Annotated in this window: 111 protein-coding genes, 1 tRNA gene, 1 other RNA gene, 3 pseudogenes and 1 riboswitch (1 of these 117 running past the window's edge); of the genes and pseudogenes, 55 read left to right on the top strand and 61 right to left on the bottom strand. The window is 71.9% G+C overall.

Going from position 1 to position 113,045, the window contains the following annotated elements; genetic code table 11:
• Window positions 1-71 precede the first annotated feature (71 nt).
• From BBK14_RS03015 to BBK14_RS34485, 5 genes are all read right to left on the bottom strand, one after another.
• On the bottom strand, window positions 72-2,225 hold the full coding sequence (locus tag BBK14_RS03015) for an FtsK/SpoIIIE domain-containing protein (protein ID WP_071059694.1): 2,154 nt from the start codon (window positions 2,223-2,225) through the stop codon (window positions 72-74).
• Window positions 2,222-2,566 carry a hypothetical protein gene (locus BBK14_RS03020; protein WP_071059695.1) on the bottom strand — a complete coding sequence of 115 codons (345 nt, stop codon included), beginning with the start codon at window positions 2,564-2,566 and terminating at the stop codon, window positions 2,222-2,224. The genes BBK14_RS03015 and BBK14_RS03020 overlap by 4 nt, the downstream gene beginning before the upstream one ends.
• 326 nt (window positions 2,567-2,892) lie before the next feature.
• Window positions 2,893-4,680 carry a DnaB-like helicase N-terminal domain-containing protein gene (locus tag BBK14_RS03025; protein ID WP_241831097.1) on the bottom strand — a complete coding sequence of 596 codons (1,788 nt, stop codon included), beginning with the start codon at window positions 4,678-4,680 and terminating at the stop codon, window positions 2,893-2,895.
• A 2-nt stretch (window positions 4,681-4,682) separates the two neighbouring features.
• Entirely contained in the window at window positions 4,683-5,045 is a 363-nt protein-coding gene (locus BBK14_RS03030; protein ID WP_071059697.1) for a hypothetical protein, read from the bottom strand.
• Between the two features lie 193 nt (window positions 5,046-5,238).
• A complete protein-coding gene (locus tag BBK14_RS34485) occupies window positions 5,239-5,409 on the bottom strand; it encodes a helix-turn-helix transcriptional regulator (RefSeq protein ID WP_241831078.1) in 171 nt (56 codons plus the stop codon).
• A gap of 175 nt (window positions 5,410-5,584) precedes the next feature.
• On the opposite strand from BBK14_RS34485, the gene BBK14_RS03035 reads away from it, so the two are divergent.
• Together BBK14_RS03035 and BBK14_RS34490 are read left to right on the top strand one after the other, a co-directional pair.
• Complete coding sequence (locus BBK14_RS03035) at window positions 5,585-6,220, top strand: helix-turn-helix domain-containing protein (protein ID WP_116429975.1); 636 nt, start codon at window positions 5,585-5,587, stop codon at window positions 6,218-6,220.
• Window positions 6,217-7,566, top strand: a pseudogene (locus BBK14_RS34490) (site-specific integrase); the annotation flags it as partial. The gene BBK14_RS03035 and the pseudogene BBK14_RS34490, both read left to right, overlap by 4 nt.
• 237 nt (window positions 7,567-7,803) lie before the next feature.
• Here BBK14_RS34490 and BBK14_RS03040 read toward each other — a convergent pair.
• Window positions 7,804-7,888, bottom strand: a tRNA-Ser gene (locus tag BBK14_RS03040).
• A 116-nt stretch (window positions 7,889-8,004) separates the two neighbouring features.
• Between BBK14_RS03040 and ffs the strand changes: the two genes are divergently transcribed.
• The 4 genes from ffs (at window position 8,005) to recR (ending at window position 11,913) form a co-directional block, all read left to right on the top strand.
• Window positions 8,005-8,101: signal recognition particle sRNA small type (ffs, locus tag BBK14_RS03045), an RNA gene on the top strand.
• A 36-nt stretch (window positions 8,102-8,137) separates the two neighbouring features.
• On the top strand, window positions 8,138-10,729 hold the full coding sequence (locus BBK14_RS03050) for a DNA polymerase III subunit gamma and tau (RefSeq protein WP_071059699.1): 2,592 nt from the start codon (window positions 8,138-8,140) through the stop codon (window positions 10,727-10,729).
• A gap of 106 nt (window positions 10,730-10,835) precedes the next feature.
• Window positions 10,836-11,300, top strand: a complete 465-nt coding sequence (locus tag BBK14_RS03055; protein ID WP_071059807.1) for a YbaB/EbfC family nucleoid-associated protein — start codon at window positions 10,836-10,838, stop codon at window positions 11,298-11,300.
• A 13-nt stretch (window positions 11,301-11,313) separates the two neighbouring features.
• The gene (gene recR, locus BBK14_RS03060) at window positions 11,314-11,913 is read left to right on the top strand and encodes a recombination mediator RecR (protein WP_020463975.1); all 600 of its coding nucleotides are present in this window, start codon (window positions 11,314-11,316) and stop codon (window positions 11,911-11,913) included.
• Between the two features lie 63 nt (window positions 11,914-11,976).
• On the opposite strand, the gene BBK14_RS03065 is transcribed toward recR, so the two are convergent.
• The gene (locus tag BBK14_RS03065) at window positions 11,977-12,564 is read right to left on the bottom strand and encodes a hypothetical protein (protein WP_112109023.1); all 588 of its coding nucleotides are present in this window, start codon (window positions 12,562-12,564) and stop codon (window positions 11,977-11,979) included.
• Between the two features lie 649 nt (window positions 12,565-13,213).
• On the opposite strand from BBK14_RS03065, the gene BBK14_RS03070 reads away from it, so the two are divergent.
• On the top strand, window positions 13,214-13,666 hold the full coding sequence (locus BBK14_RS03070) for a hypothetical protein (RefSeq protein ID WP_071059700.1): 453 nt from the start codon (window positions 13,214-13,216) through the stop codon (window positions 13,664-13,666).
• 114 nt (window positions 13,667-13,780) lie between these two features.
• On the opposite strand, the gene BBK14_RS03075 is transcribed toward BBK14_RS03070, so the two are convergent.
• On the bottom strand, window positions 13,781-16,828 hold the full coding sequence (locus BBK14_RS03075; RefSeq protein ID WP_241831079.1) for an AfsR/SARP family transcriptional regulator: 3,048 nt from the start codon (window positions 16,826-16,828) through the stop codon (window positions 13,781-13,783).
• 153 nt (window positions 16,829-16,981) lie between these two features.
• Between BBK14_RS03075 and BBK14_RS03080 the strand changes: the two genes are divergently transcribed.
• A complete protein-coding gene (locus BBK14_RS03080) occupies window positions 16,982-18,133 on the top strand; it encodes a class I SAM-dependent methyltransferase (RefSeq protein WP_071059702.1) in 1,152 nt (383 codons plus the stop codon).
• 8 nt (window positions 18,134-18,141) lie between these two features.
• Here the strand turns inward: BBK14_RS03080 and BBK14_RS03085 are convergent, their stop codons facing one another.
• Complete coding sequence (locus tag BBK14_RS03085) at window positions 18,142-19,209, bottom strand: zinc-binding alcohol dehydrogenase family protein (protein ID WP_071059703.1); 1,068 nt, start codon at window positions 19,207-19,209, stop codon at window positions 18,142-18,144.
• 70 nt (window positions 19,210-19,279) lie between these two features.
• Window positions 19,280-19,864 (bottom strand): TerD family protein, encoded by a 585-nt coding sequence (locus BBK14_RS03090; RefSeq protein WP_071059704.1) that lies wholly within the window; start codon window positions 19,862-19,864, stop codon window positions 19,280-19,282.
• 346 nt (window positions 19,865-20,210) lie between these two features.
• On the opposite strand from BBK14_RS03090, the gene BBK14_RS03095 reads away from it, so the two are divergent.
• Both BBK14_RS03095 and BBK14_RS03100 read left to right on the top strand, forming a co-directional pair.
• Entirely contained in the window at window positions 20,211-21,479 is a 1,269-nt protein-coding gene (locus tag BBK14_RS03095) for an aspartate kinase (RefSeq protein ID WP_071059705.1), read from the top strand.
• A 17-nt stretch (window positions 21,480-21,496) separates the two neighbouring features.
• The gene (locus BBK14_RS03100; RefSeq protein WP_071059706.1) at window positions 21,497-22,558 is read left to right on the top strand and encodes an aspartate-semialdehyde dehydrogenase; all 1,062 of its coding nucleotides are present in this window, start codon (window positions 21,497-21,499) and stop codon (window positions 22,556-22,558) included.
• A 463-nt stretch (window positions 22,559-23,021) separates the two neighbouring features.
• Here BBK14_RS03100 and BBK14_RS03105 read toward each other — a convergent pair whose 3' ends face one another.
• The 6 genes from BBK14_RS03105 to BBK14_RS03130 form a co-directional block, all read right to left on the bottom strand.
• Window positions 23,022-23,225, bottom strand: a complete 204-nt coding sequence (locus BBK14_RS03105; RefSeq protein WP_009740954.1) for a cold-shock protein — start codon at window positions 23,223-23,225, stop codon at window positions 23,022-23,024.
• 311 nt (window positions 23,226-23,536) lie between these two features.
• Window positions 23,537-24,586, bottom strand: coding sequence for an aldo/keto reductase (locus BBK14_RS03110; RefSeq protein ID WP_071059707.1), 1,050 nt, complete (start codon window positions 24,584-24,586; stop codon window positions 23,537-23,539).
• Window positions 24,587-24,837: 251 nt separating this feature from the next.
• Entirely contained in the window at window positions 24,838-26,376 is a 1,539-nt protein-coding gene (locus BBK14_RS03115) for a CYTH and CHAD domain-containing protein (protein WP_071059708.1), read from the bottom strand.
• Window positions 26,377-26,631: 255 nt separating this feature from the next.
• Entirely contained in the window at window positions 26,632-27,474 is an 843-nt protein-coding gene (locus BBK14_RS03120; protein ID WP_071059809.1) for a CPBP family intramembrane glutamic endopeptidase, read from the bottom strand.
• A gap of 82 nt (window positions 27,475-27,556) precedes the next feature.
• Window positions 27,557-28,549, bottom strand: a complete 993-nt coding sequence (locus tag BBK14_RS03125) for a cytochrome d ubiquinol oxidase subunit II (protein WP_071059709.1) — start codon at window positions 28,547-28,549, stop codon at window positions 27,557-27,559.
• Complete coding sequence (locus tag BBK14_RS03130; protein ID WP_071059810.1) at window positions 28,546-30,111, bottom strand: cytochrome ubiquinol oxidase subunit I; 1,566 nt, start codon at window positions 30,109-30,111, stop codon at window positions 28,546-28,548. Before BBK14_RS03130 ends, BBK14_RS03125 begins: the two co-directional genes overlap by 4 nt.
• A gap of 155 nt (window positions 30,112-30,266) precedes the next feature.
• Between BBK14_RS03130 and BBK14_RS03135 the strand changes: the two genes are divergently transcribed.
• The 3 genes from BBK14_RS03135 (at window position 30,267) to ppc (ending at window position 35,365) form a co-directional block, all read left to right on the top strand.
• Complete coding sequence (locus BBK14_RS03135) at window positions 30,267-30,914, top strand: BlaI/MecI/CopY family transcriptional regulator (RefSeq protein ID WP_071059710.1); 648 nt, start codon at window positions 30,267-30,269, stop codon at window positions 30,912-30,914.
• 13 nt (window positions 30,915-30,927) lie between these two features.
• Window positions 30,928-32,151: a M56 family metallopeptidase gene (locus BBK14_RS03140; RefSeq protein WP_071059711.1), complete on the top strand. Its 1,224-nt coding sequence runs from the start codon at window positions 30,928-30,930 to the stop codon at window positions 32,149-32,151.
• A 268-nt stretch (window positions 32,152-32,419) separates the two neighbouring features.
• Window positions 32,420-35,365, top strand: coding sequence for a phosphoenolpyruvate carboxylase (gene ppc / locus BBK14_RS03145; RefSeq protein WP_083390682.1), 2,946 nt, complete (start codon window positions 32,420-32,422; stop codon window positions 35,363-35,365).
• Between the two features lie 38 nt (window positions 35,366-35,403).
• Here the strand turns inward: ppc and BBK14_RS03150 are convergent, their stop codons facing one another.
• From BBK14_RS03150 to BBK14_RS03190, 9 genes are all read right to left on the bottom strand, one after another.
• On the bottom strand, window positions 35,404-36,975 hold the full coding sequence (locus tag BBK14_RS03150) for an MFS transporter (protein ID WP_071059712.1): 1,572 nt from the start codon (window positions 36,973-36,975) through the stop codon (window positions 35,404-35,406).
• A gap of 314 nt (window positions 36,976-37,289) precedes the next feature.
• On the bottom strand, window positions 37,290-37,667 hold the full coding sequence (locus BBK14_RS03155; RefSeq protein WP_071059713.1) for a transglycosylase family protein: 378 nt from the start codon (window positions 37,665-37,667) through the stop codon (window positions 37,290-37,292).
• 11 nt (window positions 37,668-37,678) lie between these two features.
• Window positions 37,679-37,856, bottom strand: a riboswitch (cyclic di-AMP (ydaO/yuaA leader).
• A 371-nt stretch (window positions 37,857-38,227) separates the two neighbouring features.
• Window positions 38,228-39,118 (bottom strand): SDR family NAD(P)-dependent oxidoreductase, encoded by an 891-nt coding sequence (locus tag BBK14_RS03160; RefSeq protein ID WP_071059714.1) that lies wholly within the window; start codon window positions 39,116-39,118, stop codon window positions 38,228-38,230.
• A gap of 119 nt (window positions 39,119-39,237) precedes the next feature.
• Entirely contained in the window at window positions 39,238-40,158 is a 921-nt protein-coding gene (locus tag BBK14_RS03165) for a HAMP domain-containing protein (protein ID WP_420849120.1), read from the bottom strand.
• Between the two features lie 67 nt (window positions 40,159-40,225).
• Entirely contained in the window at window positions 40,226-40,834 is a 609-nt protein-coding gene (locus tag BBK14_RS03170; protein ID WP_071059716.1) for a response regulator transcription factor, read from the bottom strand.
• A gap of 178 nt (window positions 40,835-41,012) precedes the next feature.
• Window positions 41,013-41,546: an FAD:protein FMN transferase gene (locus tag BBK14_RS03175; protein WP_420849121.1), complete on the bottom strand. Its 534-nt coding sequence runs from the start codon at window positions 41,544-41,546 to the stop codon at window positions 41,013-41,015.
• Window positions 41,547-41,616: 70 nt separating this feature from the next.
• Window positions 41,617-42,093: an FMN-binding protein gene (locus BBK14_RS03180; RefSeq protein WP_071059717.1), complete on the bottom strand. Its 477-nt coding sequence runs from the start codon at window positions 42,091-42,093 to the stop codon at window positions 41,617-41,619.
• A complete protein-coding gene (locus BBK14_RS03185; RefSeq protein ID WP_071059718.1) occupies window positions 42,090-43,535 on the bottom strand; it encodes a ferredoxin reductase family protein in 1,446 nt (481 codons plus the stop codon). Before BBK14_RS03185 ends, BBK14_RS03180 begins: the two co-directional genes overlap by 4 nt.
• A gap of 111 nt (window positions 43,536-43,646) precedes the next feature.
• Window positions 43,647-45,038 carry a serine/threonine-protein kinase gene (locus BBK14_RS03190; RefSeq protein ID WP_071059719.1) on the bottom strand — a complete coding sequence of 464 codons (1,392 nt, stop codon included), beginning with the start codon at window positions 45,036-45,038 and terminating at the stop codon, window positions 43,647-43,649.
• Window positions 45,039-45,380: 342 nt separating this feature from the next.
• Between BBK14_RS03190 and BBK14_RS03195 the strand changes: the two genes are divergently transcribed.
• Complete coding sequence (locus BBK14_RS03195) at window positions 45,381-46,115, top strand: fibronectin type III domain-containing protein (protein ID WP_241831080.1); 735 nt, start codon at window positions 45,381-45,383, stop codon at window positions 46,113-46,115.
• A 34-nt stretch (window positions 46,116-46,149) separates the two neighbouring features.
• On the opposite strand, the gene BBK14_RS03200 is transcribed toward BBK14_RS03195, so the two are convergent.
• A complete protein-coding gene (locus BBK14_RS03200) occupies window positions 46,150-46,539 on the bottom strand; it encodes a PPOX class F420-dependent oxidoreductase (RefSeq protein ID WP_071059720.1) in 390 nt (129 codons plus the stop codon).
• A gap of 202 nt (window positions 46,540-46,741) precedes the next feature.
• Here BBK14_RS03200 and BBK14_RS03205 point away from each other — a divergent pair, with 202 nt between their 5' ends.
• Both BBK14_RS03205 and BBK14_RS03210 read left to right on the top strand, forming a co-directional pair.
• Entirely contained in the window at window positions 46,742-47,176 is a 435-nt protein-coding gene (locus BBK14_RS03205) for an HIT family protein (protein WP_071059721.1), read from the top strand.
• 55 nt (window positions 47,177-47,231) lie between these two features.
• On the top strand, window positions 47,232-47,507 hold the full coding sequence (locus tag BBK14_RS03210; RefSeq protein ID WP_071059722.1) for a cell division protein SepF: 276 nt from the start codon (window positions 47,232-47,234) through the stop codon (window positions 47,505-47,507).
• Between the two features lie 4 nt (window positions 47,508-47,511).
• On the opposite strand, the gene BBK14_RS03215 is transcribed toward BBK14_RS03210, so the two are convergent.
• On the bottom strand, window positions 47,512-48,261 hold the full coding sequence (locus tag BBK14_RS03215) for a response regulator (RefSeq protein ID WP_071059723.1): 750 nt from the start codon (window positions 48,259-48,261) through the stop codon (window positions 47,512-47,514).
• Window positions 48,248-49,573: a MacS family sensor histidine kinase gene (macS, locus tag BBK14_RS03220; RefSeq protein ID WP_071059724.1), complete on the bottom strand. Its 1,326-nt coding sequence runs from the start codon at window positions 49,571-49,573 to the stop codon at window positions 48,248-48,250. The genes BBK14_RS03215 and macS overlap by 14 nt, the downstream gene beginning before the upstream one ends.
• A 134-nt stretch (window positions 49,574-49,707) precedes the next feature.
• On the opposite strand from macS, the gene BBK14_RS03225 reads away from it, so the two are divergent.
• Both BBK14_RS03225 and BBK14_RS03230 read left to right on the top strand, forming a co-directional pair.
• Window positions 49,708-49,962, top strand: a complete 255-nt coding sequence (locus tag BBK14_RS03225) for a YiaA/YiaB family inner membrane protein (protein WP_241831082.1) — start codon at window positions 49,708-49,710, stop codon at window positions 49,960-49,962.
• Window positions 49,963-50,242: 280 nt separating this feature from the next.
• A complete protein-coding gene (locus BBK14_RS03230; protein ID WP_071059726.1) occupies window positions 50,243-51,151 on the top strand; it encodes an LLM class flavin-dependent oxidoreductase in 909 nt (302 codons plus the stop codon).
• A gap of 67 nt (window positions 51,152-51,218) precedes the next feature.
• On the opposite strand, the gene BBK14_RS03235 is transcribed toward BBK14_RS03230, so the two are convergent.
• From BBK14_RS03235 to BBK14_RS03250, 4 genes are all read right to left on the bottom strand, one after another.
• Complete coding sequence (locus BBK14_RS03235; protein ID WP_071059727.1) at window positions 51,219-51,512, bottom strand: ribbon-helix-helix protein, CopG family; 294 nt, start codon at window positions 51,510-51,512, stop codon at window positions 51,219-51,221.
• Window positions 51,505-51,657 (bottom strand): hypothetical protein, encoded by a 153-nt coding sequence (locus tag BBK14_RS39460; protein ID WP_241831083.1) that lies wholly within the window; start codon window positions 51,655-51,657, stop codon window positions 51,505-51,507. The genes BBK14_RS03235 and BBK14_RS39460 overlap by 8 nt, the downstream gene beginning before the upstream one ends.
• Window positions 51,658-51,965: 308 nt before the next feature.
• Complete coding sequence (locus BBK14_RS03245; protein WP_071059812.1) at window positions 51,966-52,541, bottom strand: HhH-GPD-type base excision DNA repair protein; 576 nt, start codon at window positions 52,539-52,541, stop codon at window positions 51,966-51,968.
• A gap of 188 nt (window positions 52,542-52,729) precedes the next feature.
• A complete protein-coding gene (locus BBK14_RS03250; protein WP_071059729.1) occupies window positions 52,730-53,764 on the bottom strand; it encodes an aldo/keto reductase in 1,035 nt (344 codons plus the stop codon).
• An 88-nt stretch (window positions 53,765-53,852) separates the two neighbouring features.
• Between BBK14_RS03250 and BBK14_RS03255 the strand changes: the two genes are divergently transcribed.
• On the top strand, window positions 53,853-54,461 hold the full coding sequence (locus BBK14_RS03255; RefSeq protein ID WP_071059730.1) for a TetR/AcrR family transcriptional regulator: 609 nt from the start codon (window positions 53,853-53,855) through the stop codon (window positions 54,459-54,461).
• A gap of 494 nt (window positions 54,462-54,955) precedes the next feature.
• Here the strand turns inward: BBK14_RS03255 and BBK14_RS03260 are convergent, their stop codons facing one another.
• Window positions 54,956-55,600, bottom strand: a complete 645-nt coding sequence (locus tag BBK14_RS03260) for a dihydrofolate reductase family protein (RefSeq protein WP_071059731.1) — start codon at window positions 55,598-55,600, stop codon at window positions 54,956-54,958.
• A 162-nt stretch (window positions 55,601-55,762) separates the two neighbouring features.
• Between BBK14_RS03260 and BBK14_RS03265 the strand changes: the two genes are divergently transcribed.
• The 3 genes from BBK14_RS03265 (at window position 55,763) to BBK14_RS39465 (ending at window position 57,895) form a co-directional block, all read left to right on the top strand.
• The gene (locus tag BBK14_RS03265; protein ID WP_241831084.1) at window positions 55,763-56,173 is read left to right on the top strand and encodes a YciI family protein; all 411 of its coding nucleotides are present in this window, start codon (window positions 55,763-55,765) and stop codon (window positions 56,171-56,173) included.
• Window positions 56,170-57,399, top strand: a complete 1,230-nt coding sequence (locus tag BBK14_RS03270; protein ID WP_071059732.1) for an RNA polymerase sigma factor — start codon at window positions 56,170-56,172, stop codon at window positions 57,397-57,399. Before BBK14_RS03265 ends, BBK14_RS03270 begins: the two co-directional genes overlap by 4 nt.
• A 331-nt stretch (window positions 57,400-57,730) precedes the next feature.
• Window positions 57,731-57,895: a hypothetical protein gene (locus BBK14_RS39465; RefSeq protein ID WP_241831085.1), complete on the top strand. Its 165-nt coding sequence runs from the start codon at window positions 57,731-57,733 to the stop codon at window positions 57,893-57,895.
• A gap of 229 nt (window positions 57,896-58,124) precedes the next feature.
• Here BBK14_RS39465 and BBK14_RS03275 read toward each other — a convergent pair whose 3' ends face one another.
• A complete protein-coding gene (locus BBK14_RS03275; protein ID WP_071059733.1) occupies window positions 58,125-58,748 on the bottom strand; it encodes a CGNR zinc finger domain-containing protein in 624 nt (207 codons plus the stop codon).
• A 166-nt stretch (window positions 58,749-58,914) separates the two neighbouring features.
• On the opposite strand from BBK14_RS03275, the gene BBK14_RS03280 reads away from it, so the two are divergent.
• The 4 genes from BBK14_RS03280 to BBK14_RS03295 all read left to right on the top strand — a co-directional run bounded on the left by BBK14_RS03280 (window position 58,915) and on the right by BBK14_RS03295 (window position 61,441).
• Window positions 58,915-59,727 carry an epoxide hydrolase family protein gene (locus BBK14_RS03280; protein WP_157904202.1) on the top strand — a complete coding sequence of 271 codons (813 nt, stop codon included), beginning with the start codon at window positions 58,915-58,917 and terminating at the stop codon, window positions 59,725-59,727.
• A gap of 125 nt (window positions 59,728-59,852) precedes the next feature.
• Window positions 59,853-60,113: a toxin-antitoxin system HicB family antitoxin gene (locus tag BBK14_RS03285; protein ID WP_071059735.1), complete on the top strand. Its 261-nt coding sequence runs from the start codon at window positions 59,853-59,855 to the stop codon at window positions 60,111-60,113.
• Complete coding sequence (locus BBK14_RS03290; protein WP_071059736.1) at window positions 60,110-60,421, top strand: MazF family transcriptional regulator; 312 nt, start codon at window positions 60,110-60,112, stop codon at window positions 60,419-60,421. Before BBK14_RS03285 ends, BBK14_RS03290 begins: the two co-directional genes overlap by 4 nt.
• A 129-nt stretch (window positions 60,422-60,550) precedes the next feature.
• A complete protein-coding gene (locus tag BBK14_RS03295) occupies window positions 60,551-61,441 on the top strand; it encodes a MerR family transcriptional regulator (RefSeq protein ID WP_071059737.1) in 891 nt (296 codons plus the stop codon).
• A 60-nt stretch (window positions 61,442-61,501) separates the two neighbouring features.
• Here BBK14_RS03295 and BBK14_RS03300 read toward each other — a convergent pair whose 3' ends face one another.
• Complete coding sequence (locus BBK14_RS03300; protein WP_071059738.1) at window positions 61,502-62,269, bottom strand: SDR family oxidoreductase; 768 nt, start codon at window positions 62,267-62,269, stop codon at window positions 61,502-61,504.
• 88 nt (window positions 62,270-62,357) lie between these two features.
• Between BBK14_RS03300 and BBK14_RS03305 the strand changes: the two genes are divergently transcribed.
• Window positions 62,358-62,981, top strand: coding sequence for a TetR/AcrR family transcriptional regulator (locus BBK14_RS03305; protein WP_071059739.1), 624 nt, complete (start codon window positions 62,358-62,360; stop codon window positions 62,979-62,981).
• Between the two features lie 138 nt (window positions 62,982-63,119).
• On the opposite strand, the gene BBK14_RS03310 is transcribed toward BBK14_RS03305, so the two are convergent.
• Window positions 63,120-63,665: a dienelactone hydrolase family protein gene (locus tag BBK14_RS03310; RefSeq protein ID WP_241831086.1), complete on the bottom strand. Its 546-nt coding sequence runs from the start codon at window positions 63,663-63,665 to the stop codon at window positions 63,120-63,122.
• On the opposite strand from BBK14_RS03310, the gene BBK14_RS39470 reads away from it, so the two are divergent.
• The gene (locus tag BBK14_RS39470; protein WP_241831087.1) at window positions 63,657-64,616 is read left to right on the top strand and encodes a hypothetical protein; all 960 of its coding nucleotides are present in this window, start codon (window positions 63,657-63,659) and stop codon (window positions 64,614-64,616) included. The genes BBK14_RS03310 and BBK14_RS39470 overlap by 9 nt on opposite strands.
• 74 nt (window positions 64,617-64,690) lie before the next feature.
• On the top strand, window positions 64,691-66,073 hold the full coding sequence (locus BBK14_RS03320; protein ID WP_241831088.1) for a phenylacetate--CoA ligase family protein: 1,383 nt from the start codon (window positions 64,691-64,693) through the stop codon (window positions 66,071-66,073).
• Between the two features lie 198 nt (window positions 66,074-66,271).
• On the opposite strand, the gene BBK14_RS03325 is transcribed toward BBK14_RS03320, so the two are convergent.
• Window positions 66,272-66,859: a DJ-1/PfpI family protein gene (locus tag BBK14_RS03325; protein ID WP_071059741.1), complete on the bottom strand. Its 588-nt coding sequence runs from the start codon at window positions 66,857-66,859 to the stop codon at window positions 66,272-66,274.
• Window positions 66,860-67,200: 341 nt separating this feature from the next.
• Between BBK14_RS03325 and BBK14_RS36555 the strand changes: the two genes are divergently transcribed.
• From BBK14_RS36555 to BBK14_RS03335, 3 genes are all read left to right on the top strand, one after another.
• The gene (locus BBK14_RS36555) at window positions 67,201-67,494 is read left to right on the top strand and encodes a hypothetical protein (RefSeq protein WP_131802148.1); all 294 of its coding nucleotides are present in this window, start codon (window positions 67,201-67,203) and stop codon (window positions 67,492-67,494) included.
• Window positions 67,495-67,541: 47 nt separating this feature from the next.
• Window positions 67,542-68,327, top strand: coding sequence for a dienelactone hydrolase family protein (locus tag BBK14_RS03330; protein WP_131802149.1), 786 nt, complete (start codon window positions 67,542-67,544; stop codon window positions 68,325-68,327).
• 342 nt (window positions 68,328-68,669) lie between these two features.
• The gene (locus BBK14_RS03335) at window positions 68,670-69,407 is read left to right on the top strand and encodes a GNAT family N-acetyltransferase (RefSeq protein ID WP_071059742.1); all 738 of its coding nucleotides are present in this window, start codon (window positions 68,670-68,672) and stop codon (window positions 69,405-69,407) included.
• Window positions 69,408-69,568: 161 nt separating this feature from the next.
• Here BBK14_RS03335 and BBK14_RS03340 read toward each other — a convergent pair whose 3' ends face one another.
• Genes BBK14_RS03340 through BBK14_RS03350 form a run of 3 tightly spaced genes read right to left on the bottom strand, consistent with a single transcriptional unit; the run spans window position 69,569 to window position 71,076 of the window.
• Window positions 69,569-69,763 (bottom strand): hypothetical protein, encoded by a 195-nt coding sequence (locus BBK14_RS03340; protein ID WP_071059743.1) that lies wholly within the window; start codon window positions 69,761-69,763, stop codon window positions 69,569-69,571.
• Between the two features lie 17 nt (window positions 69,764-69,780).
• The gene (locus BBK14_RS03345; protein WP_071059744.1) at window positions 69,781-70,110 is read right to left on the bottom strand and encodes a LysR substrate-binding domain-containing protein; all 330 of its coding nucleotides are present in this window, start codon (window positions 70,108-70,110) and stop codon (window positions 69,781-69,783) included.
• A gap of 33 nt (window positions 70,111-70,143) precedes the next feature.
• On the bottom strand, window positions 70,144-71,076 hold the full coding sequence (locus tag BBK14_RS03350) for a LysR family transcriptional regulator (protein ID WP_071059745.1): 933 nt from the start codon (window positions 71,074-71,076) through the stop codon (window positions 70,144-70,146).
• A 58-nt stretch (window positions 71,077-71,134) separates the two neighbouring features.
• Between BBK14_RS03350 and BBK14_RS03355 the strand changes: the two genes are divergently transcribed.
• On the top strand, window positions 71,135-71,986 hold the full coding sequence (locus BBK14_RS03355) for a siderophore-interacting protein (RefSeq protein WP_071059746.1): 852 nt from the start codon (window positions 71,135-71,137) through the stop codon (window positions 71,984-71,986).
• Window positions 71,987-71,995: 9 nt separating this feature from the next.
• On the opposite strand, the gene BBK14_RS03360 is transcribed toward BBK14_RS03355, so the two are convergent.
• On the bottom strand, window positions 71,996-72,436 hold the full coding sequence (locus BBK14_RS03360) for a cupin domain-containing protein (RefSeq protein ID WP_071059747.1): 441 nt from the start codon (window positions 72,434-72,436) through the stop codon (window positions 71,996-71,998).
• Between the two features lie 125 nt (window positions 72,437-72,561).
• Complete coding sequence (locus BBK14_RS03365; RefSeq protein WP_071059748.1) at window positions 72,562-73,206, bottom strand: TetR/AcrR family transcriptional regulator; 645 nt, start codon at window positions 73,204-73,206, stop codon at window positions 72,562-72,564.
• A 94-nt stretch (window positions 73,207-73,300) separates the two neighbouring features.
• Here BBK14_RS03365 and BBK14_RS03370 point away from each other — a divergent pair, with 94 nt between their 5' ends.
• On the top strand, window positions 73,301-74,194 hold the full coding sequence (locus BBK14_RS03370; protein ID WP_071059749.1) for an NmrA/HSCARG family protein: 894 nt from the start codon (window positions 73,301-73,303) through the stop codon (window positions 74,192-74,194).
• A 43-nt stretch (window positions 74,195-74,237) separates the two neighbouring features.
• Here the strand turns inward: BBK14_RS03370 and BBK14_RS03375 are convergent, their stop codons facing one another.
• The gene (locus tag BBK14_RS03375; protein WP_071059750.1) at window positions 74,238-74,630 is read right to left on the bottom strand and encodes a winged helix-turn-helix transcriptional regulator; all 393 of its coding nucleotides are present in this window, start codon (window positions 74,628-74,630) and stop codon (window positions 74,238-74,240) included.
• Between the two features lie 121 nt (window positions 74,631-74,751).
• On the opposite strand from BBK14_RS03375, the gene BBK14_RS03380 reads away from it, so the two are divergent.
• Window positions 74,752-75,417, top strand: a complete 666-nt coding sequence (locus BBK14_RS03380; protein WP_071059751.1) for an NADPH-dependent F420 reductase — start codon at window positions 74,752-74,754, stop codon at window positions 75,415-75,417.
• Window positions 75,418-75,433: 16 nt separating this feature from the next.
• On the opposite strand, the gene BBK14_RS03385 is transcribed toward BBK14_RS03380, so the two are convergent.
• Window positions 75,434-75,760, bottom strand: a complete 327-nt coding sequence (locus BBK14_RS03385; RefSeq protein WP_071059752.1) for an antibiotic biosynthesis monooxygenase family protein — start codon at window positions 75,758-75,760, stop codon at window positions 75,434-75,436.
• A gap of 53 nt (window positions 75,761-75,813) precedes the next feature.
• On the bottom strand, window positions 75,814-76,902 hold the full coding sequence (locus BBK14_RS03390; protein ID WP_071059753.1) for an epoxide hydrolase family protein: 1,089 nt from the start codon (window positions 76,900-76,902) through the stop codon (window positions 75,814-75,816).
• 76 nt (window positions 76,903-76,978) lie between these two features.
• Here BBK14_RS03390 and BBK14_RS41165 point away from each other — a divergent pair.
• Window positions 76,979-77,278: pseudogene (locus BBK14_RS41165) on the top strand (MarR family winged helix-turn-helix transcriptional regulator); the annotation flags it as partial.
• Here the strand turns inward: BBK14_RS41165 and BBK14_RS41560 are convergent.
• Window positions 77,234-77,683 (bottom strand): annotated as a pseudogene (locus BBK14_RS41560) (alpha/beta fold hydrolase); the annotation flags it as partial. The pseudogenes BBK14_RS41165 and BBK14_RS41560 overlap by 45 nt on opposite strands.
• 201 nt (window positions 77,684-77,884) lie before the next feature.
• On the opposite strand from BBK14_RS41560, the gene BBK14_RS03400 reads away from it, so the two are divergent.
• Together BBK14_RS03400 and BBK14_RS03405 are read left to right on the top strand one after the other, a co-directional pair.
• Window positions 77,885-78,322 carry a PPOX class F420-dependent oxidoreductase gene (locus BBK14_RS03400; RefSeq protein ID WP_071059755.1) on the top strand — a complete coding sequence of 146 codons (438 nt, stop codon included), beginning with the start codon at window positions 77,885-77,887 and terminating at the stop codon, window positions 78,320-78,322.
• A gap of 76 nt (window positions 78,323-78,398) precedes the next feature.
• Window positions 78,399-79,052 carry a dihydrofolate reductase family protein gene (locus BBK14_RS03405; protein WP_020464051.1) on the top strand — a complete coding sequence of 218 codons (654 nt, stop codon included), beginning with the start codon at window positions 78,399-78,401 and terminating at the stop codon, window positions 79,050-79,052.
• 25 nt (window positions 79,053-79,077) lie between these two features.
• Here BBK14_RS03405 and BBK14_RS03410 read toward each other — a convergent pair whose 3' ends face one another.
• A complete protein-coding gene (locus tag BBK14_RS03410) occupies window positions 79,078-79,875 on the bottom strand; it encodes a class I SAM-dependent methyltransferase (protein WP_071059756.1) in 798 nt (265 codons plus the stop codon).
• A 143-nt stretch (window positions 79,876-80,018) separates the two neighbouring features.
• On the opposite strand from BBK14_RS03410, the gene BBK14_RS03415 reads away from it, so the two are divergent.
• Window positions 80,019-80,876 (top strand): phytanoyl-CoA dioxygenase family protein, encoded by an 858-nt coding sequence (locus BBK14_RS03415; RefSeq protein ID WP_241831090.1) that lies wholly within the window; start codon window positions 80,019-80,021, stop codon window positions 80,874-80,876.
• A 50-nt stretch (window positions 80,877-80,926) separates the two neighbouring features.
• Here BBK14_RS03415 and BBK14_RS03420 read toward each other — a convergent pair whose 3' ends face one another.
• Both BBK14_RS03420 and BBK14_RS03425 read right to left on the bottom strand, forming a co-directional pair.
• Complete coding sequence (locus tag BBK14_RS03420) at window positions 80,927-81,268, bottom strand: hypothetical protein (RefSeq protein ID WP_071059757.1); 342 nt, start codon at window positions 81,266-81,268, stop codon at window positions 80,927-80,929.
• 118 nt (window positions 81,269-81,386) lie between these two features.
• Entirely contained in the window at window positions 81,387-81,596 is a 210-nt protein-coding gene (locus BBK14_RS03425; protein ID WP_071059758.1) for a hypothetical protein, read from the bottom strand.
• Between the two features lie 643 nt (window positions 81,597-82,239).
• On the opposite strand from BBK14_RS03425, the gene BBK14_RS03430 reads away from it, so the two are divergent.
• The 3 genes from BBK14_RS03430 to BBK14_RS38690 all read left to right on the top strand — a co-directional run bounded on the left by BBK14_RS03430 (window position 82,240) and on the right by BBK14_RS38690 (window position 84,019).
• On the top strand, window positions 82,240-83,103 hold the full coding sequence (locus BBK14_RS03430; protein ID WP_071059759.1) for a helix-turn-helix domain-containing protein: 864 nt from the start codon (window positions 82,240-82,242) through the stop codon (window positions 83,101-83,103).
• On the top strand, window positions 83,100-83,339 hold the full coding sequence (locus tag BBK14_RS03435) for a DUF397 domain-containing protein (protein ID WP_071059760.1): 240 nt from the start codon (window positions 83,100-83,102) through the stop codon (window positions 83,337-83,339). The genes BBK14_RS03430 and BBK14_RS03435 overlap by 4 nt, the downstream gene beginning before the upstream one ends.
• Before the next feature lie 521 nt (window positions 83,340-83,860).
• Window positions 83,861-84,019 carry a hypothetical protein gene (locus BBK14_RS38690; protein WP_018500571.1) on the top strand — a complete coding sequence of 53 codons (159 nt, stop codon included), beginning with the start codon at window positions 83,861-83,863 and terminating at the stop codon, window positions 84,017-84,019.
• Between the two features lie 33 nt (window positions 84,020-84,052).
• Here the strand turns inward: BBK14_RS38690 and BBK14_RS03440 are convergent, their stop codons facing one another.
• Window positions 84,053-84,988, bottom strand: a complete 936-nt coding sequence (locus BBK14_RS03440; protein ID WP_071059761.1) for an NAD(+)/NADH kinase — start codon at window positions 84,986-84,988, stop codon at window positions 84,053-84,055.
• The gene (locus BBK14_RS03445; RefSeq protein ID WP_071059762.1) at window positions 84,985-86,049 is read right to left on the bottom strand and encodes an SPFH domain-containing protein; all 1,065 of its coding nucleotides are present in this window, start codon (window positions 86,047-86,049) and stop codon (window positions 84,985-84,987) included. The genes BBK14_RS03440 and BBK14_RS03445 overlap by 4 nt, the downstream gene beginning before the upstream one ends.
• 98 nt (window positions 86,050-86,147) lie before the next feature.
• Between BBK14_RS03445 and BBK14_RS03450 the strand changes: the two genes are divergently transcribed.
• Entirely contained in the window at window positions 86,148-87,050 is a 903-nt protein-coding gene (locus BBK14_RS03450) for an NUDIX hydrolase (protein WP_241831091.1), read from the top strand.
• A 312-nt stretch (window positions 87,051-87,362) separates the two neighbouring features.
• On the opposite strand, the gene BBK14_RS03455 is transcribed toward BBK14_RS03450, so the two are convergent.
• The 6 genes from BBK14_RS03455 to BBK14_RS03480 form a co-directional block, all read right to left on the bottom strand.
• Window positions 87,363-87,632: a hypothetical protein gene (locus BBK14_RS03455; protein ID WP_071059763.1), complete on the bottom strand. Its 270-nt coding sequence runs from the start codon at window positions 87,630-87,632 to the stop codon at window positions 87,363-87,365.
• A 108-nt stretch (window positions 87,633-87,740) separates the two neighbouring features.
• Window positions 87,741-88,853 (bottom strand): hypothetical protein, encoded by a 1,113-nt coding sequence (locus tag BBK14_RS03460; protein WP_071059764.1) that lies wholly within the window; start codon window positions 88,851-88,853, stop codon window positions 87,741-87,743.
• Between the two features lie 172 nt (window positions 88,854-89,025).
• Complete coding sequence (locus BBK14_RS03465; protein ID WP_071059765.1) at window positions 89,026-90,198, bottom strand: glycosyltransferase family protein; 1,173 nt, start codon at window positions 90,196-90,198, stop codon at window positions 89,026-89,028.
• Window positions 90,195-91,250: an NAD-dependent epimerase/dehydratase family protein gene (locus tag BBK14_RS03470; RefSeq protein WP_071059766.1), complete on the bottom strand. Its 1,056-nt coding sequence runs from the start codon at window positions 91,248-91,250 to the stop codon at window positions 90,195-90,197. The genes BBK14_RS03465 and BBK14_RS03470 overlap by 4 nt, the downstream gene beginning before the upstream one ends.
• Window positions 91,247-92,383, bottom strand: a complete 1,137-nt coding sequence (locus tag BBK14_RS03475) for a DegT/DnrJ/EryC1/StrS family aminotransferase (RefSeq protein WP_071059767.1) — start codon at window positions 92,381-92,383, stop codon at window positions 91,247-91,249. The genes BBK14_RS03470 and BBK14_RS03475 overlap by 4 nt, the downstream gene beginning before the upstream one ends.
• Before the next feature lie 878 nt (window positions 92,384-93,261).
• Complete coding sequence (locus BBK14_RS03480) at window positions 93,262-93,999, bottom strand: metallophosphoesterase family protein (RefSeq protein ID WP_071059768.1); 738 nt, start codon at window positions 93,997-93,999, stop codon at window positions 93,262-93,264.
• Between the two features lie 207 nt (window positions 94,000-94,206).
• On the opposite strand from BBK14_RS03480, the gene BBK14_RS03485 reads away from it, so the two are divergent.
• The 10 genes from BBK14_RS03485 (at window position 94,207) to BBK14_RS03530 (ending at window position 105,078) form a co-directional block, all read left to right on the top strand.
• Entirely contained in the window at window positions 94,207-95,073 is an 867-nt protein-coding gene (locus BBK14_RS03485; protein WP_071059769.1) for an amidohydrolase family protein, read from the top strand.
• Window positions 95,074-95,149: 76 nt separating this feature from the next.
• Entirely contained in the window at window positions 95,150-95,659 is a 510-nt protein-coding gene (locus BBK14_RS03490; protein ID WP_071059770.1) for an MSMEG_0572/Sll0783 family nitrogen starvation response protein, read from the top strand.
• 433 nt (window positions 95,660-96,092) lie between these two features.
• Window positions 96,093-97,304 (top strand): MSMEG_0568 family radical SAM protein, encoded by a 1,212-nt coding sequence (locus BBK14_RS03495; RefSeq protein ID WP_116429979.1) that lies wholly within the window; start codon window positions 96,093-96,095, stop codon window positions 97,302-97,304.
• A gap of 5 nt (window positions 97,305-97,309) precedes the next feature.
• On the top strand, window positions 97,310-98,770 hold the full coding sequence (locus BBK14_RS03500; RefSeq protein WP_071059817.1) for an MSMEG_0567/sll0787 family protein: 1,461 nt from the start codon (window positions 97,310-97,312) through the stop codon (window positions 98,768-98,770).
• Entirely contained in the window at window positions 98,767-99,768 is a 1,002-nt protein-coding gene (locus tag BBK14_RS03505) for a carbon-nitrogen hydrolase family protein (protein ID WP_071059771.1), read from the top strand. Before BBK14_RS03500 ends, BBK14_RS03505 begins: the two co-directional genes overlap by 4 nt.
• Window positions 99,768-101,321, top strand: a complete 1,554-nt coding sequence (locus tag BBK14_RS03510; protein WP_071059772.1) for an FAD-dependent oxidoreductase — start codon at window positions 99,768-99,770, stop codon at window positions 101,319-101,321. Before BBK14_RS03505 ends, BBK14_RS03510 begins: the two co-directional genes overlap by 1 nt.
• On the top strand, window positions 101,318-102,571 hold the full coding sequence (locus BBK14_RS03515) for an MSMEG_0565 family glycosyltransferase (protein WP_071059773.1): 1,254 nt from the start codon (window positions 101,318-101,320) through the stop codon (window positions 102,569-102,571). The genes BBK14_RS03510 and BBK14_RS03515 overlap by 4 nt, the downstream gene beginning before the upstream one ends.
• A 217-nt stretch (window positions 102,572-102,788) precedes the next feature.
• Window positions 102,789-103,673 carry an alpha/beta fold hydrolase gene (locus BBK14_RS03520; protein WP_071059774.1) on the top strand — a complete coding sequence of 295 codons (885 nt, stop codon included), beginning with the start codon at window positions 102,789-102,791 and terminating at the stop codon, window positions 103,671-103,673.
• Between the two features lie 137 nt (window positions 103,674-103,810).
• Window positions 103,811-104,392 carry a phage holin family protein gene (locus tag BBK14_RS03525; protein WP_071059775.1) on the top strand — a complete coding sequence of 194 codons (582 nt, stop codon included), beginning with the start codon at window positions 103,811-103,813 and terminating at the stop codon, window positions 104,390-104,392.
• Window positions 104,393-104,562: 170 nt separating this feature from the next.
• Window positions 104,563-105,078 (top strand): DUF3618 domain-containing protein, encoded by a 516-nt coding sequence (locus BBK14_RS03530; RefSeq protein ID WP_071059818.1) that lies wholly within the window; start codon window positions 104,563-104,565, stop codon window positions 105,076-105,078.
• Here the strand turns inward: BBK14_RS03530 and BBK14_RS03535 are convergent, their stop codons facing one another.
• On the bottom strand, window positions 105,079-106,407 hold the full coding sequence (locus BBK14_RS03535; protein ID WP_071059776.1) for a DUF4407 domain-containing protein: 1,329 nt from the start codon (window positions 106,405-106,407) through the stop codon (window positions 105,079-105,081).
• Window positions 106,408-106,724: 317 nt separating this feature from the next.
• Here BBK14_RS03535 and BBK14_RS03540 point away from each other — a divergent pair, with 317 nt between their 5' ends.
• Entirely contained in the window at window positions 106,725-107,174 is a 450-nt protein-coding gene (locus BBK14_RS03540) for an SRPBCC family protein (protein ID WP_020464077.1), read from the top strand.
• Window positions 107,175-107,228: 54 nt separating this feature from the next.
• Here BBK14_RS03540 and BBK14_RS03545 read toward each other — a convergent pair whose 3' ends face one another.
• Window positions 107,229-108,266 carry a sensor histidine kinase gene (locus tag BBK14_RS03545; protein ID WP_241831092.1) on the bottom strand — a complete coding sequence of 346 codons (1,038 nt, stop codon included), beginning with the start codon at window positions 108,264-108,266 and terminating at the stop codon, window positions 107,229-107,231.
• A gap of 436 nt (window positions 108,267-108,702) precedes the next feature.
• Here BBK14_RS03545 and BBK14_RS03550 point away from each other — a divergent pair, with 436 nt between their 5' ends.
• On the top strand, window positions 108,703-111,411 hold the full coding sequence (locus BBK14_RS03550; protein ID WP_071059819.1) for a Tex family protein: 2,709 nt from the start codon (window positions 108,703-108,705) through the stop codon (window positions 111,409-111,411).
• A 25-nt stretch (window positions 111,412-111,436) separates the two neighbouring features.
• Here the strand turns inward: BBK14_RS03550 and BBK14_RS03555 are convergent, their stop codons facing one another.
• Together BBK14_RS03555 and BBK14_RS03560 are read right to left on the bottom strand one after the other, a co-directional pair.
• Entirely contained in the window at window positions 111,437-112,327 is an 891-nt protein-coding gene (locus tag BBK14_RS03555; protein WP_071059778.1) for a polysaccharide lyase, read from the bottom strand.
• Window positions 112,328-112,545: 218 nt separating this feature from the next.
• Window positions 112,546-113,045: the 3' portion of an acyltransferase family protein gene (locus tag BBK14_RS03560; protein ID WP_241831093.1), read on the bottom strand. Its footprint extends 1,693 nt past the window's final position; only the last 500 of its 2,193 coding nucleotides appear in the window; the start codon falls outside the window, past its right edge; its stop codon occupies window positions 112,546-112,548.

The raw sequence follows: 113,045 nt of genomic DNA on the forward strand, positions 1-113,045 counted from the left end.
GGCAGGTGTCAACACGCCGTTACTACCCCACCTAACCAAGCCCTACTAGGGCCATCCCTAGGCCTAGAGCTCTAGGACCTAGACGCGACGGCCGCGCGCAGCGCCTCGCGGGTCACACCCGCCGCGTTCGTCGGCCGTCCCTTGACGCCGGCCGCCCACACCTGGTCGTCGACCTGCACACCGGCCGTGCGCAGGTACGCGCCGAGCTGCTGCGCCGTCCACGGCACCGCCCCAGTCGGGCCGTCGACGGTGTACCGGTCCGGCCAGGAATCGGCGAGCCGGGCTGCCAGGACCGCGAGGTGCGCTTTCTCGCCCTCGACGGCTTCGAGTGCGTGGCCGAGCAGGACCATCGGGCTGTGGTCGTCGACCTCGACCATCTCGCCGGTCGCTTGCCCGGACAGCGTGCCGGCGGCGGCCCGCAGCGCACGGGCCCGTTCGGCGACTCGCTCGGCGGCCGGGGCGTCGACGTAGGCGCCTCGGGCCACGATCGGGTCGTCCTCGACACCGGCCAGGTAGCAGACGCCTTTGTCCTTGCGGGTGAAGGTGTACGCCTGTACTCCGCGGGCCGACATCCCGGTGCCCAGGATCATGTTGTTCTCCAGGTGGCCGCCGACCCGTAGGCACAGCCGGATGCCCATGTTCGCCGAGATATCGAGCGGCAGACTTTCTTTGGTGGGGCGCTGCGTTGCGAGCGCGAGCATGATCCCCATGGCGGGACCGCGCTTCATGATGGCCACGCACAGCTCCGTCGCTTCCTCCTTGAGCTCCTTGTGTCCGAACAGTTCCTGGCACTCGTCGATCGCCAGCACGAGCGGCTGTAGACCGCCGACCCTCCGGGACAGCTCCGGGGTCACCTTGTTCTCCGGRCATACCTGCTTCGGCAGGCCCCGGATCAGGTCCGAGCGGCGTTCCAGCTCGGCGTACACCTCCCGCAGCCCCTCCATGCACGCCTCCAACGCGGGCGTGCCGGCCCCGGAGGCATACCGGTGCGCGACCTGCTCGCCGGGCGACGACAGGTCCCCGGTGCCCTTCAGCTCGTAGATGTAGAGCTTCACGAACGGGTCGAGCGCGGCGGCCAGGAGCAGCACCCGCAGCGCCATCGTCTTGCCGTACCGGGGCATCGCGCCAATCAGAATGCTGTCGAAGATCAGCGGTATCGACACCGGCCGCAACCGCTGATCGAACCCGAACGGCAACGGCTCGAAAATGTTCGCCGTGCCCCGGTGCAACAGCGGCCACTCCGGGGCTTTCGACCGGGCGAGCGTCTCCCGACCCACCCACAGCACCATCCGGCCGGGATGCGCCTCGGTCTCCGGCTCCGGCCACACCGCGCCCAGCGGACGGCGGAGCCCCGACGCGAGCTTGTCGCGCTTCTCCGCGACCTCGGCGACGGTCACCCCGTAGGGAAGGTCGAACTCGGCCCGCCAACCTGGCCCGTCGACCTGGATCGGCGCGACCCACTCCAACCCCTTCTCGCTGATCTGCTTAGCGATGGTCGCCGGCAGCCCGCACGCCGCAAGCGCACGTTCCACGACGTCGCTGGTCAGCTTCGGCGCATACCCGGACCCGGTGACGGGGCTGTCCAGGATCGGCCGGTCCCGGCGCCGCCCGACAGCGCCCAAGGCCAGCACCCCGGCCGTCGTCGTCAGCCCGAACAGAGCCGGCTCGTAGGCGTAGAGCAGGCCCTCACCGACCCCGCTGGCGAGCAGCGCGGCACCGGTCACCGGCGCCCGGCGCTTGACCCGCTCGTCGCGCTGCCGGGACAACGCCAGGTACACCGGGCTGTCGGCCCGGTCGGTGCCCTGAAGGCGCTCCCGCCCCTCGACGTCGCCCGTCCACCGCACCAGGGCCCGGACCGTGCGCGCAGCACCGCGGGGACTGCCCGCCGCGAGACGACCGGCGTACAGGTGCGTGCGAGCCGCGTGGAACGCGATCGGGTGCAACGCCTCCTCGACGGCCCACCACGTCGCCCGGCGAAGCTGGCGGACGTCGCGTACCCACGGTGCGATGACCGGCCGGCGGACTGTGGGCATCTCCCACGGCCGGGGCTCGCTGGCCGGGTCGCTCGGCTGGTCGACCGTGACCGGCTCGTGCTCCTCGACCTCGACCGCCGTTGGCTCGGCGGCTACCGGCGCAGCTTGCGGCTTCGGGGTGGGGTCCGGCGCCTGTACGGGGGCGGCACACGGGCCGGGGACGAGGAGCCCTTCGTGCGTCTGCGCGCTCACAGCCGGCCCTCCGCCCGCGCGGCCTGGTCGAAGGCGAGCAGGTACCGGAGGTTCTCCGCCACCCAGTCGACGTCACCGCGGACCAACCCGCCCACGATCGAACCGAGCCGGGACGAGGCGGATATCCCGAGCAACATCTCCCCGGAGAAGCTGGGGAGGCGGGCGAGCCGGGCCCGCGCCTGGTCCAGCTCGCCCGGAGTGGGGACGAGCAGCTCAGCGGGGATACCGGCCGTGTACCGGCGTGCGCCCGGCTCGACGGCAGGCCGGGCCAGGGCCGGCGGGTTGCCGGCCGGGTGGGGGCTTGCCGGCCTGCCGGCGCCCGTGGGTGGAATGCTGCGCATGGGTCCTGCTCCTTGTCTGACAAGGGGTGGGGTCAAGGGCCGGGCCGGCGCTGAGATCGCCGGACCCGGCCCGCTTACATTGCGTGACCGTTCTGGTCGGGGTCAGGGGTGGTACGCAGTGCCCCATCCACCGGGGCTCGTAGACGCCGGTGGACAGGTGGACGCCCCGTCGTCAGGGCTGACCGCGAAGGGGTGGCCGCCACCCCTTGCGGGGAGAACAGCGGATGATCGACAGATAGAAGATGCTGCGGTACAGGGACTCTTTGTTCACCGGAGGGGTGCTGAGAGGCCCCGAGGGATGGACGGCGTCCACCCCTGTCCACCCCTTAGCCGAGGGTGGCCCGGCGGCGGTACTGCCGCCCGGGCTGACCGTTGTATTCGATCTCTTCCGACTTGACCTCGCCATGAGCGATCAGCCGGCCGATCGCMTCGTCGAAGTAGTCACGGTGACGACGTGTAGCCGTACGCAGATCCGAATGAGAGAGCCAGCCGGTTTCCCGCCCGAGACGATCCGAGATCGCCCGGCATGCCTTCCGCACCCGGTCCTCATCGGTCCGATCCGCAACGATCACCGAACGCTCGGCGCTGGCCACGGCACGAGCCTGGTTCCGCGCCGAGTCGGCCTCCCGCAGCTTCTCGACCACCAACGCGCGTGTCCGATCCGACACGGCCATCACGGCCCCGGCCAGCTCCCAGTCCTCGTCAGTCACCTGGGTATGACCGTCGAGGAGACCGAGCGCCGCGGCCACCTTCAACCGGCAGAGCAGCGCGTGGCCGTCGAGCGCGTCACCCTCGCCTCGCTGTCGCTGGATATACGCCCGCCTGATCATCGATACGGCTGTGGGGCAGACGTCGAGCACATACCGGCCGGGGGCAAAACCCGGAGCTTCGGTCGTCCACTCGGGCACTTTCCAGGCACGCGGCTTGGGAGTCGACGGAGTCTCGTCGGGAATCGTCGGATCGGTCCCCGGTAGCCACAGGAACCGCTGAGGAGTTCCCCCCGATGCCTCTTTACCCGCCAGCAGCGGACCGGCGTTCTCGGGCTGTACCCCTACGACCAGACCTAGCCGGTAGGTGTGATTGCCAGTTCTCAGCGGCTCACCGCGGTTGAGCGCACCCAGAGACTCGCCCATCCACGCTTCCCGCAACGTGGACATGATTGTCGCACCCTGGCGCTCCTTGAGAGCGCCAAGCCGGTCGACCTCGTTGACGACGACAATCGCCGTCGTTGTGTGCAGGTCGATCGCCGGCTTGCCATCGTCACCCGCCTTGTAGCGGACGAATACGCTGGCGAGCCCTTCCCCGGTGCCGATGGGCCATGGCGTTACCTCGTCCGGCAACGTGTAGGCCTCCTGGGCTGCACCCATCGCCGCTCCCTTGCCGTTCCCCGACCGCGCGACGATCGCCAGGAAAAGGTTCAGCGAAGCGCAGCTACCGATGATGGGAGGCAGGACGTACTTCGGGTCCATCTGGGACAGCACCCGGACGAGAACGGCGCCGAGTGTGGCCCACGGCGATGCCATCCGGCCGCGGGCGAACGCCCGCACATGGGTTAGCGACGGCCGCGCCTCCCAGAACGCAGTCTCGTCGGCTTGTGTCAGCGTGGTGGCGGGCCTTCCCGCGGCCTGTCCCTCCCGCTCGATGAGCCCGCCGAGTTTTGACGCCGCCTCCTTCACCGCCTCGGCAGGGTCCCTGCCGTTGTCCAGCGCGGCCCGTGCGGACACCAGCGCCTCCCGCGCCCGCCGGAGGTCGGCCGCTTTCCTGACCTGGTCGGCGAAGTGGCCCGCCATCCCTGGTGACGGTGCGGCTTCCTGCCAGGAATCGAGGTCAGCGAAGGAGATCCCGTACCCGGGTGTGGCATATTCCGCTTTCGCACGCTTTCCGAGCTCGACCAGTACCGATTGCCGGTCGACCGAAGATCCTCTATTTGCAAGATCGCAGATAGTCGTGAAGGTGATCCCGTGCGCCGGAAGCGAAAAGTCCGCTTCCGTCAGACGGTCCTTCATGTCCTTTGCGGTAGCAGCGTCGATCATCATCAGACCGAGGACAACCCGCTCCGGGTCAACCTGCGGTGCCTTCATGGGGTCTTCCAGCTCCGGGAGGAGCGCCGTCATGGTCACCGGTTCGCCCTCCGGCGACTCAGGCGTCGCAGCTCGTGACCGTGTTCGCTGCGGCGGGAGCGCAACGGCCGGCCGGTCGCCGCGTGGAGCCGGACGCGGGCCGCGACGTCCGCGGGCAAAACCATGACCACCCCGGCGGCAACGAGCCGGGCCAGCACCCGGGGGAGCGCGACGGCCGGCCCGGTGAGCGTGCCTCCGAGGGCCACGCTCACGGCCTGCTCGGCACCTGCCCGGGGGTGGATCTGCGCTCGGGCGCTGTCGACGTGCACGATCGCGACGGGCGCCCTGACGGTGCAGGGGTGGATGGTGCTGCCGGCGGCGGTGTGCCACAGCTCATCGCCGGTTACTTGGGGCGTCACCGTAATGACTGGGGCGCCACAGGTTCCGCATACGAGCGGGACCTGCCGGCGGCTATCCTCTGGTCCTATGCAGCGTGGTGCGTAGCGAGYTGCATGGGACGAATGTAGGCTCAGCATAGGTCGATTTCCCCAATCCAGTGAATTTCGACCGGAACGGCGCCCCTGGCCGGGCGCCGTTCGTCGTTGTGGGCATTCATGCGGGGACGAGCGACGAGCCGCCTCCGATGCCGAGAGCAGCGCGCAGTGGCGCTGTCGGCACCGTGTACTGGCCTCCGGTTCGGATGACCGGTACGGGGAATTCCCCTGCCCTGGCGAGCTGGTATGCCTTGCTCCGGCTGAAGCCGAGGATCTCGCTCGCCGTCACCAGGTCCGTCTGGACTCCCAGCGCAAGGACCTCAGATTCGGTCCAACGGCGACGGATTGCCGCTTTCTTCACAGTCACGACAAGTCTCCCGGGTGGATACTCAGAGAAGTTGATCCGCGTCAGAGAGTGCCATCACGTGCTGCTCCGTGTCAACGATCAGCTACAGTCTGCTGTCATGACAGAAGATGAGCGGCGCGTCTCTGCTGCCATGGCAGAAGAGGATTGGCGCCAGCGGCAGACAACGATGGTCATCGGCGAGGTCCGACGGCACCGCCAGGCGCAAGACATGAGTGCGGCCGAGCTTTCGGACGCCTGCGCTCGACTCGGCCTGCCGGTACACCGATCCGTGATCGCCAACCTGGAGGGTGGGCGCCGCGGGTCCGTGACGATCGCCGAGCTGATCGCGTTCGCCGCCGCGCTGGATGTCGCACCGGCGCAGCTCCTATGCCCGGTGGGTTACGCCGACGAAGTCGAGATGCCGCCAGGACGAATCCGCCCGACGTGGGATGCCTTCGAATGGATCACCGGCGCATGCCCTGAACAGACGGAAACGCCCGTCGCCCATTACCGGAAGTACTACCTGTATCTACGTGAGGAGCGGGAGGCGCAGCAGCGCGCCGACGAGCAGGAACACCGGGCCGGCCATCTGCCCGCCGGGCCCCTACAGGACGCCGTACGCGCGACCGCCACGGCAGAACGGGGCAGGGCGCAGGCGATACGCACCGCGCTCGACGTCCTTCGAAAGGACATGATCTCGGCGGGGTTTCTTCCACCTGCCGATCTACCGGACGAGGCAGGTACACCCGCATGAAGATCAAAACCGAGAAGCGGTGCGGGTGCCGCGGCGAAGACGGCAAGCAGCTCGGGAAGCAGTGCCCTCGACTTCGCCAGGTCGGACACGGCGCGTGGTCCTACCGGCTGCGGGTGCCTGATGATCTGGTCGCGCTCGTCGGCAAGCAGTACCTGCGCGGTTCCGGATATGCGAGCCGGGAGGAAGCCGAATCGGAGGGCGAGAAGGCGGTCACACGGGTACGCGCCGGGCAACAGGCCATCGGAGGGCTGACCGTCGGGACCTACCTCGACGAGCAGTGGCTACCCGGCAAGCGGAAGCTCCGGCCAACGACCCAACGGCGGTACGCCCAGTACATCCGCCTGCACATCAAGCCCTACCTCGGCGACGTCCCGCTCACCRCACTTCGCTCCCACCACATCGACACCGCGTATCGCCGCATCGAGGAGACGAACCCAGGCCGGCGCCGGCCGGTCGGCCCCGCGACCCTCAGCGACGTGCACGCCATGCTGAAATCTGCGCTGTCCGCCGCAGTGGTTCAACGGCTCATCTCGTTCAACCCGGCTGACGCGGTCGAGCTGCCGGAGTACTCAACGCCAGAAGTCGAGCCCTGGGAAGCCAAGGAGGTCGGCGCGTTCCTGGACGCGGCCGCCACCGACCGGCACGCCGCGATGTGGGAACTGATCGCCATCCACGGTGTGCGCCGGGGTGAGGCGTGCGGGGCGAGGTGGACCGGCCTGGACGCCGTGCTCGGCGTACTCGCGATCACACAGCAGATCACCGACGCCAATGGCGTGATCGGGGTGTGGCCACCGAAGACACGCAGCGGCCGACGGAAGGTCCACCTCGACGGCGCCACGCTCGGTTCTCTACTGGCACACAGGCTCGCCCAGGATGCCGAGCGGGGGCTGTTCGGGTCGGGGTGGTCGAACGGCACCCTTCCTGACCAGCACGGCACACAGGTGGCACTGTCGGGTCTGATGTTCACCGAGCCGGACGGGCGATACCTGCGACCGCGGGACGTGACTCGGCGGATGCAGCAGATCGCCCGACAGGCCGGGCTGTGCACAACCGTGCGGGTCGACGCCGAGGCAGGGACAGTCGAGCTCGTCGCCGGGGTCCGCTACTGCGATCCAGCCGGGGTGTGGCAGTTGTACAGGGACCGGGAGCCCATCGGCGAGATAGTGATCGAACGTGCCCAGGGGTTGAGCGGCACGCGGGCGCGGCTGTTCCTCGCTGAGCCTCTCCCCGTGGCGGTGCGGGTGGGCGACGAGATCGGGCGGAGTCTGCTGTCCCGGCGCCGGTTGCACGATCTGCGGCACAGCAGTGCGTCAATCCACCTCGCCGAGGGGGTCGACATCACGCTGGTATCGAAGCGGTTGGGGCACAGCTCGACGGCCATCACAGGGAACCTGTACACGCATCTGCTGCGGTCGTCCGGGTCGCAGACCGCGGAAACGGTTGCTGCCGCGATCCCCCGGAAGCGTGCGAACATGCCCACACCGTGCCCACATGGATCATCGGGCGAGCCGGAAGCGACTCCGGACGGCGGAAATTCCTTGCGCAGCAAGGGGAACCGGTCGATCGTTCCCACGAGCAGACGGCGGAGGATGAGAGATTCGAACTCTCGAGGGGTTGCCCCCAACACGCTTTCCAAGCGTGCGCCCTAGGCCACTAGGCGAATCCTCCGTGGGGGAGCCTATCCGACGGCGGGCCCGAGTGGGGTCACCGGGGGCGCGAACGGGGTCACAGGCGGGCACCGGACCCTCCCGTCCCCGATCGCCGGCGGACCGCTAGACTGCCCAGCAGACCCCTCGTGCGGCGCTACCCTCGTGAACTCCCCCAGGGCCGGAAGGCAGCAAGGGTAAGCGGGCTCTGGCGGGTGTGCGGGGGGTCCTCCTCGTTCGGACGATCATCTCGAGCATCCGGAGCAGGCGAGTGAGCACAGCGCTGTACAACAGGTACCGCCCCGCGACGTTCGCCCAGGTTGTCGRCCAGGAGCACGTCACGGAGGCACTGGGGCACGCGCTGCGCTCCGGGCGGCTGCACCACGCCTACCTGTTCAGCGGCCCGCGCGGCTGCGGGAAGACCTCGTCCGCCCGGATCCTGGCGGCCTCCCTGAACTGCGAGAAGGGGCCGACCCCGGAGCCGTGCGGGGTGTGCGATCAGTGCGTCTCCATCCGCACCGGCTCCTCGATGGACGTCACCGAGATCGACGCCGCTTCGCACGGGCTCGTCGACGATGCCCGTGACCTGCGGGAACGCGCCTTCTTCGCGCCGGCGTCCGCCCGGTTCAAGGTGTTCGTGGTCGACGAGGCGCACATGGTCACGGCGGCGGCGTTCAACGCGCTGCTGAAGGTCGTCGAGGAGCCGCCGTCCTACCTGAAGTTCGTCTTCGCCACCACCGAGCCGGACAAGGTCATCGCGACGATCCGGTCCCGGACGCACCACTACGCCTTCCGTCTGGTGCCTCCTGGTGTGCTCCGCAAGCACCTGGAGTCGATCTGCGCGCAGGAAGGCGTGGTCGTCGAGCCGTCGGTGCTCCCGCTGGTGGTGCGGGCGGGCGCGGGCTCCGTCCGGGATTCGCTCTCCGTTCTCGACCAGCTTCTGGCCGGCGCCGRCGACGGCGGGCTCAGCTACGAGCGCGCGGTGGCGCTGTTGGGCATGACGGACGGCATCCTGCTCGACGAGACTGTGGACGCCCTCGCCGAACGCGACGGCGCCGCGCTGTTCACCGTGGTCGACAGTGTGGTCTCCTCCGGTCACGATCCACGCCGGTTCGCGACCGACCTGCTCGATCGGCTCCGTGATCTCATCGTGGTCGCCGCGGTGCCGGACGCGGTGGAACGCGGCCTGCTCGAGGCGTTCTCCACGGACCAGGTGGACCGGATGCGCGCCCAGGCCGGCCGGATCGGGCCGGTCGAGCTCTCCCGGACGGCCGACGTCCTGCACGCGGGTCTGGTCGAGATGCGCGGGACGGCGAGCCCACGGCTGTTGCTGGAGCTGATCCTCGCCCGCGCCCTCCTCCCGGGCGCCGCCGGGGATCCGGCCGCGCTCGCCGTCCGGCTCGAGCGGCTGGAGCGCCGAGCGGTGGTCGGCGGCGGAGCCGGTGCCGGCACGGCCCCGGCCGGCGGCGCCGAGGTCGGTGGTGCGACGCCCGCCGACGCGAGGTTCGGTGGCGCCCGGCCCGCTGACGGGGGGCCCGGCGGCACGGGGTTCGGTGGCGCCGCTGACGGCGCTCACGGGCAGGCCGCGGGCCGCGAGGTTCCTCGCGGCGCGAATGGTTCCGGGGCCGGTGTCACCGCCGCCCCGACGGCCGGGGATACCGGCCCGCGGATGCCCGCGCCGGCCGTGGCCGCGGCACACGCCCCGGCGCCGGCGGCGCACACCCAGGCGGCCCGGCCGGCTTCGGCCGCACGGCCCACGATGCCGGCTGCCGCGGCCACCGGCGGGGGCAGGCTCGACGCGGCGGCCCTGAACGCCCGCTGGGACGAGGTGCTCGCGCTCGCCGTCCAGCGCAGCCGGCGCACCCACGCGATCCTCAAGGACTACGCCTCGGTCGCCGAGGTCCGCGGGGACGAGGTCGTCCTCGCCTTCTCCGCACCGGCCATGGCGAAGATGTTCGGCCAGGGGAACAACGTCGAGATCCTCGCAACCCTGCTGGCTGAGAAGTTCGGTGGGACATGGCGGGTCACGATCGGCGGTGGCCCCGGGTCCTCGGGAGGCCGTCCCCAGGCACCGCGCGGGGGGCCCGGCAGCGGCGGGCCGGGCGGCTATGGCGGTCCCAGTGGCCCGGGCGGGTCGGGTGGTCAGAGCGGTCCGGGTGGCGGCCAGCGGGGGCCGGCCGAGCAGGCCGGTGGCGGCTGGTCCGCGGAGGCGGTGGCCCCGCAGCGGCCCAGCGGTTATCCGGTGAACGCGGGCGCTCCCGGCGGCTGGTCCGCGGCGGGAGCCGTCGAGAGCCACGGCTCGGCAGCCCCAGGGGCCGCCCTCCCGGCTTCCTCCATTCCCTCAGGTGTCCCCGCTCCCTCAGGTGTCTCCGCCGCGCCGGCGTCCATGGCGTACGCCGGGTCCTCCGGCCCAGCGGCGCAGGACGGCCTCCCCCGCCCGCCGGCCGGCCTCCACTCGGCGACGGCCACAGCCAGCCTGGGAAACGCGAGCGTGAGCAGCGCGGCCGCGGGGGCCGGTGTGGGCTCCACCGCCGTCGCCGCCCCCCGCCCGGGCACCGCGGAGGCCGGGCTCGCCGCGGCGCGGGCGGCGGTGAGCGCAAGAACCGGCCTCAACGGCTCCACTCGGACGTCGACCGGTCCCGGTGGGGGACCGAGAGCGGCGGGTGCGGCGGGCGCGGCGCGGGCGGGGGGTGCCCCCGTGGCGGCGGCGTCGATGTCCGCCACGGACACCGCGCCGGACGAGGTCTCGCTCGACGACGAGGACGCGCCGACCCAGCTCGGCGGGGCCCGGGGCGGCGAGGACGCGGCCGTGGCCCTGCTCCGCACGAGTCTGGGCGCGACGGTGATCGAGCAGTCCGGCTGACGGACGAACGCCGGTGGGTGACCGAGCGGGCCGGGTGGGCGGTTCGGGTGGGCAGTACGGGTGGCTGACGCCGGTTCGGGGCCCGGCGGCACGTAGGCTCATGGTCATGTCGAACCCGCAGATCCCCGCTGGTGGCGGGGCCAACCTGGGGCAGATCCTCGAGCAGGCGCAGCGGATGCAGTCCGCCCTGTTCACCGCCCAGCAGGAGCTGGCCGAGGCCCGGGTCGAAGGCTCGGCCGGTGGCGAGCTCGTCGTCGCGACGGTGAACGGCGGCGGTGAGCTGGTCGACCTCGTGATCAAGCCCGAGGCCGTGGACCCCGAGGACACCGAGACCCTCGCCGATCTCATCCTCGCGGCGGTGCGTGACGCCACCACCAACGCGCACCGGCTCGCGGCCGAGAAGATGAACGCGGCGACCGGCGGTCTCGGTGGCGCGCTCGGCGGTCTCGGTGGCGCCGTCGGAGGGCTCGGCGGGCCGGCCGGTGGCGCGGTCGGCGGTGGTCCCGGCGCGGCCCGGGCGCTGCCGGGTGGCGGGGCGCTGGGCGGCCTGGGTATTCCCGGGCTCGGCTGAGTCAGCCGGCGCCGTGTACGAGGGCATCGTCCAGGATGTGATCGACGAGCTGGGGCAGCTCCCGGGGATCGGTCCCAAGAGCGCGCAGCGCATCGCGTTCCATCTGCTCGCCGCGGACCCGGCCGATGTCCGCCGGCTCGCCAGCGCGTTGACCGAGCTGAAGGAAAAGGTTCGGTTCTGCCGGATCTGCTTCAACGTGGCCCAGTCAGAGCTGTGCCGGATCTGTTCCGACCCGCGGCGTGATCCAACGTCCATCTGCGTGGTCGAGGAGTCGAAGGACGTCGTCGCGATCGAGCGGACCCGTGAGTTCCGCGGCAAGTACCACGTCCTCGGCGGGGCCATCAATCCGATCGGCGGTGTGGGGCCGGACGACCTGCACATCCGCGAACTGGTGGCCCGCCTCGCCGACGGGACCGTCACCGAGATCATCCTGGCGACGGATCCGAACACCGAGGGCGAGGTGACGGCGTCCTACCTGGCCCGCCAGATCGGCCCGATGGGCCTGACCGTCACCCGCCTGGCGAGCGGGCTGCCGATGGGCGGCGATCTGGAGTGGGCCGACGAGGTCACGCTCGGCCGCGCCTTCGAGGGCCGGCGGATCGTCAGCGCCTGACCGAGGGGCCGAGCGGGCGGGCCGGGCCCGGCCCGCCCGGCCCCGGCTCGGCCCGCCGCTGTGTCAGAACCCCAGGATCGGGGCGTAGGCGGAACTGGGGATGGACGCGAGCGTCAGCAGCACGACGCTCATGTCCAGCGAGTCCGCCACCGGCTCGAACTCCGCGTGTAGCCCTCTGGTGGCGTAGACGAGGACACCGGAGTCGCGCATCACGCGCACGCCGAACAAATGAGTGGCGCGTACCCACCACACCCGTCCGCCGGCGCGGATCCGCACCTGCCGCGCGTCGCGGCTCAGGCCCGTCGTGAGCCGCTGGAGGCGCCCGGAGGGAAGCCCGGGCTGGTCCAGGTAGCCGACGATGTCGCCGGACGGGCCGTGCACGATGATCCGGGCCGGGCTGCCGGGCGGCCCGGGCTCAACCAGGCTCATCTCCGCGGAGATCTCCTGCTCCCAGGGGAGCATCTCGGCGGCCCAGATGCGTTCTCCGCGCAGAATCCGCTTGCCCAGCGTGCCGCCGTCGGGATGGCCGCGCGGCAGCAGCCCGCCGACGACACGGCCGGCGCCCTCTATCCGCCAGGCAACCGAGACGATCGCCCCCGCGGGGGTGTCCGGGTATTCGACTGCCGTCGCGAGGGAGTCGGTCACACGCATATGCGAGATCCGCCTAGACATCCCGGCCGGGGGCGGCCGGGACGCCGGTGGCACGGACGGCGGCGTGCGGATCGGGAGGCCCCGGCAGCGGGGTGGCGACACCAGCGCCCACCGCTGCCCGGCTCGGGCGGGGTCGTGGATGGGGCCGGGACGGCACCGGAAGCGCCCGGCCATAGGATGGTGTGCAGATGCCAGTGCACGCACGCCTGCGGCTGCACGTGCTGGTGCCGGTGAGCACACGTCTGCGAGGGATGGCCGTCACGCCTCACCTTCCGACCCCCGGCCCTGTCACTGGCCCGGTCAACCCGCCATCTTCGATTTGTCCAGTCACACCGTGTCGACCATGCCGGCCCGGTACAAGCTGGAGTTCCAGCCACAGATACCACACCACTGCGCTATGCATGCAGATGCTACGTGCCGTGCGGACTGTCCGGAGTCCAACGGGCACAACTTTCCCGACAGTCTCAGGCCACGGCGCCGCGGCTCGGCGGGCGGGGGCGTGTGGACGCACCCCGGAGCAGCGCCCGCCGGACCCCGGCATGGCACCCGGCGGACCCCGGTGCGGCGCCCGCCGGGGCCGGGGACAAGGTGGAACCATGCCTGGGAACCAGGCCAGTACCCGTCTCGACCAGGTGAGCAGGAGCGGCCAATGATCATCAGTTCGCATGTCGGTGCCGGCGCGTTCGTCGGTATGGCCGTGCCCAGGCTGGGGCCGGCGCTGGCCGCGGGCTTCCTCTCCCACCTCGTGATGGACGCGCTGCCGCACTGGGGCACCGGGCCCGGCACCGAGTCCGAATGGCTGCCGATCGCCCGCAAGGACGGCGTGGCCGGCCTCGCCGCGATGGCGCTGCTGACGGCCGCGGCGCCGGCGGACCGCCGGATCGGGGTGCTCGCCGGCATGGTCGGCGCCTGCCTGCCCGACACCGACAAGGTGGGCCGTTACTTCGTCGGTTCGAGCCCCTGGCCCGCCCGTTTCGACCGGTTCCACGAGGCGATCCAGAACGAGGCCCGGCACCGGCTGCCCCGGGAGGTCGCGACCGCCGCCGCCCTCACCGCCGCCGGCACCCTCGCCCTGCGCCTGCTCGCAGCCCGCCCCCGCTGACCCGACGCACCCACGACACGCCTACCGGCTCTGTGAAGCCGAGCCAGGCCCCTGCCAGGGCAGGCGGAACGATGTGTGGCGGGTGAGGGGGTCCATGGACGTCTGTGGACCCGCTCAGCCGCCGCGGATCTCCGCGGTGATGTCAGCCAGGTCGTCGAGGGCTGTCTCGGTGGCGGCGATGACGGTGCGGGTGGCTCCGGCGGCGCGTTCGGCGGTGGCGGCGGCGAAGCCGAGGGCGTCGTCCACCCAGCTGTCGGCTCCCGCGAGCATCGCGGCCTCCGCGCCGTAGCTCGGCTTGACCGCCTGCGAGGTGACGGCGCCGAGCAGCCGCGCCGCCGGCCGCGGCCGGCCGAGGCGTTGGAAGAGCACGACGAGGTTACGCAACGTTGTCAGCAGGTGGGTCAGCGCATACTGGTCGCGCCAGTGTCGCAGCACCTGCGCGAAAGCCTCGACGGCCTGCTGCGGGTCACCGCAGCGGGCCCGGACGGACACCGCGGACACCCGTGCCACCCCGCCCAGGTAGGGGTTGTCGACCGAATCCGCCAGGGCGACCGCGCGGTCGAGCAGCCGCAGGCAGCGGTCCGGGTCGCGGTCAAGGATCAGCTCGGCCTCGCCGTAGGCCAGCCAGCCGAGCTCGGACGGCGCGAGCGGCCCCGCGGGGGCCTGGCTGAGGGCGGCCCGGCCGTCCTCGGCGTGCCCCGCGTAGGCGTGCGCGATCGCCACGTTGAGCAGCCCGGCCACCTCGGCGTGCGGGTCGGCGCAGGACCGCGCCGCGGCGACGAGCTCCCAGCCGTGGTCGACGGCCTCGCCGATCCGGCCCTGGTAGGAGGCGGTGTCGCTGAGCAGTTCGAGCGGGAACCGGCGTTCGGGCGCGTCACCGGCGATCAGCCGTCCGCGCTGTGCACAGGCCACGGCGAGCTCGAGTTCACCGGCGCTGACGTACCAGCATGCCGCCGTGGCCAGGGTGGTCGCCGCGGCCCCCGCCGTCACGCCGGGTGGCAGGCCCGCGGCGAGATCCGACACCAGGTCCGCCAGCCGGTGGGGCTCGCCGCCCGGCGGCGGGTGCAGCCCGAGCGAGCGGACGAGTTCCACCGCGGCGTGCAACGGCTCGACCCGCAGCCGCGTCATCGCGAACACGTGCATGCCGGCCGCGATCTCCACGGCCAGCGGGGGATCTTCGCGCAGCGCCCATGTCTGGGCAGCGCGGGCCTCGACCATCAGGTCGGTGATCCGGCTGTGCCCCGCCGCTTCCCGCGGGGTGCGCAGGACCGCGTCCGCGGCCCGCACCTCGGCGAGGATGTACCGGGCGTGTTCCTGACGCAGCACGGCGTCGGACGCGCCGAGCTGCCGTCGCGCGTACTCGCGGATGATCTCCAGGAGCGAGTAGCGGGCCGGTACCCGGGACGGATCGACGACCACCAGCGACCGGGCCACCAGGGCGTCGAGCAGATCCAGCGTCTCCGGTTCGGGCAGGCCCGCCAGCGCGGCGACGTCCACGGGACTCACCGGGCCCGCGAACGCGCCCATGGTCCGCAGCATCGCGCGGTGCGGCGCGTCCAGCAGCGAGACCGACCAGCCGACCACGTCGGCGAGCGTGCGGTGGCGCGGCGTTCCCACCCGGCGGACGTCCCGGAGCAGGCCGAGGTGGTCCTCGAGCCGGTCGGCGAGCTCGGGCAGGGACATCGTGCCGCTGCGCGCGGCCGCCATCTCGATGCCGAGCGGCAGGCCGTCCAGCCTCCGGACGATGCGGTCGGCCGCCTCGAGGTCTCCGTCCGAGGCCGGTCCGGCCCCCGGAACCGGCGCCGGGCAGGCGGCTCGGACGCGGTCCCAGAACAGGGCGTGCGCGGGTGCGTCCGGGCCGTCGACGCGCAGCGGGCGTACCGGCCAGCAGTGCTCGCCGTCCACGCCGAGCAGCTCGCGGCTCGTCGCCAGCACGCGCACACCGCGACCGTTCTCGACCAGAGCCGATGCGACGGCGGCGGCCGCGGCCACCACGTGCTCGCAGTTGTCCAGGATCACGAGCGCGTCAAGCTCGGCGGCGGCTTCGAGGGCGGCACCGGCGTCGCCGTCGGCGCCGCGCATGCCCAGCGCGTCCGCGACGAACGCGGGGACGGCGGTCGGGTCGGCGACGGTCGCCAGCTCCACCATCAGGACGCCGTGCGGGAACCTGTCCGCGAGGCGGTCGGCGAGGTACAGCGCCAGCCGCGTCTTGCCGACCCCGCCCGGCCCGAACATGGTGACCAGCCGGGCCGACGCGAGCAGGTCGCAGACCGCGGCCGTGTCAGCCTCCCGGCCCAGCAGGGACGTGACGGGCCGGCGAGGCCGACGGCGCCGTCCCGAGCCAGCCGGCCCAGCCGGGCCGGCTGGGCCGGCTGGGCCGGCTGGGCCGGAACCTGTCGGCTCAGCCCTTTCAGGGGCGGGGGCCGCTGTGGGGGCGGCGGTGGGGGCTGCCGTGGACAGCGCCACGGCCTGGGCCGCGCGCAGCGCCGGGCCCGGTTCGAGGCCCACCTCCGCCAGGGCCGCGTGCGCCCGGCGGTAGGCGTCCGCGGCCTCGACGGCCCGCCCGGAACCGCTCAGCGCCCCGAGGAGGGTCCCCCAGGCGCCCTCCCGCCACGGGTACTCGGCGAGCAGTTCCTCCGCGGCACCGACCGCCTCGGCCGGGCGCCCGACCGCCAGCAGCAGCGCGGCCCGGGATTCGCGCGCCGCGCCGCGAGCCTCGCCGAGGCGCACCGCCACCGGTCGCAGCGCCGGGTCGTCGGTCAGCTCGCCGAAGGCCGGGCCCCGCCAGAGGGCGAGCGCGTCGTCCAACGCGGCGAGCCGCGCGGACGCGTCCTGGACCTGCCCGGACAGCCGCAGCAGACGCTCGAAGACGGCGATGTCGACCTGTTCCGGGGCGAGCCGCAGCGACCACCCGCCGGGATGGGTCGGCAGCGCGTCCCCGAGGACCCGGCGCAGCCTCGAGATGTAGGAGCGCAGCGTCGCCTCGGCCGACGGCGGCGGGGACTCCCCCCACACGGCATCGACCAGACGCGCGGGAGGCACCACGTCCCCCACGCGCGATCCGAGGATGGCCAGCAGCAGCCGCTGTGTGGGGCTGCCGATGGCGATCGGCAGCCCGGCGGCGTCCACCACGTCCACCGGGCCCAGCAGGCGCACGCGCACGAACCGATCATAGGAGTCCCATGGGTCCACAACCCGTCACACGCCGGACACGCCACCCCCGCGCTATCCCGCTGCAAGCCGGCCGCATCACTCCCGCAGTCCATACCCGGATGCTGAAGTCATCACCCGGCGTCACGAGGGAGCGGATAAATCATGACAACCATCACCGACTCGGCCACGGGCACGCCCGACGGCACGTCCGCCGCGGTCGAGGCGTTCACCCAACGGGTCTTCGACGCGGTGCTGGGCGCCCAGGAGGTTCAGGCGATCTATCTCGGCGACCGGCTCGGGTACTACGCCGCCCTCGCCGAGCGCGGGCCCCTCACCTCCTCCGAACTGGCGGACGCGACCGGCAGCACGGAGCGGTACGCCCGTGAGTGGCTCGAGCACCAGGCGGTCTGCGGTTACCTCACCGTCGCGGCGGACGTCGACCAGGACGAGAACGCGGACCGTGGCGCGGGCGAGGCGCTCTCCCGCCGTTACCTGCTGCCCGCGGGGCACGCGGAGGTCCTCGCCGACGTCGACAGCCTGAACTACCTGGCTCCGCTCGCCCGGTTCGTGGCCGGAGCGGGCCGGCAGCTCGGCGAGATCGCCGAGGCGTTCCGGACCGGCGGAGGGGTGAGCTGGGAACGGTTCGGCGCCGACGCGCGCGAGGCCCAGGCCGCCGCGAACCGCCCGATGTTCCTCTCCCTGCTGTGCCAGGAGCTGCTGCCGGCCGCTCCCGAGGTGCACGCCACGCTGGTCGCCGGCGCGCGCGTCGCCGACATCGGCTGTGGGGCGGGATGGTCATCGGTCGCGCTGGCCCGCGCGTACCCCGGAGTGACCGTCGACGGCTTCGACCCGGACACCGAGTCCGTGCGGCTCGCCGAGCGCAACGCCGCCGCCCTCGAGGTGACCGACCGGGTCACCTTCACCGACGCCGACGCCGCGCAGGCCGCGGACGGCGAGGCGGTGGGCGGCTACGACCTGGTGTTCGCCTTCGAGTGCGTCCACGACATGGCGGACCCGGTTGCCGTGCTCGACGCGGCACGCCGCCTGCTGACCGCCGGCGGCAGCATGATCGTCATGGACGAGCGGTGCGCGGAGTCGTTCCACGCCCCCGCGGGCGAGATCGAGCGGCTGCTCTACGGGTACTCGCTGGTCGGCTGCCTGCCGGACGGGATGTCACGGCAGCCCTCGGTGGGCACGGGAACCGTGATGCGCCCGGCGACGCTCGCCGGCTACGCCGAACTCGCGGGTTTCACCTCGACGGAGACGCTGCCCATCGAGCACGACTTCTTCCGGTTCTACCGCCTCGTCCCGTAAGCCGGCCGTCAGACGCCGTCCGGGAACAGCACGGCGGCGCCGTCCACCCGGTCGCGTGCGAGGTCCTCGAGCGCCTGGTCGACGGCCGTCAGCGGGTACGGGGTGGTTGTCACCGCGAGCCGGTGGCGCCCGGCGATCTCCAGGAACTCGCGGCCGTCGGCGCGGGTGTTCGCGGTCGTGCTGCGCACCGAGCGCTCCTGGAACAGGTGCCGCTGGTAGTTCAGGACCGGGACGTCGGTGAGGTGGATCCCGGCGATCGAGAGGGTGCCGCCCCTGTCCAGCGCGGCGAGCGCGACCGGGACCAGATCGCCGACCGGCGCGAACAGGACCGCCCCGTCGAGTGGCTCGGGTGGGGAGTCGTAGGCGCCGGTCGCGGACGCCGCGCCGAGCTCGAGGGCGAGGCGGCGGGCCCGGGCGGACCTGGTCATGACGTGCACCGTCGCACCCTGGGCGATCGCCACCTGCGCGGCGAGGTGCGCGGACGCGCCGAACCCGTAGACGCCCAGCCGGCCGCCGGGCGGAAGCTCGGCGCGCAGCAGCGCCCGGTAGCCGACGATCCCGGCGCACAGCAACGGGGCCAGCTCACCGTCGCTGTAGCCGGCGGGCAGGCGGTAGGCGTAGTCCGCGTCGACGACGGCGTACTGGGCGTACCCGCCGTCGACGTCCCAGCCTGTGTAGAGCGACGCGGGGCAGAGGTTCTCGGCGCCGCGCCGGCAGTAGGCGCACGTCTGGTCCGTTCCGGCGAGCCAGGCGATGCCGAGCCGGTCACCCAGCCGGATCGGGGCCGCCGGGGCCGGGTCCGGTGGCCGGGAGCCGGCCGCACCGGCCGGCCCGGAAACCCCATGGCCCCCGGGACCGAGCGCGTCGACGTACCCGACGATCTCGTGACCGGGCACGGTGAGCGGCCGGTGCGGGGGGAGGTCGCCCTCGGCCAGGTGCAGGTCCGTCCGGCAGACGCCGCAGGCGGCGACCTTCAGACGGACCTGACCGGGACCGGGCTCGGGGATGGGCAGCTCGACCGCGCGCAGTGGCGCCGTGGCCACCGGCGCGGGGCGGGTGACCTGCCAGGCCAACACGCGACGCACCCCCCGTCAGCGGCCGGTCAGCCCGCGGGAACTGACCCGCAGGCACTCGGCTCGCGGGCGGTCAGACGTTGACGCCGTGGTCGCGGGCGAGGCCGCTGAGGTCGTTGTGCCCCTGGCCGACCGCGCGGAACTTCCAGTCGGCTCCGTTGCGGTACACCTCGCCGAAGATGACGACCGTCTCGGTCGAGTAGTCCTCGGAGAGGTCGTAACGGACGAGCTCGGTGCCGGTCTGGTCCACCACGCGGATGTAGGCGTTGCGGACCTGGCCGAAGTTCTGGGCCCGGTTCGCCGCGTCGTAGATGGAGACCGGCACGACGATCTTGTCGATCTCCGCCGGGACCAGGCCCAGGTTGATGTTGACGGACTCGTCGTCGCCCTCGCCGGCGCCGGTCACGTTGTCGCYGGAGAGCGTGATGGCGCCCTCCGGGGACTTCATGTTGTTGAAGAAGACGAAGTGCCCGTCGGACAGTGCCTTGCCGTCGCTCTTCACGCCGATGGCGGAGGCGTCGAGATCGAAGTCGGTGCCGGTCGTCGTGCGGGCATCCCACCCGAGCCCGACGGTGAGCGCGGTCAGCGCTCCGGTTCCTGCCTCGGCGGCCTGCTTCGTGAGGCTGACGTTGCCGCCCTTGGCAAGGCTGATCGCCATGACGAATGTCCTTCCTGAAGGATCCCTTTAACGCCGACGATCCTCCACGTCGAGGACCATCGGACCAACACGGTCGCTTCCCGGGTCACCCTTGCACACAAGGCCGAACTCTCCGGGTAAGCCGTCGGTCGGATGACACACGTGCCACCGGATGACCGCCACGCGTGATCGCTCTCCGGTCACACAGGCGATCCGCCGTCCCTCGCAAGGCCAACGAAGCGGGGGCGGGCAGGGTTTCCGGCACGAGCAGCCGCCGGCCGGGATCCGCGGATCCCGACGGACGGCGGCCGACCACACATCCGCGGATCTCGGCGGAGGTGCCCCTGGTCTCGGTAATCTGGCAGCCATGGCGCTCCTGGTCGCGAAGTTCGGCGGGTCCTCGGTCGCGGACGCGGATCGCATCAAGCGGGTGGCCGACCGGATCGTCCAGACCCGCCGGGCCGGGAACGACGTGGTTGTCGTGGTGAGCGCGATGGGCGACACCACCGACGATCTGCTCGATCTGGCCGAGCAGGTGAGCCCGCTGCCGCCCGCGCGGGAGTTGGACATGCTGCTCACCGCCGGCGAGCGGATCTCCATGGCGCTGCTCGCGATGGCGATCACCAAGCTGGGCGCGGAGGCGCGTTCCTTCACCGGCTCGCAGGCCGGCGTGATCACCGACTCGGTGCACGGCCGGGCCCGGATCATCGACGTCACCCCGGGCCGCATCCGCACCGCGCTGGACGAGGGCGCGATCGCGATCGTCGCCGGCTTCCAGGGTGTCAGTCAGGACACGAAGGACATCACCACGCTGGGGCGCGGCGGTTCCGACACGACCGCCGTGGCGCTCGCCGCCGCGCTGGGCGCCGACGCCTGCGAGATCTACACCGACGTGGACGGCGTCTTCACCGCCGATCCGCGCATCGTCCCCGACGCACGCCGCATCGAGAAGATCTCCTACGAGGAGATGATGGAGATGGCGGCCTGCGGGGCGAAGGTGCTCATGCTGCGGTGCGTCGAGTACGCCCGCCGTTACTCCGTCCCCGTGCATGTCCGCTCCTCGTTCTCGTCGAAGCCGGGCACATGGGTCACCGAGACTCCGGAGGCACAGCTCGTGGAACAGGCCATCATCCGCGGCGTCGCGCACGACTCGACCGAGGCGAAGGTGACAGTCAAGGGCTGCCCGGACAAGCCCGGGGTGGCGGCGGYGGTGTTCCGCGCGGTCGCTGACGCGGACGTCAACCTCGACATGATCGTCCAGGTCGGCTCGGTCGCCGGCTCCGGGCGGACGGACATCTCGTTCACCCTGCCGATGACGGACGGCCGGACGGCGCTCGGCGCGCTGGAGAAGGTCCGCGACCAGATCGGCTTCGAGCGGACCCTCTACGACGACCACATCGGCAAGCTGTCCCTGATCGGCGCCGGGATGAAGTCCCACCCCGGGGTGTCCGCCCGGTTCTTCGGCGCCCTCGCCGACTCCGGCGTCAACGTCGAGATCATCTCGACGTCCGAGATCAGGATCTCGGTGGTCGTGCGGGACACCGACCTCCCGGTGGCCGTACGCGCCGTGCACGCCGCCTTCGAGCTGGGCAACCCGGACGAGTCCGCCGTGGTGTACGCGGGAACCGGTCGATGAGCGAGCGGAGTCAGGGCATGGGTGGGACGTCCCGGCGGCCGACGCTGGCCGTGGTCGGCGCGACCGGCGCGGTGGGCACGGTGATGCTCGCGCTGCTGACCGAGCGCCCCGACGTCTGGGGTGAGATCAGACTGGTGGCCTCCGCCCGCTCGGCCGGGCGCACGCTGCGGGTCCGCGACGAGGACGTCACCGTGCGGGCCCTGTCGCCGGAGGTGTTCGACGGCGTCGACATCGCGGTCTTCGACGTGCCGGACGAGATCTCGGCCGAGTGGGCGCCGGTCGCCGCCGCCCGGGGCGCGATCGCGGTGGACAACTCCGGCGCCTTCCGGATGGATCCGGATGTTCCCCTGGTCGTGCCCGAGGTGAACGCCGCGGCGGTGGCGGACCGCCCGCGCGGCATCATCGCGAACCCGAACTGCACCACCCTGTCGATGATCGTCGCAGTCGGCGCGCTGCACCGGGCCTTCGGCCTCGAGTCGCTCTTCGCGACGTCCTACCAGGCCGCGAGCGGGGCCGGCCAGTTCGGCATCGACACCCTCTACGCGCAGCTCGCCCTGGTCGGGGGCACCAGCGAGCTGGGGCAGAACGCCGGCGACGTGCGCAAGGCCGTCGGTGAGGAGGGCCTCGGCCCGTTCCCCGCGCCGCTGGCGCTGAACGTGGTGCCCTGGGCCGGCTCGCTCAGGGACGGCGGCTGGTCGTCGGAGGAACTCAAGATCCGCAACGAGTCACGGAAGATCCTCGGCATGCCCGGGCTGYGCGTCTCGGCGACCTGTGTGCGCGTGCCCGTGGTCACGACGCACGCGGTGGCGGTGCACGCCCGGTTCGTGCGGCCGGTCACGGCCGAGCAGGCGCGGGACGTCCTGGCGTCAGCGCCGGGCGTGGCCGTGCTCGACGATCCCGCCGCGGGCGAGTTCCCGACGCCGGCGGATGTGGTGGGCACCGACCCGACCTGGGTCGGGCGGATCCGTCAGTCGCCCGACGATCCGCACGAGGTCGCGTTGTTCGTGTGCGGGGACAACCTGCGCAAGGGCGCCGCGCTCAACACGCTGCAGATCGCGGAGCTGCTCGCGGCCGACTGACGCCGGGGGAGATCGATTCGAGACCTGCGTGGACGCGGGTATCGACGCGGGGCGTGAACCTCTCGCAACACTGAGCATCGCGCGACTCTCGCCGGGGCGCGATATTTGCGCCCTCACGCATTCCACGCGGAAGCTTTTACGGATACGAGTAATCCAACAGACGCTTCCCGAAACATCGGCAAAGCTGTCCTCGGACATTGGAACGATCGGCGTCGGTCATTCGTTAGGACCCCGCACGGTTCAGCCGCTGCATGCGACCAGTTCAGAAGCGAACCGGTTCAGAAGCGAAGCATGTTCGTTCCGTGGTCTGTCCGGGTCCAGACGAGGGCGCAGACAAGACGCCCCCGAACAGATCGGAACAGATCCGCAAGACCCGTGGATCCCGCCGAAAAACGGTCAGCCCGCCCGTCGGAGACGTCCGACAGGCGGGCTGACCAAACCTGGTTCTACTGCTACTCGTGGCTCAGACGACGCGGACGGCGTCGGCCTGCGGGCCCTTCTGGCCCTGGGTCACCTGGAACTCGACCCGCTGGCCCTCCTCGAGTGCCTTGTAGCCGTCCATCTGGATTGCGCTGTAGTGGACGAAGACGTCAGACCCGCCGCCGTCCACGGAGATGAAGCCGAAGCCCTTCTCCGAGTTGAACCACTTCACCGTGCCCTGAGCCACGTGCCGTTCTCCCTGCTGGTGCAGTCAGGACCCGCACCGCGCGGGCCCCGGGCCGAACGTGACAGCGATACGATTCGCCGCCGCGTTGTTCCGCCGTGTCTCGGTTGAGGCACGAACTGGCGAACTCTGGCCACGCCTGACGCTACACGCACGCAGCCTCTGACGGGAGACCTCCGGCAGAAGAAGTCCACTTCACGGCTCGACATTACGAACATCGACTTCGTCACGCCGGTGCGCCACGGACCACTCCACCGAAGCCACCGCGCACCCCGAACACCCTCTCCAGATGACCRGAGGAACGCTGTGAGTCCTCACACGAGGGCGCTGCCAGGCAGCGCGGGGCCCTGCCGAGACGGCCCCGCACCCACATCGAGACGTTCGACCGCGACGCCGATCTCGTCCAGGTCGAGGTCGGTCAGGACCACCGCTCCGCCCGCGGGCAGCCAGGCGTCGATCTGGTCCGGGCGCCGGGCCCCGACGATCGCGGCGGTCACCCCGTCGAAGGCCAGCGTCCAGGCGACGGCCACCGCGGCCACCGTCGTGCCGTGCCGGGCCGCTATCGGACGCAGCACATCGACCAGGGCCAGGTTGCGCTCGAGGGCCGGCGGGTTGAACTCCGCCGCCGTCCGCCGCCAGTCGTCCTCGGCGARCGCGCGGGTGCGCTGCACCGACCACCCGCCCGTCAGCAGCCCGGACTGCATCGGGCTGTAGACGATCACACCGATGTCACGCATGGCGCAGTACGGCAGCAGGTCGGCGGCCGCCAGCCGGTTGACCAGAGAGAACGGCGGCTGCAGGACGTCGACACCGCCCGCCGTCGCCGCCGCCTCCAACTGGGCGACCGAGAAGTTCGACGCCCCGACCGCGCGGATCTTGCCCGCGGCGCGGAGCTCGTGCAGGGCGCCGACGACCTCGGCGATCGGGGTCCCGTCCTGCGGCGGCCAGTGGAGCTGGTAGAGGTCGATGCGCTCCACCCCGAGCCGGCGCAGCGACGCGTCCACCTCGGCGCGGATCGAGGCGGGCGCCCCGACCCGCAGGGGGGGCCGCGTCGGGTCGCTCTCGTCCCAGACCAGGCCGCACTTGGTGAACACGTAGGGACGTTGCTCGGCGGGGATGTCGGCCAGCGCCCGGCCGACGAGCTCCTCGGAGTGCCCGAGGCCGTAGACCGCGGCGGTGTCGACCCAGTTCACCCCGGACCGCACCGCGGCCCGGATGGCCTCGACCGCCTCGTCGTCGTCCTGGCGCCCCCAGCCGAACGCCCAGTCCGCCCCGCCGATGGCCCAGGCGCCGAACCCGACCCGAGTGATCGACATGTCGGTCAGGCCCAGTCGGGTGGTGCGCAGGGTCGCTGGCGCGGTCATCGGCGTCTCCTCACGGTGCGGGGATCTGCTTGGCACGGGGCCCTGCTGGCGCCGGCTGTGCTGGCGCAGGGCTGTGCTGGCGCGGAGCCGGGGCTACCGGGACCGACCAGTGCCGTACCGCCCCGATGCTGCCCGATCCGGGCCCCCGCCGCCCACTCGGACGGCACCATACCGCCACTCTGCGCAACATGTGCGACCAACATCACACGCGCCCGGCCGGCACGGACGGGGCCGGGCCGGCATCGGACGGGTCAGCGGCGGACGAACCAGCGCCGGTGCCGGCGCGCCGACGCGTCCGGCCACAGGTCGAAGAAGTCCCGTTCGGCGGTGCGGGCGCGGCACTCCTCCAACCCGAGCAGTACGCCCAGGGTGTAGGCGGTCGGCTCGCCGGCTGTCTGCGCCTCGACCCCCCAGTCTCGCAGCAGGCCGCGGGCGATCGTCGCGTCCTGGTGGGTGCCGAGCAGCTCCTGCATCGACTCGGCGAGCCGGGCGAACGCGGCCGCGGGCGGGCCGTACACCGGACCGACCACCTCGGCCGCGTACCGCAGCCGCTTCGCCTGCTTGCGCGCGGAGTGCAGGAGCTCGTCGCGTTCGGCACCCACCGGCAGGGGGGCGGCACGGCCGACCTTGCGGCTCAGCCGCCGGTCGGCGTCGTGCAGGAGACCGGGCAGCACCTTCTCCGCGGGCTTGCCCGAACGCCCGACGAACGGGCCGTTGACGAGCGCGAGCAGATCCTCCACGAGGGTCAGATAACGCTCGCTGCGCAGCATCTCCAGCGCCTGGGCCCGGGCGGCCGTCTGGTCGGCCGCGAGCCGGGCCGAGATCGCGCCCACGACGTCCCCGCGCAGCAGGTCGGCGGGCAGGTCCTCGAGCCGGCCCGTGAAGTAGTCGATCTGTACCTCGGCGTCGCGCGCGGCGGACAGCGCCCCGGCCAGGTCGCGCAGCTCGACGTCGAGGTGCGCGACCAGCTCCGCGGGGAAGAAGGGTGCGAAGGTCCGCAGGGTGCTGCGGGTCCGCCGGCAGGCCACCCGCATCCGGTGCACCGCGTCGGGCGCGTCCAGGCGCACCCGCGGGTCGGTGGCGAGCAGCGCCTCGACCTGCGCGATCAGGTAGGCGCGGACGACCTCGCCGGCCGGGGTCCGCCGGCGCAGCTTCGCCGCGGCGCGCGGCACGTCCGGGCCGGGCGCGCCGCTCAGCGCCGGGCCGAGCACCTGGGCCAGCTTCGACGCCGAGGCCGACAGCTCGGCGCCGGCGGCGGTCAGCACGGCCTCGACGGCGTCGAGCACGCCCGGGTCACCGGAGCCCAGCTCGACCTCGATCTCCCGCCACTTCTGCACGACCGTGGTCGCGCCGAGCGTCTGGGCCGTCACCTGGTCGTCGACGACCTCCGCCAGGTCGCAGCCCGCCTTGTCGCGCAGGCGGCGGGCGGTGCGCAGCGTCACCAGGCGGGCGACCGGGCGCAGCTCCGCCCCGCGCAGGTGCACGGTGGCGAGGTCGACAAGATCGGCGGGAACCGGATCGTGGGAGCCGAGCGGGCGGTGGATCTCGTCACGCACCCCTGGGGCCACGGGGAGCTTCAGGTGCCAGCCGGCGTCGTCCCCGCCCGTCCGGCGGCGCAGGGTGATGCGGTTGCGGGCCAGCCGCAGGTCGTCGGAGTCGTAGTAGACGGCCTCCAGGGTGACGGTGCGGCGGGTGCGGGCGGTCGCGACCCCGTCCACCTGCGTCAGCCGGGGAAGTACAAAGCTCTGGTCGACGGAGTACTTCCGCTCGATCTCCCGCGAAGAGCCCACGCCCGCTCCTTTCCGCGCCCTCAGTGCCCGCAAGCGCCCGCGACCCCGGCGGAGCCGCACCGCCACCCGCGGCCGCTGGCCCTCGCGACCGGTCGGCGCTACCCGACCGCCCGGCCCGTGGCGTGGCATGGCGTTGGTCCGCCGTTCGGGCGTCGACCGAGCGGCCCGGGGTACCGGGGGCCGTTACGGTGCGTGCCCAGCTCGCACCCAAAAGGACGATCGTTGTTTGCCTTTTGTTAACCTTAGCGCGGAACGTTAGCGCGGAACGGGTATCCACGACACCCTTCCGGCCAGCGTCACATACCCCACGAACGCGACCGTGTCGATGAGTGTGTGTGCTACGACGAGCGGTAGCACCCGGCCGGTCCGCTGGAAGATCCGGCCGAACAGCAGCCCCATCGCGACATTGCCGGCGAATCCCCCCAGCCCCTGGTAGAGGTGGTAGGAGCCGCGCAGCAACGCGCTGGCGGCGAGCGCGCGGTTGTCGCCCCACCCGAGCTCACGCAGACGCACCAGCAGGTACCCGGCGACCACCACCTCCTCGGCCAGACCGTTCTGGGCCGCCGAGGCGACGAGGACCGGGATCCGCCACCAGACGTCCGGCAGGTTGGACGGCGCGACAGTCAGATTGGCGCCGCTGTGCCAGGCGACCAGGTAGAAGGCGAGACCGGTGCCCCCGACCGCCGCCGCCAGCGCCGCGCCACGGAGGGCGTCCGAGCGGGGACGGCGCCGGTCCAGGCCGATCACCGCGGGCCCGCCGCCGTGGCGGCCCAGCAGGTGGACGACGAGAAACACCGGTACCAGCGCGGTCGCGAGCGAGGCGGCCTGCAGCGCGAGATCGAGCCAGGGGCGCCCCGGCGCTGCGGACGAGTTGAGCCGCGCGACCTGCGAACGGACCGGCTGCTGCGCGGTCAGCACCCCGAGGTAGCGGATGAGCGCGAACAGGCCGGAGGCACCGAAGGACACCCCGAGGACGAGCAGGACCTCGGTGCGCAGCGACCGCCGACCCAGCGGCTCGCCGCCGGCGGTGCCGGTGGTGGGGCCCGCTGGCCCGTCGGAATCGCTGGCCCGGCCGCTGCCGATGCTGGCCCTCGTCACCCGTCGACGGTAGTCGCGGGCGGCGGGACGCCTGGTGCCGGCCGGCCGGCGCACACCTCCACGCGCCGGCCGGCCGCGCCGGTCAGGACTTGACTTCGGGGTTCGCGAACAGGCGGAACAGCATCCACAGCGATGGGATGAGGACCACCAGCCCGCAGGCGACCGCGATCAGCATCGCCACGATGTTGGCCTCGGGCGCGGCGGCGGAGTCGACCGTCGCGCGGCCGACGACCAGATCCGGGTACTGGGCGGCCGCCCACCCCCAGAGCACGCCGGCCACCGCTGCCCCCGCCGTGATGCGGGCCGCGGTGAAGCGGTGCTGCCACAGCGCGACCAGCGACGCGATCCCACCGAGGGCCGAGATCACGACAAAGGGCACGGACCGCTCGGCGAACCGCTCCGCCACGACAGGTGCCTCCGACCACAGCAGCGGCAGCAGCGCCGCGGCGAGCAGCCCCGAGACGACGGCCCCGCCGAGCGCGCGGCGGCGGAACCCGGGCACCAGGTGCTCGGTCTCCGGGCTCGACGCCGCGTCCCGGCACAGGTACACCGCGGCCAGGAAGGCCGTCACGGCGAGGGTGAAGACGCCGCAGACGATCCCGAAGGCGCTGGTCACCGGGGCGAGCGCGTCGCCCTCGGTGACATCACCGGTGGCCAGCGCGGCGCCGCACACCCCGAGCGCGACCGGGGTGATCGCGGACGAGATCGCGAACACGTGGCCCCACCAGTGGTCCGGCCCGGCCGCGCCGGCGCCGTAGGCACGGTACACGTACGCGGCCCCGCGCAGGACGATCCCGGCCAGCGCGCAGATGAGCGGTATCTCCAGCGTCGACCCGACGATGCCGAACGCGGCCGGGAAGCCGCTGAACATCATGACGATCACGAAGATCAGCCAGACGTGGTTGGCCTCCCAGACCGGGCCGAGCGCGGCGGAGACGAGCCGGCGCTGGTCGGCCGCGTCCCGGCCGCGGGCGAGCAGGTCCCAGACCCCGCCGCCGAAGTCGGCGCCCCCGGTGAGGGCGTAGGCGGTCAGCCCGATCACCATCACGACGGCGAGCAGGTCGGCGGCGGTCATCGGGCGTCCCCTTCGCTGCTGGACGGATCGGTTCGCGGCGTGGTGGGCGCGGACGTCCCGGGCCCGTCGCCACCGTCGCCGTCACCGCGGACCCTCGCGGGAGTGTCGGGAGAGGCGGGAGCGGGACGCGCGTCCGGGATGTCCGGAGTCGTGGAGGTCTCCCCCACGGTGGCGGCCAGCTCAGGGCCACCCGTCGCCATCCGGCGCAGGATGAGGATGAGCGCCGTCGCGAGGCCGAGGTAGAGCAGGATCGTGCCGGTGAAGATCGCCGGCATGCCCGAACTGCTGGTCACGGCCTCGTCCACCCGCATCCGGCCGTAGACGATCCAGGGCTGGCGGCCGCCCTCGGTGACCTCCCAGCCGGCGAGCATCGCCAGCATGGACGCCGGTCCCGAGGCCGCGGCCGCCCAGAGCCACGGTCTTCCGGTGGGCAGCAGCGGGCGCTCGCCGCGCCGCCGCCGGCGCAGGACGACGACCCCGGTGACCAGCGACAACGCGATCAGGGCCATCCCGAGGCCGACCATCACGTTGAAGGCCGAGTGCACCAGCACGGCGTTCGGCCGCTCCTCGGGCGGGACGGCGGTCAGGCCGGTGATCTCGTGATCGGCGCTGAGCCCCTGCATGAGCGACAGCAGGTCGGGGACCTCGATGCCGTGCCGGACCTCGCCGGTCTGCTCGTCGTAGATCCCGCCGATGGTCAGCGGGGCGTGCGTGCGGGTGTGCCCGAGCCCCTCCATCGCGGCGAGCTTGATCGGCTGCTCGTTGCCGACCACCCGGGCGGCCCAGTCACCGACGATCAGCTGCAGGGGGGCACAGACGAGCAGGACGGCCAGACCGACGCGCAGTCCCCGCTGGTGATACGCGTCGCGCCGGCCGCGCAGCATGCCGACGGCGTACACGCCGGCGACGATGCCGCCGGTGCACATCAGCGCGGCCAGCAGCATGTGGATGAGCTGATGCGGCGCGGTGGCGGCCAGGAACGGGGCGAACGGCTCTGCCGATACGACCTTGCCGTCGACCTCTGTGACGTGTCCGGGGGTGTTCATCCAGGCGTTCGCCGTGATGATGAAGAGAGTCGAGAACGTGCCGGCGATGGCGATCGGCCACAGCGTGAGCCAGTGCGCCCGGGCCGACAGGCGCTTCCAGCCGTACAGGTACATGCCGATGAAGATCGCCTCGGCGAAGAACGCGAAGCCCTCCAGCGTGAACGACAGTCCCAGCACCCCGCCGTACCGGGCCATGAAGGCCGGCCACAGCAGGCCGAACTCGAAGGACAGCGCCGTCCCGGAGACGGCGCCGACGGCGAACATGACCGCGAAGGCCCTGGACCACTTGCGGGTCAGCGCGAGCCAGACGGGGTCGCGGGTGCGGACCCAGCGCCCCTCGACGAACAGCAGGAGCCATGGCATGCCGACGCCGAACACCGCGAAGCAGATGTGGAACGCCAGCGAGAACGCGGTCTGTGCCCGGGCCAGGTTGGTGGACACGGAGCTCGCCTGGGGCGGGTCCGCGGCCTGGGCGAGAGCCGCGACGTGGGAGAGAACTTCGGCGGCATGGACCATCTGGACCTCCTCCACCGTGGGCGGCAGCACGCCCGTCGCATTCTTCTACATTACGTAGAAGATTCTACGTTCGGTAGAAGATTTTTTCGTTGTGAGATCGACCGGGCTCGACAAAGTTCCGGGCAAGAACTTCTACGCGGCGTAGGATCGGTCCCATGGCACGCCTGGGTGACCTGGAACGGTCTGTCATGGACGTCCTGTGGTCGGCCGACGACTGGCTGACAGCACGCGACGTGGCGGCCCGCCTGCACCACGAGCGCGACCTCGCCTACACCACCGTGCTGACGGTGCTGGAGCGGCTGGAGCGCAAGGGCTTCGTCCGGCGCCAGCGGGCCGCCCGTGCCCACCGCTACGCGGCGACCGACAGCCGCGAGACCGTCGTCGCCGAGGCGATGCTGGAGGCCCTGGGCACCGCCGACGACCGGGGTTCCGCGCTCGTCCGCTTCGTCGGCTCGGTCTCCGCGGAGGAGGCCGAGATCCTGCGCCGCGCGCTCGAGCCGGCCGGCGACGCGGCGACCGACGGGACCGCCACCGCGTCCGGGCCGGGCGGCGCCGTGAGTGACAGCGGCGCAGGCAGCGGCTCCGAGGGCATCAGCGCCGAGGGCGTCGGCACCGAGGGCACAGGCCGTGGGCCGGGCGCTCCCGGCGAGGCGGGCGGTCCGGCCACGACCACCGTCGGGGGGCTGGCGGACGTCGCCGACGTCACGGACAGCACCGCGGCGGCCACCGTGGCCAGCATGTCCGAAGAATCGTCAGTCACGGCCGAGCCGCGACCGGTGCACCTCCCGGTGGACGAGCGGTAGCGTCTGCCGGGACATGACGACCGCGGCCCTTCTCGCCCTGTTCGCGGGCGCGCTGGCCTGGCCGGTTCCGCGCCTGCTGGCCGCCGCGCGGTGGCCGCACCGCTGCCCGCGGGCGGCGATCGTGCTGTGGCAGGCGATAGGCCTCGCGGGTGGGGTGTCGGCCCTGCTGGCCGCCGCGGCCTTCACTGTGGCCCCGCTGTCGCAGGGCATCCCGTCGGCACTCGCCGACCACGCCTCCAACCTTCTCGCCGGTGAGCCGCTGGTCGGGCTCGGGCGGACGAACCTCGTCGGGCTGGCCATCGCGGCGGCGCTGGCGGCACGCCTGTTCGGCGTGCTGGCCATGTCGACGGCGGCGACTCTGCGCGAGCGCCACCGGCACCGACACCTCGTCGACCTCGCCGGCCACCGGCACCGGCACCGCGGGCACGACCCCGGCGACCCCGGCAGCCCCGGCAGCCCCGGTGAGCACGGGGAGCACGGCACCGGGTGCCGCCTGTGCGAGCACCGGGACAGGGCCGGCACCCGGCTGCGGATCCTGGACCATCCCGTCGCCGTCGCCTACTGCGTCCCCGGAGTGCGCCATGCGCGGGTCGTCGTCTCCGCCGGCCTGCTGCGGACGCTGACCCCCGAGGAACTGGACGCCGTCCTCGCGCACGAAGAAGCACACGTCAGCGGCCGGCACGACCTGGTCATCCAACCGTTCGTCGCCTGGGAGCGCACCTTCCCCTTCCTGCGCCCGGCCCGTGAGGCGACGGCCGCCGTCTCGCTGCTGGTCGAGATGCTCGCGGACGACGCCGCCGCCCGGCGCACCTCCGGCCGGACCCTCGCCCGGGCGCTCGCCCGGCTCGGCGTCACCCGCGCAGCGGTGCCCGCCGGAACACTGAGCGTGACGGGTCCGGACCTCCCCAACCAGCGACCGCCCACGACGGGCACCTCACCCTCCGCGCCGGCGAACGGGTCGGTCCCACCCTTCGCGCCGGCGAGCCTCGGGCCGGCGAGCACGCCGGAGTCACCCGCCGTACTCGGAGTCGCCGGCGTGGGTCGGCTGGCGGCCGTCGCCGCCGCGGTGGCCACGGACCGCACCGACCCGGCGCGCAACGCGAGCGTGCGGACGCCGGTCGTCGCCCGGATCGCCCGGCTGCTCGACCCGCCGACCGTCCCGATCTGGCTGCCCGGGACCGCCTACCTCACCGCCGCCGTGGTGTTCCTCACCCCGGTGATCCTGCTCCTCACCTGAACCTGAGCTTTCCGTTCACCTGAGCTTTCCGGCAACCCGGGTACCACAGAAGCGCACACAGTCGGCAGACTGGACATGTGCGTCGGCAGGGCAGCAGCCCGCTCGCCGGCGCGGCGACACCGCCGTCGCCGGATCCGGACAGCGAGCCCCGCACCCGCAGAGCCCGCACCTGCAGAGCCCGCACCCGCACCTGCCCCGCAGACACGTCCTCACCTGATCGCTGTCGCGGAGAGCTCTTCCGCGACATCAACCCATCGGAGACGGCGGCGTGACCACCACACCTGGCATCCCCGGGACGGCGAGCACCGAGAGCCCGGAGAGCAGCAACAACCCGGCGAGCACCGGCAACCCGGCGGACGGGCGTCCGGACCAGCAGGCCCAGGACCCGGGCGGCTTCTCCGGCGGCGTGTCCTCCGACGCGCGCCACGCGGCCGTCCGCGCCGGCGTGCGCCGCCTCGGCGCGCTGCTCGGCGAGGCCCTCACCCGCCACGAGGGCCCGGAACTGCTCGCGCTGGTCGAACGGGTCCGCATGCTCGCCCGCGGCGAGGACGGCGGCACCGAGCTCGCCGCCGTCCTCGACGGCGTCGACGCGCGGCAGGCGATCCTGCTCGCCCGCGCGTTCACCGCCTACTTCCAGCTCGCGAACATCACCGAGCAGTTGCACCGGGCGCGGGAGATCTCCGACCGCCCGCGCAGCCGGCTGCGCGACCTCGCCGACCGCATCGCCGAAGCGGTGGACGAGGGGGCCGTCGACCCGGGCCTTCCGGCCGAGGTCATGCGGCGCCTGCAGCTGCGCCCGGTCTTCACCGCGCACCCCACCGAGGCCAGCCGTCGTTCCGTCCTGGAGACGCTGCGCGGCATCGCCGACCTGCTCGACGCCACCGACGACCCGCGCCGCCCCGGCGCCGACGACGAGCGGCTGGCCCGTCGTCTCGCCGAGCTGGTGGACGTCCTCTGGCAGACCGACGAGCTGCGGGTGGAGCGGCCGAAGCCGGCGGACGAGGCACGCTCGGCCGCGTACTACCTCACCTCGATCGCCACCGAGGTCCTGCCCGACCTGCTGGAGGAGCTCGACACCGCGTTCGCCCGGATCGGGGTCGAGCTGCCGGTGGCCGCCCGTCCGCTGGCCTTCGGCTCCTGGGCCGGCGGCGACCGGGACGGGAATCCGAACGTCACGCCGGAGGTCACACTGGAGGTCCTCAACCTCCAGTACGAGTTCGGCATCCGGGCGCTCACCGCCCTCGTCGACCGGCTGGTCCGTGAACTGACGGCGTCCACCCGGGTGGTCGGGGAGGTCAGCGGCGACCTGCTCGCCGCGCTGGCCGCGGACCGCGCCGCGCTGCCCGAGGTGTACGACCGCTTCATCCGGCTCAACGCCGAGGAGCCGTACCGGCTCAAGTGCAGCTACATCCTGGCGCGGCTGGCCGGCACCCGCGCCCGGCTGGCCGCCGGCGCACCGCACGTCCCGGGCAAGGACTACCTGCGGCCCACCGACCTGGTGGACGAGCTGGAGCTCATGCGGGTCTCTCTCGCCGCGAGCCACGGCGAGCTCGTCGCGAACGGGCCGCTGCGGCGCGCGATCCGGACGGCGAGCGCCGTCGGTCTCTCCCTGGCCACCCTCGACATCCGCGAGCACGCCGACGCCCACCACGCCGCCCTCGGCGCGATCTACGACCAGCTTGCCGAGCTGGACGTCCCCTACCGCGACCTGGACCGGCCGGCCCGGCTCGCACTGCTGTCGGCCGAGCTGGCGGGGCGCCGGCCGCTGCTCGGTGCCGTCCCGCCGCGGCTGCCCGAGCGGGTGGCGCGCACCCTCGAACTGCTCACCACGGTGCGCCACGCGCTGGACCAGTACGGCGACGGCGTCATCGAGAGCTACATCGTCTCGATGACCCGCGACGCCGACGACATCCTGGCCGTCGCCGTGCTCGCCCGCGAGGCCGGCCTGGTCGGCCTCGGCCGGCCACCGGGGACGTCCAGCGGCCCGGGAAGCGGCACGGAACGTCACGGGCCCGCGGTGCCGGCGGTCGCGTGGGCGCGGATCGGGTTCGTGCCGCTGTTCGAGACCGTCGCCGAGCTGCGCGCCGCGGGGACGCTGCTCGACCGGCTGCTCGCCGACCCGTCCTACCGGGCGCTGGTCGCGGCACGCGGTGACGTCCAGGAGGTCATGCTCGGCTACTCGGACTCGTCCAAGGACGCCGGCATCACCGCGTCCCAGTGGGAGATCCACAAGGCGCAGCGTGAGCTGCGGGACACCGCCCGCGCCCACGGGGTCGTGCTGCGGCTCTTCCACGGCCGCGGCGGATCGGTCGGCCGCGGCGGCGGCCCCTCCGGCGAGGCGATCCTCGCCCAGCCGTTCGGCACCCTGGACGGGCCGATCAAGGTCACCGAACAGGGCGAGGTGATCTCGGACAAGTACACCCTGCCGCAGCTGGCCCGGCAGAACCTGGAGATCACCCTGACGGCGGTGGTGGAGGCGTCCGTCCTGCACCGCACCGCCCGGCTCAGTGAGCAGGCGCTCGCGGGCTGGGACGGGACCATGACGGCGGTCGCGGACGCGGCGAAGGACGCCTACCGCTCCCTCGTCGCCGACCCGGCCCTGGTTCCGTTCTTCCTGGCGGCGACGCCGGTGGAGGAGCTCGGCAACCTCAACATCGGCTCCCGCCCCTCGCGGCGGCCCGGCGGCTCCGGAGGGCTGGCGGACCTGCGGGCCATCCCCTGGGTGTTCGGCTGGACGCAGGCCCGGATCATCCTGCCCGGCTGGTTCGGGGTCGGCTCCGGGCTGGCGGCGGCGCGCGAGGCCGGCGCGGGCGGGGAGCTGGCCGAGATGTACCGCTCGTGGCATTTCTTCCGGACGTTCCTCGGCAACGTCCAGATGACCCTGGCGAAGTCGGACCTCGCGATCGCCCAGCGCTACGTCTCGGCGCTGGTCGACCCGGCCACGGCCGCGCTGTTCGACGTCATCCGGGACGAGCACGCGCGGACGGTGCGGGAGGTGCTGGCCGTCACCGGGCAGGCCGGCCTGCTCGAGACCGCGCCGGTGCTGCGCCACACGCTGCTGGTCCGGGACGCCTACCTGGCCCCGCTGCACGCGTTGCAGGTCTCCCTGCTGGCCCGCACCAGGGCGGCCGGTGACACCGCCGACCCTCAGCTTCGCCGCGGCCTGCTGCTGACCATCAACGGAATAGCCGCCGGCCTCCGCAACACGGGCTGATCGTCAGAGCGCGGGCGCAGGGCCGGGCGGGTGGTGGGTCAGGGGCTGGGCTCCGGTTCGGCGGTCACCGGGTGGGCGGCCTGCTGGTTCCCAGCCTGTGGGGTCGCGGCCGGTGGGGTGGCAACCTGCTGGGTTCCTTCCTGCGGGGTGGCGGCCTGCCCGGGAGCGGGGGTGGTCAGGAGGCGGGACCGGGTCTGGTCCGCGGTGCGCCGGGCCCAGGTGCCCGTCGTCGCGAACCCCAGGGCGAGGACGGCGGCGCAGGCCGCGACCACCGCCCACCAGGCGGCCGTGCTGGTGGGGTCGATCCCGACTCCCGGGCCGTCGCCGACGGCCCCGACGGCCCCGACCGTCGCGGTCGCTGCCGCGGCGGAGCCGATCACGGCCACGCCCAGCGACTGGCCGACCTGGCGGCTCGTCGAGGCGACCGCCGCCGCGACCCCGGCCTGCGCGAGCGGCATCCCGGAGACCGCAGTGTTGGTGATCGGCGCGTTCACCAGGCCGAAGCCGGTCCCGAAGAGGACGTAGGCGACCATCAGGGTGGTGACGGAGGTCTGTGGGGACAGGCCCGTCATCGCCGCGCTGCCGGCGGTCAGGGCGACACCCGCGGCGAGCAGCGACGGACGCGGGCCGAAGCGGCCCACCGCCCGGCCGGACAGGGGCGCGATCACCAGGGTGGCCAGCGCCATCGGCAGGGTCAGCAGGCCGGCGTGCAGCGCCGAGTAGCCACGGACGTCCTGCAGATAGATCGTGTTGAGAAAGAGGAAGCCGGCGAGGGCGCCGAACGCGCACACCGCGATCGCCGTCGCGCCGGAGAAGGGCGCGCTGCGGAAGAAGCGGACGTCCAGCAACGGCTCGGTGCGCCGCGACTCGTAGCCGACCAGCAGCGCCGCCGCGGCGACCGCCACCGCGAACAGGACGAGCGTTTCGGCGGACGTCCAGCCGGCCGCGGGCGCCTCGATGATCGAGTAGGTGAGGGTCGAGAGGACGGCGATCACAAGGAGCTGTCCGACGGGGTCCAGGCGGCGTGGGCTCGGCGCGCGGGACTCGGGGACGAAGCGGTGCGTGAGCACCAGCGCGGCGAGCCCGATCGGGATGTTGATCCAGAAGATCGCCCGCCAGCTCACCGTCTCGACGAGGATGCCGCCGAGCACCGGGCCGAGTGCCATGCTGATCCCGATCACCGCGCCCCAGAGACCGATGGCTCGGGCCCGTTCCCGCGGGTCGGTGAACGTGTTGGTGATGATGGACATCGCAACCGGGTTCAGCATCGAGCCGCCGACGGCCTGCACCATTCGGAAGGCCACCAGCCAGCCGAGCCCGGGCGCGAGGCTGCACAGCAGCGAGCCTGCGGTGAACAGGGCCAGTCCGGTCTGGAAGATCCGGCGGCGGCCGAGCCGGTCGCCGGTGGAACCACCGAGCATGAGCAGGCTGGCCAGGACGAGGGTGTAGCTGTCGATCGTCCATTGCAGGCCCGCGGGCGACGCACCCAGATCCCGGCGCAGTGCGGGCAGGGCCACGTTCACGATGGTGCCGTCCAGCCCCACGATCAGCAGACTCATGCAGCAGATCGCGAGAACGGCGAACCTGCGGCGGCTGGTCGGCTCGGCCATCGACAACCCACCTCTCCGGCCGCCGCCAACTCGGCCGCAGGTGCGCGGGCGGACGACTGTTCAGCGTACGGCAGGTCTCTTTTCCTCGCGCTCGTGCTTCCTCGTCCTCGCGCTCGTGCTTCCTCGCGCTCGTGCGACGCGGCCGGTGGCACCGAAACGCCGGTGGCCCGGGTGTCGACACTGACACCCGGGCCACCGATCGCGTTCCACGGACCATCTGTCACGCTCAGCCAGGCTGGTCCGTCACCTGTCTGCTCCATTCGACGGCCGCGTCAGATTCATTCGACGGGCCGCGTCAGAGCCTGGGGGCTGGGTCAGAGCTTGGGGCCCCAGCAGCTCTTCGAGGCGTACCACGGGCTGGTTCCCTGCTGCGCGTACAGGATGTGCGCGCGCTTCCACTGCTCGGCGACGCTTGCGTTCTGCGGGAGACCCTGACCACCGACACCGCGCCAGGTGCTCGGCAGGAACTGGAACAGGCCGCCCGCGCCGATCTCGTTGACCACGCGGGGGTTACCGCCGGACTCGCAGGGCACAACCGCGCTCAGGAAGCGGTGTGCGTCCGGCCGACCCGCGGCGCTGGCGGGCTGTGACATCGCGATTCCGCCGCCGATCGTGGCGGCGAGGAGCGGTGCGACAAGCAGCGCACGGCCGCGGCGGATGGAACGACTGGTCTTACGAGCACGCGAAGCCATAACGGACAAAGTGATGCCCCTCCCCACGCCTGCGAAGTTAGCTGTCGGGTTCGGGCTGGGATTTACCCGGTCGCGCTACGCGACTTCACCCCGAGGACGTCTGTGATCGACGCCCGAAGGTTGGTTCCCCCGCTCCCGCCCTGAGGTTTGTTGTTCACCGGGCGGGGCAGGATTCGGCGTGTCGCCCGGTGCGCGCTTTCCTGAACGAAAGCACGGCGCAGACGTTACACACAACGGACCAACAATTGCCAAGGCTCTGTGGCGAGCGCCACATGGCCCATCGAAACCTTGAAGATTCTCCGTAGACGGTGTATCACGCGCGCAGGCGCGTTCCTCTTTAACGGACCTTCCCATCACCGTGACCGCCCCGCCACGATGGCCGAGAGCGGTGACACGGAGAGTGGGTGACATGCTCACCTCGGCGCAGGAATTCGACCCGTGAACCGGGAAGAAGTTGCGCGAGCATCAAGTTGGAAATGGTCCCGGCGTTCGTCCGGGCACCACCCAGACCTGTTGACAGGCCCCTGATGCGGACGAGTCATAATTTCGTCCGTTCCGGGTCAGATTTCCGGAGTCGGCAGCGCAACCTCCGGAGCCGGCAGAGGCACGACCCCGTGGTGCGCGGTCAGGCCCCCGTCAGCGACCAGCGTCGTTCCGGTGATGTAGGACGACTCGGCGGAGGCCAGGAACCAGACGGCCGAGGCCAGCTCGCCCGGCTGCCCCCAGCGCCCCATCGGAATGCGGCGGCTCACCGCCGCGGTGGACGCCGGGTCGGTGCGGTGGCGCGCGGTCAGCGCCGTCTCGGTCAGGCCGGGGGCGACGGCGTTGATCCGGATGTTCTGGGCGGCGTGGTCGAGCGCCGCGGCCCGCACCATGTTGATCACAGCCGCCTTGGACGCGTTGTACGCCCAGTTCCCCGGTTCGCTCTGCAACCCGCCGCTGGAGGCGGTCACGACGATTGAGCCGCCACCGCCCGCCCGGAGCGCGGGGACCACCGAACGGATCCCGATCGCGACGCCCCGCACGTTGACGGCGAGGATCCGGTCCAGCCGGTCGATCGCGCCCGGGGCCTCCCACGGCAGCGTCGTGCCGATCCCGGCGTTGAGCACCGCGACGTCCAGCCGCCCGAAGCTCGCGAGCGCCAGCTCCGCCATGGCGGCCCCGGTCTCCTCGACCGAGACGTCCCCGACCATCGGGACGATCCGCGGCTCCGGCCCGCCCGCCGGCCGGGAGTCCGCCCCCGTCACGGCACCGGCATCCGCCGCGGTCCGGGGATCCGCCGGGGCCACGGCGGGCCGCGGGGCGCGGGACTGTGCTCGGGTCAGCGCCGCCAGGCCGACCTCGTCGACGTCCACGGCGACCACGCCGAACCCCCGCGCGGCGAACAGCTCCGCGCACGCCCGCCCGATCCCGGATGCCGCTCCCGTGATGACGACCGCCGAGGTGACCACACGTCCTCCACGAGCTCCGAGAGACCTCACCAGCACGGCAAGTCCCGCCCGCCGGACGGATCCCGGCCGGCCGCGCCGAGATCAGCCTGGCGGGTCGCGGTGAACGGAGCCGATCCAGCTCATGACGAAGAGGGATCGGGGCGGGGCAGGACGAGCCGGAACGTGGCGCCGCCGCCCGGTGTCGGCCGGTGCTCGGCCCGTCCGCCGTGCGCGGCGGCGACGGCCTCGACCGTCCGTCCCGGGCTGACGGCGCGGACGAAGCGTCGCAGGCGCCGCTCGGAGGCCTCGCGGGCGCGGAAAGACGCCTCGATCTCGGTGAGCATCGTGTTGAAGGCCAGCCCGAGACGCCCCACCTCGGTACCACGGTCCGTGTCGGTGACCCGTTGAGTCAGGTCGCCGTCCGCGATCATGCCCGCGGTGTGTTCGATACGGGTCAGCGGGCGCAGCCCGAGGCGGATGATGACGTAGGCCAGCGCGGCGAGCACCACCAGCATCGCCGCGCTCACGATGATCTCGATCCTGGTGACGTTGTCGAGAGTGGTCTCCATCTCGGCGAAGGGCACCGCGACGACCAGCACGTCTCCGTTGCCGAAGCGCTCGGCGAGCAACCTGAACCTGTCCCCGCCGCCTTCGGCGGGAACCGTCCACAGGGAGGCGGTCGCCAGGTCGGGCCGCACCGGGGCGGCGGCGAGCATGCTCTGGGTGACGGCCGGGCGCCGGGTCGGTGCCGCGGGGCCGTTCGGGCCGGGGCTGGTCTCGGCCACTCGCCGGCCGGCGCTGTCGTACAGCGCCCCGTAGGTGCCGACGAGGAACGCGGTGCCGAACCGTGGCGCCCGGTCGTCGGCGTCGTGGTGGTGGTACGGCATGTGGTCCGTGTCGCCGCCGAGCAAGGTCTGTTCCATCACCGGGTGGGCGTCGCGCACCTGCCGGTCCAGCCGGCCGAGCAGGTACGACTCGACGGCGTTCTGGGTGCCGAACGCGCCGAGCATCAGGCCGAGCGCCAGCAGGCCGACCAGGGCCAACAGCAACCGTGCCCGCAAAGAGACCATCCGCGAGGACACGAGATGCCGACGCAGGACGCGCCGGGGCGGGGCGGGGCCGGATGTCTCACCGCGGCAGGCGCAGCGCGTAGCCAACCCCGCGCACCGTGTGGATCAGCGCCGGCGGCGCGTCGTCGATCTTGCGGCGCAGATAGCTGACGTAGGTCTCCAGGACCCGGGCGTCACCGCCGAAGTCGTGCCCCCAGACGTGGTCGAGGAGTTGGGCCCGGGTCAGCACCTTGCGGGCGTTGACCAGCAGGTAGTGCAGCAGCCGGTACTCGGTGACGGTCAGCTCGACGAGGCGCCCGGCCCGGCGCAGGATCGCCCGGACCCGGGCGACCAGCTCACTGACCACGAACGGCTTCGTGACGTAGTCGTCGCCGCCGAGCGTCAGCCCGTGCACCTTGTCCTCGGTGGTGTCGCGGGCGGTCAGGAACAGCGTCGGCACGTCCCGCCCGGCGTTGCGCAGCCGCTGGCAGACGGCGAAGCCGTCGATGTCGGGCAGCATGACGTCCAGCACGAGCAGGTCGGGCGGCTCCCGCGAGACCTGCGTGAGCGCCGCCTGCCCCGAGTGCGCGGCGCTCACGTCGAAGCCCTCGTAGCGCAGCGCCATGGCGACGAGATCGGTGATCGCCTCCTCGTCGTCAACGACGAGGACCCGGACGGGACGATCCATCCGCTCAGTGTCACCTCCCGTCAGTGTCACCTCCCGTCGGGACGTCCGGCGGCCGGCCTCGGGGCGGTCGCTCGGACGGCCGGCCGCGGGGCTGTCTCGGCAGCCGGCCCCGCGGCGGTCGTGGTGACCTGGCCCGGGAAGCCCGCGGAGTGCGTGAGCCGCCCGGTGGTGCCGACCGTCAGCCACTCCCATCCCCGGCGGGCGAGGTGGGTGAGCAGGGCCGGCGCCTCCGGCCCGGCGGCGAGGGCGGCGGTGGCGAACCCGTCCGCGAGCGTGGCGTCGGCACCCACGAGGTCGGCGCCCACGAGGTCGGCGCCCACCCCGAGGTGCCCCGCACCCGCAGGTCACCGGCGGCGCTGACGCAGTGGCTCGGGGCACCCGCGGCGGTCAGGGCCGTCGACGCGGCGTCGGCCGCCCAGCCCTTGACCAGCCCGGTCGGCTCCAGCGTGCCGTCCCCGCGCCAGGCGGGGTCGAACCATCCCCCGGTCTGCTCCCGGCATTCGGCGGCCGCCCGGTACACCTCGCGGACATGATCCGGACAGTTGCCGAGCTCGATCTCGCCGCGGCGCAGCCGCGACACCCAGGACGTCGCCCGGAACGTGCTGAAATCCTCGTCGACCCGATGCAGCACACGGACCGCGGCACCGATCGCCGCGTCCAGGCCGACCGCGTCGAGCGGCGAGCGGACGTCGATGCTGACAACCGTGCCCATCACCGGTTCGGGGTGGCTGCGTCCCGGTCGCGACGGGCGCGACGGGCGCGCGTCCTGGCCGGCGCCGGCCCTAGACACCGGCGGCGTCCAGGGCCGACTGGACGGACTGGGCGTACCCCTGGCTGGTGTAGGACGCGCCGGAGATGACGTCGATCTGGGCGCTCTGGACGTCGAGCACCTCCTGGCGCAGCAGGGGCACGGCCTGGTCGTTGATCTCCCGGTCGCGCCGCTCCCGGTCCGGCAGTTGCACCGCCACCACATCGGTGATCCTGCTGCCGGTGAGGACGACCTGGACCTGCACGAGGCCGTACCGGGTGTGGACGGCGTCGCCGGTCACCGTCCGCGTGGTGGTCCCGCTCGTCGAACCCGTGCCAGTACCGGAACCCGTTCCCGTGCTGGTGCTGGTCGTCGCCGGTGTCACGGCGAGGGTGGAGGGATGCGCGCCGATGCCCGTCGCCGACTTCGCCCCGACGACGAGGACAACCGTCCCCAGCAGTGCGGCGAAGCCGAGACGCGCCCGGTAGGGCCTGCCCGCGTTCTCGTTCATCTCAGCGTGAACTCCTCGGTGTGGATCTGCTCGTCGGACAGGCCGAGCTCGCGCAGGGCCCGGACGACCGCGAGCGTCATGCCGACGGGCCCGCAGACGAAGACGTCCCGATCGGCGACGTCCGGCACGGCGGCGGCGAGATAGCGGGCGGCCAGCGGATCGTGGCCGAGCTCGCGCCGGGATCCGACCACACGGTGGACCACAACCCGACCGACGGCCGGCCCATCGGCAGTCGGCCAACCGGCGGCCAGCCGGTGATCGGCCAGCTCGTCGAACTCGCTCCGCAGCGCGAGGTCGGTCGCCCTGCTCGCGCGGTGCACCACCACGACGTCGTCGCCGCGGCCGGCGAGATCCTCGGCGAGCGCGCGGATCGGGGCGATGCCGCTGCCGCCACCGACGAGCAGCGACCGGCCCCGGGTGGCGCGCTCCGCGGTGAAGTGCCCGAACGGACCCTCCGCGACGACCGGCGTCCCCGGGCGCAGGTGGGCGATCGCGCGGGAGTGGTCGCCCGCGTCCTTGACGGTGATGCGCAGGCGGTGCGGCTGCGCCGGCGCGGACAGCGAGTACGGGTGGGCGGTGACGGCATGCCCCCGGGCGGCGAACCGCCAGAGCAGGAACTGCCCCGGCCGGGCGCCGAGACGATCCAGGTCACGGCCACGAATCCACACGGAGACCACACCGGGCGCCTCGGTGACCACCCGCTCCACAGTCATCCGATGCCGGACGACCGCCGCGATCGGCAGGACCAGACGCCAGATCACCAGGCAGGCCGCCACCGCGACATACATCCCCTGCCACAGCAGCGTGTTGACGGGATGCTCGACGAAGTCCGCGCCGGTAGCCGTCTGATGGGAGTACACGAGGAGCACAGCCACGTAGGCGCTCAGATGCAGCAGGTACCAGATCTCATAGGAGACGTGCCGTCGCAGCGCGCGGGCGCTGGCCACTCCGACGGTGACGAACAGCAGCGCGCCCGCGGTCGCCTTCCACATCTCCGGGTAGGTCATGATCACTGTGACCAGTTCGGACAGCGGCTGATGATGCGCGGTCAGGCCATACCCCCACACCACCATCAGGACGTGGACGGCCATCAGCAGCACGACGTTCGTCCCCAGGCCGCGGTGCCAGGCCGCCAGCCGATCGAACCCGACCGCGCGTTCGAGCCCCGGCACCCGCGCCATGAGCAGGAGCTGCACCAGCATCAGGTAGGCGGCCAGCAGCCCGGCGACCCGTCCGAGCGCCGTCAGGAGCAGGCCGCCGCCGTGAAGGCTCGACGCCGAGGTGCCGAACCACCACATGGCCACGACCACGACGCCCCAGGTCACCAGCCCGACGCGCACCCCGAGCGCCGGCAGCCGGGCCGGCGCGGACCACCGCCCACGAACCGCCCCCGGTTCCGGTTTCAGTCCCGGCTCCGGTTCCCGTTCCAGTGTGAGGCTCATAGCCTCGGACGATGTGCCCGGACCCTGAGAATCGGCTGTGCGAATCCTCAGAGCTTCCCAGGAAGTCGCACCGCCCCCGCGGACGGCTCGAGCCGCTCCCTCCGCACCTGGTCAGCGCGTCGGGGCCTGCCGGCGGCAGGCGTTCAGCACCGCCTCGATCTCGCCTGCCGAGGTGCCGTGAAACTCCCACAGCCGGCAGATCTCCACAGGCCGGCCGGGGCCCCCTCGACGTTCGATCTCCAGCACGTTGTTGTGAACACGCGCGTCGGCGATCTCACTCCACGGCAGACGTAGATCGTCGGGAAACCGCCGGCACCTGATCCCGTCCGGGCCGACGGTCAACAGGCCGGGCCGGACGATCGGAGGAATCAGGGCAGCCGTCCAGACCGCGAACACGACCGACCAGAGCGCGGCCGGTACGAGCGCCCAGGCCGGCAGGTCGACGAAACCCAGGACCATCCAGGGGACAGCCGCCCCGACCGCGGAGCCCACGGCCAGGCCGACGCCGATGGCCCGCCCGAGACGCGACTCCCCGTACTCGACCGTGCCGCCCTCCCCCGTCGGCCCCGTCGGCCCCGCCAGCCCCGTCGGCGCGTCGACAGACTCGGCGGGTCGGGCGGGGTGCGCACGTTCGACGGGCAGGACGACGGCAGAGCGGCTCGCCGTCCCGCGTGCGGGAGAAGGAACAGCACCGGCGGGGGCCGCGAGCACTGCGACCAGCGCCTCGTGTGCGTCCTCCGCGCCCAGCCGGACGCCGGGATCCTTGTCGAGCAGGGAGAGGATCGTCGCGCCGAGTGGCCCTGCCCGTCGGGGCGGTTCCGGTTCGTGGGAGAGCACGGCGGCCACCGTCGCGGCCTCGGTCTCCCGGGCGAACGGCGAGACTCCCTCCGCCGCCGTGTAGAGGGTGGCGCCGAGGGAGAACAGGTCGCTGGCCGCCATTGCGCGGGCTCCGGAGAAACGCTCGGGCGCCATGTAGGCGAGCGTTCCGAGCGGGCTCTGAGTGACCGTGGAATGTGATTCCAGGACGGCCACGCCGAAGTCGACGAGAACGATCCGGCCGTCGTCGCCCAGGAGAATGTTCGCGGGCTTGACGTCCCGGTGCACGATTCCGGCCGCGTGCGCCGCGACGAGAGCGTTCAGAACCGCCAGGCCGACCCGGGCGACGTCCCCGGGGGCAAGCGGCCCCTGCTGCCCGACGACTTCCGCGAGCGAGCGCGACGGGACCCACTCCATCACGATCCACGGCAGGTCACCCTCGTGGACGACGTCGAGGACGGTCACCACGTTGGGGTGGTCGCGCAGCAGGGCGACGACCTTCGCCTCGTGGACCACCCGCGCGAGCAGGCCACTCGACTCCGGGTCGGTCACCGCGGCGTGGAGCCGTATCTCCTTGACCGCGACGTTGACGTCGAGCAGCTCGTCCACCGCACGCCACACCGTCCCGTACGCGCCGGCGCCGAGTCGCTCCGCGAGTCGGTAACGGCCGGCTACCAGACGATCCATCGTCCCGTGCGGGTCGGAAACCACAGCATCCCCAGTCAGCTCACACCCCGCAGCTCGCTCAGGCTCCGCGGCCCGTGGGCGGTGCTTCGGTGCCGCCGTGGGCCGATTCCATCATGTCCCAGCTACGCGGCCGGGCGCGGCGGATATCCGGATACCAAGGATGAGGATCGCGCCGTCGGCGGATGATTGTCCGCGTGAACGGTCGTAGGATCATCGCTGGCGGCTCGCCCGCGCGGTGCCCTGCTTTCGGACCTCGGGCCGACAGCGCTGGTGGGGGCCATCGCCCGGATCTCCGATGACCGCGTTTCGTCACGAGGCCTGACTGATGTCGGAAAGGCGTCCATGGAACCGAACCCCCCGCAGCGAAACGACAACCTGCGGTTTCGGTTGGCCGTCCTCACCGGCGACCGGATACGGCGAGCCGGTTCTCTTCTCTTCGGTGACGCGGGCCGCGGGTTCCGCCGCTGGTGCGCTCTGCCGGTGGCGGTGCTGGCCGTCGCGGCGACGGGCGCGCTGTTCGCCGTCGACGCCGGGAACACCAACGCGGCGCAGGCTCACCCGGCGGGCGGCCCACCCGGCGCGGCGACCGCGGCCGCGGACCTCTCGGACAGCCCCGCCACGCCGGAGCGTGCTCCCACCGGGAGAGGTGATGCGTCCGCGCCGGGTTCTCCCGGGACGTCGCGGCCCGGCTCGGCGTCGCCATCTCCCCCACTCACCTCGGCTCAGCCGCCGGCGCAGCCTCCGCCCTCGTCGGCGTCGCGTCCCGGCCCGGCCGGCCCCGAGGCCGGTTCCGCCGAACGGGTGATTCCGCCGCCGGCCACCGGGCTCACCGCGGCCCCCGGGAACGGCTCCGCCCGGATCTGCTGGAATCCAGCACCGAACGCCACCGGCTACGTCATGTACCACCGGGACGTCACCACCGGCGAAGGCTGGTACCGGGTCCCCTACCCCGTCACCGACACCTGCAGCACCGTCACCCAGCTCACCAACGGCCACACCTACGAGTTCAAGATCCGATCGAGCAACGCCAACGGCGAGGCCGACTACTCAGGGACCGCCGCCGCCACGCCCGGCTGACATCCGTCCCGAAGGCCTGTCCGGCCGGCCGGCGCTACCCGAGCTCGACGATCCGCGTGGGATTGAGCGTGATCACGACCCGGTCCTCCCTGGGCCCCTCGAAGGTCTCCAGATCACTGCCGTAGAGGCCGAGAAGGCGGCTTAGGAACTCCAGGCCGGGATCATCGGTGATCTCCGCGGTGGCGCGGATCTCCAAGGTCCGGAAGGGATTCTGTGGATCAATGACGAACAGCGTCGCCTTCGGATGCGCCACCAGGTTCCGGTACTTCTGCCTGCTCTTGGTCAGCGAGGTGCGCACGACGTCGCCGTCGAGCATCGCCCAGATGGCGGTGACCTGGGGCTGCCCGTCGGCACCGACCGTGGCGAAGGTGACCGTACGGGGCTTCGCCAGCAGATCGCGGTGGCTGGGCGAGATGGTCAGCATTCGTGGGCTCCTCCGCTCGCTCGCGAGACGCCCGCCAGATCGGGCCAAGGCGTCGTCGCATCGACCATAGTCGCCGCCCTGGAGGACCCTGGAGACCGCTCAGGATTATCCCCCGCAGGACTTCTTTCCCAACTCGTTACAACTAAGCAGGCGTATGCGGCACACTGCGTGCGTGGCCGGAGACAGAGAGGTGGGACGCCAGGTGGGCGACAGCGAATGCGTGTTCTGCGCGATTGTCCACCGTGGAGCCGCCGCGAGCATCATCCATGAGGACGACACGGCCCTGGCCTTCATGGATCATCGGCCGGTAACGCCAGGGCATCTTCTGGTCATACCGAAGGCACACGCCGTGGGGCTGGAAGATCTCGACGAGCGGGCAGGCGCACAGGTCTGGCTGGTCGCCCACCGGCTCGGCCGCGCATTGCGTCGATCAGGCCTGCGATGCGAAGGCGTCAACCTGTTCCTCGCCGACGGCGAGGCCGCCTTCCAGGAGGTCTTCCACGTCCACCTGCACGTTTTCCCGCGGTTCACCGGCGACAGCTTCCGCCTGGACGCGGACTGGCGCCTGCGCGATCGCGGCGAGCTTGACAGGTCCGCCGAGGCGTTGCGCCTCGGCATGTCCCGGCTCGACTGTTGACTCGAAGGCAGGGTATTGGAATTCGAAGCCCATCACCACGAGGAGGGAACCCGCATTGAGCGACGACGCAAGCCCTGACGAAGAAGCCCTCGTCTTCGAAGTCGCCGACTACGGTGATGCCCATCACGCAATCACAGCTTACCGCGAGAACGGCGTCGTGATTGTGGACTACCGGGCAGCGGACGAGGCCACCCAGCGCCGGGTAGCCGACATCTGTACCGGTGCGAGCCTCGCACGCGGGTTCTCCCCGTTCAGGCTCGCCACGGGGGTTTACTTTCTGACAACCGGAAGATTCCCGACAAGGACTGAACGGCAGAAGTTCAGGGACTGATGGTTCAGGAGGCGTCGTCGTAGCCCTCCCGGACGGCGAAGCGGGTCAGCTCGACGCGGTTGCGGAGTTGGAGCTTCCCGAGCACGTTGTGAACGTGGTTCTGGACCGTCCGGTGCGACACACCCAGCTGGCGGGCGGCATCCCGGGCGGACAGGCCCTTCGCGACCAGTCTGAGCACCTCGACCTCCCGTGCGGTCAGYCGTGGAGCCGTGGACGAGCCGGGACCCGAACGTGAGCCGGAGTTCCGCGCCGCCCGGGAGTTCTCGCCGAGGACGAGCGCCGCCAGCCCGGCGGTGAAGACCGCGACCCCCCGTGCCGTGCGACGGACCGCGTCGACAAGCTCCTCAGGACGGGCCGACTTGAGCAGGTACCCGGAAGCTCCGGCCTTGACCGCTTCCAGCACATCGGCCTGCTCCCCGGAAGCGGACACCACGAGCACCGAAGCCGGAGCACCGGTGAGTGGATATGGAGACTCGGCCGAGCCGATCAGGGCACGTATCACCTCGACGCCCGAGCCATYGGGCAGTCCCAGATCCAGGACGACGATCTCAGGCCGGGTCGCCGCGAGCACGCGCAGCGCCTGCGCGACGGAGCCCGCGGTACCGACGACCACGAAGCCCGCTTCGGCGATGTCCCGGCTCAGCGCCTCGCGCCACAGCGGATGGTCGTCTACGACGACCACGCGGCCCCCGCGACGCGCCCCGTTGGGCTCGTCGACCCCGGGGACTCCGTCGTCATCGTCACCGCGGGACACGAAGCTCGACCTCCGTCCCCTGGCCGGGACGGCCGGTGACGACGACGTCGCCACCGAGATCCCGGATCCGTCCACAGACGGAGACCGCGAGACCGAGCCGGCCCTCCGCGGCAGCCTGCTCGGCCCGTCCAGGTTCGATGCCGATCCCGTCGTCGCGGACGGTCACGGTCACCGAATCGCCGTCGTCCTCGAGCAGCAGCCACGCCGAGGCTCCGGGTCCGGCGTGCGTGGCCACGTTGTCCAACGCAGCTCGGACGGCGGCGACAACCTCGTCGGCGTGATCTGCCGGTAGCGGTACCGGCGCGCCCGGGGTGGAGACCGTCACGACCGCCGGCATGTCCTCGGCCGACGGGCCGGAGATCATCCCGGACAAGGCAGGGCCGGGCGGGATCACCCGTCCCACCGCGGTCGTCGAACGTGACATCCGTGCCAGGCCCGTCAGCAGTGGCTCAAGATCTGCTTCGGGACGGGCGGGCCGCGACGATCCACCCCCACGGCCTGCCCCCCTGCGGCCTGCTGCGTCCCTGCGGCCTGGTCCCGTCTCGCGTCCGGTCGGACGTCCCAGCTCGACGGGCTGAGAGGTTCCGGGGGTACGTAGGAGATCACGCAGCGCCGACTCCTGGGCGGCGGCGAGCCTGGCGACGTCGGCCGCCGCCATACCGCGCTCCGCCTCGCGCGCGATCAACGACAGAACCTGGAGCACGCTGTCGTGGACGCCTCGGGCGAGACGCTCCCGCTCGGCGTCCCCGGCCCGCGCCGCCAGCACGTCGGCCAGCGCGGACTCGGCGCGAATGGCAGTCCGGCTCAGATAGCCGACGACGATTCCCGACACGACGAACAGGACCGCCGGCCTGACTGAGGAGTCGCTCACCGAACCGCTGGCGACGAAGGAGGCCACGGCCAGTACCGAACCGCCGGCGGCCCCGCCCGCGGTTCCGCCGGCCAGCGCGGCGCTGAACACGCCGCTCGCCGTCCACAGCGCGGGCAGGACGTCCGTGGACCCGGCCGGGCTCACCACACCGCACGTCAGCATCACGGCAACACAGACCACGACATCGGCCACAACCAGGCCATACCGCCGCCACGGCCGCCAGCCGTCGGCCGCCGGCGCGAGCCACGACATGACAACCGACCAGACCGCCAGCACACCGAACCAGGCGAGGCCACGCCCCGGGTGCGGCGTCTGGCCCAGATCGAGCCCGACCGTCGCGACGGCGTAGGCCGCCGCCACCAGGCGGAAGACGGCGAGCGATCGCCACAGCGCGCCACGCACACCTTCCGCTGCGCGAAACCGGTCCGGCCCTCGCGACATCCGCACCCGGCAAGTGTGGCAGAAAGTCCAGGTTCGAGATGAGTACGGTTACTCAGGCCAACCGGCTCCAATGAGCCGAGACTAGGCCCATGACCCATTCCAAGCCCCTCGTCCCCAGGACCACGACCGCGTTCATGGTGCAGGCCGCGCTTTCCTTCGGCATCTCGGTGGTCGCGGTCACCTACGCGATCGCCCATCTCCCGGGGGATGCGTGGATACGCGGCTTTCTCCTGCTCGGCATGCTGTATATCATCACGTCCACGTTCACGCTCGCCAAATGCGTCCGTGACCAACATGAGGCGTCCGCGGTCATCAGCCGGGTTGACCAGGCCCGCCTGGAGCGGTTTCTCGCCGAACACGACCCCTTCAAACAAACGGTCGGGCACTGACGGACGGGTTGGGGCCGAACCGTTCATCAGCTTCTGCACCCCGGCGCAATGACCACGCTGGCCCGCGAAGCCGGCGTCCGCCGAACACCGGAGCGTGGCCCTGCCGCTACCAGCCTCGGCGCGGTCTTGGCGGACGTCGCGCCGGTTGCCACGGTGCTCGGGGAGGCGCGCCACAGTCGCTGCGGCGCCCGGCTGCCGGCGATCGTCACTCGGCGCGCCGGTGCGGGCGGCACCCGCGCTCCGCGACCGGCGTAGGCAGAACGTAGGAAGGGAGAACGCCGTGCAGGACCGCGACGTGCTGTTCGGGTTCGGACTCGAGACCGGGGTCGGCGAGGTGGACGCTTTGCTCGCGCACGCGACGCAGGCCGACCGGGATGGGCTCGACCTGGTCACGCTTTCCGACCATCCGTACCTGGCCGACAGGCTGGACGCGTACGCCGCGCTCGGCGTCGTCCTCAGCCGGACGACGTCCATCACCGGCGCGGTGAACGTCACCAACACTCCGAGCCGTCCCGCGCCGATGCTGGCGCGCACGATCAGCGCGTTGTCCGCGCTCTCGGGCGGCCGGGTCGTCCTGGGGGTCGGAGCTGGCGGACTCTGGTCGGAGATCGTGAAACTGGGCGTCGAACCGCTGGCACCGGCGCGGGCCGTGCGTGCCATGGCGGAAACCATCATCCTGGTGCGGGCATTGACCGGCGGCGGCGATCCAGTGACCTTCGAGGGCGAATTCCACCGGGTGACCGACCTGGTTCCTTCACTCTCCCCGACACCCGCGATCTGGACGGGCTCGGTAGGTTCACAGTCATTGGCCGTCACCGGAAGGCTGGCCGACGGGTGGATTCCCGGCCATGCCGCCGACTGGCTCAGCTCACGGTTCGCCGAGTCGCGCCCGCTCATCGACGAGGCGGCCGCAGCGGCCGGCCGGAACCCGGCGGACGTCGCGACCATCTACAACGTGCAGGGCCGCATCACAGCCTCGCCGTTGCCCGCTTTCCGTGACGATTCCGGCCGCTGGTTCGGCGGATCGGTGGATCAGTGGGTGGACGAGCTGACATCGGCCGTCCTGGAGCACGGAGCCGCCGGTTTCATCTGCTTCCCGGTCGACGACGGGACCGGGACGGACGTTGCGCTGGGCAGGTGGGCACGAGAGATCGTCCCGGCGGTGCGCGAGGCGATCGACAGGCCCTGACGGGAGCTGAGTTGCCACTGGCGTGGGCCGTTTTCCGCCCTCCTGCGGACTGTTTGCGGATTGCAGGTCACGCTGATTCGCGGAGGACCCTGCGCACAATCTCTTCGACCTGCTCCACGCTCACGACAGGAGCCTCGGGGCTCTGCACCGCCCGGGCGAGGATGCGCCGGACCAGAGCCGAGGTCGGCAGGTGCTCGGCGGCCGCACGGGCCTTGAGAGCCTCCGCCAACGACGCGGGAACCCGCACGGACACGACGGCCTGCTCGGCTTCCACGGCCTCCGCTTCGGCAGCCTCGGACTCCTCGGCCGCGTACTCGGCTCGGATCGCGTCACGCCGGGCACGCCTGGACGAATCAGTCACCGCCGCTCTCCCCCTCCAGGTAGTCCCGAAGATCGCTTCCACGGGTCTTCCACGCGGTGATCCCAGCCTCGTCGATCGGATCGACGATCACGGTCAGCACGAACCCGGCACTGCGCGAGTACCCGATCAGGCGGGCCGCGCCCATCCTGCTCCTCGGCTCCGGGTCACGAACGACCCTCCGCGGATCCTTCACCGCCTCCAAGGTCCACTCAGGTTCGATGTCGGTCGCGCCGGGATAACGATCAGACCGATGTCGGATGTATTCCGCGTCCTCCTGGTCCCACCAAAGGCCGTCCACCACAACTTACAGTGTCACACATCTACTCACACGGGTGAACGAGGGTCAGACACCGACTACAGCGAGGCAACACGGCACCCGACGCAGACGCGCGACCCTGGCCATCCAGCGGGCGCCCTGCGGACTGCCTGAAGGGTTCCCGCGAAACCCGCAGGTCAGGCCGTTATAGCCCTCGCCGCCACCTTCATCTGCTTCTTGTACTCGCGGACCTTGTCACGGCTCTGCTGATCGACGATGTCGGCCACCGACAGATAGCTCCCGGTCTCCCCGAACGGGGCGGTAGCCTCCCGCCAGCCCGGAGCCTTGACCCCGAGCTGCTTGCCAAGCAGCGCCACAAAGATCTTCGCCTTCTGCATGCCGAAGCCAGGCAGCGCCGCCACCCGCTTCAGCAGGTCCCGTCCGTCCGCCGCGGTGGTCCACACCCGAGCGGCATCGCCGTCGTAGCTGTCGATGACGATCTGACAGAGCTTCTGCGTCCGCTGAGCCATCGCCGCGGGGAAACGGTGCAGCGCGGGCTGGATGGAGAAGGTCGCCGCCAGTTCGTCCGGGTTCATGGCGGCCAGATCGGCGGGATCGAGCGAGCGACCGAGACGGCGCGTCAGCTCCAGCGGGGCGGCGAACGCCCGCTCCAACGGGATCTGCTGGTCCAGAACCATGCCAATAAGGAGTGCAAGCGGATCGTTGGTCAGCAGCTCGTCCGCCTCGGCGACCTGGCTCAGATGCAGTCCCACGAGGACACCGTAGCCAACCTCGGGGCAGAGGCCGTCATACCGGTGGTCGGACCGCGATGAAGTCAGCGGCCTGGGCGTCTGCCGACGGGCGACAGCGATCTTCTGCGAACGAGGCCGAACCGGCAGGTCCGGCTCCTCGCCGCCGAGCACCGTCCGGGCAGGCCACCGGCCGGATATTGGCCGCCGCCCTAGACCGGCGACGGGTTCAGCCGGGCGAAGCCCTCCTGCCGTTGGTACGGGAAGTACGGGTAGGGAGCGGTGCGGGCGCTGGCCGCGTCCAACCGTGCCATCTGTCCCGCGGTCAGCGACCAGCCGACCGCCCCGAGGTTCTGCCGTAGCTGTGTCTCGTCCCGTGCGCCGATGATGACGGAGGACACCGTGGGCCGCTGGAGCAGCCAGTTGAGGGCGATCTGCGGCACGGCCTGACCGGTCTCCGCAGCAATCTCGTCGAGCGCGTCGACCACGGTGAACAGGTACTCGTCGTCCACCGGCGGGCCGTAGTCCGCGGTGGCGGGTAGCCGGCTGTGCGCGGGCAGTGGCTGGCCGCGACGAATTCGGCCGGTCAGCCGACCCCAACCCAGTGGGCTCCAGACGATCGCGCCGACGCCCTGATCCAGGCCCAGCGGCAGTAGACCCCACTCGTAGTCGCGGCCGACCAGCGAGTAGTAGACCTGGTGCGCCACATAGCGCGGGTATCGGTACTTCTCGGCGATGCCGAGGGACTTCATCAGCTGCCAGCCCGCGAAGTTGGACACGCCTAGATATCGAATCTTGCCGGCCCGCACCAGATCGTCCAGGGTGGCCAGAACTTCCTCGATCGGGGTGCCTGCGTCGAATGCGTGCAGCTGGAAAAGATCGATGTAGTCGGTGTTCAGTCGGCGCAGGGCGGCGTCGCACGCGGCGAGCAGCCGGGCACGGGACGAGCCGGCGTCGTTGGGCCCATCGCCGAGGGGCAGGCTTGCCTTGGTGGACACGAGCACCTGGTCGCGCCTGCCCCTGATGGCCGCGCCGAGCACCTCCTCGGAGGCGCCATCGGAATAGACGTCGGCGGTGTCGAACATGGTCACATCCGCCTCCAGGCAGATGTCCACCAGGCGCCGTGCCTGGTCAGCGTCGGTGTTGCCCCAAGCCCCGAACAGCGGACCACGGCCGCCGAAGGTGCCGGCACCGAAGCTCAGTGCGGGAACCAGCAGCCCGGATGCGCCCAGGCGCCGATACTCCATAGCAACCACCTAACGATTCTCCAGTTCCGTTAAGATGACTCGACCGTACCACACGGAAAGGCACTAGTGGAACTGGAGACCCGTTACCGTGAATGAGGACAGCGAGCCGGGGACTGTTCGGCCCGGCGGGCGCACCGCACGGGTGCGGGCCAGCGTGCTGCGGGCGGCCGGGGATGTGCTGGCCGAGCGGGGTTTCGCCCACCTGGACCTGGCCGACGTGGCGCGCCGGGCCGGCGTCGGTAAGACCACTGTCTACCGGCGGTGGGGGGCGGTTGCCGGCCTGGTGGCCGACCTGCTGGCCGAGATGGTCGAGGAGTCCGTGCCGCATGCCGAGACCGGCTCCCTGCTCAACGACCTGAAGGCCAACGCCAACCTGGTACGGCGCACCCTGTGCGACCCCCGCCAGGGCGCGTTGTTCAAAGCGGTGATCGCTGCCGCGACCTATGACGAGCGCACCGCGCAGGCACTGCGCCGCTTCTACGACGCCCGAGTCACCGAGTGGGCGCCGTGTGTGACACAGGCGATCGACCGTGGCGAGGTACCCGCTGGAACCGATCCGTGCGAGGTAATCCGCGCCGTCTCCGCCCCGCTGTACTATCGCCTGCTGACCATCGGGGAACCGCCGGACGAGACCGCGGCCGAGCGCGCCGCCAGGGCGGCCGCAGCCGGCGCCCGCGCCGGGGTGTACGTGCGGTGAGATCGCACGCACCACGGTCGCCGACCCCGGATGCGATCGAAGCGACCCCGACCCCCAGCCACGTCCGTCGCCGCCGGGCAGGAGGACGAAGCTGTTGACGCGTCCGGCCCGGCGGCCGTGTCACCCGGCGCCGGGCGCTAGCTCGTTCGAGCGGCGACTGGCATGGATCACCGTCGACGCCAGCAACGGTTGGCGCCACACCACTGCGGGTCAGGGAGCTGTGCCGCTACTCGGGCGGTCACGGCTGGCATGGGGCGACTCTGGCCGGCTACGAAGACCGACCTGGTACCCGGATGACGGCCATGTCTCGCGCATTGTCCGCCGGCATGGTCGTCACCCGGGGAAACGGCCGTTGACCGCGGGCTGGTTCGCCGCGCGGTCGGCCACGTCGCGCCACGTGACGGCTGCCCGGCGCCGACCTGGTCCGAGACAAGGCGACCCGAGCTGCGTCACTCATGACGGTCACTCCTCAGTCGGTGTCTGTTGCCGCGTACCTATCGCCGCCAGAAGAAGTGGTGCACGACACCGCTCGGGCTTGGCACGCGTTCCAGGTGGTAGCGGTCGGTCAGCTCGTCCGGGTCATCCCAGAGACGGAGACCACTGCCGAGTTCATGCGGGGCGACGGCGATGTGCATCTCGTCGATCAGGTCCGCGTCGAGGAACTCGCGGATGGTCGTGACGCCACCGCCGATGCGCACGTCCCGGCCGTCGGCGGCGGCCTTCGCCTGCTTCAGCGCTTCGTGCGGCGTCGTGTCGAGGAAGTGGAACGTCGTGTCGCTCAGGGTGAACGACGGCCGAACGTGATGCGTGAGCACGAAGACCGGCGTGTGGAAGGGGGGCTCGTCTCCCCACCAGCCCTGCCACTCGTGGCCCGGCCAGGGGCCACGGATCGGACCGAACTTGTTGCGCCCCATGATCTCGGCGCCGATGTTACGGGTGAAGTCACGTACGACGTGGTCGTCGAGCCCTCGGGTGCCGCCGGGATCGGTGCGGTGAACCCAGCTGTCCGTGGCACCGGCCCAGGCGAACAGGTCACCAGGGTCCGCCTGGCCGAACGGGCGTTCGAGGCTTTGTTCCTCGCCCGCTCCGATCCCGTCCTGGCTGACGCTGAAGCAGTGGACCCGGACCCGCTGTGTCATGGCCTACCTCCTGAACGTGGGCGGCTCGCCTGTCGCGGCCGCATGCCAGGTGGTCGTCGCCGACACGCCCCGCGCGACAACGACGGCGGAGATTCCTGGCTGCCGTGGTGGAGATTCCTGGCTGCGTAGTGTCGCGGGAGCACTGTCGGCGACGACCACCTGGTGAGCCGCCGCGCGGGTGGCTGCTTCGCCAAGGAGGAGACCGTGAAGTATCTGATCATCATGCAGGTCGACCCGGCTGTGCTGGAACAGCTCACCGACGACCAGCAGCGGCAGATCCAGGAGGGACACGGCGCGTTCATCGCCGCCACCAAGGAGCGCGGTGAGTTCATCGCGGCTCAGGCCCTCGCCGACCCCAGCCAGTCGAAGGTCGTTCGCAGCTCCGGGGGCCAGCCCGAGGTGACGGACGGACCATTCGTCGAGAGCAAGGAGTTCATGGGCGGCTTCTATCTCCTCGACGTCGAGGACGAGGCCCGGGCGGTGGAGCTGGCCCGGCAGATACCCGATGCCAACATCCCCGGCCTCGCCCTCGAGCTTCGGCCGGTGATGTTCGCCGACCTCGGAGCGGGATGATCCCAGCCGAACCCGTCGGCGAGGGCCGGTGGCGCGAGCTCGCGCGACAGGCCCTCGCCCGGTTGCTGCGCAGCTATGGCAGCGCCCAGTTCGACCTGTGCGAGGACGCCGTCCAGGATGCGCTCCTGCAGGCGTACCAACAGTGGCCGGCGCGGTTCCCCGACGACCCGCTGGGCTGGCTGATCGCGACCGCCCGCCGCCGGTATGCCGACCGCGCCCGCAGTGACGCCCGGCGCCGACACCGCGAGACCCGCGCCGCGTTGTTGCAGCCCCCGGTGGCGCCGGAGGCCGTCCAGCGGGACGACTCGCTGCTGGTGCTGCAGCTGTGCTGCCACCCCGACCTGCCACGCTCCGGACAGGTCGCACTGACCCTCCGGGCGGTCGCCGGGCTGACCACCGCCCAGATCGCCAACGTCTACCAGGTCCCCGAACGCACCATCGCCCAGCGGATCACCCGGGCCAAGCGTCGCCTCTGCGAGCTCGGCCGGCCGCTACCGCCACCCGGGCAGGCAGACGAGTGCGTCACCGCCGTCCTCGACGTGCTCTACGTGATGTTCGCTGAGGCGCACCACACAACCGCCGGCGCGCCTCCCCGCGACGCGGATCTCGCCGTCGAAGCGATTCACCTGACCCGGCTCCTTCGTCGCAGCGTCCCCGAGTCCACCGAGGTCACCGGGCTTCTCGCGCTGATGCTGCTCACCGAGGCCCGCCACCCGGCCCGGGTGGGGCCGGACGGGCGTCTCACGTCGCTCGACGAGCAGGACCGCGCGTTGTGGGACCGGGAGCTGATCGACGAAGGGATCAGGCTCGTCGAACAGGCCACCCCGGGTGCCGAACCCGGCCCTTACCTGCTCCAGGCCTGCATCGCGGCTCTGCACGCCGAAGCCCCCGACATCGCGACAACCGACTGGGACGAGATCCTCGCGCTCTACCGGCTCCTCGAGATCGTGACCGGTCATCGGAACCCCACGATCACCCTCAACCGGATCGTCGCGCAGGCCATGGTCGACGGCATCGACGTCGCCCTCGCCCGGATCGACGCGCTGGAAGCCGACCACCCCGGCCTTCCCCGTCTCAACGCCGTACGCGCCCACCTCCTGGAGCAGGCCGACAGACCGGACGACGCGGCCAGGGCCTACCGGCGAGCCATCGCCGCCACGGTCAATCTCGCGGAGCAACACCACCTCAGGCACCGCCTACGCCGCCTGTCTGGCGCACACGCGTGACGCATGGACCACCCAGGGACTCCGCAGGTGTCTGTGCGGCCGCGTTGGTGTTCGGGTCCATCCTGCCCAACCTGGATTTCAGCGACGACACATGACCGACGGTCGACACCTCTCTGGCAGCAGGCCAGACCCCGTCGATCGTGCACATGGTGGGTTGCCTCAGCGCCGACCACGGGCGGGCACAGGCGAACCGGCTCCGGCATCCCGAGCCGGTGTACGTGCAGTCCGGCAGTCACGCGGAGAAGACCGCCGAACGCAATCCCGCCAAGCAGGTGCGCTACCTCGACTTCAAGCCCGACGTCTCCACCGTCACCAACTTCGCCCTCGGGCTGTGGCACATGTTCACATCGGCTGGGCCCCGGACGGGGGGTTTCGGATCTCGTTCCGTTTCCACGACGGCACCCTGCTCGCCACCGTCCAGAACGGACGGCTCACGACGGGACCAGTCGACGGCGACGTGTCCGCATTCCAGAGCCTGCTGGCCTGCCTGAGCTGAGCCGCGGAAAATCACCCGCCCCGCGGTGATCAACCGCGATATTCCTGTCCATCCTCGCCACCGACATCCTGACGATCAGCAATGGTCGGATCAGCTCCGTCTGGTGTTCTTCGACGAGCGGAGCACGTTGCTCGGCCTCGGGGTGCTCGTCCCGGGAAAACACTGGATCCGGCCAGGCAGCCCGGCCCGCCAGGGCCTCGGTGTCCGTCGGCTGACGTGACCGTGGGGGTCAGCCCGGTCGAGCAGCGGAGTCGGTGTCGGTGTCGGTGGGGGCTCCGCTGACGCGCTGCCGGTAGCGGCGGGTCTTGACCCGGTTGCCGCAGACGGCGGTCGCGCACCAGCGCCCGGTCCGGGGCTTCGATCCGTCATAGAAGACAACCCGGCAGTCCGGCGCCGCGCACATCTTCACGCGCTGCCAGGTGCCGTCCGCCGTTGCCAGGACCGCGACAGCCGCGAGCCGCGCCAGCGCCCGGGCGACCTCGCTGCCTCCTGCGGGCTCGAGTTCGACGCCACCCGGGCCCACCCGGACCCGCAGCGTGAGGCGATTGGCCACGTCGCCCAGATCGACAGTCTCCGGCGACGATCGCCCAGTCCGCTGGTTGGCCGCCGCGGCTTCGCGCAGCGTTGCGCGCAGGCGCAGTGCGTCCGCGAACTCGGCCTGACCCGCGGACGCCCCTTCCCCCGCCAGGCCGTGAGCGGTGAGCCAGCGGCTCAGTGCCTCGGGAGCCGTGAACTGCTCGTGTGGATGGTGGGCACCGAAGGTCCGCTCGTCCACGGAGTTGAGGAACGCCCCCAGTACACGCAGCGATGGCGGCGCATCGTAGTGCGCCGACCAGGCGTCCGCGGGGTCCATGTCCTCACCAGTGAACCACCCACCAGCAAGCGACACCATTAAACTGTATAACTAGTGTCACCGTGACAGGGTGGCGATCTGAGGGTCGCCACGTGGAAGGGATCGGGCAGGGCAGATGCAGACTGGAGAGCGGGCCGGACGGACATCGGGCGTGGCGGYCGGACGGGTGACGCCGTTTCGGATCAACACGCCGGACGACACACTGGAGCAGATCCGCCAGCGACTCACCGCATTCGATCCAGTGACCCTGCCGAGGCGGCCTGGCTGGCGGTGCGGCACCGACCCGACGGCGCTCGAGGAACTCACGCGGTACTGGCTCACCGACTACGACTGGCGCCGCCACGAGCGCGAGCTCAACGCCTTCGAGCAGTTCACCGCCGCCGTCGACGGTGTCGAGGTGCACCTTCTACACGAGCCCGGTTCCGGAACCGCGCCCCCGACGGTGCTGCTGCTGCACGGATGGCCGACCTCGTTCGCAACGTTCCGCGCGGTCATCAGCAGGCTCGCGCATCCGGAAACCGCCGGCGGCGATCCGGAGGACGGGCTGACCGTCGTTGTCCCGTCGCTGCCCGGCTACGGCTTCTCCCCGCCCACCTCGGCCCCGATCGGCGTCCGGTCTGCCGGGCACCTCTTTCACAGGCTGCTGACCGAGGTCCTCGGGGAGGCCAGGTACTACGTCCACGGCGGGGACCAGGGTGCGCCGATCGCCGAGTGGATGGCTTTCGACCATCCGGACCACTGCTCCGGGCTACACACCACTCTCCTCGGCGTCCGCCACGACGGAGCGCCGCTGGGAAGCGGCCTGACCGGCGTCGAGGATCCAACGGCGGACGAGATCCTGTTCGTTCAGCGGGAACACAACCTGACGTGCTTCACCGAACCGCCCCGCGGTGGGCACTTCCCGAGTCTGGAGGCTCCCGACGTCTTCGCGGCAGACCTCGCCGGGTTCATCCGGGCGACGGAAAGCAGCACCACATGATCCGCTGACCGCCCCCGCCCCCGCCCCGCGAGTTTCAGTGGCCGATGTCCACTCGTCGCGGCACTGCGGCCACGCGTTCCAGCCTGCCACAGGTTCTGCTATCAGATCTTGCTAGCATCTTGTGCATGACGCGGACGATCACGCTTCGGCTTTCGGACGAGGCCTACGAAGCGGTCAAGCGGTATGCCGAGGCCGAGGACACTTCGATGAACGCCTGGGTCGAGGGCGTGCTCGACGCCGAGGACATGCGCCGACGCTGTGCCGCCCACGCCACCTGGGTGCGGGCGAGCCCGACAGTCGCCCGCGCGGCCCTCGCCTTCGGTGAGGCCAACCAGCAGGCACTCAGGACGGCCGGGCTGCCCAACCTGGCGGGCACCGCCGAATGAGATCGCCGCGGCGCGGCGAGATCTGGACCACCCGCACCGGGCCGACCCCCCAGGCGGTGCTGGTCATCAGCTCCACGGTCTACAACGAGATCGTCGATGAGCCGACCGTGCTGGTCGCACTGGTGGTGGAACATGCCACCGACGAGGGATTCTGCGTCAGGCTCGGCGAGGGCCAGTGGGCTGTGATGGGCCTGGTCACGTTTGTGGCCAAGGCCGCTCTGGATGAGTGCCTGCGCCGGGTCGACGTCCAGACGCTCACCAACGCCGACACCATGCTTTTCAAGATCCTGGCCGCGCCCGAACGCTGACGTCTCACTCGCTCTTTCCGAAGGATGCGGAGTCCGGCGACCGCGCGTGGACGCTCGCCGTCGCCCGGGGGCCGCGGCCGGGTGGAGGCGGTTGACTCTCCAGTAGGTGGAGACCCGAGGATCGGCTCCATGATGATCGGCCAGCTCGCGGCGAGCACCGGACTGCCGGTACGGACGTTGCGGTTCTACGCCGATGCCGGGGTGTTGCCCGCGCGGGAACGCACGGCGTCGGGCTACCGGCTGTTCGGGCCCGATGCCGTGGCCCGGGCGCGACTCATCCGCACCCTGCGCGAGCTCGGCGTCGGCCTGGACGACATCAAGCGGGTGCTCAGCGCCGAGACATCGCTGGATGAGGTGGCCGCCGAGCACGTACGCGCCCTCGACGCCCAGATCCGCGTGCTGCGGCTGCAGCGCGCGGTGCTGCGCGCCTTCATCGGATCCACCGACCCCGAGGAGCTGCGACGGATGACCGACCTGACGAAGCTGACAGCCGAGCAACGCCGCCGGATCGTCGACGACTATCTCGACGCCGTCTTCGGCGACAACCCCAGCACTGTCGCCGACAGGCTGGCCATGGGCGCGCCCGAGCTCCCCGAGGACCCGACCCCGGAACAGGTCGCGGCCTGGGTGGAGATCGCCGAGCTGCTGCGCGACCCCGACTTCGTCGCCACCAGCCGCCGGATGGCCGAGCGCGCCCGCGCCGAAGGGCCGGAGCCGGATGTGGCGCAGTTCGAGGTCGGCAAGGCTGTCGGCGAACTCGCCGGACCCGCCGCCCGGGCCGGGGTCGACCCCGCTTCCGCTGACGCCCTGGCTGTGATCGAGCGCCTCGACGCCCTCAGCCCGGGCCCCGCGGAGGACCGCGCGCGCAGGGCCGAGCGCATAGAGGCCTTCACCGACCGCCGGGTCGGCCGTTACTGGACCCTCGTCGGCATCATCAACGGCTGGGCTCCCAGCCAGGCGCCCGAGGACATCGTCGACACCTGGGAGTGGTACGCCCGGGCGCTGCGCGCCCACGCCTGACATCCCGCGTTCCCAGCTCCCGCGCCCGAGCGGCCGTCCGGAGCGGGGGTGGCGTGGGCGTCAGAGCTTCGCCCCGCCGGTGGCGTCGATGACCTGGCCGGTGATCCAGCGGGCATCGTCGGAAGCGATGAACGCCACCACGTCGGCGATGTCGGCGGTTTGCCCGATCCGGTCGAGGGCGGAGAACGAGCTCCACAGCGCGACCTGCTCGGGATCGTTCCGCAGCCACATCGCATTGCTGTCCGCGTCGACGATGCCGGGCGAGACCGCGTTGACCGTGATCCCACGCGCGCCGAGCCCCTTCGCCAGACTGTGGCTCAGCGTGTTCAGCGCGCCCTTGCTCATCGCGTACGTCAGCATCTCCGGGGCGGCGATCCGGGTGACTCCCGAGGAGATGTTGATGATCCGCCCACCGGTACGCAGCCGCGGCAGCGCTTCCTGGATGACGAAGAAGGGCGCCCGGACGTTGACCGCGAAGACACGGTCGAACTCCGCCACGTCGGTGCCGACGAGGTCGCTGGAGGACGAGATACCGGCGTTGTTGACCAGTATGTCCACCCCGGGCTCCACGTGGATCTCGGCCAGCCCGGCGTCGAAAGCCGCCCAGAGGGCGCACGCGGCGTCGGGCGCCTCGAGGTCGGCCCTGACGGTGAAGGCCCGGCCGCCCGCCTCGACGATGCGCAGGACCGTCTCCTTCGCCGCGGCCTCGTCCCTGCCGTAGTGCACGGCGACCAGGGCACCGTCGGCCGCCAGGCGTTGCGCGATCGTCCGCCCGATACCCCGGCTGGCCCCCGTGACCAGCGCGGTCCTGCCGTCGAGACGTGCCATCGCGTTCCCCTCTTCCGTCGCGGGTTAGATCTTTAACGATCATTAAAGATCTCGGAGGGAACTTTAGCGATCGCTATAGAATGCGTCAATGGCGACGGCAGACTCCCCCCGCCCCGGCAGACGCCGCACGTTCGACCGGGCGCGGGCGCTCGAGCTGGCGATGTTCGAGTTCTGGCAGCGCGGGTTCGACGCCGTCTCCATGGCGGAGCTCACCGCGCGGATGGGCATCGCCGCGCCGAGCCTGTACGCGGCCTTCGGGGACAAGCGCGCCCTGTTCCGCGAGGTGGTCGACACGTACACCGGCTCCTACGGCGCCTTTTTCGACAGGGCGCTGGCGGCGGAGGAGACGGTGGGCCGCGGGGTCCACCGCGCGCTGCGGGCCGCGGCGATCGAGTACACCCGGCCCGATCGCCCGCGCGGATGTCTCATCCTGAGCGCCGCGGTGAACTGCGGCACCGCGTCGGCCGACGTCGAGGCGCTGCTGCGGGAGCGTCGGGAGGCAAACACCGCGGCATTGCGCGAGCAGATCGCGGCCGACATCGCCGCCGGGGTGCTGCCCGTCGCGACCCGCGCCGACGCGCTCGCCCGGTACGTGGGCGCCGTGCTACAGGGCATGTCGCAACAGGCACGCGACGGCGCCGACGCGACGGACCTGCTCGCCGTCGTCGACGTGGCGCGGGCCGCGTGGCAGGCGGAGACGGCCACGCCCTGACGCCGAGCTCACCCCCCCGGTCCGGCCGCCTCAGGCTCGGCGAGGGTCAGTGGGCAGTGATGGGCCTGGCCATGCCCGAACACTGACGTCCCACTCGCTCTTTCCGACAAGTGGACTCAGGGTTCGCGCGGCTCCCGGCTACCGGGAGAGCAGCGCGAGGACTCTTTTCATGGCATCGTCCCGGGCCGCCTGGTCGAAGGCCGGGGTGTCGGGCCAGAAGAAGGCGTGCTGGACCTCCGGATAGACCACGACCTCGTGCCGGACCCCGGCGGTGCGCAGTGCCGAGGAAATCTTTTCGACCTGATCCGAGTCGATCAGAAAATCTTTTTCTCCGACGACGAACAGCAACTCTCCGCTGATTCCCCGGGTCAGCTCCAGCGTGGCCGCGGCGAGATAGGCCAGATACCCACCGGCGCTGAAACCAACCACCGCGGCCTCGCGGACCGCGTACCGATCGGTGAGCGCCGAGACGGCGGCCCGCACATCGGCGACCGCCCCGGCCCCGGTCATGTCGTGGAGCAGGGCGAAACCCTCGGTGCGCCCGGCGTCGTCACGGGAAAGAAACCGCCCCGCCTCGGCGTCCCGATGGTAGAACTCCGGCGCTGTCACCAGGTGTCCCGCGGCCGCGATCTCGTCCACGACCGAACGGATCTCGGGGGTCACACCGAACAACTCGTGCGCCACGATCACACCGACCGGGGAGAAATCGCCGGCCGGCCGAGCGCAGTACACGGCCATTGTGGTTCCGTCTTCCACCGGTATCTCGATCCACTGCCCGATAACGTTCATGCGGACCAGTCTTCAGCGCTCTCCCGAGGGCAGCTCCAGCTCGGTGGCGCGCTCGGCTACGCGACCGTCGCGCTCCTGCTGGTGCTGGCCGCGTCCTGGCGCACGAAGGCGCTGACCACGACGCGCGGCGCCGTGGCCGCCCGGGTGGTCGCCGACGGGCTCACCGCGTCCGCCGCGGCGCTGAGCCTGGGCTACGGCTGGAAGTTGGCGCTGGCGCTGTACATGCCGGGCGGGATCAACGAGAACGGCTTCAACACTGACGGGCAGTTCGTCTACTTCATGCTCAACGACTTCGGCCCGTTCATCGGCTATCTCGGAGTCGTCGTGGCCGCCGGCGCGGTCGCCTGGCTGAGCCTGCGCGACCGCCTCGTGTCGCGGTGGCTGGGTCTGGTCAGCCTGATCCCGCCGGTCGCGGTGCTGTTCATGTCAGGTGCTGTCGATCGCCGGCTTCCCGGGCATCGTCGGGCCGATCTGGCTGATCGTCGCGTTCGCCGGGCTCAGCCTCGGCAGGCACGGGATCCTGGGCACCGCCAAGGCCTAGCGCGATTCCCGACAGGTACTCCGATCCGGATCCCAGAGTCGCCACTGACTCGGAAGCGGGTACCGGGTCGCCGATCGCGGTCGCGTCACGGCAGTACGCCGCCGGTTGGCTGGCAGGTCCAGCAAGCCGGCGGCGCGCTCGTGTTCGCGGTCAGGGCATCACGGCGCTGGCGGCATCTCGGCGAGGACGTCCGCCGCGGCGGACAGACCGAGACGGGTAGCGGCCGGCCTGGACGAAGGCCAGGGCCTGGGCCGTGTGCTGGGGCTGTGGCTGGCGGGCTGGGCGATCCGTCACCATTGCCCTGACGGTGTCGGCCGCTGGCTCACTGCCGCCGCTTCGCGGCTGGCGTGACCGCTGGCCCGTGGCCGACACTGTGTGCGTGCCCCGGGAGGACCCCAAGGCGGCCTACCAGCGTCTGCGCGCAGCGCACCTGAGCGCTGTGCAGGCCGCGATCGAGGACCATGTGGCGCGGCTGGCGTGGCCGCGCCAGCGAATCGAGCGTTACCGCACCGAACGACTCCGGTCGTTGCTGGGGTTCGCGCGCGAACGCTCGCCGTTCCACGCGGCCCGGATGGCCGACATCGACCCGGCCACGGCGACGGTCGACGACCTCGCACGGCTGCCAGCCATGGTCAAGCAGGATATTCAGAATGAATGGGACAGGATCGTCACCACGCCCGATATCGACCGTGCGGGCGCCGAGCGGGTGTTGGCCCAGCAGGGCTGGTTCTCCTACACACCCGCGGGACTCCAGGTATTCAGCTCGGGCGGCTCAAGTGGTGTGCGCGGCGTTTACGTATGGGACTGGGAGCAGTTCGTCACGCTCGCCTGTCTCGCCTGGCGATGGCAGGCGCGTGGCGAGCGCGCTTCCGGCTCGGCCGGCCGCCCGGTGCGACTGGCCGTGGTGGAGGCCGGCGAGCCGCCACACGCCAGCACGCCGTTGTTCGACGTCGCGACCGGGCCGTCGACGCAGACCGTCGTGATCCCGGCGGCGGCGCCGTTCGATCAGGTGCTGCGCGCCCTGGCGGACGCGCGGCCGACCCATCTCGTGGGCTACGCCTCGGTGATCGGCCGCCTCGCCCGGGCCGCGATCATGGGAGAGCTCGATATCCGGCCGGTTCGGGTGAGCACCAACTCCGAGCCGCTCAGCGCACAGGACCGCCACGCGATCGACACCGCCTGGGGCGCCCCCGTCCACAACCTGTGGGGCTCGACCGAGATCGGCGTCCAGGCAGTCGGCTGCGGCCACGGCGACGGCCTTCACATCTGCGAGGACGAGGTGATCCTCGAGCGGGTCGATGCGGCCGGGCGCTCGGTCGCTCCCGATGAGCCGGCGGCACGCACGCTCGCGACCGGGCTCGCGGGGCGCACATTCCCGTTTGTTCGCTATGACCTCGGTGACGAGATCACGCTGCTGCCCGGCCGCTGCGCATGTGGCAGTTCGATGCCGCGCGTCGCCGACATCGTCGGTCGGCGTGACGACGACTTCCGCTACGGGCGGCGAATGGTCCCGGCGAGCGCATTCCGGTACGTGCTGGGTACCGACCCGCTGATCTCGGAGTATCAGGTGCGTCAGACCGCGGGCGGGGCGGACGTGCTCGTGGTCGGGTCACCCGACGCCGCCGTGGTAGCCGCGGCGCTGGCCTTCTCGCTACGGCCGTATGGACTTACGAATCCCGACATCAGCGTAAGCGTCGTCGAGCAGATCCCCCGGCACGCCTCGACAGGCAAGCTCAAGCGGTTCATCGCGCTGAGTGGCTAGCCGCTTTACACCTCGACGTCAAGATCGGTATCAGGGTGAATCCTGCGGATATGCGCACAGCGGCACCGGCATGCCCGGGGTGGCCAACGGGTCGTCGGTCAGCAGCTCGTCCGCTTCGGTGCGTGCGTATCCACCGACTCTCGTTCCCTGCCTGCCCCAGCATCGTGAACGTCCAGCCCGACAGCACGACGGGCCGGATCAGATCGGCGGTCGCGGGTCGTACTGGATGCCGCGCCGAACCTGTCGTGCGCGCTCGACGTCCTGGAGACGCACCACGAGGTGCAGTGCCATGTCGATGCCCGCGCTGACACCTGCCGAAGTGACCATGTCGCCGTCGTCGACGAAACGGTCGTCGGGACGGGCCGTGAGCGTCGGGTCGAGCTCGCGCAGCAGATCGAGCGATCCCCAGTGGGTCGTCGCCGGTCGCCCCGCCAGCAACCCGGCTCGCGCGTACACCAGCGAGCCGGTACACACGCTGGCCATGAGCGGCACCTGCGCACGTTGCCGGCGCACCCAGTCGAGCTGCCCCTCGTCGTCCAGGTGGGCGCGGGTGCCCCGCCCACCGGGATAGATCAGCACGTCGAGCGGCGGAGACGTCTCGTACGAGTACTCGGGGTGGACGACGAGTCCCTTGGCGGCCCTGACCGGCGTGCCGTCTCGGGAGAGCGCGGTGACCCGCCAGCCGTCGTCAGGAAACCGGCGGGCCCAGAACGAGAGCACTTCCCACGGCCCGACCGCGTCGAGTTCCTCAAAGCCGTCGAACAGCAGAATCCCGATGGTTTTCACACGCCCACCTTCACAGGTCCGGGCCCTGACTCCGACCCCGCGTTCACCTCGGCTATCGCGGCGGGACCGCTCCAGAGTCCGGCAGAGGCAGCACGAGGGCCGCCCGCGTCAGCCCGGTGGCTGATACCTGCACTGCCCGTGCTGCAGTGGAGGAAACCCCACCGAGAAGGTTCCTTCAACCCCACCGCTAAGACACCAGGAGACCGGCGGTCGCAAAGAGTCGACGACGCCTAACTTCATGCACCGTGACGTCTAACAACAGTCGACATGCGCAGTTCCGGTGGTCGAACCGTCCGAGGGCTGGCTTCTTGGCCGTGTCCGGAATAATGACCGCCGCGCTCATGGTTGCTGGGACCTCCGTGGCCCCGGCACTCGCCGCCGACCGGCACGATTACATCAGTACACCAGACCACGGTGACGAATCCGGACGCGGCGCCGGGTGGCGTGGCGAGCTGGTGTCGTGGGCGCCCCTCGCCACGCTGACTGATCGGGCCGACGTCGATGCCTTTCTTCGCGAGGAGAGTTTCGATGCGGGCACCGACCGGTACGGGGTCAGCACCTATCAACTGGTGTATCGGACGGTCGACCCCGTCGGGGCGCCGACCACGGCGAGTGGCCTGCTGGCCGTCCCCTGAATGACCGGAAATGGCTACAGCCGGTTTCCTTCGCGCACGGCACGCAGATGTTCAGGGACGACGCGCCCTCCACGTCGTCCGACGGATTTCTCACCGCCCCACCTGTGACCTTCGCGTCCGCCGGTTTCGCCGCGGTGGCCCCCGACTACCTCGGTCTCGGCGAAGGGCCGGGACCGCACCCGTGGATGGATGTCCCGTCAGAGACCACGGCCTCCCTCGACCTGCTGCGGGCCGCCCGTGCCTTCCTGGCCGACAGGGGCAGGCAGCTCCGACGTGACGTGCTGGCCACCGGCTTCTCGCAGGGCGCGTCCGCTGCGCTGGGACTGGGCCGGGCCCTGCAGGGCGGTGCGGACCCATGGTTCCAGCTGGGCGGCCTCGCGCCGATCAGCGGCGCCTACGCCTTCCAGAATGCGGAGATCCCCGCCGCGCTCAACGGGGAACTGCACCCGAAGTTCACCGTTGTCTACATGACGTACCTGCTTGTCGCGTTCAACCGGCTTCACCACATCTATGATGYGCCGAACGAGATCTTCCAACCCCGCTACGTCGACGTCTCCGAACTGTTCGACGGCACGCACCCAGGAATTGAGGTTCTCAACGACCTGCCCGACACCCTGTCCGAGCTGCTGACACCGCAGGGCTTCGCCATGCTGGCCCATCCCACCGGCGCGTTCGCGACCGCGCTGGCGGAACTCGACAGCATCTGTTCGGACTGGACTCCGACCGCTCCCACACGGCTGTATCTCAGCCCCGGCGACGAACAGCCGCCAACGCCAATTCCACGCACTGTCGCGACCGTTTCGCCGCACGAGGAATTCAGGTCCCCATCGTGAACGTGGGCGTCGACCGCGACTACAGCGGCTTCGTCCATGAGGGATCCGAGCTGCTCGGCACGGCTGCGGTGGCCCGCTGGTTTCTAACACTGCGCTGACCTTGGAGCGCGGGGGCCGACGTCGGCAGCGGCCGTCGCGACAGGACCCAGGACCGCCGGGAGGCAAGGTGGTTCAGGCGGCGCCCAGACCATGGGGCGCCGCCAATCGTTACGGTCCGCGGAACAGACCCGCCGAACCGCGCCGGACGGGTGCGGCGCAGGCATAGTCGACACCGGCGGTGGGTGCGGCCTCGACGTCCGCGCAAGGACCTGCCACGCATGGAATCCGAGGGAGAACGGGCACGTGCCGAACACAGACGTAGGGCTACCGGGTCAGGAGACCCTGCTCGCGAGCTGGGAAGCGCTGGCACGGACGTCGTCCGGAGCTCGACTGATCCGGTCGTCAGAAGTAGCCGCCGCCATGTTCCCCGCGTGGGCGCCGCTGAACAACGCGATCGTGTCGACCGGCGATGCCAGCGTTCCCACGGCTTCCGTCATCTCCGGGCTACGCGGCATGTACAGGGAGGCTGGCGTCGCCACCTGGGCGTTGTGGATGCCCAGCCGGACGACGGACCTGAACGCGCCCGACCACCCGCGCACGCTCGACGGATTCCAACGCGACACGACGACGCTCGTCATGCGGGCGGATCTCCGGCCCGGGCTGGGCCGGCACGACAGCGTCATGCGGGCCTCGCTCGCCGCCGCCACCCGGGCCGGTGACGAGCCGGTCCCGGTTGCCGAACTGGGCGAGCCGGAGAGCGTCCCGGGCCTGACGGCCTGGGTGCTGGTGCGGGATGACTTCGCTGTCGCCAGCGCCTGGAGCTTCCTACACGGCACCGACTGCGGGATCTACGCTGTCGGCACGGTGCCGGCCTGGCGACGGCGCGGCCTGGCGACCACGTTGCTGCGGCACATACTCGCCGTCGCCGAACAGGATGGCGCGCGGACCGCGACCTTGCAGTCCACGCGCATGGCCCGGAGTCTCTACGAGTCGCTGGGCTTCACCGCCGAGGGCCGCTACGAAGAGTGGATCTCGCAGTAGGCCGTCGAAGGCGGAACCCGCGTGCGCGTCACGGTATCTGCGGCGGCCCTGCTACGGGGGGTCGAGCGCGAGCGCCTGCCGGATGGTGTCGCGCGCGCGGCCGCGAAGCCACCGATGCGGCCCGTCGGCCTCGTAGCGGGGATGCCACGCCTGCGCGATCGTCAGGGTGGGCAGGTCGAATTGCGGCGGGGCGATCGCCGAGAAGCCGCGGTCTGGACCTCTTCGGGTGTCACCTGGCCGAGCAGGCCGGTGAAGACCGTGAACAGCCGCTGTTCGTCGCGGGTGTGGCCGGCGAGCAGTTCGACGTCCCGGCTGGCGCCGGCCGCCGCGGCCTGCCGCGGCAAGATCCTGGCCACGCCCGAACGCTGACATCTCACTCGTTCTTTCCGATATCCGTGGCAAGCGCGGACCGTTCCGTCCCACTCGTCGCCGTGATCACGTCCTGGCAGGCGTCGACGAAGTCGGTGACGATCTGGCGCCGATCGTCGCGGCGCCAGATCAGCGCAAGCTGGCTGCGGGGGGCGTCGATGAGCGGACGGGTGACGACCCCGGCGCGGTGGAGCAGCGGCGCGTTGCCCGCGGCGAGCAGGACGATGCCGATGCCTCCCACCAGGGCCTCGTAGGTCTCTTCCGCGCTGCGCACGACCGCGCCGATCCGTGGTGGCGCCGGGAGCAGGGCGCGACGGGCGAAGCCGCGGATCAACCGACTGCGGTTCTAAGGTTAGCGGGCGGCCTGTTACGGGGGATCGAGCGCGAGCGCGTGCCGGATGGTGTCGCGCACGTGGCCGCGAAGCCAGCGATGCGGCGCGTCGGCCTCATTGCGGGGATGCCACGCCTGCGCGATCGTCAGGATGGGCAGGTCGAGGCCGATGTCGAGAGCCACCAGGCCGAAGCTGGTGAGCAGACCGCGGCCGAGCCGGGCGGGCACCAGGCCGACCAGGTCGCTGCCGGCGACGAGCAGCAGCGCGGCGGAGTGGGACGGAACTGAGACCGCGACCGTCCGGCGCAGACCGCGCGCGGCGAGGGCCTCGTCCAGCGGGCCCGCGAAGCGTCCCCGGCGGGACACCGTGACGTGCCGGGCGGCGGCGAGGCGTTCCGGCGTCAGGCGACCCCGGGCCAGCGGATGCCCGGCGCGGACGACGGCAAGGGCCTGCTCCTCACCCAGGACCTCGATGTGGATTTCCGGCGAGGTCGAGTCGATGTCACCGATCTCCAGGTCGGCGGTCCCGTCGCGGAGGGGGTCGTCGGTCGCGGACGGCTCGGGGAGGAACCGCACCCGCGCGCCCGGGGCGTCCCGGGTCAGCCGGTCGAGCAGATCGACGCCGATCGCGGTGGTCAGCGCGTCGCTGGCCAGGATGGTGAACGTCCTGGTCAGGGTGACCAGGACGGGTTCCCGAACCGGGGTGAACACCGCGTGGGCCCGTTCCACCAGGGCATGCACCTCGACCTGGACGGCCAGCGCCCGCGGGGTGGGCACCATCCGATGGCCGGCGCGCACGAGGACCGGGTCGTCCATCGCCCGCCGTATGCGCCCCAGCGCGCGGCTGACCGCGGACTCGGTCAGCAGCAGCCGCCGCGCGGCGCCGCTGACGCTCCGCTCCTCGAGCAGGGCGTCGAGGGCCACCAGCAGGTTGAGGTCCAGCGAGGCCACGGATTGCATGCGATGCATCTTGCCATTGAGTAAGTTTCATTTGAGTACTGATCGTTTGCTGCCTACGCTCGCCCTCGTGACCGATGACTCCCCGACCGACTCCCCGGCCCATCCCCGGCGGGGACCACTCGCGCTGCTGGACCGGGTGTTGCTGCGCGCGCGGGTCGACAGCGTCGACGCGCTGGCCCGGCGCACCCGCCGGATCGTGCTGGCCGGCCCCGCGCTCGCCGGTCTCACCTGGACGCCGGGCCAGAACGTGACCCTGTTCCCCCAGGACCCGACCCGACTGAACAGCTGGCGGCAGGGGCCCCGCGACATCAAGCGCAGCTACTCGGTCTGGGAGTACCACCCCGCCGGACGGCTGACGTTGGCCGTGTACGACCACGGCGGCGACTCCCCCGGCGCGGCGTGGGCCCGCGGCGTCGCGCCGGGAGACGAAGCGATCATCACGAAGCCGGACGGACGCCTCGTCGCGCGGTCCGACGCGAGCTTCCACCTGTTCGTCGGTGACGACACCGCGGCGGTTCCCTTCGGCGCGATCCTGCGCGGCCTGCCTGCTTCCGCCCAGGTCCGCGGTGTGTTCGAGTGCGACGGCCCGGCGGACGCGCTGCTCTTGCCCCGGGCCGGGGACCTCGCCTGGAGTTACCGCCACGGCGCCCCGGCCGCCGGCTCCCCGCTGCTGCCGGCGGCGCTCGCCGACCTCGACCTGCCCGATCCGCGGGACCCCGTCACCAGCACCAGCACCAGCATCGACATCGGGTCCGGGTCCGGGTCCGATGGCCGCACGGGCCGGCCCGTCGCCTACGTCGCCGGGGAGGCCCGGACCTGCCAGGCCGTCCGCCGCCACCTGGTGAGTGAGCGGGGCTGGGAGCGCCGCCAGGTCATCGTCCAGCCGTTCTGGACCCCGGGCAAACGCGGCATGGACTGACCCGGCCACTCACGATCCGGCGTCCACCTCGGGCGGCGGGGCGGCTCCGGGGTCTGGCAGAGGCGGCGCGAGGACCGTCCGGTGACGCGCCATCAGTTCCCGGGTAAGCGCCTCGCCGGGCAGCGAACCCGTCCTGGCGGCGTGCTCCGCGACCTCGTCGAAATAGTCCTCGTAACCACTGGGCGTGAGGATGGCGATATAGCGCGCCGGCTCGTCGAAGGGATTCCCGAAGCCGTGTGCCAGCCGTCGACCGGCGAACACCGTCTCGCCCGCGACGGCGGTGTGGAACCCGTTCCCGACGCGGAACCGCAGCCGCCCCTCGACGAGCACGAATGTCTCGTCGTGGCCCTCGTGAACGTGCGGGAGCGGTCCGGGCTGCCGCGGGCCCATCCGCCCCTCCAGCACGGTGAGCCGGCCGAGGGTGTCGCCAGCGGCGACCTTGACGAGCATCGACCAGTTCGGCAGGTCGATACGACGGCCCTCGTCGCGACCGCGCGCGAAGCCTTGAACCGGTTGTGGCCCGGCTGAAGGCGATTCGTCTGGCGTAGGGGCGTTGGGCGTATGGGCGTTGAATGTCACGGCGCCGTCACCTCAGGAGACGGCTGGCCGTGGCCGTGGCCGTCGCGATCAGAAGCCGATGTCGGTGCCAGCTGTGGATCCTGCGCTCCGGCCAGCCCGCGGATCATCATTGAGAACAGTCGCTCCGCCCGGCCCGACGGGTCGGACGACTGCTCGCTCGCCCACGCGATCGCGGCGACGAGCGCGAGCAGGTCGTCGATGGTGATGTCGCCGCGCACGGCCCCGGTCCGCGCCGCACGTTCGAGCAGCCCGGCGCCGGCGGCACGCATGGCCGCGCACGAGCCGTGCAACGCCGAGCTCTCATCCTCGAGGGCCGCCAGGATCGAGGCGGGCAGGCCCTGGTAGACGGCGGAGCCGGCGGTGACCTCCCCCAGCCATGTGAGCAGCGCGTCACGGGGACGCGGCGCGGCGAGCAGGCTCTCGGCCCGCGCGCGCAGCCCGTCGAAGCCGCGGCCCAGCAACGCCTCCAGCAACGCCTCGCGGGTCGGGAAGTGGCGGTAGAGCGTGCCGATGCCGACACCGGCGCGGCGCGCGATGTCCCGTAGCGAGGCGTCGATGCCGTGCTCGGCGAACACGTCCCGGGCGACGTCAAGGATCAGTTCGTAGTTGCGGCGAGCGTCCGCGCGCGGCGAGTCGGCCAACCGGCTCCTCCATCATTGACATGCGGAGCACCGCTCCGTATGTTTCGGAGCACCGCTCCGGAAGATGACCTGAACCTAACAGAAGGGGCTCCGCATGCCGACGCCCGATCGGACCATCCTCGTCACCGGGGCCACCGGCCAGCAGGGCGGGGCCACCGCGCGACGTCTTCTGGCCGACGGATGGCGGGTGCGTGCGCTGGTTCGCGACCCCGCCGGGCCGGCGGCGCGGCGGCTCGCCCTCGACGGTGCCGAACTGGTGACCGGCGACCTGGACAACCGGGACACGCTGGCCGCCGCCACCGAGGGCGTGTACGGGGTGTTCAGTGTTCAGCCGGCAAGCCACGCCCCCCATTTCGTCGAGGGCGAAGAAAGGTACGGCGTCAACGTCGCCGACGCGGCCAGGGACGCCGGGGTCCGGCACCTCGTCTACACCTCCGCGGCCGGTACCGATCGAAACCCGGACGGCCCCGCGGCCTCGAAGGCGCGGATCGAGCGCCACATCCGGGAGCTCGGCCTTCCCGCCACCGTGCTGCGTCCCGTCATGTTCGCGGAGAACCACACCGACCCGGTCTTCGGCGTCACCGGCCAGGCCTCGCTGGTCCGGATGATCCCGACGGGGGTGACGGTTCAGCTCATCGCCGTCACCGACATCGGAGCGTTCGCCGCCCTCGCCTTCGCGGATCCGGCCCGCTATGTGGGTGCGGCGCTGGAGCTGGCTGGCGATGAGTTGACCCGCGAACACCTGATCACCGCGATCAGCCGCGCGACCGGGCGCGACCTTCAGCTGGATCCRCTCCCCCGGGAGACTCTCGTCCAGCTCGGGGTCGACGTCGACGGCCTCGAGCGGGAGAAGTCCTTCAACGGCTGGCAGGCCGACATTCCCGCACTGCGGCGACTGCACCCGGGGCTGATGGACTTCGAGACGTGGCTGGTGAGGGAAGGCGCGGCCAGATTCGCCGCGCTGTTCGCCGAACCGGCGAGCCGCTGACACGCCCGGTTCCCGGGGCGTACCCGCATCCGCCGCTCCGGTTTCAGTCAGCGCCGGTACGCCCCTGGAGCTCCGCCGATCCGTCCTGCGCGTCCTGTAGTTCCTCGCCATGCTCGGTGATCCAGTTTCCGAGCGCTTCCATCGGACCGTCCACCAGGCTCTGCCCGAGTGGAGTCAGCGCATATTCGACCCGCGGCGGGGCCTGCGCGAACGCACGGCGGGCCACCAGACCGTAGGCGCCGAGCCGGCGTAGCGATTCGGTGAGGACCTTGTCGCTCATACCGCCGATCGCGACGCGCAGCTCGCGGCGCCGGCACGGCCCCGCGCGAAGAGCCACCAGCACGACCGGGTCCCAGATGTGGATGAACAGGTCGGTCACCGCCCGGATACGGCAGTCTGCCACCAGGTCCTCGCAGTGACGTCCCTGATCGCTCATCCCGGCCATCGTCGCAGGTCTCGCGTGCACCGATTGGTGCGTAACGGCCGCCTTACGGTCTCGGTCCGAGGCGATCGCGTCGAACGCGGTCGACGCGCACAAGCACGCACGAGGAGGAACCATGCGGATCGGGATTCTGGGCACCGGGGCGCTGGCCGAGGGGTTGGGGCGGGCCTGGGTCCAGGCCGGGCACGAGGTGGTGATCGGCGGTCGATCGCGCGCCAAGGCGGATGCGCTCGCGGAACGCCTGGGCGCGACGGCGCGGGCGGCCGCACCACGCGCGGCTGTCGCCGAGCGCGACGCGGTACTGCTGGCCGTGCTGTGGACCGGTGTCGAGGATGTCCTGCGCAGCGCGGGCGCGAACGAGGGAACGCTGGCGGGGGTTCCGTTGATCGACCCGACGAACGCGGTCGAGCACGGCGTCGGCGTCCTGCTCACCGAGCAGGGCGACTCGGCCGCGGCCCGGATCGCCGCGGCGGCTCCTGGAGCGCAGGTCGTGAAGGCGTTCCACCTTTATCCCGCCGCCCAGTGGGCACGACCGCCGGCCGACGGCGCCGGTGCGGACACATCAGCGCCCACAGTGGCGATCTGCGGCGATGACGAGGCGGCGCTGCGGGTCGTGAGCGATCTCGTCCGGGACGTCGGCGGCGTACCGGCCACGCTGGGAACGCTGGTCCGCGCACGTCAGCTCGAGGAGGTCGCAGGCTTCGTCATCGGGCTGGCGTTCGCGGGCTTTGATCCGGCTTCGGCCATCCCCCGTGTACCGACGGGAACAGTGTCCGCCTAGCCGAAGACGGAAACGGTCAGCCGGCCGAGCCGCCGGCGATCGTGTAGCTCCACAGCTCGCTGTGCACGCCAACCGGCCTGGGCGCCTCGCCGCCGGCGCGTTCCGCCTCCGAGCGGTGCCCGTGGGCGAAGGCCGGCGAGCTGACCCACGCCTGGAACGACTCCTCGTCACGCCAGCGGGTCACCACGAGCCACACGGTGCGGTCGTCGGTCGGCTTGAGCAACTCGAAGCCCTCGAAGCCGTCACGGTCGTCGATGGCGCCGGCACGCGCGGCGAAACGACGGGCCAGTTCGTCGCCGCTGTCGGGCTCGACGGTGATGGCATTGATCTTGATGACGGTCACGGTGCCCCGGCTTCCCCAATTGGTGGTCGCGCGATCCGCTGATGCTATCGGCCTCACCGGCCCTGGAAGAACGCGCGGATGTCGGCGGCGAGCAGCTCGGGCACCTCAAGTCCCGCGAAGTGACCGCCACGGTCGGCCTCCGTCCACCGGGCGATCGGCATCCGCCGCTCGGCATACGGCCGGATCGGGCGGGTGATGTCCTCGGGCAGGACGAGGACGCCCACCGGTTGGACGGTCCGCCACGACCGCGGGCCGCCGGTCTCCCGGTGCAGGCGCGGCGCCGTCCCGGCGGTGCCGGTCAACCAGAACAGCGTCACGTTCGTGAGCACCCGGTCGGGACTGATCGGGAAGTCCCGGGCCGCCCACATCGTCATCGGGTCGAGCAGCCAGGCGAGCAGCCCGACCGGCGAGTCGTTGAGGGCGTACGCCGGGGTCTGCGGCCGGGTGCCGTTGACCAGCCGAACCGCCGGCTGGTCGCGCAGGTAGGCCTCGGTCTGGGCGAGCCGCTCCTGGTCCCCCGGTGTCAGCCGGGTGCGGTCCGGGTCGCCCGGCAGCCGCGGTGTCGGAAGATAGTTGAGGTGTATTCCGACGACGTGGTCGGCGTCGTGCTGTGACAGGGCCCGGGACACCGACGCCCCCCAGTCACCGCCCTGCGCGCCGTAACGGTGGTATCCCAGGCCGCGCATCAGCTCCGCCCAGGCACGTGCCACCCGATCGACGTCCCAGCCGCGCTCGCGCGTCGGGCCGGAGAAGCCCCACCCCGGAATCGACGGGACGACCAGGTGGAAGTCCGCCGAAAGCGGCCCGATCACATCGAGAAACTCCACGATGGACCCCGGCCAGCCGTGGGTCAGCACCAGTGGGAGCGCGTCCGGCCGCGGGCTGCGCACGTGGAGGAAGTGGATCCGCTGGCCGTCGATCTCGGTGACGAACTGCGGATGACTGTTCAGCTCGGCTTCCGCCGCACGCCAGTCGTAACGGTGGCGCCAGTGGTCGGCCAGTTCCCTGACTCTGGTCAGCGGCACGCCGAACTCGTCTCCGACGCCCGGTAGTTCGTCGGGCCAGCGGGTGCGGTCGAGGCGTGCGTGCAGGTCGTCGAGGTCGGCCTGCGGTACGGCGACGCGGAAGGGTTCGATCTTCATCGTTAGTCTCCCTAACGTTAGTAACACTAACGTTAGGTCGTTGGTGTCACTAACGCAAGCCCCTAGGATGCGGTCCATGCCGGAACGCGACCGCCACGGGCCGACCAACCCGTCCGCCGTCCCCGCGCGCCTGCGGTCACTGGCCAGCCGGCTCCTCGGCCGCGGCACGGTGCACGCGGAACGGATCTCGAACGCCCGTCTCGCTGCGGCGGGGGCGACGCGGTGGCAGTACGCGACGCTGGTCACGCTCCGCGACAGCGGCCCGGCAAGTCAGGCCGCGCTCAGCGAGCGCACCGGCATCCACCGCAGTGACATGGTGGCCGTGCTGAGCGGCCTGACCGAGACGGCGTACGTGCAACGCGCCCCCGACCCCGCCGACCGACGCCGCAACATCGTCACTCTGACCCCGGCCGGACGGTCCTGGCTGCACACTCTGGACCAGCTCGTCGACGAGACCCAGGACGAACTGCTCGCCCCGCTCACCCCGGCCGAACGCGCGGAGCTGGTCCGCCTCCTGCAGCGCATAGACGATCACCACTCGGCACACTGAACAGATCGTGTACGCCGAGACATCGGCCGGACCACCCGTACGCCCGTAGCCGCGTTGGTCCGGGGCGACGGCGTGGAAGCCCGCGTCGGCGAGCGCGGTGAGCTGGTGCCGCCACGAGTACGACGACTCGGGAAAGCCGTGTAAAAGAATGACCAGCGGCCCGGAACCGGCCTCGGCGATGTGCATGCGCAGGTGGCCCACGGTGATTGAGCGGCGCGTGATGTCAGCCATGACAGCATTATTCGCAGATTGATCAATAATGCCACAGGCGGCCACTGGTATGGCAGGCCGCGAGCGGGCAGGCTCGAACAGGACGACCACAAACGGCGCGGACGACCAGCCCAGACAGCCTGGGCCGCTGAACGGACGGGATAGGTTGGACGGCCGCCGGCACGGCGCCCGACGCCGGTGCGCAAGAGAGGAAATCGACCCGTGAGCATTCTGCCGCAGGAACTGAGGGACCTCATCGAGTCCGGCCCGATGGCCCACCTGACCACCATCAACGCCGACGGCAGCCCGCAGGTGACGGTCATCTGGATCGGCCTGGACGGCGACGCGATCGTCACCGGGCACATGTCGAAACAGGTGAAGCTACGCAACATCGAGCGTGACCCGCGGGTCGTGTTGTCCTTCGACGCCCCGCGGGTGCCGGGCGCCTTCCTGAACCAGTACGCCGTGGTACGGGCACGGGCGACGGTCACGCCGAGCGATGACACCTGGGACCTGCTCAACCGCCTGGCGAAGGTCTACATCTCGCCGGACGCCGAGTTCCCGGCGCCGCGGGGCCCGGGATTCATCGTGCGCTACGCCGTGGAGCGCGTCAGTGGTGTCGGCCCATGGGTACCCGCGGCCGGCTCGGCCACCCACTGATCAGCCATCCGAACGCCGCGCTGACGACCGTCGCGTCGTCGCGACCGCGCATTTTACGAGAGCAGGAGGTCGGCCCGTGTCTCGTGTACGAGTCCACAACTTCTCCGTCTCTCTCGACGGTTATGGCACCGGCGAGGGGCAGAGCCTCGAAAGGCCGTTCGGTCACGCCGAGGGGCGGTTGCACGACTGGTTCTTCCACACCAGGTCGTTCCGCGCGATGCACGGCGAGGACGGCGGAGACACCGGGGTGGACGACGCGCTTGCCGGAGCATGGGAGCCGGGCATCGGCGCCGAGATCATGGGGCGGAACAAGTTCGGGCCGCAGCGCGGCCCCTGGGAGGACCACGAATGGACGGGGTGGTGGGGCGAGGATCCCCCGTTCCACACGCCGGTCTTCGTCCTGACCCACCACCCCCGCCCGCCGTTGGTGATGAAAGGGGGCACGACGTTCCACTTCATCGACGCCACCCCGCAGGAGGCACTCCGCCAGGCACGGGAGGCCGCCGGCGGCCTCGACGTCCGGATCGGTGGCGGGCCGACCATGGTCCGCGACTTCCTGGCAGCGGATCTGATCGACCACCTGCACGTGGCCGTCGTCCCGATCCTCCTCGGCCGCGGGGTGCGGCTGTGGGAGGGCCTCGAGGAGATGGAGAAGCGCTTCACCGTCGAATCCACGACGACCCCCAGCGGCATCACCCACGTGACCTTTACCCGACCCGCCGATCAATGATGAAACGCGGCCCAGGGTAATTGACTTATCTTGCGCGAGCCGGCGTCCCGGGAGACTGGCTCTCGAAGATCAGGCAAGGCGTACGGATTCTGGCTGGCCGGGCCTCGGCCGGGTTCGGGAGACCGCGAAGAGCGTCCAGCGCGGGTTCGACGATCGTGGACCATTTCGACGCGGGGACGTCCCAGAAGGTCGACCATGTCCGGAGCTCGATCTGCCGGGCGGCTTCCAGCGGGGTCGAGGGACGTCCCGCGCCGGTGAGGGTGAGGTCGGCGACCAGGCGCAGGCCGGCCTGCTCGGCGAGCCGGGTGACGGTGTCGGGCGCGTCGCGACGGGACGCGCCGTCGGCAAGCGTGGCCTGCATTGCTTGGATGATCTCGGAGATGTCCGATCCGTCGGGCGCCCCGGCCCCGACGAAACCGAACCGGCCGCCCGGGCGCAGCACCCGGACGACCTCGGCCAGCACTGCGGGCTGATCGCCGACGAGGTGCAGCACGTGCACCGCGGCACAGGCGTCCACGGTGCCTGAGCGGAGTGGGATCGCTGTCGCGTCAGCGCGCAGGATCCGGCCGGGCAGCCGTCCCGCGGCGCGGGCGAGCATCCGCTCGGAGAGATCCACTCCGGCCACGGACCAGCCGAGTTCGACGAAGGCGGCGGAGACGAGACCGGTACCGACGCCGATCTCCAGCAGCCGCGCGCGTTCCGGGGGCGTCTCGCCGAGCAGGTGCGGAGCGAGCGCGGCGGCGACGGTCCGGCCACGTTCCGCCCCGCCCCGCGTCTCGTCGTAGCGGTCCGCCATACGGTCAAAGTTCACGGACTCCGGCACGGTCCAAGGCTAATCCCGCACCACGACACCCCGCCGTCGCAGGCCGCCGCCCAGCGCGGACGCGCCGAGGTGAGCGGCGAAAAATGCGTGGCGGGCGGCTGCCGGTCGCGGGCAGACTCGTTCACCGGAGGTGGTCGCGGCCCATGACGTCCGGATTCACGGCCGAGTCGTCCCGTCCCATGCTTACCGGCGAGGAGATCGAGAGGTTCGTCGCGGACGGATTCGTGCGGGTGGCTGGGGCGTTCAGCCGCGCGGTCGCCGACGCGGGCCGGGCGATTCTCTGGGAGACGATCGACGCCGATCCCGCGGACAGCGCGACCTGGACGCACCCTGTCGTCCGCGTGGGCGGGCGCGCCGACGAGCCGTTCCGCGCCGCCGCGTCCTCGCCGCGGCTGAGTGCCGCGTTCGACCAGCTCGTAGGCCCCGGGCGCTGGCTGCCCCGGGTCGGGCTGGGCACTTTCCCGATTCGTTTCCCGCACCCCGACGACCCGGGCGACACAGGCTGGCACATGGATGGCAGCTACGCCGCGGACGACCCGGCGCAGGCCGCGGCGACAGCGCCCTGGCCATGGCTCAATGTGGCCTCACGCGGCCGTGCCCTGCTGATGCTCTTCCTGTTCTCCGACGTCGGCCCGGCCGATGCCCCGACCAGGATCAAGGTCGGTTCGCATCTGGACGTCCCGCGGTTCCTCGAGCCGCTCGGTGGGCGCGGGACGGACGTCCTGAGCCTGTGCCGGACGATGGACGCGGCCGGCCGGCTCGACGCCGCGGACCGTCCGACCGCGCTGGCCACCGGGCAGGCCGGGGACGTCTACCTCTGCCACCCGTTCCTGATCCACGCCGCGCAGGTGCACTGGGGGTCGACTCCCCGGTTCCTCGCCCAGCCGCCGCTCGAGCCCGACGGCCCGCCGCTCCTCTGCGACACGGATCTCCCCCGCTCTCCGGTGGAGCAGGCGATCCACCGCGGGCTGGGAGGCGACGACCCGGCGGCCTCCGGCTGAGCCGGCCGAGGCGGTTGCGGCGGTTGCGGCCCGGCTCTGACAGCCTGCGCTCAGGAGGCTTTGACCTGGCGGCGGAGCCTGTTCCGCGGGCGCGGGCTCACCGTTCCCGGCGGCGGCGCCGACGGAACGACGAAGGCGGACGGGACGGGGAGCGGCACCGGCGGCGGCGGTGCGCAGTAGCCGTACTCGACCTGGCGCCGCCAGACGGTGAGCCGGCACTGCTCGCCGCTCACCGTCCAGGTGCGGCGCTCGGCGCGGTCCTCCACCTGTACGGGGCCGGTATTCGCGGGTTCGGCTGATCGTAGGTGCGCCCAGGAATGCGCGTCCTCCCACTCCGCGAACGTGCCCACGAGCTCACCGTCGCCGTCGAACACAAGAAATCGCCGGGTCATCGTCGTCCCGCCTCTCTTCTCACCGGCCGGCCGGGTCTTCTCGGCGGTCGGGTTGTCTCGCCGGTCGGAAGGTCTCGCCGGTCGGTGGGTCTCGCCAGCTGGTGGGTCTCGCCGCGCTTCACCGGACCCGGCGGATACCCGCCGGCGACAGGAAGGACAGCGGCGCAACCAGGTAGTCGACATAATGGTTCTCGACCGCGTACGCATCGGCGTCGGACGCGGAGTCGAAGGCGAGGACGATCCGGCGCGCCCGACGCGGACCGGCCGCGAAGAGGATCACGCCGAACATCGAGGAGGAGTCGGGGTCGTCAGCCTCCCCCAACCGCATCGTGGCCGGCCGGACGCGCCTGCCGCAATGACCCCTGCTGCGTGAGTAACGATTCATCGGGACTCCAGTTCCCAGTTCTGGCGGGGCGGCCGCGCGGGCGCGGCACCCGCCCCCGCGAAGGCGCTCCGGATGGATGTCGGTCACGAACCGGCCGGCGGCTGGGGCTGTCACCGGACACGGCATGGCCGAGACCATCGCCGGCCGACGGGCGGCACGGCGCACGGCAGCCTGACGGGCGGCACGGCGGGCAGCGGCCTGACGGGCGGCGGGCACGGTCACCGGGCCGACCGCACGGATCGACGGAGGGACCATGCCGACGTGGCAGGCCGACCCGATGGCGCAGCCCAACCTGATGTGGGCGGCCGACCCGCCGTGGCAGGGCGGGCGGCACCGGCTCACGGCCATCCATCCCGTCCCGACCAGCACCGACGCTCCCCCGGTAGGCCCCATCGTCGACAACATCTCACCCAGGGGCTCGATTTCGCCACTCAAGGTGAGCACCGCTTCTGCAGCATGGAGCTTGCACCACGCATATGCAAGCCCTTGTGTGTTGGTTTCACTACAGATTGCGCACTATCTATGTGATCAGATTGTGGATGCGTAACGGAATGCTCCACAACGGTTCCGGTGACCGGGAGGACGGGTGACGGCGAGGAACAGCGGTCCCACGGTGCGGCGCCGGCGGCTCGGCGCCGAGCTCCGCCGCCTGCGCGAGGCCGCGGGTGTGGACGTCGAGCAGGTCCGCGAGGTGCTGCGCTGCTCGGCGTCGAAGGTGAGCAGGTTGGAGAACGGGCGGATCCCGGTGCGCACGAGGGATGTGGCGGACCTGCTCCGGCTGTACGGGGTGACTGACGCCGACCACCGCGAGGCGCTGCTCGGCCTGGCCCGCGAGTCGCGGCGGCACGGTTGGTGGCAGGCCTACCAGGACGTGGTCCCGGCCTGGTTCGAGGTCTACATCGGCCTCGAGGCCGACGCTTCCTCGATCAGCGTGTACGAGCCGCAGCTCGTCCACGGCCTGCTGCAGACCGCGGACTACGCGCGGGCGGTGATGCGCGCGAGCAACCCGGAGGCGCCCGACGACGAGATCGAGCGCCGGGTAGCGCTGCGGCTCGACCGGCAGTCGCGGCTGCGCGGCGGCAGCCCGCCCCGACTCTGGGTGATCCTCGACGAGGCGGTCCTACGCCGCCCGGTCGGCGGCGCGGCGGCGATGCGCGCCCAGCTCGAGTGGGTCGCGAAGACGTCCGAACTACCGAATGTCACCGTTCAGGTGCTTCCCTTCGCAGCCGGGGCACATGCCGGTATGGGCAGCACATTCTCCGTTCTGGGATTCGCGGACGAGACGGATCACGATGTGGTCTACATAGAAAAAGGCGCCGGAAGCCTCTACCTGGAACGTCCGTCAGAAATTCGCCGCTATAGAGTCAGGTTGGATCACCTGATGGCGTCCGCTCTTGGCCCGGCGGACTCCGTGGCGTTGATTTCCGCTGTTTCGGAGGAGCTTCGATGAGGACATCCAGGAAACCGGCGGTCACCGACCCGGCCGCGCTCCCGTGGCGCAAGAGCAGTCACAGCGGCGGGGAGGGCGGCATGTGCGTCGAGGTGGCCGACGTCGACGGCGGTGTGGCGGTCCGCGACTCCGCCGACCCGCTCGGCCCGGTTCTGGCCTTCAGCAGCGCGGAGTGGGAGGCGTTCCTCGCCGGGGTCCACGACGGCGAGTTCGACCGCCCGCGCGCCCGCCGCTGACCGGCGGATCCGGACAGCCGGCGGGTGTCAAGCCGCTGACCAGCCGTTCTTCGGCTCTTGCGTAACCGGCTCACGTCGCGCACTCTGTAGATGTTCGTGCGGGCCGCGTTGTTCCAACGTCACGGTCGTGTCGATCGTGCGATGCCCGCTGAGGCCGAGCGCGGGCGCACGGTGCCCGTCCCGTCACGGAGGAGCGACGTCGTGATTGCCATCGAGCGGGTACCCGCCCCGGCCTGACCCGGCACGATCTGCCGGGCGGTCACCCCACGCCGGCTCCGTGACCGGGCCGCCTGTCCATCGCACACCGCGTTTCCGACCAGCACCGACGGTCGCGTCGAGCCCGCTCCAACTGCTCCGCTCGGTCCGCTCAGCTCAGCTTGCGCTACAGCCCAGTCCGCTCAACAGTTCAACCCGCTCTACTGCTCAGTCCACTCAACAGCCCAGCCCGCTCGGCCCAGTCCGTTCCTTTGGATTCGCCCGTAGTACTCCACCTGTTCCCCTGGTACCGGGAGGTGATCGCCGTGGCCACCGCCACGACCAACCTGCTGAACACCCCGCTGAGCGATCCGCGTGCGGAGCGGGTCCGCCGCGCCGCGCTCGCCGCGTATGTGGACGGGAAGGTCAGCTTCGCGCAGGCGAACTCCCGGGTCAGCAAGGCGATCGAGCGCTTCGGGCACTGACCGCACGTCAGACCGCAGGTCAGGGACCGTGCGTCAGATGAGGTTCAGCCGCCGGTCCGCCATGCCGATCGTGAGGCGTTGGCCCCAGGTGAGAGCCACCGAGTCGGTCTCGATGCCGTCACCGAAGACGACCAGGCGCTCGGATTCGACCAGCAACTCGAGCCGGACCGCTCCGACAAGGAGCCCCTCGGTGCAGGCCGTCCCCGTGGTCGGGGACGGCCACGCCTCACGGGTGAACCAGATCAGGGCGGGCGCCTCGCCGGCCGGCAGGTCCAGGGCACTGTGCCGCTCGCGCCAGACGGACCGGCACCACCCGGTGCTGCCCGTGCCGGTGCTGACGATCAGGCCGGACGATGCCTGCCGCTCTGTCGTGACTCCGTCGTACCCGGGCGCGCGCAGGAGGTAACGGGCCGTCTGGTGGCCGGGGTCCCCGATGTAGACCTCGTTCAGGGCACGCACGACCTGTCCGTCGTCGGAGCGTGCCTCGACCATGGTGAGGTGGCGCAACGGGCCGCCGGCGCCGCCCGCGCCGCCCGCGCCGCCCGCGCGCCGGAGCGCTTCGGCGACGGCCAGCAGGCGCCCGGTCTCGCCCGGCTGGTGCCGGACGAGCACGCCGGGGTTGCGCGAGGGATCGGCGTCGATGCCCACGACGGGCTGGTCGTCGACGTACTTGGCGACGTTGGCGACGAGGCCGTCCTGGCCGACACAGATGATCACATCCTCGGGGTCGAACAGGAAGCGGTCGAGGTCGGCGCGCTCCACCTCGCCGCGCCGCCAGCTCGGCGGCACCGCGGCGGCCACCTGGCGCCGCGCCGCCGTCTGGGCGGCGTGCCGGGCCTCCACCTCGGCGATGTCCCGGCCCCGCGACCGCAGGAAGAACTCCGCCTGGCCACGGGTGCCGTGGTGCTCCAGCAGCTCGGTGTACTCGGTGCGCCGGTGGACGATCACCGCGCGCGGGGCGAGGCTCACCGCTCGCCGCCGGCCGGGACGGCGGCCGTCAGGCCGGGCCGGGCGAAGCGGGCGAACGCCTCGGTGAGGACGTCCGGCGTGATGGTGAGGGCACCGATGTCCGGCAGGTGGTCGGCCAGGTCGCGCACGGCGAGGGCGACCAGCGTCGCCGTGTCCATGCCGGCCAGCGCGCCGACCCGGGCGGCCTCGGCGTCGGCCTCGGCCGCGCCGACCAGGCGGACCGCGTCGGCACGGGCGGCGGCCTCCAGCCGCACCCGCTCGGCCTCGGCGCGGGCCGCGGTCTCGGCCCGCTCGGCCTGCGCGGTGGCGCTGATCCGCGCCGCCGCCGCCTGCTCGGTCATCCGGCGTTGCTCGTTGGCGCCTTCCTGGACGACGAGCTGTTCCCCGCGGCGGGCCAGCTCGATTTTGCTCTGCAGCTCGTTCTCGCCGATCCGGCGCTCCTGCTCGACCGCCAGCGCGCGGCGGCTGTAGGTGGCGCGGTCGGCCTCAGTCTGGATCTTTTCCCTGGTAGGGGTGCCCAGCGCCTTCTCCACCTCCGGCACCGGCCGGATGGCGACGACCCGGACACCGACGAGCGCGATCCCGGTCTGGGCGAGACGGGCGTCGCCGCCGAGGCCCTGGCCGACGCGCTGGCGGACCGCCGCGACGCCGTCCACCAGGGCGTCGGTGAGCGGCATGCGGACGAGCTGGTCGGCGGCGTACTGCTGGGCGGTCTCCGTGATCATCTCGGCGAGCCGGGCGAGCGGGTCCTCGCGCCAGCTCCCCAGCTCGGGGTCGATGCCGAAGTCGAGACGGCTCGCGGCGAGCGCCGGGTCGGCGATGCGGAAGGTGACCGTCGACTGGACGGCGACGTCGGCGAAGTCCGCGGTCCGGGCGTGGAAGACGACCGGAAGCTCCCGGTCGTCCACCGGGACCTCGCTGATCACGGCCGTCCGCGGCCGGTACCAGAACACCAGGCCGACGCCCTCGTGGGCGACGGCGGTGCCCCGCTGGTGGCGGATGTACGCCGTCGGGGTGCCACGCAGGTGGCGCAGGAACAGAACACGGCTGATATCGGCCATCGCCGAACCTCCTCACACTCTTATCGTCGAAGTGACGATAAGAGGGACTGTAGAGCCCTACCCCCTTTTCGTCAACCTGACGAGATACCATCGCCGCCATGACCACGCCGCCCGCCGCCGGCTCCCGCACCGCGCCCGGCTCCCGCCCCACGCCCGGCTCCGGCACCCCGTCCGAGTCCGGCGCCACGCTCGACTCCGACGCCGCGCCTGGTCCGGCCGAGATCCTCCCGGCCGAGATCGTCCCCGTTCCGCTGGCCGTGGATCTCGTGGTGCTCACCGTGCGCGATGACACTCTCTGTGTCCTTCTGGTGCGGCGCGGGATCGAGCCGTTCGCGGGGCGATGGGCTCTGCCCGGCGGGTTCGTCCGGCCCGACGAGGATCTCGACGCGGCCGCCGTCCGCGAGCTACGGGAGGAGACCGGCCTGGCGCGCTCCACCGGCCATCTCGAACAGCTCGCGACCTATGCGGACCTGGACCGCGACCCGCGCGGGCGGGTGGCCACGGTCGCGTACCTGGCGCTCGCGCCTGACCTTCCGGTTCCCGTCGCCGGCACCGACGCGGCGGCCAGCCGGTGGTGGGCGGTCACCGACATCCCGCGAGCCGGCTCGGACGGCGACTCGGGCGCAAACGGTACGGACGGCGGCACAGGCGGGGACGGCCGCGCGGTCGGCGGGATGACCGGGCTGGCCTTCGATCACGCCAGGATCCTGGCTGACGGGGTCGAACGTGCCCGTTCAAAGATCGAGTACAGCCCGGTGGCGACGGCGTTCTGCCCGCCAGAGTTCACCGTCGCGCAGCTTCGGCGGATCTACGAGATCGTCTGGGGAACCCGGCTGGACCCTCGCAACTTCCACCGTAAGGTCACCCGCACGGCGGGCTTCCTCGTCCCGACCGGACGGACCACAACGCGGGACGGCGGCCGTCCGGCCGAGCTCTTCACCCGCGGGGACGCCCGCCTGCTGCATCCGGCGATGCTGCGGCCGGAACCCGAAGACCGCTGACCCGCCCAGCACCGTGTGTCGCCCGGGACCAACGCCCCGGAACGGCTCAGGAGCACCGAGACGGAACAGGCAGCGCCAATGCGGTCGTACCTGTGGACTCGCTCACGCGATGCACACCTCAAGAAACCGTTAGTAACGCATCGCGTGCCGAGCGTGAGACAGTCGTTGTGGCCGGCCGCCCGGGTTCACCCCCCGATCGCCCGGGCGCCCGGCCGTCCATCCGAGTGAGGCGCACCAGCAGCCCCGGCCACGAGCCGGCGCCGGCAACAGCGACGGCGACGTGCACCGGAAGGCCCAGGAACCTCAGCGGGCTCAGTGCAGGGCGGGCGGTTCCGCCGCGCGGGACACGTCCTGGTCGAGCGCCGCGCGACTGAGGGCCGCCGTCCAGCGGTGGAAGTCAATCAGTGATGCGCGCGGCTCCTGGCGCCACAGCGCCTGGGTCACGTAGGCGGACAGGCCGTTCGGGCCGACCCGGCGCAGCACGACCTCCAGGAGATYGCTCGGCAGATTGACCGAGACGACCCGGTACCCCGGATCCTGGTATCCCGCCGCATCGTCGAACCCCGAATCGTCCGCGTACACGCGATCCACCAATCCCGGCCGAGCGGGGCCGCACCTCGAACGCCTGCCGCGATGCCCTCACCGACCCACGGGCCCACGGGACATTTCGCCCATGAGCCCCATCCTGACTCAGCTCTGCGCACTCCGCAATGGGTCCATGACCACGCCGAACCTGTCGGCCGACCCGTGCGCGGGCGCGCCGCCCGGGGCGGTTCCGCCGCCGTCGTAGCCGGCTCCCGTCCCGGGAACAGCCCAGTCATCCTGGTCGGTGGCACCGTCGAGGGGACGATAGCCGTCCTCGTCGGCGGGGTCGTAACCGGCTCGGGGATCGACGACCGGCTCGTCCTCGACCGACCGGTTGGCGGCCATCCGGTCGCGGCCGAGCGCGCCGATGCCGGCGGCGACCATCACCAGCGAGACGACGAAGGCGAGCAGGCGCGGGCCGTCCGGCGCCGGCTCGTCGAACAGGGTCAGCCCCAGGGTCACCGGGAGGAACGCCGAGACCCCGCTGGTGACGGGGAAGGCGATGACCGCGGCCCGGCCCTGCAGGCCGCGCTGCTCCAGCCCGAGGGCCAGCACGGAGAACAGGATGAGGACGTAGGGCGTCGGCGTGGACAGCAGGTCGACGAGCGTCGAGTCGCTGTTGCGGCGTTCGTGCACCGCGAGCCCGATCTGGCGGGTGGCCAGGGTCGCGATGGCATAGCTGACCCCGGCGGCCAGCCCGAACCCCAGCGCGGCCCCGGCGACCTGCCGTTTCGCCGCGGCCAGGTTCGCGCCGAACGCGCACAGCAGCGAGAAGATCAGCCCGAGCACCAGGAAGGCGAGCAGGACGCCGTTGCCCGCCGGGCTGCCGACCTCCGCGTTGCGGTGGAAGGCGTAGGCGAGCAGCCCGACGCCGGCCACCATCAGGCCCACGCCGCTCCAGCCGACCCGGCTGATCTGTTCACCCAGCGCCCGGCGCGCGAGCAGGGTGAACACGATCATGTCGAGGGCCATCACCGGCGCGACGAGCGCGACCGGCGCCACCGACAGGGCGTAGACCTCCAGCAGGAACGAGCCGGCCTCAACCCCCAGGCCGATCAGCCACAACGGCCGGGTGGCCAGCCGGGCCAGCAGGCCGAGCCCGAGGCCGGTGCCGGCTTCCTCCCTCCGGGCGGCCATCGCCTGTAGCAGCGGCGCGACCCCGTACAGGGCCGCCGAGACAATGGTCGTGGGCAGCCCGATTACGAGCGCCGTGTTCATGCGCGGCTCACCATCGCAGCGTCCCATCCGCCGACACGGGCGGCCGAGCCAGGGTGCGCCGCCCCAACGGCGGCGACCCCGGCGGCATCATCTCCCACAACGCGACGGCTCCCCCAGCACATCTCATGACGTATTGACTTTCATGGCACCTGGCCCACCCGCGCGCGCGGCATCACCAGTGGACGCCCAGTCCGATCTGGGCCAGCGCCGCACCGAATGCCTGCTCCCAGGCCTGTGGGCTGACGGCGACCCGCTGCGAGGGCGGCTTGACCCGGTCCAGACAGGCCAGGGCCGACCGGGTCAGGGACAGCGAGTCCGTACTGGTCACCTCGGCATGGCCGCGGTCGAGCTCCTTCTGCAGGTTGTCCCGCCCGTGGCCGGGGACGACGTCCATCAACAGCAGGTCGCGCCCGATCACGCGAGCCTCGCTGCACGTGTCCCCCGACGAGGTCACCACCAGGTTACTTGCGGCCATGAGCTCGGGAATCCGGTTGGTGAATCCGAACGGGATCACCCGGTGGTCGCGCTGCGCGAGGGCGGACAGCCGCGCGGCCAGCTTCTCGTTGCGGCCGGCGACGGCGAGCACCCACACCCCGGCCGCGGCGAGCGCCTCGGCGGCCTCGACCAACGGGCCGAGGCCCCACGATCCGGACATCAGCAGCACGCACCGGCTCTCCAGCGGGATGCCGAGATTGCCCCGGGCCTCCTCCTGGGTCGGCGGGTCGTAGAACGGCGTCCGCACCGGGGTCGGCACCACGGCGACCCGGGCCTGCGGGGCGAACCGGCGCACGTAGCGGGCCGCGGTCTGGGACGTCACCAGGAACAGGTCGGTGTTGTCCTGCACCCAGATGCGGTGTACGCAGCAGTCCGAGGAGAACACGGCCGTGGTCATCCCCGGAAACTCCGACTTCAGCCGGCTGACCGCCGCCGCGGCGGAGGCGAAGATGGAGATCACCAGGTCGGCCGGCTCGGCCCGGATGTCCTCGCGCAGCCGCGGCACGAGAAAGTGGCTGGACGTCCGCTCGATGGCCCGCGCCACCCGCCCGCCCGTGCGTAGCTGCGAGAAGTGCAGCGCGTCGTACACCCCCGGGACGGCGATCAGCCCACGGAAGGCGTTCTGCCCGAGCGTGCCGTTGCGGCCGTCCGTCATGCGCAGGCAGTCCGCGGTGCGGGTGTGGAACCCGCGGCGCTCCAGCGACGTCGCGCAGGCCTCGGCCATCACGTCGTGGCCCATTCCGAGGGAGCCGGAGAGCAGCAGCACGTTCCCGCGCCGAGACCCGGGCTCGCTCTCCGCCGTGACGTCGTCCATGATCCCCTCGATCCCGTCCATCTTCGACACGCTCATTCCGATGAGGTTGCGGAGACGCCGAGATCCCCGATCGACGGCGCAGTCACCGCGGGTGGCTGCCGGTTCGCCTGATACCACTCGATGTACTGCCGGACGCCCTCCAGGAACGGCGTCGTCGGCCGCCAGCCGAGAAGGCCGGCGGCCCGCTGCGCGGAGATCTCCCGGCCGCGGAAGTCCCCCGGCCGGGCTGGCATGTGCTCAATCTCCGTCCCGGGGAAGTGCCGCTGGACGGCCTGGGCCATCTCCAGCACGCTCACCGGCTCGTTGCCCTCCAGAGCGAGGGTGGTGTTCGCCGCGGAGTCGGCGAGCGCGAGCACGTGCGCGTGGGCCAGATCACGGACGTAGACGTAGTTGCGGAACTGCAGGCCGTCGCCGGCGACGGTCAGCGGCCGGCCGTGCACGGCGTTGTGGACGAACCTGGCCAGCACCAGCTCGTCACGCATGCCGGGGCCGTAGGGGATGCCGTACCGCAGGATCGTGAACGGGAGCCCGTAGGTCTGCTGGTAGCTGTGCAGGAGCAGCTCGGCCGCGAGTTTGGTCGAGGTGTACACGTGCCCGGCTCGCGCGAGCACGATCTCGGCGTCCTCGGTGAGCGGCGCGGGCCGCGGATGGTCACCGTGCCCGGCCGGAGCGGGGACGCTGCCCGCCGCGAGCCCGGACGGCTGCTCGGTCGGTTGCGCGGGCGCGTCGGCCACGGCGCCGTAGACCCAGACGGTGCTCGCGAACACGACGCGGCGCACGCCGGTGCGCCGGGCCGCCTCGCACACCTTGCCGGTTCCCTCCACGTTGAGGCGCACCGTGCGCACCGGGTCGGCGAAGGCGAAGTCGACGTTCGACATTCCGGCGATGTGAAAGACGACGTCCACGCCCGTGAACGCGTCGACGAGCGCCTCGAGCTCGAGAACGTCGATCTCGCGGTAGGCGGCACGCGGGTCGGGCCGCCTGCAGGTGCTCAGGTCAAGCGACAGCACCTCGTGGCCGGCGTCGAGCAGGCGGTCGACGACGTGACCGCCGATGAATCCGGATCCTCCCGTGACGGCTATCTTCATCGCCGGGCACCGTCCAGTTCCATTCCGTGGACGACGGCACGGAATGCCGAGATGACATGTTCGGCCTCGGCGTCGGTCATGTCGGAATGCAGTGGCAGGCAGACGTGCCGCGCGCAGATGTCCTCGGCCACCGGCAGCTGGACCTGCGCATACCGCTCGAACACCGGCTGCTGGTGCAGCGGGGCTTCGTACACCTCACCCGCCATGGAGACACCGTGTCCCTCCCGGATCTCCTTCTTCACCTGCGTCCGGTCGACGCCCCGGGAAAGAAGAACCGGGTACTTGTAGTAGTTGGTGACGCCGCCCTCGACCGCCTGCGGCCGTTCCACGCCCAGTTCGTCGATCGCCTGGTCGTAACGGGCCGCGACCCGGCGGCGGCGGGCCAGGAAGTCGTCGAGGTGACGTAGGTGGACGCGGCCGGTTGCGGCGTGCACCTCACTCATCCGCCAGGCGTACCCCTCGCGGATGTGAATGTTGCCGAGGAATCCCGCCTTGCCCTGGTCACGATAGAGGAGGGCTTCGTCGCGTAGCCGGTCGTCGGATGTGACGACCATTCCACCCTCACCGCACGTGATCAGCTTGGTCGGGTAGAAGGAGAACGACCCCGCCACCCCGAAGGAACCGGCGTGCCGGCCAGCGAGACTTGATCCGTGCGCGTGGGCCGCGTCCTCGACGAGCACGATGCCCCGCTCGTCGAGGAGGCCACACAGCTCGTCGATGTCCGGCGGAATCATGCCGCCGATATGCACGACGACGACGGCTTTCGTCCGCGGCGTGACGGCTGCGGCGACAGTCTCCGGGCTGAGCGCGAAGGTGTCTGCGTTCACATCGGCGAAGACCGGTGTGCCGCCGGCGCGGAGAACCGCGAACGCGGTGGCAGCAAAGGTGTTCGTGGGCACGACGACATCGAATCCGCCCACGCCGATGCTTCTTAGGATGATCTCGAGGGCGGCCGTTCCGCTGTTCACGGCGACGGCGTGGCGCGCGCCGTGCATGGCCGCGAACGCCGCCTCGAATTCCTGGGTGTGCGCACCGAGAGTCAGGGCACCGGTCGAGAGGACCTCGGCCGCGAACGACGCGACCTCCGCGCGGTCTTCTGGCGAGAACACGATGCGCGCCGCGGGGACCTGCACCAGTTCAACCCCCCTAGGTCAACGAGCCTATTAGCTGTAGTCAGTCGCGCACGCAGCGCGAGCAGCTTCGAACGCTACCGGCTCGCCCCCGGACCGGCTCGCAACATCGCGAAACCTGACCATCCGAACTGGTCGAAACCAAAGGTCCGGTCCGCCCAGATCGCGTTGATTTGCACCGGACCCTGCCGTTGGCAGGCTACAGACCCCCGACAGGGGGTCGGCCGCTACTGCCGCGTCGATGCCGCGACAACCCCGTCGACACATCACCGCACGCCATTTTCCTTCACCTGATCCCCACCGCAACGTAACCGTGCACAGTGTTTGCGCGACACACCGCAACCGAGGCCAGACGATTACTACTCATCAGGATCAGTCGGGTTCGTGTTGTCATCACCAGGATGAACGCGGATCACTAAATGGGTAGGCCCGATCGGTGTCGGGCATCCGACGGCACGACAGCTCCCCAGGCGCTCACCCACCGCCCGGACATCTGCCTAACAGGCATCCGGCTGGCAGACGCCGAGTTGCCACCCACCCTCCCGACATACGCCCACAGACGGCCGGTAGCACGACGAGGCCGAGCGCTCACGGCCGGTGCGGGACGCGGCGGGGATGAGATCGGCTGCGCCCTCCGGGCCACACCCGGGGCAGCGCACGCGGATGCGGAACAATGCCCGGCGACAGGTTCCATCGGCATGCCACCGACATTCGGCACGGGGGAAGAAGAAGTCCCGGCGGCCGCGCGGCTCCTTGCGTACGGGGGGAACGCAGGGAGTGCGGAGATCGCCGGGACTTCCATTCACTTTACGACCCCCAGATGGCAGACGCGACAGGACTAAAGTCCCAACCCTGGCCCGAACCGTGGCCCGGCAGCGGGCTCACGCCTCCTCGAAGACGACCTCGCCGCGATCCGCGTCGAAGAACAGCCAGTTGGAGGGCCGCCCGATCGCCGGGCCCACGTTCACCACGACTGTGACCGGATCGGGCCCCGCGACGCGTACCGGCACCGGCACCCCGGAGACCACCGGGACGGACCGGACCGCTCCGGACCGCCCGGCGCCGGGGAACCGCGGCTCCCCGGCCCGCCCGCTCTCGGCCCTGGACTCGGGTTCGCGCTCGGGCTCGGGCTCGGGCTCGGCGCTCCAGCGGATCTCGAAGACGGCCCGGTGGTGGGTGTGCCCCACCAGCACCAGCGGGACGGCCGGCACGTCGCGGGCGCGGGGGACGAACGAGCCCGAGCCCGGATCGACATCCCAGCCGATCTGGTGGCCGTGCATCCCGACCGCGCAGTCCACATGGGTCATCGACACCCCGGACAGCAGCGGTGCCAGCAGCTCCGGCACCTGCTCCGGAGCGAGCAGGTCCCGGATCCGTTCCTCCTGGTTGCCCAGGATGCGCCGCAGGTCGGCGAGCTCGGCCCACAGCTTGGGGTCGGGATCGACGACCTCGTCGAGCGGCCAGAACCGCCCTGGATCGTGCCGGCGCATGGGCACCTTGGCCTCCAGGTAGTCACCCAGGCAGACCACCTCGTCGACACCGACCTCGTCGGCGGCGGCGAGGACCCGCCGCAGGGCCTTGCGTTTTCCGTGCAGGTCGGCCATGACCGCGTACCGCATGCCATCCAGCTTGCTCCGCAGGCGGGAGGCTGGACGGCGCGATCAACAGAAAGATCACATCGAGTGGACAGAGGAACAGCTCCGACTACCCGGAGGGGTCACCACAGGACCAGGCCAGGGCGGCCGAGGGACCAAAAAGAGCCAGTGGCGCGACCGGGTTGTCACGTTGGCCACACACGGGAAACACCAGGGTGCTTCACTGCCACCGTGCCGCGACCGGACGTACACGATGCGCATCGACATCTCGGGGTGCTGCCGGCCCACCCCTATTACGGTGGACCGCCGGTGGTCCCCGACGTCCGCGCCCGGGCGACGATCGCGCAGCTGCGCGCGGACCTGGACGCCGAGCGGACGTCCGCGGCCGTGGTGATCCCGAACTACGGCGTGCCGAAGCCATCGGTCGCCTTCGGGTTCAACGAGCTCTGTGTCGAGGCGGCCCAGGTGGACGAGCGGATCCTGGCCGGCCTGTGGGTCTCGGTGCGGCCCGAGGACACCGAGGCCACCGAGCGCGCGCTGGCACTGGCGGGCGAGCGGGGCGTGGTCGCCCTCAAGCTCAGCTTCCTGCTGGGCGGGGACGTCACCGACCCGGCCTGCCGGAGCCGGCTGGACCGGATCTTCGCCGTCGCCCGCGCGCACGACCTCGTCGTGCACGTCCACACCTCGCCCGGGGGTGCCGCCGACGTCGACCGGATGGGCACACTGGTCGACGACTACGCGGCCGAGGTCGCCGTCCATCTGGTCCATCTGGGCGGTGGCGCGAGCGGGCACATCAAGCTGATCGGCGGTCGCTTCTTCGACTGGGTCGCCGCCGGGCGCCGGGTCTACACCGACGCGAGCTGGGCGGTCGGCTTCGCGCCGCGGTGGTTCGCGGCGGAGGTGGCCCGCCGTGGCCTCGGCCACGACCGGCTGCTGTTCGCCAGCGACGAGCCGTGGAGCGACCACGAGGGCGAGCTCGCCCGGCTCACCGGTGCCATCGGCGACCCGGAGCTCGCCCGGAGGGTCCTCGCGGAGAACTTCCGCGACCTGTATCTGCGCGAACGGACACCGCGACCACACCCAGCGACTACTTGGTAACCGTCGGGCGGCCAAATGTAAGTAGTCGATCACAACCGCCAGATTGAGACACACGGAGACCGAGACAGGAGCACGCATGGAGCTGACGGAGCTGGAGCGCCAGAGCCTTACCGAGGTTCCGCACCCCTCGCTGCCGCCCGGGAGCAACCTGTACGGCTCGACGAAGCTCTTTCCCGACTACCAGGCCGAGGACGGCGAGTCCTACCTGACGCTCGTCCACGGCATCGCGCACGAGTCGTCGGTGAGCTTCGTCGCGATCCTCCAGGCCACCCGGGCACTGCGCAAGGGCTTCGAGTCCGTCATCTATTTCTACGGGCCCGGCGCGATGAACTGCATGGCCACCCGCGGGTTCCCACACACCGGCGACTCCGCGTTCGCCGGCGAGCACAACATCAACGCCCAGATCGAGACCTTCATCGAGGAGGGTGGCAAGGTCTACGTCTGCCGGTTCGGGCTCTCCCTGCACGGCCTGCGCGAGGAGGACCTCATCGAGGGCGTCATCCCCGCGCACCCGCTCGACATCCAGGACTGTGTCATCCATTACACCCGCAAGGGCGCGATCGTGAACTCGACGTACATGCTCTGACGCCCCGCACCGGCTCCAGACGCTCCCGGCTCCGCACCGCGGGCTCCAGCCACCGCAGGCTCCGATCACCGCGGGCGGCTGCCATCTGCCCGCCCGGAGCCGGGACGTCCGGTGCCGGACGCACCGGCGTCCGGCCACACCGCACCCCAGCGACACCGCCCCCAGCCACAAGCATCGTGACACCTCCGCACCTCGCCAGTACCCGGCACCTCGGCGTACCGGGCCCCGCGGACATGGGCCCCGCAGGCATGGGCTCCCGCGCGTCCGCGCGCCGGCCGGCACCTCAGATGCCTCCGAACCTCAGATGCCTCCGAACTTCAGGTGCCTTCGAATGTCTCCACCCCGATATCTCCACCCCGATCTCCCGCCCAGGCCCACAGGCGCTGCCCCACCCGCGACCGGGCCGGGCGCGGATTCCCGACGGGAGACACAGATGAGAAACGGTCCGGCGGCCGAACACCGGCCTGACGACGGAGCCGAGGCCCCCGTGTGGGCCGAGGCCGCGGCCGCGGCCTGGCTCGGCGAAGCATCTGACCGGCCCGAACGGGCGGGCGGCCCCCTGGCCCCCGTGGGCGCCCGCCCGTCGGGCGGACTCGACCTCGCGGTCCGCAGCGCCGTCGCCGTCCGTGGGGTGCGCGTCGCCACCCCGGTGCGCCGCCGCGGCGGCGCCGGTCCGAGCGACGACGGCCACGTCGTCGTCGCGGGCCGGGGACTGGCCCTGCCGATCATCCCCAGCAGCCCGTACTCCGTCGACGCCGGCCGGCTGCTGCTCGACGGTGTCGACCTCGGCATCGAGGCCAGGCCGGTGCGCCGGCCGCGCTTCTACGACCTGAGCACCGCCGACGGCGTCCCCTACTCCCAGCTCGCCCGGCTGCACGGCGCGGACGTCCTGGCCACGACGGTGCTGCAGACGTGTGTGCGGTACCGGGAGCCGGAGCGCTGCCGGTTCTGCGCGATCGAGGAGTCGCTGCGGGCCGGGGCGACCACCCGGCTCAAGACCCCTGGGCAGCTCGCCGAGGTGGCGCTGGCCGCCGTGCGGCTCGACGGGGTGCGCCAGATGGTGATGACCACAGGTAGCACCGCCGGCCCGGACCGCGGTGCCTCGCTGCTCGCCGAGTGCGTGCGGGCGGTGACGGACGCCGTCCCGGGGCTGCCCGTCCAGGTGCAGTGCGAGCCGCCGGCCGACCCCGCGTTCATCGGTGAGCTGCGCGCGGCCGGGGCGAGCACGATCGGCATCCACATCGAGTCGCTGGACGAGGCCGTCCGGCAGCGCTGGACGCCCGGCAAGGCCACCGTCTCGGTGGAGCGGTACGAGCGGGCCTGGGCCGAGGCCGTCCGGGTGTTCGGCCGCAACCGGGTGTCGACATACCTGCTGATCGGGCTCGGCGAGGATCCGGACGAGCTGGTCGCCGGCGCCCGCCGGCTCATCGCGATGGGYGTGTACCCGTTCGTGGTCCCGTTCCGCCCGATGGCGGGCACGCTCGCCGAGCGTGACGGGGCGCGGGCACCCGAGCCCGCCCTCGTCGCGGATGTGACGGCCCGCGTCGCCGCCGAGCTGCGCGCGGCCGGCATGCGCGGCGCGGACCAGGGCGCGGGCTGCGCGGCCTGCGGGGCGTGCTCGGCCCTGCCCCAGGCCGGGGGGTGACCCTGATGTCCAGTCTGCTGTCGGGGGGGCACACGCCGATCCGGCACCGCACCGTGGACACACTGGCGATCTGGGGTGATCGCCGGGCGCTGGCGGGCCAGCCGCCGTACCGCGTCGAGCAGGCCGAGGATCTGGCCACCTTCACCGCCTACGCCCGTCTGCGGCGGGAGGTCTTCGTCGACGAGCAGGGCCTGTTCTCCGCGACCGTCGCCGGCGATCTGGACGAGGTCGACAGCGACCCGCGCAGCATCGTCCTGGTCGCCCGGGTCGTCGGCGGGCCGGATGACGGCACGGTGATCGGCGGGGTGCGGCTGGCGCCGATCTGGCGCGGCGAGGACATCGGCGCCTGGCAGGGCGGCCGGCTCGTCGTCGCGGCGGCCGCCCGCGGGCGCTACGCGGGGGTCGGTGCCGCGCTGGTCCGGGCGGCGTGCGCGCGCGCCGAGAACGAGGGGGTGCTGCGTTTCGACGCCGCGGTGCAGCCCGACCGGGCCCGCTTCTTCGGCCGGCTCGGCTGGATGATCGCCGGGACGACCACGGTCGCCGGCCGCCCGCACGTGCTCATGCGCTGGCCCATCAACCGGCTGGCGGCGGTGGCGGCCTCGATCAAGGCCCCGCTGGCGACCCTGCTGGCCGGGATGCGCCCCGGCGGCCCCGGGTTCGTCGGTGACGACGGGGCACCGGTGCCCGGCACGGACGTCGTCGCGGCCTGCGACGCGATCGTGCCGTCGATGGTCGAACGCGACCCCTACTGGGCCGGCTGGTGCGGCGTGCTGGTCAACCTCAACGATCTGGCGGCGATGGGCGCCCGGCCGGTGGGCATGCTCGACGCGGTGGCCGGCCCGACGGCGTCCCGGGTCGCCCGGGTGATCGGCGGGCTGCGGGCGGCGGCGGAGCGCTACGGCGTGCCCATCCTGGGCGGCCACACCCAGCTCGGGGTGGCGGCCGCGCTGTCGGTGACGGCGCTGGGCCGCTCCGAACGGCCGATCCCCGCCGGCGGCGGCCTGCCGGGGCACGCGGTAACCCTGACCGCCGACCTGGGCGGTGACTGGCGCCCGGGGTACTCCGGCCGGCAGTGGGACTCGACGTCCAACCGCCGGACGGCGGAGCTGCGCGCGCTGCTGGACCTGCCACGCCGGCACCGCCCGTGCGCGGCGAAGGACGTCAGCATGGTCGGGATCGTCGGCACGCTCGGCATGCTCGCCGAGGCGAGCGGGTGCGCCGCCGAGCTGGACGTGGCCGCGGTCCCCCGGCCGGCGGGCGCCACCGTCGGCGACTGGCTCACCTGCTTCCCCGGTTACGCAATGCTCACCGCCGACGTCGACGACCGCCCCGTTCCCGCGCCGAGCCCGGCGACGTCGCAGCGCTGCGGCCGGCTGCTCAACGGGACGGGAGTGACCCTGCGCTGGCCGGACGGTGTGCTGACCCCGGCGCTGTCCGGCCATGTGACGGGGCTGGGCCACGCGTGAGCGCGGACCGCGGGGATGGCGCGCGCGGGGGGCCGGAGCCGGCCTCCCGCGCGGTGACGATCGCCGCGGTGACCGCGCCGTTCACCCGTGACCTGGACGAATGCCTCGCGGCGATCAGTCGGCTGGTCGACGGGGCCCGGCGGCGCGGGGTGGATCTCCTCGTGCTGCCCGAGGGGGCGCTCGGCGGCTACCTGCGGGCGCTGCCCCCGCGCGGGGACGATCTGGCCCCGCGCGGGGGGCCACCCGCCCTCGATCCGGACGGTCCGGAGATCACCCGGCTGGCGGCGATCGCCGGGGATATGGTGGTCTGCGCGGGATACGCGGAGCGTGACGGGCGGTACCGGTACAACAGTGCGGTGTGTGTGCACGGTGATGGCGTCCTCGGCCGGCATCGCAAGGTCCACCAGCCGCTCGGCGAGTCCCTCGCCTACGAGGCCGGCCGTTCCTTCACCGCGTTCGACAGCCCACTCGGCCGGATGGGGATGATGATCTGTTACGACAAGGCGTTCCCCGAGTCCGGGCGTAGCCTGGCGCTCGCCGGCGCGGACATCATCGCCTGCCTGTCGGCCTGGCCGGCCTCGCGTACCCACGCGGCCGACGACATCGCCGCGGACAGGTGGCGGCACCGCTTCGACCTCTACGACCAGGTGCGCGCGTTGGAGAACCAGGTCGTGTGGGTCTCGTCCAACCAGGCCGGCACGTTCGGCTCGCTGCGCTTCGTCGGCAACGCGAAGATCGTCCATCCGGACGGCTCCGTGCTCGCCTCGACCGGCACGGGCGCGGGGACGGCCGTCGCGACGGTCGACGTCACCGCGGCGCTGCGGGCGGCCCGCAGCGGCCTGAACCACCTGCGGGACCGCCGCGGCGCGAGCTACGAGAAGCAGTGCCTGCTCGCCGGTGAGCCCTACGACCCGCGGCGGGCCGCCCGCCCGGCGGCCCCCCGGCCCACGGCCGAGCACGGATCTCGCCCGTCCCGGCCCGCGGGACCGGCGCACTGATGCCCGACGCGATCATCATCGGCGCGGGGGCGGCCGGCCTGACCGCAGGCCTGCTGCTCGCGCGCCGCGGCTGGCGGGTCGACGTGCTCGAACGGGACGTCGACGACCGGCCCGGCGACCTGGCCGGCATCGACGACTGGCGCAGGCCGGGCGCGACGCAGACCTGGCACTCGCACGCCTTCCTGGCCCGCTGCCGGTCGCTGCTGGCCGAGCACGCCCCGGACGTCCTCGCCGCGCTGCGCGCCGCGGGCGCGCTCGAGGTCCGGCTCGCCGAGCACGCGCCGCCGACGCTGACCGGCCCCGCTCCGGCCGACGACGAGCTCGTCGTCCTCGGGTGCCGGCGGGCGGTGCTGGACTGGGTGCTGCGCGAGGTCGTCGCCACGCAGCCCGGTGTGACCGTTCGCTCGGGGACACGCGTCGTCGGCCTGCGCATCGAAACCGATCCCGCCCCGGCGGAGCCCGCGTTCTCGCGCGGGCCGGTGCGGGTCCGTGGCGTGCGGTTGGCTGACGGCTCCAGCCGTGACGCCGACCTCGTCGTCGACGCCGCGGGGCGGCTCTCGCCCGTGCGACGGTGGCTGGCCGACGCGGGCGCCGACCTGCCGGCGCCGGCCGAGGCCGACTGCGGCATCGCCTACTACTCGCGCTACTACCGGCGTAGCGGCCCAGCGCCGGACATCGCGCTCAACCGCGGTCACACCACCGGCGCCTCCTTCGACCGCTACTCCTGCCTGATGTTCCCAGCCGACGGCGACAGTTTCTCGATGACCTTCGGCGTGCTCCCCGAGGACACCGGCATCCGGGTGCTTCGGCACGGCGCGGCGTTCGACGCGGCGGTGCGGTCCATCGAGATGTTCGTCCCGTGGCTGAACCCCGGGAACGTGCGGCCAGTCTCGCCGGTCACCGCGATGTCACACCTGGCCAACCGGCTGCGGCCGCTGGTCGCGGACGGGCGTCCGGGCGTGCTCGGGCTGCTGGCGATCGGCGACGCGGCGGTCATCACCAATCCCGCTCACACCCGCGGGGTCTCGCTCGCCGTGCTCGGCGCCGTCCGGCTGACGGAGGTCGCGAGCGGGCTGCGTGACCCCGCCGAGCGGGCGCTCGCCCTGGACGAGTCGATGCGGGCGGAGCTCGCGCCGTGGTTCGAGGACTCGTGCGCCCAGGACTCGGCCCGGCTGCTGCGCTGGCGTCCCGAGCAGCCGGTCGTGCCGCAGGCGCGAGGTGCCGAGCCCGCCGAGGGCGCGCCGCCGACCGGCTACACGCCCTGGCCGGCGGCCCCGGCCGGCGGTGCGGGCGCCGCGCGGCCGGCCGGCGTCACGAACGGCGAGGCATACCTCGCCGCGCGCCGCGACCCGGAGATCTGGCACCGGTTCACCCGGCTGCAGAACCTGCTCGCCACCCCGTCCGACGTGCTGGGCGAGTCGGGGTTCGCCGCGCGGGTCCGCGAGATCCTGGCGACGGGCTGGCGGCCCGCGGGCGTACCCGGGCCGAGCCACGACGACCTGGTCGGGCTGGCCACCGACGCGCTCGCGGTCGGTGCCCCGGAGCCCCGGTGAGCGGGAGCGCGGCGGGCGGCCCGCTCTCGGTGGCGCTGCTGACCTACTCCACCCGGCCCCGCGGCGGGGTGGTGGCCACCCTCGCCCTGGCCGAGGCACTGGCGCGCGCCGGGCACCGCGTCAGCCTGTGGACGCTGGCCCGCGGCGGGGACGCCGGCTTCTTCCGCCCGGTCGACCCGGCGGTCGAGGTGGTGGCGGTGCCGTTCCCGGAGGTCGCCGACGAGACGGTCGGGGAGCGCATTCTGCGCTCGATCGCCGTCCTCCGGGATGCCTTCGAGGCGTTTCCCGGCGGGTACGACATCGTGCACGCCCAGGACTGCATCACCGCTAACGCCGTGGCCGACTGCGTCCGCACTGTCCACCACCTGGACACCTTCACCACCCCCGAGCTCGTCGCCTGCCATGAGCGGGCGCTGCGCCGACCGTACGCGCACGTGTGCGTGTCGGCGGCCGTCGCGGCCGAGCTGGCCGCCGGCTGGGGGATCACCGCGACGGTGATCCCGAACGGCGTCGACGCGGCCCGCTTCACCGCGGCTGCCGGCCCGGAGGCTCCCGCCCGCGCGGCCCGCGGGCACTGGCGTGCCCGGCTCGGCCGGTACGTGCTCGCCGTCGGCGGGATCGAGCCGCGCAAGGGGACCGCCGACCTGGTCGAGGCGTTCGCGCTGCTGCGGGAGCGGGTGACGCCGGTCTCCCTCGTCGTCGCCGGTGGGGAGACCCTGTTCGACTACCGCGGGTACCGCGAGCAGGTGCTGGCCCGGGCCGCGCAACTCGGCGTCGAGCCCGTCATCCTCGGGCCGGTGGCCCACGAGGAGCTGCCCGCCCTGGTCGCGGCGGCGAACGTCTTCGCGTTCCCGTCCGCGAAGGAGGGGTTCGGGCTGGCCGCGCTGGAGGCGCTGGCCGCGGGTGTCCCGGTCGTCACCCGTGACCTGCCGGTGCTACGCGAGGTGCTGGCCGCGGCCGGCGACGCGGTGCGCTTCGCCTCGACGCCGACCGAGTTCGCGGCCGCGCTGGAGGCGTTCCTCGACTCCGCGGAACGGCGGCCGGCCGCGGGCGCCGAGCAGCCGCGGGCGGGAGCGGGCGCCGGACATCCGCGGGTGGCGGGCGGGCGGGCGGTCGCGCGAGGGTACAGCTGGGCGACCGCGGCCGACCGGCATGTCGCCCTTTACCGCGAACTGATCAGAACACAGGCCACCGGACGGCCGACGCGCCGAATCAGTGTCACCACAGATAAATCATCCATCTCATTGTAAGAATTTAATGACGGAAAGCGACATCTCCGGCCCGGATCCGGTCCGGACGGTCCCCCAGGGTGCCGAATCGACTCTGCTCCGTCCGCCGCGGCGAGTCGGAAATCCGACGAATGCGTCACGGTGCCGATGGACCCCGGCCGCACCGCGTCCACGGTGTTTCATCGAGGATGCGGCGGTCGCCGAGAACCACAACGACGAGCCGAACGGCAGACTATAGATGTATGACGAAGCACCGGCCTGGTACGAGGCCGCCATCGATACTCGTCCCGAGCGGCTGGAGACCGAGGTCGACGGGACGATCATCAGCTACCGGTGCTGGGGGCGGGTCGACGGTCCCGCAATCGTGCTGGTGCACGGCGGCGCGGCCCACGCGGGCTGGTGGGACCACATCGCGCCGCTGATCCCGGCCGAGTACCGGGTGGTGGCTCTGGACCTGTCGGGCCACGGTGACAGCGGGCGCCGCGAGGAGTACTCGCTGAGCACATGGGCATCCGAGGTCGTGGCGGTGATCGGCCACGCCGGGATCACGTCCCCGCCGATCGTGATCGGGCACAGCATGGGCGGCTGGGTGACCATCACGACGGCGGCCGAATACCCGGACCGGGTCGCCGGCATCGTCCTCGTGGACTCGCCGGTCCGGGAGTCCACCCCGGAGGAGCGGGCGGCCCGCGAGCGGACGGCGTTCGGCCCGCTGCGGGTGTACGCGACGGCGGCCGACGCGCTGGCGCGGTTCCGCACCGTCCCCGAGCAGCCGAGCAGCCTTCCCTACATCATCGACCACATCGCCCGGAACTCCATCGGGGCGATGCTCGGCGGCTGGACGTGGAAGTTCGACCCGAACGTGTTCGGCAACCGGACGCCGTCCCCCGAGGTCCTGCGCAAGGTCCACTGCCGGGTCGCGCTGTTCCGCGCCGAGAACGGGCTGGTCACCCCGGACATCGGCGAGCTGATGTACAACCTGCTCGGCCGGGTCGCGCCGGTCATCGAGATCCCGCTCGCGGGACACCACGTGATGCTCGACCAGCCGCTGATGCTGGTCACCGGGATCCGCACCATCCTGGCCGACTGGGAGCACTCGTCCCCGCAGGAGCGCGCCGACTAGCGGGCCGGCCGGGGGCGCGGTTGCCACTCTCTGCCACATCCACGGTTAATCCGAGGTCGGGCGGGCATCCGGGTCTACACCGATCCGAATGGACACCGCCGGAGGGCGGGGTCAGGTCCGGTCGAGGAGGAGACGGCATGACCAGCACTTTCACCCGCCAGCCCACGACGTCGGCCCCAGCACCCCCCGCCGATCTCCCGGTCGCCCCGGGAGACGTCCCGACATCCCCGGACGGCGTCCCCGCCGACCAGGCCGGCATCCCGGGCCTTCCGCCCGATGCCACGGTGCAGACCACATCGCCGCGGATCACGCCGTCGACCCCCGCCACGGTGACGGAGCCGCGGCCGGCCTCAACCGGCCGCCTCGTCTCCGACGTCGCGACGGACGTCTCCACCCTGTTCCGCCAGGAGATCGCGCTCGCCAAGGCCGAGCTGCGCGAGGAGGCCACGAAGGCCGGCAAGGGCGCGGGGATGTTCGCCGGAGCCGGCGGGGCCGGCTACTTCGCGCTGCTCTTCGTCCTGCTCGCGGTGATGTTCGGGCTGGGCGAGGTCATGGCGCTGGGCTGGGCCGCGCTGATCGTCGGAGTGGTGCTCGCCGCGGTCGCCGCCGTCCTCGCCCTGCGCGGCCGCAGCACGGTCCGCAACGTGCACCCGGCGCCGACGCAGACAGTCGAGACGCTGCGCGAGGACGTCCAGTGGGCGCAGAGCCGCCGGCACTGATCCGCCGGTACCGATCCCGCCGGTACCGATCCGCCGGCGCTGAGCCCACCCCAACCGCTATCACCGACCAGCGACGGAAGACGTCCCAGGCCGACGTCCAGGCCGAGCCGACGTCCAGGCCGAGCCGACGTCCAGGCCGAGCCGACGTCCAGGCCGAAAGGAAGGCGCGCGTGACCAGCACAACACCTGATGAGATCCGGGCCGATATCGAGGCGACCCGCGCCCAGCTCGGCCATGACCTCGACGAGCTCTCCGACCGCGTCAGTCCGCACAAGGTCGCCGAGCGCACCGCCGCCGGGGTGAAGGACAAGGTCGCGGGGGCCGGCAGCGCGCTGAAGCCGAAGCTCGACGAGGCGGCCCTCCGGGCGCGCGGGAGCGCCGGACACGCGGCCGCCGTGGCGCAGGAGACGGCCCACCGTCAGCTCGACGCCCACCCGCAGGTGGCGGACGCCCTCCATCGGACCACGGCGACCGCCGGCAGCGCGGTCACCATCGGTCGGGAGAAGGCGACGCAGACAGCCACCGCGGGGCGGGCGAAGGCGGGGGCGCTCGTCACGGCCGGGCGTGACCGGGCGCGGGAGAACCCGCGCGCGGCCGGCTCGGCCGCGGGCGGAGCGGCGGTCCTGGGCGTCGTGGCCGCCCTGGTCGCCCGCCGCCGCCGGCGGCGCCGCGCCGGCGACATCTGATCACGACGGTTCCGGCGGCGCAGGCACCGCCGGGCCGGTGGCCACCGCCGATCCGGTTGTGGCTGAGGCTGCCGCGGCCGAACCGGTGGTGACAGCCGGGGTGGACGGCTCCGCGTCGGAGGTCGGGACGCGCGGCACGGCGACGATGCCGTGCTGCCGCCGCAGCTCACGCAGCCGCGACTCCTGGTCTGCGCTGATCTCCTCCTCGGCGAGGCGTGCCTGCGCCGTGTCGGCCGTCCAGCGCACGGCGGTCTCGACGCCGTCACGGCGCAGCAGGTAGTCCTCCCAGCGCCCGGCGAGACGCGCCGCGACCACCGGGGCCAGATCGCGGCGCTCGCGGGCGGTGTGCCCGACCTGCAGCGCGTCGACCTCGACGGAGGTCTCGTCCCGCCAGCGCTCGAGGCGCTCGCGCTGCCGGTAGGAGGTGCGGTCCAGACCACGCTTGAACAGCAGCGGGGCGAGGTCGATGCCGAGCAGGAGCAACGTCAGCAACAGGCGCCACACCAGGACGGAGCGGTCCTCGGTGGTCAGCCGCCAGAACGCCTTCTCCCGCATCAACAGGTCGTCGGCCGCGCCCGTCGTGGTCTGCACCGTGGCCGCGAAGTCGGAGCGCCTGGCCTTCTGCGCAGCCCGAAACTCGTCAAGATCACGTTGGGCGGCGTCGCGCAGCCGGGTGGCGTCGGTGACGGCGGCGGTAGCCGCGGCCAGCTCGGCCAGCTTGATCTGGTAGACCGGGCCGGCCCCGCCCAGGCAGGCCGGGCCACCGCCGGGCTGGCCACCGGTGAGCTGGCAGTTCACCTCCGCCGTCTTCGCCTCGACGAGATCGTCGGCGGCGTCGAGGCCTTTCTGTTTCGCCGCGAGATCGGCCGTTCGGGCGGCGAGCTCGCTCTCCTGGTTCGCGTCCCACCCGGCCAGTAGGTGCCCGGCGTCCTCCTGCTGTATCTCGGCGACCCGGCTCGCGATCGAGGACTCGAAGATCCGGAGCAGTACCGTCTCCCCGACGATTACCGCCGCGCACACCGCGATGAACACGCGGACCGCCACGGAGAATCCAGCCCGGCCGGTTTCCACACCGCCGTCCGCGCCATAGCGGTACGGGGTCTGGGTCAGCAGGACGGACCGGTCGATGAAGAAGATGAACAGCGCGTAGAAGATGCCGAACGGCAGCGCCTGGAGGGTCCCGATGCCGAACCCGAGGGCCACCACCGTCGCCCCCGCACAGGTGGCAAGTGCCGCTGTCAGAAGCATCAGCGCGCCGGCCGTGACGAAACGGGCGCGCTCCGTCGGCGGGAGGAATTTCGCCTGCGCACCGGCGAAGAATGCCAGCATGTCCCCGAAAGCCCGTACCGGGCCAGGACGACGTGGTCGTTCGCGGGAATGTTCGGAAGTCTGCGGTGAATCTGGCACAGGCCCCCCGTCCAACCGGTACTTCACAGATTCGCGCAGCATTTTGCCGGGCGGATCTGGCGCCGCCGGTGACACCCCCGGGCAGCGCGGCAACGTTATCTCCCGGCCACCGTCCCCACAATTCATGGCTGAGAGCGGCGGCCCGGTGGGGCGGTCAACCGGATTTGTCGCGCCCGGGATAGTCTCGTTTTCGGCGGAGGTGCCGGCGCCGGCCGGGCCGAGTTTGGACGGAGTGAACGATGGCGCAGATCAGTGTCGAGGTGGAACGAATCGTCGGCGGCCCGCCGGAGCGGGTGCTGGCGCTGCTGGCCGACTACGCGGGGACACGGGCCGAGCTGTGGCCGGAAATGATCACCGACTACAAGGTGGTCGAGGGCGGGGAGGGCCCCGGCACCCGGATCACCTACCGGCTGCACGCCACCCGCAAGCGCGTCCGCGACGTGGACGCGGTGGTCACCGCCCCCGCCGCGGGCAGCCTGCTGGAGGCCGACCAGCGCTCCTCCCTGCGCACCCGCTGGCAGGTGCGCGCGGCCGGCGCCGGCGGCAGCACGGTCACCGCGCTGACCACCTGGGACGGCGCGAGCGGGGTCGGCGGGTTCTTCGAGAAGACCTTCGCCCCGATCGGCATCCGCAAGCTGAGCAACGCCGTCCTGGACGGACTGGAGACCCGGCTGCGCCCGCCGGCCTGACCAGGCGATCTCCCCACGGCCGGGCCCGGGGCCGGGCCCGGGGCCGGGCCCGGGCTACCCGGCCTCGGCCGCCGTGCCGTCCTCGGCGGTGCCGCGGACGGGCGCCGCGCCCCGGATCGCGATATGCAGGCGGACCACGGTGCCGACCGGCGAGGAGCGGAGCTGGACGAGGTCACAGAGCTGATGGGCCAGCCACAGCCCCCGGCCGCCCTCGGAGTCCAGCTCCGGGATCCGCTGGCCGACCAGCGGGTCGAGCACCCGGCCGCGGTCGGCGACCTCGCAGATCAGGGTCGGCCCCTCCACCCAGATGCGCAGCCGGCCGATCCCGCCGCCGTGGCGCACGCTGTTGGTGACGATCTCGTGGATGGCCAGCCTCAGGTCGTCGACCCGGCTGTCGGGCACGCCGACCTCTCGGGCCCGGCCGACCGCCACACGCCGCGCGGCAGACACGTCCCGCCCGGTGAAGCGCAGGCTGACGACCGCCTGGCCGGCCACTGCGGGCGCCGGCAGCCCCATCTCGAACGCCTCCGGCACCCCCGGCCCCAGCGGCGCGGACGCCGGTGCCCGGGTGCGGCCGAGCAGCGGGTCGGGCGCGGCGCGGTACGGGGCGCCGCCCCGGGCCGCACCGTCGCCCAGCACCCGCGGATGGGTCCGCCACGCGGCGTCCACCACCGGTGCCGGTAGCGTGGCCGCGTCGTAGGCGCAGCGTAGCCGCAGCCCGGACGATGCCCCGAAGGCCAGATTGGCCAGTGATTCGCAGTGGTGGCACTCGGCTATCTCCGCCGGGCTCCGCCCGGCCCAGACCAGCTCGCCGAGGCCACGTGCGCGGGTTCCCCGGGCCCGGGCCTCGTCCAGAAAGGCCGACCAGGCCGGAATGACCCGGCCCGGATTTCGCCCGAATTCGGTGATGTCCAGAAAGGAGATCTTCGACACTATCGAGCCCAGCACGGACCGCAGCAGCCCGGCGTTGGCGGGCGTGACCGCGACCAGGACGGCCTCGTCACGCTGGACACCGGCCCGGACGAATTCCACCGCGCCGGCCAGGAAACCGGCCGGGCCGCGATGGACGAGCGCCTCGTGAACGAATGCCACGGCTGGACCGACTTCCGGCCCGTGGGCGTCCCTCACGGTGTCCCCCCCGAATTCGATCAGTCATGACCCGGACCGCCGCCGGGGCGCCGTCATCGCGGCTCCAGGTCCCCCCGGCCCGAGCTGCGACGTCGTGAGCCCCGCACAGAACGTGACAGGCCAATCCGAAACACCATGACATGGTATGTCGACGGAAGAACACCGTATTGCGCTAAAGAGCCTGGGCACCGGCGGACGGACCGCCCGGCGGGTGTCCCCGGCGGGCACGACATCCGGGCGGGCGACCAGCGCCGCGGCGGGGCCGCGCGGGCGTCCGGACCGGCACCGGGGCTCACCCCGACCGGCACCGGAGATCCGACGAGAGGGATTATCGGGAGTACCAACCCCCGGGTCCGAACCGTGGGGACGATGAGCACACAGGCAAAGGCGGTTGCGGATCGTGACGACGGTGTCCGTCTCGGAGACGGTGTCTGTCCAGGCGCGGATCGCCGCGGAGCTGGGCGTGCGCGAGGGGCAGGTGGCCTCGGCGATCGACCTGCTCGACGGCGGTGCGACAGTGCCGTTCATCGCCCGGTATCGCAAGGAGGTGACCGGCGCCCTCGACGACGCGCAGCTGCGAACCCTGGAGGAGCGGCTGCGGTACCTGCGGGAGCTGGCGGAGCGGCGGGCGGCGATCCTGGAGTCCGTCCGGAGCCAGGGCAAGCTGGACGACGCCCTCGAGGCGCAGATCATGGCCGCCGACACCAAGGCCCGCCTCGAGGACATCTACCTCCCCTACAAGCCGAAGCGCCGGACGAAGGCGCAGATCGCGCGTGAGGCCGGGCTGGAGCCGCTCGCGGACGCGCTGCTGGCCGATCGCTCGCTCGACCCCCGGGCGGAGGCGGAGCGCTACGTCGACGCCGAGAAGGGCGTCGCGGATGCCACGGCCGCGCTCGAGGGCGCCCGCGCCATCCTGGTGGAGCGCTTCGCGGAGGACGCCGACCTGATCGGTGCCCTGCGCGAGCAGATGTGGTCCCGTGGTCACCTCGTCAGCCGGGTCCGCGAGGGCAAGGAGTCCGACGGCGCGAAGTTCGCCGACTACTTCGACTTCGCCGAACCGTTCACGAAGCTGCCGTCCCACCGGATCCTCGCGATGTTCCGCGGTGAGAAGGAGGAGATCCTCGACCTCACCCTGGAGCCGGACGCGCCCGCCGACCCGGCCGAGCCCCCGGCCCCCGGCCCCACCGACTACGAGCGGCGCATCGCCGAGCGTTTCGACATCGCCGACGCCGGCCGGCCGGCCGACCGCTGGCTGCTCGACGCGGTGCGCTGGGCGTGGCGGACGCGGGTCCTGGTCCATCTCGGCGTCGACCTCCGCATGCGGCTGTGGACGTCCGCCGAGGACACCGCGGTGCGCGTGTTCGCGGCGAACCTGCGTGACCTGCTGCTCGCCGCCCCCGCCGGGCAGCGGCGCACCATGGGCCTCGACCCGGGGTTCCGCACCGGCGTCAAGGTGGCAGTCGTCGACGCGACCGGGAAGGTCGTCGCCACCGACACGATCTACCCGCACGTCCCGGCCCGCCGTTGGGACGACTCGCTGGCCTCGCTGGCCCGGCTGTCCGCCGAGCACGGCGTCGAGCTGATCGCCATCGGCAACGGGACGGCCTCCCGGGAGACCGACAAGCTGGCCGACGACCTGATCCGCCGGCATCCCGAGCTGAAGCTGACCAAGGTGATGGTGTCGGAGGCCGGTGCCTCCGTGTACTCCGCCTCCGCCTACGCCTCCCAGGAACTACCCTCGATGGACGTCTCGCTGCGCGGCGCGGTGTCCATCGCGCGCCGCCTGCAGGACCCGCTCGCCGAGCTCGTCAAGATCGACCCCAAGTCGATCGGGGTCGGCCAGTACCAGCACGACCTGGCCGAGGCCAGGATGTCGTCCTCCCTGGACGCCGTCGTCGAGGACTGTGTGAACGCGGTCGGGGTGGACGTCAACACCGCCTCGGCGCCGTTGCTCTCCCGGGTCTCCGGCATCAGCGGCGGGCTGGCCGACAACATCGTCCGCCACCGTGACAGCAACGGCCCGTTCCGGTCGCGGACGGGGCTGCTGGACGTGGCCCGGCTGGGCCCGAAGGCGTTCGAGCAGTGCGCCGGCTTCCTGCGCATCACCGGCGGCGATGACCCGCTGGACAGCTCCAGCGTGCACCCGGAGTCCTACCCGGTAGTCCGGCGGATCCTGACGGTGACCGGTGGCGACCTGCGCGCGCTGATCGGCGACACGAAGACACTGCGCTCGCTCAAGCCCACCGAGTTCGTCGACGACACGGTCGGCCTGCCGACGGTGACCGACATCCTCGCCGAGCTGGAGAAGCCCGGCCGCGACCCGCGGCCGGCGTTCCGGACGGCCGAGTTCACCGAGGGCGTCGAGACCCTCGCCGACCTGGTGCCGGGCATGATCCTCGAGGGCGTGGTGACCAACGTCGCCGCGTTCGGTGCCTTCGTCGACATCGGCGTGCACCAGGACGGCCTCGTCCACGTCTCGGCGATGTCGAAGAACTTCGTCAGCGACCCCCGTGAGGTCGCCAAGCCCGGGGACATCGTGCGGGTGAAGGTCCTCGACGTCGACATCCCGCGCAAGCGGATCTCACTCACGCTGCGCCTCGACGACGAGCCGGGCGCGGCGGACGCCGGCGGCGGGCAGAGCGGCCAGGGTGGCCAGGGCGGTGAGCGGCGCGCGGGCCGCGGCGTCCGCGGCGGGCAGAACCGCGGTGGCGCCGGTGGCGCCGGCCGGAGCCAGGAGCGCGACGGCGGGCAGCCCACCGACCAGCACGGCGGCCGGCAGGCGGCAGCGGCCGGCGGCGGGCAGCCGGCCGGCGGCCAGCCCGGAGGCGGGCGTGGCGGTCCGGGGCAGCGGGGCGGCCCCGGCCAGCGCGGTGGTCCGGGCCAGCGCGGTGGCGGTGGCGGTGCGGGTCAGCGCGGCGGTGCCGGTGCCGCGGGTGGCGGTCAGCGCGGTGGCGGCGGTGGCCAGCGCGGCGCCGGTCACCGCGGCGGGCGGACCGACGGGGCCATCGCCGACGCACTGCGCCGCGCCGGTCTGGTGACCGGCGACGAGGTCACCCTCGGCGGAAAGCAGGACGACAGCCGGGACAGCCGCCGCCGCGGGCGCCGATAGCCGCGCGCCGGCCCCGCCGGCTCGATCAACACGAGCCGGCGGGGCCGGCCTGGATGAACCGGTCGGAGACCACGAAGGTGGCGAAGTCGGCGTACTGGTCGACGGGGCTGGCCCAGCTCAGGTCATCGCCGCCGAAGAAGGTGGAGAAGAAGACGCCCTCGATACGCAGTGCCGGCGTGCTGCGGTAGAAAAGGCCGTCCTGGTGGAAGACCTCACTACCGTCGACCCAGACGGTCACCGATCCGTCCCCCAGCTGCGGGCTGTTCAGGCGGACGCGCTGCTGAATGGCCACCCACCGCCCCGGGACGAATTTCCAGCTCCCCAGGCCGAGTGTCGTACCGTAATCTTTCGAGCGTGGAAGGTAGGCGTACACCTGCCCTTTTCCGCCGGCCCGCCACATGTAGCGGGTGGAGAATCCGTTCGTGCCGTCCGGAGTGTTTCCGCCGGCCACGTGGGTGCCACCGAAGAATCCTGGGAGCTTGCCGCCCCTGGCGAACTGGAAACCATCCTGGAACCGGACTCGGTAGCTCAGATAGAGGTCGTCGGCGGGACCGTCACGAAACTGGAGATAGACCTGGGCACCGCCGGAAGGGGCCCCGTCCTGCTCGACGGAGAGCTGGCTGGCCGAACCCTTCGGATAGCGGACCCGGCTGTGCTTCCAGGCACAGCCCGCCTCCGGCAGCTCCACGGTGACGTCGTCCAGGCCGAAGGCGCCCCGCCGGCGCATGATCAGCTCGTCGCCGAAGAAGCTCTGCAGGTACGGGGGCATCGGCGGCGCCGTCGGGGTGCTCAGTCCGTTCACCGCGGGCACCTCCGGCTCCGGCCGGCGCTCGTCCGGACCGGTGGTGCAGCCCACGGCGCCGCCCGCTCCCAGCAGCGCCGCCAGAAAAACGCCTCTTCGCGACAGTACGCTCACCGCTGTTCTCCCCGACCCGCATTCCGCCCACCTGGCTTATCGCCGGTAATGACGCGTTTCGGCTCGCGGCACCGATCCCCCGGCGGCGAGGACCACGAATTCCGGGTGGTCCGCGCCGACATAAAGTCTAGACCGCGCGCGACCGGTACCCGGGTATGGCGACGGCCGGCGCGGCGATCCGTGCCGGCCGGCCGTCGGGCGTCCGGGGCCGTTTCAGCTCATCCGGCCAGCCGGACCAGTTCCGACCCCAGGTACGACGCCAGGGTGGTGGAGTACGTACCGGTGATGTGGCTCTTGTCGTAATAGACGACCGTGTCGCCGATGATTGGCGGACACTGTTCCTTCGCGCACAGCCACGRCACGGGATCGACCAGCATCGCCCCGCCGTCGCGGGCACCCTGGTTCTCGATGGCCCGCTGCGGTTCGGTCAGTTTCGCGTCGGAGACCCGCACAACACACCGGCGGATGTTCGACGGATTCCTGGCAAGGCAGTCCGGAACGTCGAATCCCGGGTAGGGCGTGTCCGAGATGAACACGACCTTGGCCCCGGTCGAGCGCAGCGTGCGCACGGCGCTCGCCATCCCGCCGGCGCCCACCCGGATAGCCTCCGTCCGCGCCTCGGAACCGACGACGATCAGGTCCGGGTCGAGCGCGCCGATCCTGGCGAGGGCCTCCGCCCGCCAGGTGTTGCACTCGGTGTAGACCCGTTTCAGGGTCT

It is taken from the genome of Parafrankia soli, assembly GCF_001854695.1.
Lineage (GTDB): Bacteria > Actinomycetota > Actinomycetes > Frankiales > Frankiaceae > Parafrankia > Parafrankia soli.

Coding starts and splice junctions, on each gene's coding strand:
- BBK14_RS03020 (WP_071059695.1), bottom strand. CDS start 2,566: ATGCGCAGCATTCCACCCACGGGCGCCGGCAGGCCGGCAAGCCCCCAC.
- BBK14_RS03035 (WP_116429975.1), top strand. CDS start 5,585: ATGACAGAAGATGAGCGGCGCGTCTCTGCTGCCATGGCAGAAGAGGAT.
- BBK14_RS03055 (WP_071059807.1), top strand. CDS start 10,836: ATGTCGAACCCGCAGATCCCCGCTGGTGGCGGGGCCAACCTGGGGCAG.
- BBK14_RS03065 (WP_112109023.1), bottom strand. CDS start 12,564: ATGCGTGTGACCGACTCCCTCGCGACGGCAGTCGAATACCCGGACACC.
- BBK14_RS03070 (WP_071059700.1), top strand. CDS start 13,214: ATGATCATCAGTTCGCATGTCGGTGCCGGCGCGTTCGTCGGTATGGCC.
- BBK14_RS03080 (WP_071059702.1), top strand. CDS start 16,982: ATGACAACCATCACCGACTCGGCCACGGGCACGCCCGACGGCACGTCC.
- BBK14_RS03125 (WP_071059709.1), bottom strand. CDS start 28,549: ATGACCGCCGCCGACCTGCTCGCCGTCGTGATGGTGATCGGGCTGACC.
- BBK14_RS03130 (WP_071059810.1), bottom strand. CDS start 30,111: ATGGTCCATGCCGCCGAAGTTCTCTCCCACGTCGCGGCTCTCGCCCAG.
- BBK14_RS03135 (WP_071059710.1), top strand. CDS start 30,267: ATGGCACGCCTGGGTGACCTGGAACGGTCTGTCATGGACGTCCTGTGG.
- BBK14_RS03140 (WP_071059711.1), top strand. CDS start 30,928: ATGACGACCGCGGCCCTTCTCGCCCTGTTCGCGGGCGCGCTGGCCTGG.
- BBK14_RS03150 (WP_071059712.1), bottom strand. CDS start 36,975: ATGGCCGAGCCGACCAGCCGCCGCAGGTTCGCCGTTCTCGCGATCTGC.
- BBK14_RS03155 (WP_071059713.1), bottom strand. CDS start 37,667: ATGGCTTCGCGTGCTCGTAAGACCAGTCGTTCCATCCGCCGCGGCCGT.
- BBK14_RS03170 (WP_071059716.1), bottom strand. CDS start 40,834: ATGGATCGTCCCGTCCGGGTCCTCGTCGTTGACGACGAGGAGGCGATC.
- BBK14_RS03175 (WP_420849121.1), bottom strand. CDS start 41,546: ATGGGCACGGTTGTCAGCATCGACGTCCGCTCGCCGCTCGACGCGGTC.
- BBK14_RS03180 (WP_071059717.1), bottom strand. CDS start 42,093: ATGAACGAGAACGCGGGCAGGCCCTACCGGGCGCGTCTCGGCTTCGCC.
- BBK14_RS03185 (WP_071059718.1), bottom strand. CDS start 43,535: ATGAGCCTCACACTGGAACGGGAACCGGAGCCGGGACTGAAACCGGAA.
- BBK14_RS03190 (WP_071059719.1), bottom strand. CDS start 45,038: ATGGATCGTCTGGTAGCCGGCCGTTACCGACTCGCGGAGCGACTCGGC.
- BBK14_RS03195 (WP_241831080.1), top strand. CDS start 45,381: ATGGAACCGAACCCCCCGCAGCGAAACGACAACCTGCGGTTTCGGTTG.
- BBK14_RS03200 (WP_071059720.1), bottom strand. CDS start 46,539: ATGCTGACCATCTCGCCCAGCCACCGCGATCTGCTGGCGAAGCCCCGT.
- macS (WP_071059724.1), bottom strand. CDS start 49,573: ATGTCGCGAGGGCCGGACCGGTTTCGCGCAGCGGAAGGTGTGCGTGGC.
- BBK14_RS03225 (WP_241831082.1), top strand. CDS start 49,708: ATGGTGCAGGCCGCGCTTTCCTTCGGCATCTCGGTGGTCGCGGTCACC.
- BBK14_RS39460 (WP_241831083.1), bottom strand. CDS start 51,657: ATGGGCGCGGCCCGCCTGATCGGGTACTCGCGCAGTGCCGGGTTCGTG.
- BBK14_RS03250 (WP_071059729.1), bottom strand. CDS start 53,764: ATGGAGTATCGGCGCCTGGGCGCATCCGGGCTGCTGGTTCCCGCACTG.
- BBK14_RS03260 (WP_071059731.1), bottom strand. CDS start 55,600: ATGACACAGCGGGTCCGGGTCCACTGCTTCAGCGTCAGCCAGGACGGG.
- BBK14_RS03270 (WP_071059732.1), top strand. CDS start 56,170: ATGATCCCAGCCGAACCCGTCGGCGAGGGCCGGTGGCGCGAGCTCGCG.
- BBK14_RS03275 (WP_071059733.1), bottom strand. CDS start 58,748: ATGGACCCCGCGGACGCCTGGTCGGCGCACTACGATGCGCCGCCATCG.
- BBK14_RS03285 (WP_071059735.1), top strand. CDS start 59,853: ATGACGCGGACGATCACGCTTCGGCTTTCGGACGAGGCCTACGAAGCG.
- BBK14_RS03290 (WP_071059736.1), top strand. CDS start 60,110: ATGAGATCGCCGCGGCGCGGCGAGATCTGGACCACCCGCACCGGGCCG.
- BBK14_RS03295 (WP_071059737.1), top strand. CDS start 60,551: ATGATGATCGGCCAGCTCGCGGCGAGCACCGGACTGCCGGTACGGACG.
- BBK14_RS03300 (WP_071059738.1), bottom strand. CDS start 62,269: ATGGCACGTCTCGACGGCAGGACCGCGCTGGTCACGGGGGCCAGCCGG.
- BBK14_RS03305 (WP_071059739.1), top strand. CDS start 62,358: ATGGCGACGGCAGACTCCCCCCGCCCCGGCAGACGCCGCACGTTCGAC.
- BBK14_RS36555 (WP_131802148.1), top strand. CDS start 67,201: ATGGTTGCTGGGACCTCCGTGGCCCCGGCACTCGCCGCCGACCGGCAC.
- BBK14_RS03350 (WP_071059745.1), bottom strand. CDS start 71,076: ATGCATCGCATGCAATCCGTGGCCTCGCTGGACCTCAACCTGCTGGTG.
- BBK14_RS03360 (WP_071059747.1), bottom strand. CDS start 72,436: ATGCTCGTCAAGGTCGCCGCTGGCGACACCCTCGGCCGGCTCACCGTG.
- BBK14_RS03375 (WP_071059750.1), bottom strand. CDS start 74,630: ATGAGCGATCAGGGACGTCACTGCGAGGACCTGGTGGCAGACTGCCGT.
- BBK14_RS03380 (WP_071059751.1), top strand. CDS start 74,752: ATGCGGATCGGGATTCTGGGCACCGGGGCGCTGGCCGAGGGGTTGGGG.
- BBK14_RS03390 (WP_071059753.1), bottom strand. CDS start 76,902: ATGAAGATCGAACCCTTCCGCGTCGCCGTACCGCAGGCCGACCTCGAC.
- BBK14_RS03415 (WP_241831090.1), top strand. CDS start 80,019: ATGACGTCCGGATTCACGGCCGAGTCGTCCCGTCCCATGCTTACCGGC.
- BBK14_RS03420 (WP_071059757.1), bottom strand. CDS start 81,268: ATGACCCGGCGATTTCTTGTGTTCGACGGCGACGGTGAGCTCGTGGGC.
- BBK14_RS03425 (WP_071059758.1), bottom strand. CDS start 81,596: ATGCGGTTGGGGGAGGCTGACGACCCCGACTCCTCCTCGATGTTCGGC.
- BBK14_RS03435 (WP_071059760.1), top strand. CDS start 83,100: ATGAGGACATCCAGGAAACCGGCGGTCACCGACCCGGCCGCGCTCCCG.
- BBK14_RS03445 (WP_071059762.1), bottom strand. CDS start 86,049: ATGGCCGATATCAGCCGTGTTCTGTTCCTGCGCCACCTGCGTGGCACC.
- BBK14_RS03450 (WP_241831091.1), top strand. CDS start 86,148: ATGACCACGCCGCCCGCCGCCGGCTCCCGCACCGCGCCCGGCTCCCGC.
- BBK14_RS03460 (WP_071059764.1), bottom strand. CDS start 88,853: ATGAACACGGCGCTCGTAATCGGGCTGCCCACGACCATTGTCTCGGCG.
- BBK14_RS03465 (WP_071059765.1), bottom strand. CDS start 90,198: ATGAGCGTGTCGAAGATGGACGGGATCGAGGGGATCATGGACGACGTC.
- BBK14_RS03470 (WP_071059766.1), bottom strand. CDS start 91,250: ATGAAGATAGCCGTCACGGGAGGATCCGGATTCATCGGCGGTCACGTC.
- BBK14_RS03480 (WP_071059768.1), bottom strand. CDS start 93,999: ATGCGGTACGCGGTCATGGCCGACCTGCACGGAAAACGCAAGGCCCTG.
- BBK14_RS03490 (WP_071059770.1), top strand. CDS start 95,150: ATGGAGCTGACGGAGCTGGAGCGCCAGAGCCTTACCGAGGTTCCGCAC.
- BBK14_RS03500 (WP_071059817.1), top strand. CDS start 97,310: ATGTCCAGTCTGCTGTCGGGGGGGCACACGCCGATCCGGCACCGCACC.
- BBK14_RS03510 (WP_071059772.1), top strand. CDS start 99,768: ATGCCCGACGCGATCATCATCGGCGCGGGGGCGGCCGGCCTGACCGCA.
- BBK14_RS03520 (WP_071059774.1), top strand. CDS start 102,789: ATGTATGACGAAGCACCGGCCTGGTACGAGGCCGCCATCGATACTCGT.
- BBK14_RS03525 (WP_071059775.1), top strand. CDS start 103,811: ATGACCAGCACTTTCACCCGCCAGCCCACGACGTCGGCCCCAGCACCC.
- BBK14_RS03535 (WP_071059776.1), bottom strand. CDS start 106,407: ATGCTGGCATTCTTCGCCGGTGCGCAGGCGAAATTCCTCCCGCCGACG.
- BBK14_RS03540 (WP_020464077.1), top strand. CDS start 106,725: ATGGCGCAGATCAGTGTCGAGGTGGAACGAATCGTCGGCGGCCCGCCG.